This window comes from Pygmaiobacter massiliensis (genome assembly GCF_900199435.1).
GTDB lineage: Bacteria > Bacillota > Clostridia > Oscillospirales > Ruminococcaceae > Pygmaiobacter > Pygmaiobacter massiliensis.
Genome location: NZ_OAML01000003.1, coordinates 1,721,944 through 1,837,286, shown reverse-complemented (window position 1 = coordinate 1,837,286; position 115,343 = coordinate 1,721,944). Strand labels below are relative to the sequence as shown.

100 protein-coding genes and 1 tRNA gene (1 of these 101 running past the window's edge) are annotated in these 115,343 nt (G+C 50.4%); 36 read left to right on the top strand and 65 right to left on the bottom strand.

The window, feature by feature from the left end:
- Positions 1-554: 554 nt before the first annotated feature.
- The 7 genes from C1A11_RS13400 to C1A11_RS13370 all read right to left on the bottom strand — a co-directional run bounded on the left by C1A11_RS13400 (position 555) and on the right by C1A11_RS13370 (position 9,002).
- Positions 555-2,081 carry a catalase gene (locus C1A11_RS13400; protein ID WP_341458155.1) on the bottom strand — a complete coding sequence of 509 codons (1,527 nt, stop codon included), beginning with the start codon at positions 2,079-2,081 and terminating at the stop codon, positions 555-557.
- Between the two features lie 101 nt (positions 2,082-2,182).
- A complete protein-coding gene (locus C1A11_RS13395; protein WP_242965946.1) occupies positions 2,183-3,109 on the bottom strand; it encodes an AEC family transporter in 927 nt (308 codons plus the stop codon).
- Between the two features lie 77 nt (positions 3,110-3,186).
- Positions 3,187-4,065 (bottom strand): 3-hydroxy-5-phosphonooxypentane-2,4-dione thiolase, encoded by an 879-nt coding sequence (gene lsrF, locus C1A11_RS13390; protein ID WP_102050944.1) that lies wholly within the window; start codon positions 4,063-4,065, stop codon positions 3,187-3,189.
- 169 nt (positions 4,066-4,234) lie between these two features.
- The gene (locus C1A11_RS13385; protein WP_102050943.1) at positions 4,235-5,371 is read right to left on the bottom strand and encodes a substrate-binding domain-containing protein; all 1,137 of its coding nucleotides are present in this window, start codon (positions 5,369-5,371) and stop codon (positions 4,235-4,237) included.
- Positions 5,372-5,428: 57 nt separating this feature from the next.
- Positions 5,429-6,457, bottom strand: a complete 1,029-nt coding sequence (locus tag C1A11_RS13380) for an ABC transporter permease (protein ID WP_102050942.1) — start codon at positions 6,455-6,457, stop codon at positions 5,429-5,431.
- A complete protein-coding gene (locus C1A11_RS13375; RefSeq protein WP_102050941.1) occupies positions 6,454-7,473 on the bottom strand; it encodes an ABC transporter permease in 1,020 nt (339 codons plus the stop codon). The genes C1A11_RS13380 and C1A11_RS13375 overlap by 4 nt, the downstream gene beginning before the upstream one ends.
- On the bottom strand, positions 7,470-9,002 hold the full coding sequence (locus tag C1A11_RS13370; RefSeq protein WP_102050940.1) for a sugar ABC transporter ATP-binding protein: 1,533 nt from the start codon (positions 9,000-9,002) through the stop codon (positions 7,470-7,472). Before C1A11_RS13370 ends, C1A11_RS13375 begins: the two co-directional genes overlap by 4 nt.
- 459 nt (positions 9,003-9,461) lie before the next feature.
- Here C1A11_RS13370 and C1A11_RS13365 point away from each other — a divergent pair, with 459 nt between their 5' ends.
- The 4 genes from C1A11_RS13365 (at position 9,462) to C1A11_RS13350 (ending at position 12,958) form a co-directional block, all read left to right on the top strand.
- Positions 9,462-10,409 carry a sugar-binding transcriptional regulator gene (locus C1A11_RS13365; protein ID WP_102050939.1) on the top strand — a complete coding sequence of 316 codons (948 nt, stop codon included), beginning with the start codon at positions 9,462-9,464 and terminating at the stop codon, positions 10,407-10,409.
- 63 nt (positions 10,410-10,472) lie between these two features.
- Positions 10,473-12,038 (top strand): autoinducer-2 kinase, encoded by a 1,566-nt coding sequence (lsrK, locus tag C1A11_RS13360; protein WP_102050938.1) that lies wholly within the window; start codon positions 10,473-10,475, stop codon positions 12,036-12,038.
- A gap of 35 nt (positions 12,039-12,073) precedes the next feature.
- Complete coding sequence (locus C1A11_RS13355; RefSeq protein ID WP_102050937.1) at positions 12,074-12,424, top strand: cupin domain-containing protein; 351 nt, start codon at positions 12,074-12,076, stop codon at positions 12,422-12,424.
- 33 nt (positions 12,425-12,457) lie between these two features.
- Positions 12,458-12,958: an ureidoglycolate lyase gene (locus tag C1A11_RS13350; protein ID WP_102050936.1), complete on the top strand. Its 501-nt coding sequence runs from the start codon at positions 12,458-12,460 to the stop codon at positions 12,956-12,958.
- Between the two features lie 104 nt (positions 12,959-13,062).
- Here C1A11_RS13350 and C1A11_RS13345 read toward each other — a convergent pair whose 3' ends face one another.
- Positions 13,063-13,788 carry a TMEM164 family acyltransferase gene (locus C1A11_RS13345; RefSeq protein ID WP_102050935.1) on the bottom strand — a complete coding sequence of 242 codons (726 nt, stop codon included), beginning with the start codon at positions 13,786-13,788 and terminating at the stop codon, positions 13,063-13,065.
- 212 nt (positions 13,789-14,000) lie between these two features.
- On the bottom strand, positions 14,001-14,831 hold the full coding sequence (locus C1A11_RS13340) for an undecaprenyl-diphosphate phosphatase (protein ID WP_102050934.1): 831 nt from the start codon (positions 14,829-14,831) through the stop codon (positions 14,001-14,003).
- Between the two features lie 284 nt (positions 14,832-15,115).
- Here C1A11_RS13340 and C1A11_RS13335 point away from each other — a divergent pair, with 284 nt between their 5' ends.
- Positions 15,116-15,922: a carbon-nitrogen family hydrolase gene (locus C1A11_RS13335; RefSeq protein ID WP_102050933.1), complete on the top strand. Its 807-nt coding sequence runs from the start codon at positions 15,116-15,118 to the stop codon at positions 15,920-15,922.
- 203 nt (positions 15,923-16,125) lie between these two features.
- Positions 16,126-16,872 carry a gamma-glutamyl-gamma-aminobutyrate hydrolase family protein gene (locus C1A11_RS13330; RefSeq protein WP_102050932.1) on the top strand — a complete coding sequence of 249 codons (747 nt, stop codon included), beginning with the start codon at positions 16,126-16,128 and terminating at the stop codon, positions 16,870-16,872.
- Between the two features lie 227 nt (positions 16,873-17,099).
- Here C1A11_RS13330 and C1A11_RS13325 read toward each other — a convergent pair whose 3' ends face one another.
- The 17 genes from C1A11_RS13325 to C1A11_RS13245 form a co-directional block, all read right to left on the bottom strand.
- Positions 17,100-19,241, bottom strand: a complete 2,142-nt coding sequence (locus C1A11_RS13325; RefSeq protein WP_102050931.1) for a polyribonucleotide nucleotidyltransferase — start codon at positions 19,239-19,241, stop codon at positions 17,100-17,102.
- Between the two features lie 553 nt (positions 19,242-19,794).
- Complete coding sequence (gene rpsO / locus C1A11_RS13320; RefSeq protein WP_102050930.1) at positions 19,795-20,052, bottom strand: 30S ribosomal protein S15; 258 nt, start codon at positions 20,050-20,052, stop codon at positions 19,795-19,797.
- 132 nt (positions 20,053-20,184) lie between these two features.
- Complete coding sequence (gene ribF, locus C1A11_RS13315) at positions 20,185-21,078, bottom strand: riboflavin biosynthesis protein RibF (protein WP_102050929.1); 894 nt, start codon at positions 21,076-21,078, stop codon at positions 20,185-20,187.
- Between the two features lie 10 nt (positions 21,079-21,088).
- The gene (truB, locus tag C1A11_RS13310; RefSeq protein WP_102050928.1) at positions 21,089-21,973 is read right to left on the bottom strand and encodes a tRNA pseudouridine(55) synthase TruB; all 885 of its coding nucleotides are present in this window, start codon (positions 21,971-21,973) and stop codon (positions 21,089-21,091) included.
- A gap of 70 nt (positions 21,974-22,043) precedes the next feature.
- Positions 22,044-23,000: a DHH family phosphoesterase gene (locus C1A11_RS13305; protein ID WP_102050927.1), complete on the bottom strand. Its 957-nt coding sequence runs from the start codon at positions 22,998-23,000 to the stop codon at positions 22,044-22,046.
- 212 nt (positions 23,001-23,212) lie between these two features.
- Complete coding sequence (gene rbfA, locus C1A11_RS13300) at positions 23,213-23,557, bottom strand: 30S ribosome-binding factor RbfA (RefSeq protein ID WP_102050926.1); 345 nt, start codon at positions 23,555-23,557, stop codon at positions 23,213-23,215.
- Between the two features lie 27 nt (positions 23,558-23,584).
- The gene (gene infB, locus C1A11_RS13295) at positions 23,585-26,020 is read right to left on the bottom strand and encodes a translation initiation factor IF-2 (protein WP_102051101.1); all 2,436 of its coding nucleotides are present in this window, start codon (positions 26,018-26,020) and stop codon (positions 23,585-23,587) included.
- 56 nt (positions 26,021-26,076) lie between these two features.
- Positions 26,077-26,397 (bottom strand): L7Ae/L30e/S12e/Gadd45 family ribosomal protein, encoded by a 321-nt coding sequence (locus C1A11_RS13290; protein ID WP_102050925.1) that lies wholly within the window; start codon positions 26,395-26,397, stop codon positions 26,077-26,079.
- The gene (rnpM, locus tag C1A11_RS13285) at positions 26,384-26,665 is read right to left on the bottom strand and encodes an RNase P modulator RnpM (protein ID WP_102050924.1); all 282 of its coding nucleotides are present in this window, start codon (positions 26,663-26,665) and stop codon (positions 26,384-26,386) included. Before rnpM ends, C1A11_RS13290 begins: the two co-directional genes overlap by 14 nt.
- 56 nt (positions 26,666-26,721) lie before the next feature.
- A complete protein-coding gene (nusA, locus tag C1A11_RS13280; protein WP_102050923.1) occupies positions 26,722-27,810 on the bottom strand; it encodes a transcription termination factor NusA in 1,089 nt (362 codons plus the stop codon).
- A 93-nt stretch (positions 27,811-27,903) separates the two neighbouring features.
- Complete coding sequence (locus tag C1A11_RS13275) at positions 27,904-28,401, bottom strand: ribosome maturation factor RimP (protein ID WP_102050922.1); 498 nt, start codon at positions 28,399-28,401, stop codon at positions 27,904-27,906.
- 238 nt (positions 28,402-28,639) lie between these two features.
- Positions 28,640-29,305 carry a hypothetical protein gene (locus C1A11_RS13270; protein ID WP_102050921.1) on the bottom strand — a complete coding sequence of 222 codons (666 nt, stop codon included), beginning with the start codon at positions 29,303-29,305 and terminating at the stop codon, positions 28,640-28,642.
- Positions 29,306-29,404: 99 nt separating this feature from the next.
- Complete coding sequence (locus C1A11_RS13265) at positions 29,405-30,130, bottom strand: EFR1 family ferrodoxin (protein WP_102050920.1); 726 nt, start codon at positions 30,128-30,130, stop codon at positions 29,405-29,407.
- Positions 30,131-30,444: 314 nt separating this feature from the next.
- Entirely contained in the window at positions 30,445-31,674 is a 1,230-nt protein-coding gene (locus tag C1A11_RS13260; protein WP_102050919.1) for an aminopeptidase, read from the bottom strand.
- 106 nt (positions 31,675-31,780) lie between these two features.
- Complete coding sequence (locus C1A11_RS13255) at positions 31,781-32,470, bottom strand: LrgB family protein (RefSeq protein ID WP_102050918.1); 690 nt, start codon at positions 32,468-32,470, stop codon at positions 31,781-31,783.
- A complete protein-coding gene (locus tag C1A11_RS13250) occupies positions 32,463-32,834 on the bottom strand; it encodes a CidA/LrgA family protein (RefSeq protein ID WP_102050917.1) in 372 nt (123 codons plus the stop codon). The genes C1A11_RS13255 and C1A11_RS13250 overlap by 8 nt, the downstream gene beginning before the upstream one ends.
- A 161-nt stretch (positions 32,835-32,995) precedes the next feature.
- Entirely contained in the window at positions 32,996-34,399 is a 1,404-nt protein-coding gene (locus C1A11_RS13245; protein WP_180950370.1) for a glycine--tRNA ligase, read from the bottom strand.
- A gap of 211 nt (positions 34,400-34,610) precedes the next feature.
- Here C1A11_RS13245 and C1A11_RS13240 point away from each other — a divergent pair.
- Positions 34,611-34,686 (top strand) — tRNA-Pro (locus C1A11_RS13240).
- Positions 34,687-34,964: 278 nt separating this feature from the next.
- Here C1A11_RS13240 and C1A11_RS13235 read toward each other — a convergent pair.
- Positions 34,965-35,765 carry a MerR family transcriptional regulator gene (locus C1A11_RS13235; protein WP_102050916.1) on the bottom strand — a complete coding sequence of 267 codons (801 nt, stop codon included), beginning with the start codon at positions 35,763-35,765 and terminating at the stop codon, positions 34,965-34,967.
- A 169-nt stretch (positions 35,766-35,934) separates the two neighbouring features.
- Here C1A11_RS13235 and C1A11_RS13230 point away from each other — a divergent pair, with 169 nt between their 5' ends.
- The 5 genes from C1A11_RS13230 (at position 35,935) to C1A11_RS13210 (ending at position 40,898) form a co-directional block, all read left to right on the top strand.
- Complete coding sequence (locus C1A11_RS13230; protein WP_180950369.1) at positions 35,935-36,705, top strand: sulfite exporter TauE/SafE family protein; 771 nt, start codon at positions 35,935-35,937, stop codon at positions 36,703-36,705.
- Positions 36,706-36,727: 22 nt separating this feature from the next.
- Positions 36,728-37,984: an MFS transporter gene (locus C1A11_RS13225; RefSeq protein WP_102050914.1), complete on the top strand. Its 1,257-nt coding sequence runs from the start codon at positions 36,728-36,730 to the stop codon at positions 37,982-37,984.
- Between the two features lie 27 nt (positions 37,985-38,011).
- Positions 38,012-39,742, top strand: a complete 1,731-nt coding sequence (locus C1A11_RS13220; protein WP_102050913.1) for an alkyl sulfatase dimerization domain-containing protein — start codon at positions 38,012-38,014, stop codon at positions 39,740-39,742.
- A 157-nt stretch (positions 39,743-39,899) separates the two neighbouring features.
- Positions 39,900-40,403, top strand: coding sequence for a DUF6933 domain-containing protein (locus C1A11_RS13215; RefSeq protein ID WP_102050912.1), 504 nt, complete (start codon positions 39,900-39,902; stop codon positions 40,401-40,403).
- Between the two features lie 21 nt (positions 40,404-40,424).
- Positions 40,425-40,898 carry a metallophosphoesterase family protein gene (locus C1A11_RS13210; protein WP_102050911.1) on the top strand — a complete coding sequence of 158 codons (474 nt, stop codon included), beginning with the start codon at positions 40,425-40,427 and terminating at the stop codon, positions 40,896-40,898.
- 138 nt (positions 40,899-41,036) lie between these two features.
- Here the strand turns inward: C1A11_RS13210 and gnpA are convergent, their stop codons facing one another.
- The 5 genes from gnpA to C1A11_RS13185 all read right to left on the bottom strand — a co-directional run bounded on the left by gnpA (position 41,037) and on the right by C1A11_RS13185 (position 46,738).
- On the bottom strand, positions 41,037-43,199 hold the full coding sequence (gnpA, locus tag C1A11_RS13205; protein WP_102050910.1) for a 1,3-beta-galactosyl-N-acetylhexosamine phosphorylase: 2,163 nt from the start codon (positions 43,197-43,199) through the stop codon (positions 41,037-41,039).
- 48 nt (positions 43,200-43,247) lie between these two features.
- Positions 43,248-43,436 carry a DUF6903 family protein gene (locus C1A11_RS13200; RefSeq protein WP_102050909.1) on the bottom strand — a complete coding sequence of 63 codons (189 nt, stop codon included), beginning with the start codon at positions 43,434-43,436 and terminating at the stop codon, positions 43,248-43,250.
- A gap of 13 nt (positions 43,437-43,449) precedes the next feature.
- Positions 43,450-44,340, bottom strand: coding sequence for a carbohydrate ABC transporter permease (locus tag C1A11_RS13195; RefSeq protein ID WP_102050908.1), 891 nt, complete (start codon positions 44,338-44,340; stop codon positions 43,450-43,452).
- 12 nt (positions 44,341-44,352) lie between these two features.
- Positions 44,353-45,246 carry a carbohydrate ABC transporter permease gene (locus C1A11_RS13190; RefSeq protein ID WP_102050907.1) on the bottom strand — a complete coding sequence of 298 codons (894 nt, stop codon included), beginning with the start codon at positions 45,244-45,246 and terminating at the stop codon, positions 44,353-44,355.
- Positions 45,247-45,361: 115 nt separating this feature from the next.
- Positions 45,362-46,738, bottom strand: coding sequence for a carbohydrate ABC transporter substrate-binding protein (locus C1A11_RS13185; RefSeq protein ID WP_102050906.1), 1,377 nt, complete (start codon positions 46,736-46,738; stop codon positions 45,362-45,364).
- Between the two features lie 410 nt (positions 46,739-47,148).
- On the opposite strand from C1A11_RS13185, the gene C1A11_RS13180 reads away from it, so the two are divergent.
- The gene (locus C1A11_RS13180) at positions 47,149-47,988 is read left to right on the top strand and encodes an AraC family transcriptional regulator (protein WP_102050905.1); all 840 of its coding nucleotides are present in this window, start codon (positions 47,149-47,151) and stop codon (positions 47,986-47,988) included.
- A gap of 60 nt (positions 47,989-48,048) precedes the next feature.
- On the opposite strand, the gene nudC is transcribed toward C1A11_RS13180, so the two are convergent.
- From nudC to C1A11_RS13160, 4 genes are all read right to left on the bottom strand, one after another.
- The gene (gene nudC / locus C1A11_RS13175; protein WP_102051099.1) at positions 48,049-48,873 is read right to left on the bottom strand and encodes an NAD(+) diphosphatase; all 825 of its coding nucleotides are present in this window, start codon (positions 48,871-48,873) and stop codon (positions 48,049-48,051) included.
- A gap of 39 nt (positions 48,874-48,912) precedes the next feature.
- Positions 48,913-49,929 (bottom strand): alpha-hydroxy-acid oxidizing protein, encoded by a 1,017-nt coding sequence (locus tag C1A11_RS13170; RefSeq protein ID WP_102050904.1) that lies wholly within the window; start codon positions 49,927-49,929, stop codon positions 48,913-48,915.
- A gap of 91 nt (positions 49,930-50,020) precedes the next feature.
- A complete protein-coding gene (locus C1A11_RS13165) occupies positions 50,021-50,632 on the bottom strand; it encodes a TetR/AcrR family transcriptional regulator (RefSeq protein WP_180950368.1) in 612 nt (203 codons plus the stop codon).
- Between the two features lie 130 nt (positions 50,633-50,762).
- On the bottom strand, positions 50,763-51,785 hold the full coding sequence (locus C1A11_RS13160) for a M42 family metallopeptidase (protein WP_102050902.1): 1,023 nt from the start codon (positions 51,783-51,785) through the stop codon (positions 50,763-50,765).
- A gap of 209 nt (positions 51,786-51,994) precedes the next feature.
- Between C1A11_RS13160 and ptsP the strand changes: the two genes are divergently transcribed.
- The 6 genes from ptsP to C1A11_RS13130 all read left to right on the top strand — a co-directional run bounded on the left by ptsP (position 51,995) and on the right by C1A11_RS13130 (position 59,820).
- Complete coding sequence (ptsP, locus tag C1A11_RS13155; RefSeq protein WP_102050901.1) at positions 51,995-53,599, top strand: phosphoenolpyruvate--protein phosphotransferase; 1,605 nt, start codon at positions 51,995-51,997, stop codon at positions 53,597-53,599.
- Positions 53,600-53,794: 195 nt separating this feature from the next.
- Complete coding sequence (locus tag C1A11_RS13150; protein ID WP_102050900.1) at positions 53,795-54,493, top strand: response regulator transcription factor; 699 nt, start codon at positions 53,795-53,797, stop codon at positions 54,491-54,493.
- Complete coding sequence (locus tag C1A11_RS13145; protein WP_102050899.1) at positions 54,477-56,081, top strand: sensor histidine kinase; 1,605 nt, start codon at positions 54,477-54,479, stop codon at positions 56,079-56,081. Before C1A11_RS13150 ends, C1A11_RS13145 begins: the two co-directional genes overlap by 17 nt.
- Before the next feature lie 160 nt (positions 56,082-56,241).
- A complete protein-coding gene (locus tag C1A11_RS13140; RefSeq protein WP_102050898.1) occupies positions 56,242-57,813 on the top strand; it encodes an efflux RND transporter periplasmic adaptor subunit in 1,572 nt (523 codons plus the stop codon).
- Positions 57,813-58,538 carry an ABC transporter ATP-binding protein gene (locus C1A11_RS13135; protein WP_102050897.1) on the top strand — a complete coding sequence of 242 codons (726 nt, stop codon included), beginning with the start codon at positions 57,813-57,815 and terminating at the stop codon, positions 58,536-58,538. Before C1A11_RS13140 ends, C1A11_RS13135 begins: the two co-directional genes overlap by 1 nt.
- The gene (locus C1A11_RS13130; protein WP_102050896.1) at positions 58,525-59,820 is read left to right on the top strand and encodes an ABC transporter permease; all 1,296 of its coding nucleotides are present in this window, start codon (positions 58,525-58,527) and stop codon (positions 59,818-59,820) included. Before C1A11_RS13135 ends, C1A11_RS13130 begins: the two co-directional genes overlap by 14 nt.
- A gap of 372 nt (positions 59,821-60,192) precedes the next feature.
- Here the strand turns inward: C1A11_RS13130 and C1A11_RS13120 are convergent, their stop codons facing one another.
- Both C1A11_RS13120 and C1A11_RS13115 read right to left on the bottom strand, forming a co-directional pair.
- Positions 60,193-61,050 carry an NAD(P)/FAD-dependent oxidoreductase gene (locus tag C1A11_RS13120; protein ID WP_102050894.1) on the bottom strand — a complete coding sequence of 286 codons (858 nt, stop codon included), beginning with the start codon at positions 61,048-61,050 and terminating at the stop codon, positions 60,193-60,195.
- Positions 61,051-61,319: 269 nt separating this feature from the next.
- Positions 61,320-62,597, bottom strand: coding sequence for an L-cysteine desulfidase family protein (locus C1A11_RS13115; protein WP_102050893.1), 1,278 nt, complete (start codon positions 62,595-62,597; stop codon positions 61,320-61,322).
- A gap of 224 nt (positions 62,598-62,821) precedes the next feature.
- Here C1A11_RS13115 and C1A11_RS13110 point away from each other — a divergent pair, with 224 nt between their 5' ends.
- Positions 62,822-63,739, top strand: a complete 918-nt coding sequence (locus tag C1A11_RS13110) for a LysR family transcriptional regulator (protein ID WP_102050892.1) — start codon at positions 62,822-62,824, stop codon at positions 63,737-63,739.
- A gap of 123 nt (positions 63,740-63,862) precedes the next feature.
- On the opposite strand, the gene C1A11_RS13105 is transcribed toward C1A11_RS13110, so the two are convergent.
- The 11 genes from C1A11_RS13105 to C1A11_RS13055 form a co-directional block, all read right to left on the bottom strand.
- The gene (locus C1A11_RS13105) at positions 63,863-65,047 is read right to left on the bottom strand and encodes a M24 family metallopeptidase (RefSeq protein ID WP_102050891.1); all 1,185 of its coding nucleotides are present in this window, start codon (positions 65,045-65,047) and stop codon (positions 63,863-63,865) included.
- On the bottom strand, positions 65,044-66,123 hold the full coding sequence (locus tag C1A11_RS13100; RefSeq protein ID WP_102050890.1) for a C45 family autoproteolytic acyltransferase/hydrolase: 1,080 nt from the start codon (positions 66,121-66,123) through the stop codon (positions 65,044-65,046). The genes C1A11_RS13105 and C1A11_RS13100 overlap by 4 nt, the downstream gene beginning before the upstream one ends.
- A 74-nt stretch (positions 66,124-66,197) precedes the next feature.
- Positions 66,198-67,739 (bottom strand): AbgT family transporter, encoded by a 1,542-nt coding sequence (locus C1A11_RS13095; protein WP_102050889.1) that lies wholly within the window; start codon positions 67,737-67,739, stop codon positions 66,198-66,200.
- Positions 67,740-68,183: 444 nt separating this feature from the next.
- A complete protein-coding gene (locus C1A11_RS13090) occupies positions 68,184-69,923 on the bottom strand; it encodes an FAD-binding oxidoreductase (RefSeq protein ID WP_102050888.1) in 1,740 nt (579 codons plus the stop codon).
- A 47-nt stretch (positions 69,924-69,970) separates the two neighbouring features.
- Entirely contained in the window at positions 69,971-70,324 is a 354-nt protein-coding gene (locus tag C1A11_RS13085; protein ID WP_102050887.1) for a DUF1667 domain-containing protein, read from the bottom strand.
- 58 nt (positions 70,325-70,382) lie between these two features.
- A complete protein-coding gene (locus C1A11_RS13080) occupies positions 70,383-71,645 on the bottom strand; it encodes an NAD(P)/FAD-dependent oxidoreductase (RefSeq protein WP_102050886.1) in 1,263 nt (420 codons plus the stop codon).
- A gap of 14 nt (positions 71,646-71,659) precedes the next feature.
- Positions 71,660-73,378: an NAD(P)/FAD-dependent oxidoreductase gene (locus C1A11_RS13075; RefSeq protein WP_102050885.1), complete on the bottom strand. Its 1,719-nt coding sequence runs from the start codon at positions 73,376-73,378 to the stop codon at positions 71,660-71,662.
- 187 nt (positions 73,379-73,565) lie between these two features.
- A complete protein-coding gene (locus tag C1A11_RS13070) occupies positions 73,566-73,784 on the bottom strand; it encodes an acyl carrier protein (protein ID WP_102050884.1) in 219 nt (72 codons plus the stop codon).
- Entirely contained in the window at positions 73,765-73,917 is a 153-nt protein-coding gene (locus C1A11_RS13890) for a hypothetical protein (protein WP_180950367.1), read from the bottom strand. The genes C1A11_RS13070 and C1A11_RS13890 overlap by 20 nt, the downstream gene beginning before the upstream one ends.
- 14 nt (positions 73,918-73,931) lie before the next feature.
- A complete protein-coding gene (locus C1A11_RS13065) occupies positions 73,932-78,395 on the bottom strand; it encodes a Cna B-type domain-containing protein (protein ID WP_180950366.1) in 4,464 nt (1,487 codons plus the stop codon).
- A 336-nt stretch (positions 78,396-78,731) separates the two neighbouring features.
- Complete coding sequence (locus tag C1A11_RS13055) at positions 78,732-79,943, bottom strand: AfsR/SARP family transcriptional regulator (protein WP_102050881.1); 1,212 nt, start codon at positions 79,941-79,943, stop codon at positions 78,732-78,734.
- A 246-nt stretch (positions 79,944-80,189) separates the two neighbouring features.
- On the opposite strand from C1A11_RS13055, the gene C1A11_RS13050 reads away from it, so the two are divergent.
- On the top strand, positions 80,190-80,933 hold the full coding sequence (locus tag C1A11_RS13050) for a sortase (protein WP_102050880.1): 744 nt from the start codon (positions 80,190-80,192) through the stop codon (positions 80,931-80,933).
- Positions 80,934-81,116: 183 nt separating this feature from the next.
- On the opposite strand, the gene C1A11_RS13045 is transcribed toward C1A11_RS13050, so the two are convergent.
- Together C1A11_RS13045 and gap are read right to left on the bottom strand one after the other, a co-directional pair.
- Positions 81,117-81,674: an FUSC family protein gene (locus C1A11_RS13045; protein ID WP_278335985.1), complete on the bottom strand. Its 558-nt coding sequence runs from the start codon at positions 81,672-81,674 to the stop codon at positions 81,117-81,119.
- A gap of 165 nt (positions 81,675-81,839) precedes the next feature.
- Positions 81,840-82,856, bottom strand: a complete 1,017-nt coding sequence (gap, locus tag C1A11_RS13040; protein ID WP_102050878.1) for a type I glyceraldehyde-3-phosphate dehydrogenase — start codon at positions 82,854-82,856, stop codon at positions 81,840-81,842.
- Positions 82,857-83,174: 318 nt separating this feature from the next.
- Here gap and C1A11_RS13035 point away from each other — a divergent pair, with 318 nt between their 5' ends.
- On the top strand, positions 83,175-84,239 hold the full coding sequence (locus C1A11_RS13035) for a sensor histidine kinase (RefSeq protein WP_102050877.1): 1,065 nt from the start codon (positions 83,175-83,177) through the stop codon (positions 84,237-84,239).
- A gap of 255 nt (positions 84,240-84,494) precedes the next feature.
- Here C1A11_RS13035 and C1A11_RS13030 read toward each other — a convergent pair whose 3' ends face one another.
- Entirely contained in the window at positions 84,495-84,998 is a 504-nt protein-coding gene (locus tag C1A11_RS13030) for a DUF1836 domain-containing protein (protein WP_102050876.1), read from the bottom strand.
- A gap of 198 nt (positions 84,999-85,196) precedes the next feature.
- On the opposite strand from C1A11_RS13030, the gene C1A11_RS13025 reads away from it, so the two are divergent.
- Together C1A11_RS13025 and C1A11_RS13020 are read left to right on the top strand one after the other, a co-directional pair.
- Positions 85,197-87,722 (top strand): heavy metal translocating P-type ATPase, encoded by a 2,526-nt coding sequence (locus C1A11_RS13025; protein ID WP_102050875.1) that lies wholly within the window; start codon positions 85,197-85,199, stop codon positions 87,720-87,722.
- Entirely contained in the window at positions 87,719-87,991 is a 273-nt protein-coding gene (locus tag C1A11_RS13020; RefSeq protein ID WP_102050874.1) for a metal-sensing transcriptional repressor, read from the top strand. Before C1A11_RS13025 ends, C1A11_RS13020 begins: the two co-directional genes overlap by 4 nt.
- Positions 87,992-88,057: 66 nt before the next feature.
- On the opposite strand, the gene C1A11_RS13015 is transcribed toward C1A11_RS13020, so the two are convergent.
- The 4 genes from C1A11_RS13015 to C1A11_RS13000 all read right to left on the bottom strand — a co-directional run bounded on the left by C1A11_RS13015 (position 88,058) and on the right by C1A11_RS13000 (position 91,750).
- Positions 88,058-89,167 (bottom strand): GGDEF domain-containing protein, encoded by a 1,110-nt coding sequence (locus tag C1A11_RS13015; RefSeq protein WP_180950364.1) that lies wholly within the window; start codon positions 89,165-89,167, stop codon positions 88,058-88,060.
- A 183-nt stretch (positions 89,168-89,350) separates the two neighbouring features.
- Positions 89,351-89,932, bottom strand: a complete 582-nt coding sequence (locus C1A11_RS13010) for an ATP-binding cassette domain-containing protein (protein ID WP_102050872.1) — start codon at positions 89,930-89,932, stop codon at positions 89,351-89,353.
- Positions 89,929-90,723 (bottom strand): ABC transporter permease, encoded by a 795-nt coding sequence (locus C1A11_RS13005; RefSeq protein WP_242965945.1) that lies wholly within the window; start codon positions 90,721-90,723, stop codon positions 89,929-89,931. The genes C1A11_RS13010 and C1A11_RS13005 overlap by 4 nt, the downstream gene beginning before the upstream one ends.
- On the bottom strand, positions 90,701-91,750 hold the full coding sequence (locus C1A11_RS13000) for an ABC transporter substrate-binding protein (protein ID WP_102050870.1): 1,050 nt from the start codon (positions 91,748-91,750) through the stop codon (positions 90,701-90,703). Before C1A11_RS13000 ends, C1A11_RS13005 begins: the two co-directional genes overlap by 23 nt.
- Before the next feature lie 278 nt (positions 91,751-92,028).
- Here C1A11_RS13000 and C1A11_RS12995 point away from each other — a divergent pair, with 278 nt between their 5' ends.
- Complete coding sequence (locus C1A11_RS12995; RefSeq protein ID WP_102050869.1) at positions 92,029-92,697, top strand: Crp/Fnr family transcriptional regulator; 669 nt, start codon at positions 92,029-92,031, stop codon at positions 92,695-92,697.
- A 69-nt stretch (positions 92,698-92,766) separates the two neighbouring features.
- On the opposite strand, the gene C1A11_RS12990 is transcribed toward C1A11_RS12995, so the two are convergent.
- Positions 92,767-93,174 carry a transposase gene (locus C1A11_RS12990; RefSeq protein WP_180950363.1) on the bottom strand — a complete coding sequence of 136 codons (408 nt, stop codon included), beginning with the start codon at positions 93,172-93,174 and terminating at the stop codon, positions 92,767-92,769.
- Between the two features lie 176 nt (positions 93,175-93,350).
- On the opposite strand from C1A11_RS12990, the gene gloA2 reads away from it, so the two are divergent.
- Positions 93,351-93,731 carry an SMU1112c/YaeR family gloxylase I-like metalloprotein gene (gloA2, locus tag C1A11_RS12985; RefSeq protein ID WP_102050867.1) on the top strand — a complete coding sequence of 127 codons (381 nt, stop codon included), beginning with the start codon at positions 93,351-93,353 and terminating at the stop codon, positions 93,729-93,731.
- Positions 93,732-93,790: 59 nt separating this feature from the next.
- On the opposite strand, the gene C1A11_RS12980 is transcribed toward gloA2, so the two are convergent.
- The 3 genes from C1A11_RS12980 to C1A11_RS12970 form a co-directional block, all read right to left on the bottom strand.
- Complete coding sequence (locus tag C1A11_RS12980) at positions 93,791-95,386, bottom strand: potassium/proton antiporter (protein ID WP_102050866.1); 1,596 nt, start codon at positions 95,384-95,386, stop codon at positions 93,791-93,793.
- Positions 95,387-95,703: 317 nt separating this feature from the next.
- Positions 95,704-96,699, bottom strand: a complete 996-nt coding sequence (locus C1A11_RS12975; protein WP_102050865.1) for a GGGtGRT protein — start codon at positions 96,697-96,699, stop codon at positions 95,704-95,706.
- Between the two features lie 18 nt (positions 96,700-96,717).
- The gene (locus C1A11_RS12970; protein WP_102050864.1) at positions 96,718-97,410 is read right to left on the bottom strand and encodes an iron-sulfur cluster assembly scaffold protein; all 693 of its coding nucleotides are present in this window, start codon (positions 97,408-97,410) and stop codon (positions 96,718-96,720) included.
- 385 nt (positions 97,411-97,795) lie between these two features.
- Here C1A11_RS12970 and C1A11_RS12965 point away from each other — a divergent pair, with 385 nt between their 5' ends.
- The 3 genes from C1A11_RS12965 (at position 97,796) to C1A11_RS12955 (ending at position 102,356) form a co-directional block, all read left to right on the top strand.
- Positions 97,796-98,056 carry a hypothetical protein gene (locus C1A11_RS12965; RefSeq protein WP_102050863.1) on the top strand — a complete coding sequence of 87 codons (261 nt, stop codon included), beginning with the start codon at positions 97,796-97,798 and terminating at the stop codon, positions 98,054-98,056.
- Between the two features lie 222 nt (positions 98,057-98,278).
- Positions 98,279-101,023, top strand: a complete 2,745-nt coding sequence (gene secA, locus C1A11_RS12960; RefSeq protein ID WP_102050862.1) for a preprotein translocase subunit SecA — start codon at positions 98,279-98,281, stop codon at positions 101,021-101,023.
- A 274-nt stretch (positions 101,024-101,297) separates the two neighbouring features.
- Positions 101,298-102,356, top strand: a complete 1,059-nt coding sequence (locus tag C1A11_RS12955; RefSeq protein WP_180950362.1) for a GGDEF domain-containing protein — start codon at positions 101,298-101,300, stop codon at positions 102,354-102,356.
- Between the two features lie 151 nt (positions 102,357-102,507).
- On the opposite strand, the gene C1A11_RS12950 is transcribed toward C1A11_RS12955, so the two are convergent.
- From C1A11_RS12950 to C1A11_RS13885, 3 genes are all read right to left on the bottom strand, one after another.
- Positions 102,508-103,152: a DedA family protein gene (locus C1A11_RS12950; RefSeq protein WP_102050860.1), complete on the bottom strand. Its 645-nt coding sequence runs from the start codon at positions 103,150-103,152 to the stop codon at positions 102,508-102,510.
- Positions 103,153-103,256: 104 nt separating this feature from the next.
- Positions 103,257-104,210, bottom strand: a complete 954-nt coding sequence (locus C1A11_RS12945) for an ROK family protein (RefSeq protein ID WP_102050859.1) — start codon at positions 104,208-104,210, stop codon at positions 103,257-103,259.
- A gap of 209 nt (positions 104,211-104,419) precedes the next feature.
- A complete protein-coding gene (locus C1A11_RS13885; protein WP_180950361.1) occupies positions 104,420-104,581 on the bottom strand; it encodes a hypothetical protein in 162 nt (53 codons plus the stop codon).
- Positions 104,582-104,826: 245 nt separating this feature from the next.
- Between C1A11_RS13885 and C1A11_RS12940 the strand changes: the two genes are divergently transcribed.
- Positions 104,827-105,084 carry an HPr family phosphocarrier protein gene (locus C1A11_RS12940; protein ID WP_102050858.1) on the top strand — a complete coding sequence of 86 codons (258 nt, stop codon included), beginning with the start codon at positions 104,827-104,829 and terminating at the stop codon, positions 105,082-105,084.
- Positions 105,085-105,250: 166 nt separating this feature from the next.
- On the opposite strand, the gene C1A11_RS12935 is transcribed toward C1A11_RS12940, so the two are convergent.
- Positions 105,251-107,302, bottom strand: coding sequence for a PP2C family protein-serine/threonine phosphatase (locus C1A11_RS12935; protein ID WP_102050857.1), 2,052 nt, complete (start codon positions 107,300-107,302; stop codon positions 105,251-105,253).
- A gap of 278 nt (positions 107,303-107,580) precedes the next feature.
- On the opposite strand from C1A11_RS12935, the gene mgrA reads away from it, so the two are divergent.
- The 5 genes from mgrA (at position 107,581) to C1A11_RS12910 (ending at position 114,370) form a co-directional block, all read left to right on the top strand.
- A complete protein-coding gene (gene mgrA, locus C1A11_RS12930; RefSeq protein ID WP_102050856.1) occupies positions 107,581-108,591 on the top strand; it encodes an L-glyceraldehyde 3-phosphate reductase in 1,011 nt (336 codons plus the stop codon).
- Between the two features lie 5 nt (positions 108,592-108,596).
- Entirely contained in the window at positions 108,597-109,301 is a 705-nt protein-coding gene (locus C1A11_RS12925) for an ABC transporter ATP-binding protein (protein WP_102050855.1), read from the top strand.
- 3 nt (positions 109,302-109,304) lie between these two features.
- On the top strand, positions 109,305-112,673 hold the full coding sequence (locus C1A11_RS12920; RefSeq protein ID WP_102050854.1) for an ABC transporter permease: 3,369 nt from the start codon (positions 109,305-109,307) through the stop codon (positions 112,671-112,673).
- Positions 112,674-112,843: 170 nt separating this feature from the next.
- On the top strand, positions 112,844-113,176 hold the full coding sequence (locus C1A11_RS12915) for a hypothetical protein (RefSeq protein WP_102050853.1): 333 nt from the start codon (positions 112,844-112,846) through the stop codon (positions 113,174-113,176).
- A gap of 15 nt (positions 113,177-113,191) precedes the next feature.
- Positions 113,192-114,370 carry a cation:proton antiporter gene (locus tag C1A11_RS12910; protein WP_102050852.1) on the top strand — a complete coding sequence of 393 codons (1,179 nt, stop codon included), beginning with the start codon at positions 113,192-113,194 and terminating at the stop codon, positions 114,368-114,370.
- Between the two features lie 102 nt (positions 114,371-114,472).
- Here the strand turns inward: C1A11_RS12910 and C1A11_RS12905 are convergent, their stop codons facing one another.
- Positions 114,473-114,835 carry a VOC family protein gene (locus C1A11_RS12905; RefSeq protein ID WP_102051098.1) on the bottom strand — a complete coding sequence of 121 codons (363 nt, stop codon included), beginning with the start codon at positions 114,833-114,835 and terminating at the stop codon, positions 114,473-114,475.
- A gap of 309 nt (positions 114,836-115,144) precedes the next feature.
- Between C1A11_RS12905 and C1A11_RS12900 the strand changes: the two genes are divergently transcribed.
- On the top strand, positions 115,145-115,343 hold the 5' portion of the coding sequence (locus tag C1A11_RS12900) for a lysophospholipid acyltransferase family protein (protein ID WP_102050851.1). It continues 527 nt past the right edge of the window; the window shows 199 of its 726 coding nt (coding positions 1-199); the start codon lies at positions 115,145-115,147; its stop codon lies off the right edge, out of view.

The window sequence follows — 115,343 nt, the reverse complement described above, 5'->3', positions numbered from 1 at the left end:
AAATAAAACCGGGTGAAAACTCACCCGGTAAAAATGCGGCTCAGCGCCCAAATTGGCAGAGCGGCAGCCGCGGTGCATAAGAAAACCGCTGACGCCATTAGTATGCCACTTGCAATCCACATCAACCATATTACACCCCAAACGTGGTGCCTCTGCCACAGTGCCTCTTTCGGTCTGCGTGACCGGTCTACAACTTTTTGAAACTGAACCATATCCCTTCCCCCTTTGCACTTTCAGTTTAGTCCAACCAAAATAAAAACGGGAAAAGGATTTTTGCAGTTTGGATTAAGGCTGTATTAGCAGACACTAAAAGCAAACTTGTCCTCTTTTGCACAGAAGCATTTATACGTTAAGTTTATTTGCTTCATCAAAATACAAATTCAAAGCTTTTTCTTCTTGTTACTCTGTTTTTCTTGGATTTTGCTAATATTCATCTCTTTTTTCTGTTGATATCCAACTCTTCTCCATTTTAAAAATTCAGTGCTAACGCGTAAGTTTTCCACAAAAATCACCTCGCCGGTGGAAAACGGCGGGGTGATTTATCTGGTTAAAATTTATCCGTGACTGCAGCAGTCTAAATGGGTTGCCTCAATCAGTTCATCATTGCTCAATTTACTATAAGCCAAAGCTTTAGACCATTTCAGCCCCGCTGCCGCTACAAACATTCTGCCATACTCTTCGTCGGCAAGGATGCAGTGTGCGGCATGCCGGTATTGAATGCGGCAATCTACGGAACCGATACTGCGCATCGTGTTGGCAATCAGTCTGCTCTTTTCGCCCGCGCTCATGCTGCGGAACAACTCACCCGCCTGGCGGAAATTATTGTCTGTCGGATCTTCTTTCGGGTCAAACCGCCACATTGCACCTTTGATGCAAACCGGTGGCTCTGCGGTGTCGGGTTGAGCCTGCCACTCTCCGCAACTGTTAGGGGTATAGGCGACAGTTGCGCCATAGTTGCCATCGGTACGCATCATGCCGTCGCGGTGCTGGTCGTGCACCCGCACCTGGGCACTGTTGACGGGGATAAGGTTGTGGTTCACGCCCAGGCGATAGCGCTGGGCATCACCATAGGCAAACAGTCTGCCTTGCAGCAGCTTATCCGGCGAAAAGCCGATGCCCGGAACCACATGCGCCGGAGAGAAAGCAGCCTGCTCTACCTCAGCAAAATAGTTCTCCGGGTTGCGGTTGAGTTCCAGTTCGCCGACTTCATGCAGCGGAAACTCTTTCGTGCTCCATTTTTTTGTAATATCAAACGGATTTTCATAATGGTGCAACGCTTCTTCTTCGGTCATAATCTGAAAATACATCGTCCAGCGCGGAAAATCGCCCTGAGCGATGGCATTGTACAAATCCCGGCCATGGCTTTCCCGGTCCTTGCCAATCAGCGCTTGGGCCTCTTCATCCGTCAGGTTCTTAATGCCCTGTTGGGTCAGCATATGGAACTTGCACCACACGCGGTGGTTGTCTTTGTCATAAAGGCTAAAGGTATGGCTGCCGAAGCCGTCCATATGGCGATAGCTGGCAGGAATTCCTTTATCGCTCATAACGATTGTAATCTGGTGCATGGCTTCCGGCAAAATGGTCCAAAAATCCCAGTTATTCTGCGCGTCGCGCAGGTTGGTTTTAGGGTCGCGTTTTACTGCTCGGTTTAAGCCGGGGAAGTTTTGCGCATCGCGCAAGAAGAAAACCGGGGTGTTGTTGCCAACCAAATCCCAGTTGCCATCACGGGTGTAAAACTTGCAGGCAAAACCACGAATGTCACGCTCGGCATCAGCCGCACCGCGCTCACCTGCCACAGTAGAAAACCGCACAAAAACATCGGTTTTTTCGCCGGGCTCAAACACCTTTGCTTTTGTCCAGCAACGCACATCGTGGGTAACGGTAAATGTGCCATATGCCCCACTGCCTTTCGCATGCATCCGTCGCTCTGGGATTACTTCACGGTTAAAGTGCGCCATTTTTTCAAGCAGCCATACATCCTGTAATGCCGCCGGGCCGCGGGGGCCGATGGTTAGCGTATTTTCGTTGTCGGCCACGGGCGCGCCGACTTCGTTTGTCAATCTAGGGTCTGGCATATTCATAAGATAAGCCTCCTTTTTGTGTTAAAAGCGCAAATGCGCCTTTGGTTCATCTTATGAATCTTCGATTTATGCTGTGTCGTTTTTGCTCGATTTTTCTGTTTTTAAAGGAGGTAGTATACTGAAATACAACTAAACAGAAGTACACACACCAGCGTTTGCACCGAAAGCGTGGTAGAAATATATTCTCCATCCTTTCCTACCCGCGCAAACAACGGAATAATAAAAGGCGCTGGCAGCGAGTAAAGAATCATGAGTGCTATTTGCAATTGCTTATCGAAAGGGAAAATAGAAAAAATCACAACGCTGGTCACCAAAAGCAGACCTGCCATCATCAATAAGCGGCAAAGCACTGTTTTTATAACCGGCCCCAAAAGTTGCTTTTGCAATTTCAGCTCATAACCTACCACTATAAGCACTAAGGCTCCAGTGGGTACTTTTATCATTTCAATCACTGCACGTAGCATCGCGCCGCCTGCTGTTGATTCTAATACACAAGTAGTTCCTAAAGCCCCCAGCAAAACTCCCGCTGACATTCCTATAAAACATGGGTTGAAAATCATATTGCGCACTAAGCCGCCCGCACTCGCCGCAGCTCCCTCCTCCTTTTTTAGCGTCGCTAAAAATATGGTGTATGCAAAAATGGTTTGTCCCAAATCTACTGTTGCGAAGCCGCTTTGTTTACCTGTAAGTACACCAAATAAAGCATATCCAAGCATTCCTCCTTCTGCACTGGAGAGTAAAAACGGCATAAACTTTTGGTAGGGCTGAGCAATCCGCCTGATGCCATAGCCCACTGCCAATGCCGCACCAAATCCACAGTAAACAACAAAAAACACTGCTAAGGCGCGCCATTCATATTGTGCACGAAAAAATGCATCAAATAAAACAACTGGCAAACAGATCCGACTAATCACACTTTTTAGACCTTCCAGGCCTCGCTCGTCAAAAAAACTTTTTTTACGGCACCAAAAACCGATGCCCAACATTGCAAGAACCGGTACCACCATGTTTGCTACCTGCTGTATCATTTGCCGCTTCCCCCTACACTTACAAAAAGAGGCAGACCCTATGTCTGCCTCTTTTCCGTTTTATTGCGATGTCCTATTTAGTGAGTTTCGTCTTCAAAGAATTCCCAGGCTTCTTTTGCCGTCATTCCTTCATGCACAATCTTGTTTACGGCTTTTGCCATTTCGATGGGGTACTGGCTTTGGAAGATATTCCGTCCCATATCTACACCGTGAGCACCTTTACGAATAACATCGTAAGCAAGCTCGAGTGCTTCTTTTTCTGGCAATTTTTTGCCGCCAGCTACCACGATGGGCACCGGGCAGGCTGCAACAACCTCTTCAAAATTTTCGCAGTCATAGGTTTTCACAATTTGGCAGCCCATCTCTGCAATAATACGGGTGGCGAGCTTAAAGAAACGGTCCGTGCGTTCCATCTCTTTGCCAACAGCACAAACGCCTAACGTAGGGATGCTGTAACGCATACCGGCATTGATGACCTGGCTAAGATTATCAATGCTCGAAAGCTGGCCTTTTGCACCAATGAAGGTTTGCACTGCCATGCAGTCTGCATTCATACGGATTGCATCCTCAATATCTACCGCAACCACTTCGTGGCTGAGGTCGTCCTGCAACATCGAAGAGCCGGAGGTGACACGCAGCGCCACAGATTTGGTCAGCTCAGGAGCGACACAGGTACGAATTGCACCACGGGTACCCATGAAGCAATCCACATACGGTGCCAGCTGCGGAATTAAGAGATCCAAGCGCTCTAGACCGGCGGCAGAGCCCATGAAATAGCCATGGTCAAATGCAAACATCACAGTGTTTCCGCTTTTAGGGTTAAAAATATTAGACATGTGTTTTTTCATGCCCCAATCCAGGCTGTTTGCTCCTTTCAGATAAAAACCATTCTGGTTAGCAAACGGTGTTTCTACATGGTAATCTTTTGCGACCTTCAGGCCCTCTAAATCTGCCATATGTATTTCCTCCTTATGGATAATAAGTTTCAGCAAATTGGTGCAAGCTGCCACACTTTGCGCCTAAGCGGACAACATCCTTATCCGCTTAGGCGCAAAGTAGAGCGGGTAATTGCCCGGCCTACTTTGCTGGGTATCGTTAAGAGAAAGAATCCTTAGAGATGAGAAACTAGAAGTTATAGTCGTTCATGTTCTCAGCAGTGTAAACGGTGTCTTCGGGCAGAAGTACAACGCCGTTGTTGGTATCAGCAGTTGCTGCACCCGCGCTGATGGAATCATTCGGAAGAACTTCGCAATCGCCAATGCCGGGGATGCTGATGACATCGCCAACTTTTACAGTGTTGCCGGCTGCAAGGTATGCTGCAACATAGCAGCCCATGCCGCCCTGTACGCCGCAATCCCACAGGCCCCAGTTATACAGGGTGCCGTTGTTGCAGTATTCTTTGATTGCGTTGGGAGAAGCAAAACCGGTAATAGTAACTTTAGATTTGTCATAGCCTTTGTTCTCAGCAGCCTGCAACTGGCCGGGCAGTGCGGTAGAGTCGTTGCAGATAACGAGATCAATGTCGGGGTAAGCTTCGAGAACTGCCTCGCCGACGGTGATTGCTTTCTCAGCATCCTGCTCAGAGTAGTAGTTGTCGGGGTTTACGTTTTTCCAGTTCGGATAGTTTTCAGCAATGTATTTCTCGCCTGCAACCTGCCAGGAGTTCTGGTCGGTTACAGTTGCCTGAGAGTAGTGCCAGCAGTAGGTAACTTCGTCTTTTGCAGGGTCAACGCCGCGGTCTTTCAAACCTGCTACAGACATATCAACCAACATTTTGCCAAGAACTTCCGGAGTGCCCTGAGAAACCATGAGGCCACGGTCTTCGGGGTTAGCGTCAGAGTCCCAGGTGCAAACAGTAATGCCTGCATCGGTTGCGTTTTTCAGTGCGTCAGAAACACCTGCCGCGTCAACAGTAGAAATGCAGATAGCGTCTACACCCGCAGCAACTGCCTGGTTGATGACAGCCACCTGTGCAGAAACAGAGGCAGTTGCATCGCCCATGTAATCAATGGTGATGCCCCAGTCTTTTGCATATTTCTGTGCGCCGTTGTTGGCAGCCTCAAAAAATGCATTGCCGGTCAGTTTCGGAATAAAGGCAACTGTTTTGCCTTCGATGGATTTGATGCCAGTGGAGCTTGCGCCGGATTCCGCGGCACTAGAAGCGGGTGTGCTGGCAGCAGGTGCGCTGGAGCTCGAACTACCGCAGGCAGCCAATGACATAGCCATGCAGAGTGCCATAGCAAGTGCGAAAACTTTTTTCATGGTACATACCTCCTAAAATTTATACCCGGGGGGGAATTCCCCGAATAAACGATAAAATTATTTCGACGACACTGCTTTTTTCTTTTCGTGCCGTAATCTACTCAACTTTGCCGTAACTGCGGGATTACTCGCCACCGCACGGCCAACAACTACCACGATGAGCAGCACGCCGATGGGAATATCGAGATACTGGGTATTGACCTTGAAGCAAAGCGGCATACCAAACCGCAAAAGTCCGATGATGAGTGCTGCCAGCGCAGTTCCAATCACGCTGCCTTTACCGCCGGTGGAAAGCGTACCGCCCAGCACCACTGCAGTAATGATGTTCATTGTCAACCCGCTGCCAAGGTCTGATTTTGCGGTGCCGAGATATGCAGTAAGTACAACACCTGCAATCGCAGCACTAACTGCACTTAAAATGTAGGTGGACATTTTAACAAGCCGGCTGTTGATGCCGGAATATTCTGCCGCATTGGCATTGACACCAACCAAAAAGATGCTGCGTCCATATTTGGTTTTGTGCAGCAACAGATAGGCGATGACTATCATACCAAGGTAGATAACAATTTGAAACGGCACTACACCAAATACTTTATACTTCGCAATCCATTTAAACGAATCTGGAAATCCGCTGATTCCCTGGTAACTTTCAGTGCTGGACAGCGTTGAAATAAGCAATGCAAGACCGGCATACAAGAAACTGCCGCCAAGCGTAACCACCATTGCCTGTACGCGACAATAAGCGATAAAGAAACCGGAAAGTGCACCGCAAAGCGCAGCCAACAGGATAGCGAAAATCACAGCCACGCCAGGGCTCATACCAAAATCCTGCCAAAGAACACCGATGGTAATTGACGTCAAGCCGATGATAGACGGAACCTGAATATCGATGCCGCCCGTAATCATAACAAAGGTCACGAACAGCGAAACCATGCAAATTGCGATATAGTCATTGACACTATTAAAAAGCAGCGCCGGGCGAAGAAATTTTGGGTTTTTGCTGCCAAAGATTAAAAATTCTGTAGCCAGCAACACCACAAGAAACATATTCCAACTGAATTTCGGTTTGTTCTTCAAGTTTTTCATAACCGGACGCCCCCTTTGACTTCTTCAGCCACCGACGTTCTGGCAGCAAGCCGCGCGCGGCGATTTTTCTCCGCAGTACGGTGCTGCATCAGTGCATCTGCCACAACAATGGTAATTAAGATGACACCGGTGATTGCGTTATCATAGTTGGACGAGAACCCCATAAAGACAAGTAGATAGCTGATAGAAGCCATAATCACTGCACCAATTGCAGCGCCGATTACGGTCCCAACACCACCGGTCAGGCTGATGCCACCAAGTACGCAGGCTGCAACCGCTTTCATGTCATAGCCGCTGCCGCTGGTAGAGGTAACAAAGCCGATTCGGCTGCAGAAGATAATGCCTGCAAGGGCACTCATCAGTCCGCATATAACATACGCGGTAACTTTGGTGCGGGTTGCCGGGATGCCAACTAAAGTCGCGCCACTTGCGTTGTCGCCAACTGCAATAAAATAACGGCCCCGACGGGTGCGGGTAAGTAGCAGGTGGATCGAAACTACAAGCAGTACGGCACAGCAATAGTAAACAGTAAACTGTCCAATCATCGTAACCGAAGAGAAATCTTTAAAATCTTTGGGCAGGTTTTCCACCCAGGCACCGCCAGCATAAATGTACATCATGCCGCGCAGAATGCCGTTGGTACCCAGCGTGAAAATAAGTGACGGCACCTTCATCACTGCGACACCCCAGCCGTTAATTAAGCCAACAATGGCACCGATAATGAGGCCCATGGTAAATGCAAAAATCCAGTTTGCACCGTCGCGCAGCAGGCTGCCTACGACAGTTGCCACAAAGCCTAAAGTGGAACCTACCGAAACATCAATTTCGCCAACAAAAATCGCAAATGCCATGCCGACCGCTACCAAGGTATAAACAACGGACGAGTTAAAGCAGGCACTGATACTGCTGACAGAAAAAAACTTTGGATTTATAAGACCAACAATCACGAACAGCGCAGCCAGAAACAGAAAGCTGGTTACTTCGCGCGCTCGCAATACTTTTTTCAAATTGCTCATGCCTGCGCCTCCTGTTCACAAGTTACACCAAAAGCGGCAGCCATCAGGTTATCCTGTGTAATCTGTTCTTTTCCAAATTCTCCGTTAATTGTGCCTTGGCATACGGTAACCGCACGGTCTGCTAGCTCTACAATCTCTTCCATATCGCTTGAAATAAGTAAAATAGAAACGCCTTGTTCTCGCAGGTCATGAATAATGCTGTATACATCGCCGCGAGCCGCTGCGTCAATTCCGCGTGTCGGCTCGTCCAAAATGATAATTTTGGGTTGAGTGGAAAGGCTGCGCGCAATCACAATCTTTTGCTGATTGCCGCCGGAAAGGCTGCCAGCCAACTGGTCTTGACCTGTTACTTTAGTGCGGAAATTATCCACATATTGTTGGGTAACGGTGTGCTCGCACTTTTTGTTTAAAAAGCAGTTGCCCATTTCTTTATCTTTTAGCAGTGCGCTTGTGGTATTTGCGGCAACGTCGCAAATTTTAAACAGACCGTTGAGATGTCTGTCTTCCGGCACATAGTTTAGCCCTGCCTTGATGACAGCACGGGTCGAGAGACCTGTAATATCTTTGCCGCCTAAAATGGCTTTGCCGCCCAGAACTTTATCCATCCCAAAGATAGTGGTGGCCATTTCGGTACGTCCGGCACCTACTACGCCCGCAACGCCCAATATCTCACCAGGATAAACTTTAAGATTCATATGAGAAAAACCATAGCCGCTGTAATTTTGCAGTTCAAATATCGGCTCGGCCGTATAATCTACTTTAGTATAAGGTTTGCCGCTGTGGTCGACCGCCTCTTCCATGTTCGGCGGCAACAAGCCTTTAACCAGCATCTCGCGGGTAAAATCGCTTGCCGCCCCGCTAAGGGTTACAACACCATCACGCAAAATCGCAACATCGGTAGCAATCTCAAAAACCTCTGCCAAGCGGTGAGTAATATAAATGATGCCGATTTGCTTTGCACGCAGGTCATTGACACATTTAAAAAGACTTTCTACTTCGTCGAAAGTTAAGGCACTCGTTGGCTCATCTAAAATTAGCATCTGCGCGTGGCGCAGCAAGCCACGCAAAATTTCAACAAGCTGCTGCTCTGCGATGGAAAGGCTGCTTGCTTTGCGGTTAAGGTCAAGATGCCAGCCAATCTCGTTCATGGTGTCTACGAGTTCTTTATGTAATTCAGACTTGCTCTTTTCAAACCCGATGACGATGTTTTCTTCCACCGTCATATTCGGAAAAAGCAACGGCTCCTGTGGAACCATATAAATTCCCTTGGACAGTGCCACCGACGGCTTTGTGAGCCGCACTTCCTCACCGTTGATTTCGATTGTGCCTTCGTCTTGCTGGTAAATACCCATGATGATTTTCATCAACGTGCTTTTGCCAGCACCGTTGCCGCCGATTAAAGCAACCACCTCGCCAGGATAAACCGCAAGGTCAATACCTTTTAAAACGGCATTCAGGCTAAAGGATTTATGTATCCCTTTTACAGCAACCAGCGGCACAGGGTTTATGGAACGTTCTGCTTGTGCCATTGAGGACCCTCCATCCGAAAGATTTGTAAGCAGCAAGTTTAAAACATTTGTTGCTTTGCCGAATTTTTATCCGCAGCTTCATCATAGTAGATTTAAAATCATTTGTCAATTGATAAATCATTATTTTCGCATTTTCTTTGCAACAAATTACCCTATTTTTCTTTCCATCAAATACATTTTTTATATAAAACAGCTTAAAATTTGTTTAAATTGAGTATAAAGCTACCTTTAGTTTCGTGCGAAATACATAAAAAAGATTACAATCTCAGATACGTTTGACAGATTGTTTTTTGACTGCTATACTAAGTATATCTTAAACAAATGATTTTTAGTCAAACATTTGTTTAAGATTATAACAAAAGATCGCTTCTGACAAAAGTGTACATTTTTCTATGCTGGATACATTTGTAACCGTATTCCAAGCTTCTATTACATTCTTATTTTATGGAGGATACCCCTATGGACCGTGACAACTCTCGTGATTACGAAGAGGCTCTAATTGTTAAAACCGCTTGGTATTACTATTTAGAAAACATGACCCAGCAAAAAATTTCTGAACTGCTCGGCATTTCTCGTATGAGAGTGATTAAATTACTTGAGAAAGCCCGGCAAACCGGAGTGATACAGTTTAAAATTCGTGAAGACAGCGCTTCTCGCATGGAGCTGGAACGTCGCCTTGCCGAAGCTTATCAATTAAAGGATACTTTCGTGGTTCCCACCAGCCCCGAAGCGGACAGTGTTAACGAAAGTATCGCACGGGCTGCCGCCATGTATATTAGCGATCGGCTTTCTGAAAACAGCTTTATTAATATGGGCTACGGGGACACTCCCAGCCGCATTTTAAACAACCTCGCCACTATGACCGAGCGGCCTATTTCTTGTGTTTCTCTAACAGGTGGTGTCAACTACTACCTTCCCAATACGCAATCCAACATCTTTAATGCAAAGCTTTATTTGATTCCCACTCCACTGCTGGCAGCCAGCAAAGAGGTGGTAGCTGCAATGCGGCAAGAAGATGCCGTGAAAGAGATTTCGCGTATGGCCCAGCTTTCGTCGATGACCGTGATTGGTATTGGTTCCATGACAGATGAGGCGACCATTTTAAAATCCAACATTCTTACCAAAAACGATTTCCTATATCTGCAGATGCAAGGTGCAGTGGGCGATGTGCTGAGCCATTTTATCGATCGCGACGGCAACCTCGTGAATGCAGAAATCGAGGACCGGCTCATCAGCACTTCGCTGGAAACATTGCGTCAGCTAAAAAACGTCATCGGCGTTGCCGCCGGCCGCTCAAAAGTCGAGGCAATTCGTGCTGCTCTGCGCGGCGGATATCTGGACGTCTTAATTACCGATGAAGATACCGCTTTGCGACTGTTGGAAACACCCCCAGCTACAGGTGAATAATCCCCCCTTTTCGTTTTATGTTGCAGAAAATTCTGATTACCTATCATAAAGGAGCATGATACGATGGCACAAAAATATTTAATGGCGGTCGACGCCGGCACCGGCAGTGTGCGTGCTGTGCTGTTTGACCTTGCAGGCAACCAATTGGCTTGTGTGCAGCGAGAATGGGAACACAAAGAAGACCCTCGCTGGCCGGGCAGTATGGATTTCGACTGGGTGCATAACTGGGGGCTCGCTTCTGGTTGCATGCGCGGTGTTTTGGCCGAAAGCGGCATCGACCCCAAGGAGATTGCCGCAGTTTCTACCACCTGCATGCGCGAAGGCATCGTTCTTTATGATGCAGAAGGTAACGAAATTTGGGCCTGTGCCAACGTAGATGCCCGCAGTACCGACGAGGTAGGCGAGCTGATTCGTAAGGATCCCGTGCTGGAAAAAGAACTGTATTTAGAATCCGGGCAAACCTACGCCTTGGGTGCACTTCCACGCCTGCTTTGGGTCAAAAATAAAATGCCGGATATCTATGCAAAAACCGCGACCCTCGGCATGTTTAACGATTGGCTGATTTATAAAATGACCGGCATTTTGGAAGTAGAGCCGAGCAACGGCTCCACTACAGGCATCTTTGATTTACAAAAACGGAACTGGGATGCTTCGATTGCAGAGCGATGTGGCCTGCGTACTGATATTTTCCCACCGGTACGGGAATGCGGCAGCATCATTGGTAGCGTCAATGCCAAAGGTGCTGCCGAAACAGGGCTTGCCGAAGGAACCCCTGTGGTTATCGGCGGTGGCGATTGTCAGCTCGGCTCTATCGGCGTTGGTGTCGTTGCCGCCAACCAAGCTGCTGTATTTGGCGGTAGCTTTTGGCAGTATGAGTTTAACACAGCCAATGGTAAAACTGACCCAGGCTGCCGGGTACGCGTCAACTGCCACGCTGTGCCGGGTATCTGGCAATATGAAGCACTGGCTTTTAAGCCCGGCCTCGTAATGCGCTGGTTTCGCGACGGCTTTTGTCAGCTGGAAAAACAACAGGGCGAAGCCGATGGCAATGACCCTTATTATTTAATGGATAAAGCCGCGCAACAGGTGCCCGCCGGGTGTTATGGTATGATGTGCACCTTCTCGGACGTCATGAATTTTATCCAGTGGAAGCACGCTTCCCCCACCTTTACCAATTTTGAACTAGACCCCGAAAAATTCAATCGTTATACTTTTTACCGCGCTATTTTAGAAAACACCGCGCTGATTACCCGTGGTCACCTTGAGCTGGTGCGTGAAGCAACCGGCAATATGCCAAGCGAAATCATCTTCGCGGGCGGTGCCGCCAAGAGCAATCTGTGGTGCCAAATTCTCGCAGACGCACTTGGGTTGCCAGTTAAGGTGCCCGTTGTAAAAGAAGCTACGGCACTGGGTGCAGCAATTCTTGCTGGCGTAGGCGTGGGCATCTACCCTGATGTTGCTACCGCCGCGAGCAAAGTAGTACGTATTGAAAAAGCCTACCAGCCAAACCCAGAAAACCACAAAGTTTATGAACAGATGTACAAACCTTGGCGCGAGGTTTACGCTGCTCAGCTTACACTTTGTGACAAAAAGCTGACCAAAAACATGTGGATCGCGCCCGGCTTGTAAGCCTAGCTCCCCACGGAATAGATGGAGGAATAACAATGTATATCGTCAACGAGAGCGAGCGGGACTACCGTTTCGGAGACAGCGGCCCCAAATATTTAATGAAAGGCCCGCGCATGAACTTTGCTGTTGTACAGTTTCAGGCTGGCCAAGATTTTAAGGCACATCTACATAATGTGATGGAAGAAGATTTTTATATTTTAAGCGGTGAGATTGATATTGTGGTAGACGGTGTTGTTAACCACCTTAAAGAAGGCGACCTGATTCATATTGAACCGGGTGAAACTCATTACTGTGTCAATAATTCTTCGGCGCCAGTAAAGATGGTGTCGGTGTTGGCACCTTATCAAGAAGTAGATAAGGTGGAGGTCGACGGCTATACTTATTAAGTGTCGTCACATCGCTTACAGGAGGTTTGTGATATGAAATCAATCAAAGCAGTCCCTGTTACGCATGAAAATTTCCGCCCATACGGCTTTATCGCGAACATTGCTGACCCTTCCGCAGACTATGCAGTGAGCGACACATTGCCCGCCTTCCACCGTGACATGGTGCTAGCCCCTATGGCTGACCCCGCTCCTATTGCTTTTGGCTCACTCAAAATCAATCGTCGCCCCACTGAGATTCGGGACGTAGAGTACCACTCTGGGGCGTGTGAGGTTATGATGCCGCTCGACGACGATATGGTCATCTATGCTGGTCCCGCGAGCAATGATGTAGTCGAACCGGAAAAGCTGGAGGCGTTTGTGGTACCACAAGGCACATTAGTTGTTTTCCGGGCTGGTGCTTGGCATGGTGCCCCCTGGCCTGTACGCCACGAAACAGCAACTGTTCTCATCTGCCTGCCGGAGCGGACTTATTTAACTGACACGGTAAAATACCCGCTGCCGGAAGAGCAAACCATTACAATCGAACTCCCCTAATTTGCGACAGTCTTTTCAGTTTCTCGAAGATTTGGCGCAACAATAAAAAGCACCGATGCCGAGTGTGGCATTGGTGCTTTTGTTTTAAGTAATATCACGATAGCCTAAATTATTGCGCGATGTGCTTTTTCTTTGCGTTGTTTAAGCGCGCAACGAATGGTGGGCAAGTAAAATGCAAGGTTGATAAGTACAAACAATGCGCCGTAAAAGAACATCACGAAAACACCTTTCGGCATATGGCGGCTAAGAATCTCAAGCGGAGTGCCTACTCCACCGTTGATGTAGCCATAATCCCAGCCATACAACCGGTTGCCGATGATGCAGGGCACCAGCAACAATGTTACCGGCACAAAGCAAAGCAGGGTATCCAGTAGACGCGGCGTGTAATATCCGCTGGTCCAAAGTGCAGCAGCAATCAAAATCATCATAAAATGATAGAGCAGACTACGCAGGGGGACGAAGCTAAAAAACGGATAGCGGTTGAGATAAACATTAAAAACCATGCCGAAAACACCGCCAAACAGGCCAATCGTGCAGATGTTGGCCAGCGCCGCCCTGCGCATCCACCCCTCTTTGCAGAATGCCGCAAACGGCAGCATCAGCCAAAACAGAGAGCATAAATAAAGCGGCAGCGAAGTGCTTGGGTCAAGCACGCCGGAAGATTGGTATTCCCACACCCAGTAAATCGGGTCAAAGCATGCCATCAGCACCGAAGCGGCGCGTAAAAGCTGTGTCTGGGTTGCTCTGGTTTTGCGCTTGATAAAAATGCAAAAAACAGTTATAGCTACGGCAGAAAGTGCCATAAATAACAGATGAAGTGGTTGAAACATAATTCGTATCGCTCCTTTTTGTTACAGCACAGCACCCATGGCTACTGCCCTGAGAGGATACTCTTACTTTATACTGCTCATCTTAATCTCACATTTAGGTTATCTTAAAAAGAATTAAGAAAAGCCGCCTTTGGTATTCTGTCTGATAACAGAAACGCGCAAAGGCGGCAATTTTTTTCAATTTCTGCGAAAAAACTTCAAAATTAAAGTTTTTAGACCAATGCCCGGATACCGAAATACAACAAAACAACTATACCAAGCACAATCCGGTACCAACCGAACACTTTAAAGTCATGCTGTTTCACATAGTCCATCAAAAAGCGAATAGACACCAGCGAAACCACAAATGCGACCACCATGCCAAGTACCAATGTAGCCATCTCCGCACCCGTGAACTCAAACCCAAACTTGAGCAATTTCACTGCGCTTGCGCCTAGCATTGTGGGCACCGCGAGGAAGAAAGTAAACTCTGCGGCGGCAGTGCGCGACACACCAATAAGCAATGCGCCAATGATGGTTGCGCCAGAGCGGGAGGTGCCGGGAATCAGTGAGAGCACCTGAAAAACACCAATTGCAAACGCAACCCGATAGTTGATGTCCGAAAGTCGGCGTACCGTGGGGCGATGGTGCCTATTGTTATTTTCCACCACAATAAACAGAACGCCATATAAAATCAGCATTGCGGCAATTACAAGCGGCGTACTAAAATGAGCCTCAAGCCAATCGTCAAACAAAATGCCAAGCACGGCAGAAGGAATGCAGGCAACTACAACCTTAAACCAGATGGAAAACGTCTCTTTTTTAATAACAGGACCACCGCCAAAGCGAAACGGAAACATCTTATTCCAAAACAAAACCACAACTGCGAGAATAGCACCCAGCTGAATCACCACAATAAACATATCTTTAAACGCCTGGGTCATGTTCAATTTTAAAAACTGGTCTACCAACAGCATATGGCCGGTACTGCTAATGGGCAGCCACTCGGTAATGCCCTCTACAATACCAATAAAAATTACTTTTAACACTTCAACAAAACTCATGTCTTTGATTCCTCTGTGTTTCTCAACAGCCTTATCGGCTCTCGTTTTTTTGTTGTGCCGCCTCTTGCGACTGTTTTTCAGTGTACCACATCCAAAGGGGTACCGCAATCCTTTTTGCCGGTTCTCACCAGCATTTCACTGTTCCTCTATTTGACTGTGCCGCTTACGGTTGACACCTGCGCCGGAATGTGTTATATATAACCACTGGCTTTTATACCGTAAGCTTACATTTTTTGCTCACTTGCGGTTTTAATATTACAAGCTTCAAAAGAAAGGAAGTTTTTATGAAAATAAGCTTAATCCAGATGGATGTACGCCTTGGCGAGCCGGATTTCAACTTTGCCCATGCAGAGGAATTGGTGCGGCGTGCCGTAGCAATCGAGCATCCCGATGTTGTCACCCTGCCAGAAGCCTGGAACGTCGGATTTTTCCCAAAAGGGCACCTGGAAGAGTTAGCCGACCAAAACGGCGCACGTGTTAAACAGGTATTCGGCGCGCTTGCCAAAGAGCTTTCGGTCAATATTATTGCCGGTTCTGTGGCAAATCTCCGCGATGGCGCACTCTACAACACCTCTTTTGTGTTTGACCGGAGTGGTAATCTGGTGGCAGAGTACGATAAAACGCATTTGTTCACCCCCTCCGGCGAACATCGCTTTTTCACCCTTGGCAACCACGTAGTTGATTTTATGCTGGATGGTGTCCATTGCGGACTCGTTATCTGCTATGATATCCGCTTTGTAGAGCTGGTACGCACTTTAGCTCTGCGCGGGATTGATCTGCTGTTTGTCGTGGCACAGTGGCCCGAAATGCGCGGCTTCCATTGGGACACCCTCAACCGCGCACGCGCCATCGAAAATCAGATTTTCGTTGCCTGCACCAATGCCAGCGGCATGGCGGGCAAAATCAAAAATGCCGGGCATTCTGCACTCATCGATCCCTGGGGCGAAACACTGGTCATGGGCGATGACACCGAGTGCATTCTCACCGCCGAAGCTGACCTTTCGGTGGTGCAAAATATCCGCAATTCTATTAACGCTTATCGCGACCGCAGACCGGAGCTTTACGAAATCACCGGGAAACAGAAAAACTAGTCTGCTTCCCGCTCTCTTCTTATTCTCCCCTATTTGAAAAGCACGCACTTGTCTGAGTCGGCAAGTGCGTGCTTTTATTTATCAGATAGCTTGTCTCTCACAAAATTACTGCTTTGCCACCCTCTCTTCCAGCTTCGGCATGTCTGCCCAGCACCGTCGGTGAATAAACTGGTAACAAATCCCCCGGAAAGAGGTTATTTTTGATGAAGCTTCCTGTCATTGGAATCCCATGCACCGCACAGCTCGGCAGCAACGGGCAAACAAGCGTGCTCAATCTGCCGCAGGCATATGCCGATGCTGTTTTATCCGCGCGCGGCATTCCGCTGCTGCTGCCCCCTACTGACGACCCCCTACTGCGCCAAAGTGCGCTTTCGCATTGTGATGGTCTGCTGCTGCCCGGTGGCGGGGACCCTGACCCTCGCTTTTACAGCGAATCGCCCCATCCGCTTTTGGGTGAAGTTAATTTTGCGCAAGATCGGTTTGAGATAGCACTGTTTGCGTTGGCTCAAATCCGGGCACTGCCGGTGCTCGGCATCTGCCGCGGCATGCAGTTGGTTAATGTGGCGCTGGGCGGCAGCCTCTATCAGGATATTTCGCTTGCCTGCGCCACCCCGGTTTTACACCGCCAAAACGCGCCTCGCCATGCTACCATACACAAGGTAGAGATTGATCCTGACAGCGAGCTTTACCGGCTTTTGGGCAGCGCTGCGGTATACACAAACTCTATGCACCATCAAGCGGTGCACCGCCCCGGCGAGGGGTTAAATATTGTCGCCCGTGCACCAGATGGTCTCCCCGAGGCCATGGAGAATGAGGATGGCTCTCTGCTGCTGGTACAATGGCACCCGGAAGCGCTGCTGCAAACGGTGCCCCCGATGCAGCGCCTTTTTACTGAGCTGACTCGGCGTGCTGCAATTGCGGCACAAAAGCGCGAAAGCTCGGCGCCTTAAATTCGTGCCAGAGCAAACAAAGAGAAAATCGCTTCGCACTTATTCTTACCTCTCTCTTCTCTTTGCTGCATTTTATATTTCTGGCTCCTTTCTTTTCCCAGTGATCTGATAGCTTGCGTTTCAGCGCGGCTATCCCAACAAGAAGACCCCTCAGCACAATGCTGAGGGGTCTTGCTTTTTTGATATCAGAGGCAGAATTACTTTAACCGGTTTTACCGAAAAGCAAATTACTGCTGTGCGCCCTGACGGGCAGCCATATCAGCCAGCGCGTCTTTACGGGAGAGGTTGATGCGGCCCTGCTGGTCAATTTCGGTGACCTTAACGAGCAGCTCATCGCCGACAGCGACAACGTCCTCTACCTTCTCTACACGCTTGGTGTCGAGCTTGGAGATGTGCACAAGGCCTTCTTTGCCCGGAGCAATCTCAACGAATGCGCCGAAGTTCATCAGGCGGGTAACCTTGCCTTTATAAATTGCGCCAACCTCGGGGTCTTCCACGATCATTTTGATGATACCGACAGCACGGTTCAAATCATCGCGGTCTACAGCGGTTACGCAGACGCGGCCGTTTTCTTCTACGTCAATTTTGCAGTTGCATTTTGCGCAGATGTCCTGAATGACCTTGCCGCCTTTGCCGATAACATCGCGGATTTTATCCACGTCGATCATGAAGGAGACCATCTTCGGTGCATACTGAGAGAGCTGCTCACGCGGGGTGGGCAGAACCGGCAGCATGATTTCGTCCAGGATAAACAGACGGGCTTTGCGGCACTTTTCAAATGCTTCAGCAACGATCTCACGGGTGAGGCCGTCAACTTTCATATCCATCTGGATAGCAGTGATACCCTTATGGGTACCGCCAACCTTAAAGTCCATATCGCCGTGGAAGTCCTCAACACCCTGAATGTCGAGCATAGTCATCCAGCGGTCGCCCTCGGTGATGAGACCGCAGGAGATGCCAGCAACGGGTGCTTTGAGGGGGACGCCTGCATCCATGAGTGCCAAAGTGGAACCGCAGATGGAAGCCTGGCTGGTAGAACCATTAGAGGAAAGCACCTCAGAAACAAGGCGCATGGTGTACGGGAACTCGTCTTCGCTCGGCAGAACCGGCAGCAATGCGCGCTCTGCAAGTGCACCGTGGCCAATCTCGCGGCGACCGGGGCTGCGCAGACCACGAGCTTCACCGACGGAATACGGCGGGAAGTTGTAGTGGTGCATATAGCGCTTGGTTTCCTCGGTGCTGATGTCGTCGATGATCTGAGAATCACGGCTGTTGGAGAGGGTTGCAACGGTGAGCACCTGGGTCTGGCCACGGGTGAACATGCCGCTGCCGTGTGCGCGGGGCAGCAAGCCGACTTCTGCGTTCAGCGGGCGGATTTCATTGATGCCGCGGCCGTCAACACGTTTGCCGTCGTCCAGCAGCCAACGGCGTACCACGAACTTCTGCATCTTGTACATGATGAGGCCAATGGTAGCAGCGCCCCACTGCTCAAGATATTTCGCTTCGATTTTCTCCTGAATCGGCAGAAGACGCTCGTCGCGGACGTTTTTATCGTCGGTATCCATTGCATATTTGAACTCATCCAGGAACTCTTCTTTGACAGCGTCAAACAGGTCGTGGTCGAGGTCCATGCTCTGGAACTCTTTCTTGGGTTTGCCAATTTCGGCAACGATGGTATCGATAAAGCCGATGATGCGTTTGCACTCTTCGTGTGCAATATCAATAGCTTTCAACATCGTGTCTTCGTCAACTTCGTTTGCGCCAGCCTCGATCATAACGATCTTTTCCATGCTGGCTGCAACAGTCAGCTGAAGCTCGCTGACTTCGCGCTGTGCTTCGGTCGGATTGATGACAATCTGGCCGTCAACAAGGCCCATGAACAGACCTGCGATGGGGCCTTTCCAGGGAATGTCAGAGATAGAAAGCGCGATGGAAGTGCCGATGATGCCTGCAACCTCGGGGCTGCAGTCCTGGTCAACACTCATAACGGTCATAACAACCGAAACATCGTTGCGCATATCTTTCGGGAAAAGGGGGCGAATGGGGCGGTCGACCACACGAGAGGTCAGAACCGCTTTTTCACCGGGGCGACCTTCGCGGCGCATAAAGCTGCCGGGGATGCGACCAACTGCGTACAGTTTTTCTTCAAAATCTACCGAAAGGGGGAAGAAATCAATACCGTCGCGGGGTTTTTCGCTCATGGTAACGTTGCAAAGCACTGCAGTCTCGCCGTAGCGCACCATGCAGCTGCCGTTGGAAAGGCCGCACATTTTGCCCGTTTCAACAATAAACGGACGACCGGCGATCTCAGTTTTCCACTCGCGGAAATTGGGGAATGTTTCTTTGCGGGAAGTAAATTCCTCTGCCATAATGGATTGCCTCCTGTATTTTGTTTTACTCGGGGCATTCTGTTTTAGCAATAAACTCAGCATGCTGCACCGCAGCCATGTTCAGTTTACCGCTAAACACCGAATGTCCCGAAAATTATTGAAAGGACATAACAGAGAAAGCGCTCTGCCTTGTCCTTTCTAACCGTCTTGCTTATCTGGGACAAGCATACTATCTTAATGATTATAGCACGCAGCCCCTGCTTTGTAAAGATACGCAGCCGGGCGAAAACTGTCTAAAACGGCGGTGTTTTTTCGATGAATAGCACACAATCCGCAGTGAAAAAGCAAAAAGCAATACAGCTGCTTTTCTGCAGCGATGCATCTTCTTTCTCCGCCCTTTTCCCTCTTGCACACGCCAGTTTGCACCGCATACCGAAGACGCCCTATTTTATATTATTTTGCCCGTATAATTCCTGTCCCTAAACAATATAAGCCCAATTCACTTTGCATGTTTTTTGTGGGCAGCTACTGCGCGAGAATCCGCCAGACAAACAAAAAATCCGGTACTATAAAGTACCGGATTTTACTGTAATTATTTACGCAGGCCGAGTTTTGCAATGATTGCACGGTAACGCTCGATGTCCTTTTTCTGCAGGTAAGCGAGCAGGTTACGACGGCGACCAACCATTTTCAGCAGGCCACGGCGGCTGTGATGATCGTTTTTGTTCTCTTTCAGGTGCTCGGTGAGGTGGTTGATGCGTGCAGTGAGCAGTGCAATCTGAACCTCCGGGGAGCCAGTGTCTTTCTCAGACATGCGATATTCCTGAATGGTAGTAATTTTCTCAGTCATGGTAATTGTTCTCCTTTAAAATAAAATATCTGCCACGAACCAAGGGAGGGTTGGAGAACCGCTCTCTGAGCCCGGGTAAGCTATAATAGTATAGCACAACTGCTATGCTTTGTAAACTGTTTGTCCCGTTGCCTACGCAAAATATTCTTGCGCGGCCTTTACGGCACGTTCAATACAGGCGTGCAGCTCATCTAAACTTGCATATTTGCGGGTTGGTTCCAGGTACTCGTGCAGCTCCAGTCGTACCGTTGCCCCATAAAGGTCGCCAGTAAAACCGATCAAAAAGCTTTCGCAGGTGACATCTTCTCCGTCCACTGTCGGGCGGCTGCCAAGGCCGGTTGCTGCGGCATACGCCACACCGTTGACCTCAGCGCGAGAGATATATACCCCCTGCTTTGGCATCAGCATGCCGGTTGGATATCGCTGGTTGATGGTGGGAAAGCCCAGTCGCCCGCCAAGCTGTTTACCCGGCTGCACCGGCAGCGTTACCGCGTAGGGTGCGCCCAGCAGCATATTGGCATGTGCAATCTCGCCTGCTTCCAGCAAACCGCGAATCCGGGTAGAAGAAACAAGTGTGCCATCCTCCGCCTGCATATCCACCTGTGTATGACTGATGCCCCTGGCGCGGCAAAGCTCGCTGAGCAGTTCTACATTGCCCGCACCGCCTTTGCCGAAGGTGAAGTTATCCCCCGTAAAGACAGCGGCGGCGTTCATCTGCTCTACGAGTACCTCCTGTACGAAGGCTTCGGGTGAAAGGTCACGGAAGCTTTCGTAACCGGGGCAGTAATAATAGTCGATGCCCATCTCTTCCATTCGGCGGCGGCGCTCATCTACTGAAAGGATGCTGGAACCTTTAATGGGGTTTAGGCCATCAAAATAAAAGGTGAAAACACCGGATGCCCAGTTGTTGGCTTCCGCCGCATCCAATGCGCCTTGCAACACACGGCGGTGTCCCAGATGTACGCCATCAAAATAGCCAAGGGCAACAGCGGTTTTCTGATTCGGTTTTGCGGTGAGATCTTTCATGCTGCTCCCTTCAGGTTCGTTCTATAAAAAGTTTCTTCACGGTAACGATGCCAGCCTTTGCATCTGCAAGGCCGAGAAATGCATCATTATGGTAGACGCGGTAAACCGCATCTGCGAGCCGTACATGGGTGGGGGCACCGTGAAACAGCCGCGCCGCCAGCTCATCCGAAGCATCCAGCCGCGGGTAAGCGCCAAATACGCTGTCTACAGGCAGTAACATCGGCTCTGCCTGAGTTGCATCATCGGTGGCATTGGCCGCTGCGAGAATAGCCTCCAGTGTATGTGCCTGTGCTAGCGTAAAATCGCCGCTTTGGGTGCGGCGCAACGCTGTCATGGTGGCAATGGTGCCAAGCCGTGCAGCAATGTCCTCAACCAAAACACGGATATAAGTGCCCTTGGAACAGGTCACCGAAAAGGCGTATTCATTTTCTCCCACCTGCTCTGCCAAATCAATGGCAGTAATGGTGATGAGCCGGGGGGTGCGGGCGACCTCGCGGCCTTTGCGGGCTGCTTTGTATAAGGGCTGCCCGTTTACCTTTACCGCTGAAAACATCGGCGGAAGCTGCTGCGAGTCTCCGAGGAAGGTAGCCAGCGCAGCGCGTAGCTGCTCTTCGCTAATCTGCACCTCTTGTGTTTCGCAAACTTCGCTTTCCAAGTCTGCCGTGGGGGTGCGCACCCCAAACTTTAAGGTGGCAAGATAGGTCTTTTCGTGGTTCTGCGGCAGGTCGACCGCCTTGACAGCGTTGCCTACAAAAAGCGGAAGCACCCCGGTCGCCAGTGGGTCCAGCGTGCCGGAATGCCCGATTTTTTTTGTATGCAGCGCTCCCCGCAGCTTTGCAATTACGTCAAAGCTTGTCCAGCCTCTCGGCTTATCGACAACGAGGATTCCGTTCATATGGTGGTGTTTCCTTTCTAGTGTGGGTAAGGCTGTGGCTGGCACCAAAAGGCTTGCTGTTTGCGCAGCGTTAGTCTTTCAGCTGTTTGCCAACCTCCGCCAGTACAGCAGCTTTCGCGTTTTCCAGGTTGCCGAAAAATTCGCAGCCTGAAGCACGCTTATGTCCGCCGCCGCCAAGGCCCGCACAGATTGTGCAGGCATCCAGCCCGCCCGAGGTACGCACAGAAACTTTATAGCTGCCGCTTTCCAGCTGGCGCATTGTAATGCCAACAGATACGCCTTCAATCATACGGGGAATCGAAGTGATACCCTCCAGATCGGTACCGTCTGCACCCGCTTCTTCAATCTCTTTGCGGGTTACATACATCAGCGCACAGCGGCCGTTGTAGTGGTATTCCAGGTGCGAGAGCGCAATTTGCTCAATCATCATGCGGCTCTGGCTTTTGCTTTCAAACAGAATTTCGTTGAGCATTACAAAATCTGCGCCTTTTTCCATCAGCTCGGCACACACGCGGTGGGTGCGGGCAGTGGTATTCGCAAATTTAAAGCAGCCGGTATCGGTAGAAAGGCCGGTATACAGGCAATTTGCAATGGTAGGGGTAATCTCTACGCCCATCTCTTGAATGACCGCATAAATCACCTCGGCAGTTGCCGCGGCGTCGCCATCCAGCAGCATTGCATCGGCGTACCCAGAGTTGCTGGGATGATGGTCGATGCACAAATCGCTGCGCTCACCGTAGTTAGCGGTGAGGTCGCCAAAAAGCTGAATGCTTGCAACGTCTACCGCCACGATGTACTGCGGCTCGTAACTGCCGTCGTAAAGGCCGAGCTGCATATATTCGTAGCGCGACGGAATGGCGTCGGTACAAAGAATCGAAACTGTTTTTCGAAGTGCTTTCAAAGCCCAGTAAAGCGCCCCGGCAGAGCCAAGGGTGTCGCCGTCCGGGTTTTTATGACAAAGCAGCAGGATATTGTCCGCCGCGATGAGGCGGGCAACCGTCATCGCTATGTCAAGAATCTCACTCATGCGTATATCAATTCCTTTCCGGGAATGGTGCTGCGCCGGACTTCACATCGGTGTCGCCGCACAAACCTGCAGGTAAAAAAAATATGTTTTGTTATAACTTGTCCTACCCTGCCGTGCGCCGTGCCGCGGCGGGGCAGTCTGCAGACGCAAGCAATCGCCGGGCAAAGACAGAGGAAATATTCCCCTGCCTCGCCGCAGCGCATTGCTTCGCGTTATTGCTCGTTGAGTTCTCCGATGATTTTGTTGATGCGCGCAGCGTAAGCGGCGCCGTCGTCCCGCACAAATTTAAATGCGGGGCTTTTACGAATGTGCATGCGCTTTGCAATTTCGCTGCGCACATGGCCAGCTGCATGGTTCAGCGCATTTACTGCGCCCTTTGCAGCCTCTTCGTCACCTAAAACGCTGATATAAACCTTAGCGTTGTCGAGGTCGGGTGTAACCTCGACGCGCATAACGGTCAGAAATCCCTGCACACGCGGGTCTTTCATATGGCTGATGATGTCGATAATCTCGCGTTTCATATCCTCTGCGAGACGACCGATGTTATTGTTGGACATACTGCTCCTCCTTTCGGCGAAACGAGCTTAGTCGCGGTACTCCTCGAGAATAAATGCCTCGAAGATGTCGCCTTCTTTAATATCCGAGAATTTGTCGAGGCCCACGCCGCATTCGTAACCGGAAGCGACTTCCTTGACGTCATCTTTAAAGCGGCGCAGAGAATCGATCTCGTCCTCGGCGATGACGATACCGTCACGCACAACGCGAATCTTGCTGCCACGGGTGATTTTGCCTTCCAGCACGTAGCTGCCTGCAATGGTGCCGGCAGAAGAAATCTTGAAGACGTTGCGGACCTCCAAACGGCCCTGCTCGACTTCGCGAATCTTCGGCTCCAGCATACCTTTCAACGCGTCGGTAACGTCGTTGATGGCGTCATAGATGACACGGTACATACGCAGCTCGACATCTGCCTGCTGTGCGTCTGCCTTGGCCACGGGGTCCGGGCGGACGTTAAAGCCGATGACGATAGCGTTGGATGCGCTTGCCAGCATAACGTCGCTCTTAGAAATAGCACCGACACCGGCATGGATAACACGAACGCGCACTTCTTCGTTGGAGATTTTTTCAAGGCTCTGTTTGACTGCCTCAGCAGAACCCTGCACGTCGGCTTTGACGACGATGGGCAGCTCTTTGCGCTCGCCTTCCGCAATCTGGCTGAACAGGTTGTCGAGGGTGACCTTCTGGTAAGAGTTGAACTGCTCTTCCTTCTGCTCGGTTGCGCGGCGGTCAGCCAGCTCACGGGCAAGGCGCTCATCTTCAACGGCCTCAAACAGGTCGCCAGCTGCCGGTACTTCGGTAAGGCCGGTAATTTCCACCGGGGTGGACGGGCCAGCTTCTTCGATGACGCGGCCCTGATCGTTGCGCATAACACGCACGCGGCCAACTACGGTGCCTGCAATGATGGTATCGCCTTTACGCAGAGTACCGTTCTGTACCAGCACAGTGGCAACAGGGCCCTGGCCTTTGTCCAGACGAGCCTCGACCACAGCGCCTTTTGCACGGCGGCTGGGGTTTGCTTTCAGCTCTTTGACCTCTGCGGTCAGTGCAATCATCTCGAGCAGGTCGTCAATGCCCTGACCGGTGAGTGCGGAAACCGGTACGCAGATGGTTTCGCCGCCCCAATCTTCCGGCACAAGCTCATACTGAGTAAGTTGTTCCTTGATGCGCTCAGGATTCGCGGTAGGTTTATCCATTTTATTGATTGCCACGATAATGGTGGTGTTTGCCGCCTTTGCGTGGTTGATGGATTCAATGGTCTGCGGCATGATGCCGTCGTCTGCTGCGACAACGAGAACCGCAATATCGGTGAGGTTTGCACCGCGGGCACGCATCGAGGTAAATGCCTCATGGCCCGGGGTGTCGAGGAAAGTAATAGCTTTGCCGTTTTTCTCGACCTGGTATGCACCGATTGCCTGCGTAATGCCGCCTGCTTCGCCTGCGGTAACGCGTGTTGCACGGATGGCGTCCAGAATAGAGGTCTTGCCGTGGTCAACGTGACCCATGACGACAACAACGGGCGGGCGCTCTTCGAGGGTTGCGGGATCGTCCTGCTCGGTTTCGAACAGACGCTCCTCAATGGTGATATGCACTTCGCGCTCGACTTTTGCGCCGAGTTCTTCAGCAACGAGCGAAGCTGTATCGAAATCAACGATTTCGGAAACCGAAGCCATAATGCCAAGGCCCATCAATTTTTTGATGACCGATGCAGAGGTCTGCTTCAGTCGGGTAGCCAGCTCGCCGACAGTAATTTCGTCGGGAATCATAACTTTCAGCTGGGCTTTACGCGCTTTTTCCAGCTGCAGTCGCTGCAGGCGCTCTGCCTCTGTTTCGCGTTTTTTGAACGGCTGGTTTTTGCCGCCAAAGCGGTTTCTGTTGTTGCCAAACTTCTGTTTGCCGCCAACGCCGCCTTTACCGTGTTTACCACTTGCCTGGGCAGCACCGCGGGTACCGGCGCCAGCAAGCGACTCATACTTTTCATTGAATTTATCGAGGTTGACCTCGCCGCCGCGGGTATCTACAGTGACGACAACAGTCTCACGCTTTTGCACAGGCGTTCCCTCTTTCCGTTCTTCTTTTGCCGGTTTTACAGCATTTTTTGCTTCTACCAACGTGCCGTCTGCACGTTTCAGCGGGCCGCCCAGGGGTGCTGCCGGCTTGGATTTCTGTGGCTGCGGCTGCTGCGGTTTTGCAGGCTGTGCCGCGGGTTTCGGCTGCGGGTTCGCCTCAGCCTTCGGTTCCGGCTTAGGCTGCGGCTTCGGGGCGCTGGCGGCCAAATATTCGTCAAAGTTGTTGACCGATTTTTCTTTTGTGTAGTGTTCAAACACAAAATTCAATTCTTCTTCCGTCAGTGGCGAAGTATGTTTTTTGGCCTCGCCGAATTTTTCGGTCAGCAGGTCGAGCATCTGTTTCGTGTTCACGCCCAGATCCTTGGCGACGTCGCCGGCTTTATATTTGATTAGCATCATCTATGCCTCTACCTCCGTATCTTGAATTTGTAAAGCACCGCCCTTGGGCAGGCTCAGTGGGTATCGTCTTCGGCTGCAAGCTGGGTGGAGATGAGCTTTGCAAAGCCGCTGTCAATTACTGCAAAAACACCGGTGCGTTTTGGGCACACGTCCAGCAGTTCGTCTTGTGTCAGCGGCAGGGTGCGTGCCTGCACACCCCATTCTTCGCAAAAGCGGTCTACCCTCTTGCGGGTGTTTGCCGAGAGATCCCCGGCGCAAAAAATTAAAAAGGCCTGCCCTTTTGCAAGGCTTTCCTTTACAGCATCAAAGCCCATAACCAGTTTGCCCGCCTTGCGGGAAAGTGAAATGGCTGAAAGCAGCTTATTCGTCTGCATCTTCTCTCGCCTCCACTTCCTGTGCAAGGCGCTCGTAAATCTCTTCACTGATAGCACACTCAAAAGCGCGCTCTAAGCGCTTTGCTTTTTGGGCTTTTGCAAGACATTTTTTATCCGGACAGAGGTATGCGCCTCTACCGGATTTTTTACCGGTGACGTCCACAGAGATCTCCCCCTCTGCTGTTTTTACGACGCGCACCAGCTCTTTTTTCGGTTTCCCCTCATTGCAGCCAACGCAGCGACGGACGGGAATCTTTTTGGTTACCATTCGGATCGTCACCTCTTTATTCTTCCGTTTCGGTGAAAGCGCTCTCGCTTTCGGGGTTAGTTTTCCGCCTCGGGCTCAGCCGGTTTCTCTTCAGGCTCTTCACCATAGTAGCCGCTTTCGGGACGGATATCAATATTGTAGCCGGTCAGGCGAGCAGTAAGGCGTGCATTCTGGCCTTTGTTGCCAATTGCCAGCGACAGCTGATTGTCGGGCACAGTAACACGGCAGCTTTTAATTTCGCCCGGCAGCAGTTCCACTTTGACAACGCTTGCGGGAGAAAGTGCCGCAGAGATGAACTCAACAGGATCGTCACTGTAACGCACAATGTCGATTTTCTCGCCGTTAAGCTCCTCTACAATGCCTGCTACGCGGGCACCGCGGGCGCCGATGCAAGCACCGACCGGATCGACGTTCTCATCTTTGCTGTAAACAGCCATTTTCGTGCGCATGCCTGCCTCTCGGGAGATTGCTTTAATCTCGACGGTGCCGTCGAAGATTTCGGGCACTTCCATCTCAAACATGCGTTTTACAAGGCCGGGGTGGGTGCGGCTGATCATGGTTTTGGGGCCTTTTTCGGTTACAGCAACGTCAACGACGTATACTTTAATACGCTCGCCCTCGCGCAGAACCTCGCCGGGAACCTGCTCGTTTTTCGGCAGAATTGCTTCGCCTTTGTCAAGCTCCAGCACTACAATGCCTTTCACCGGGTCAACCTTGTTCACCACAGCAGAAACAATCTCGTGAGATTTGGACTGCATTTCGGCATACATCTGGTTGCGCTCTGCCTCACGCAGAGCCTGGCGGATAACATGCTTTGCCGTCTGGGCTGCGATGCGGCCAAACTCTTTGGTTTTGAGGGGAATTTCCAGCTGGGTGCCAACACGGGCACGCGCCTTGATGTTCTGTGCTTCGGTAAGGGTGATTTCGGTGCGCGGGTCGGTCACCTCATCCACAATCATTTTGACGATAGCAACATTAAACTTGCCGGTGGTGGGTTCAATCACAACTTCCACGTTGTCTTCTACGTCATAGCCTTTTTTTACGGCAATGACAATGGCAGCTTTGATCTTTTCGACGAGGTATGCTTCGCTGATTCCGCGCTCTTTTTCCAGCATGCCAAGTGCTTCAAAAAATTCGTTATTCATTTTTCCGGTTTCCTCCCAAAGCCAGAAATCTGGCAGATAATTTAAGTTTTGTTTTCTCTGGTATTGTTTGCCCTGCCAAAGGCGGGGCGGGGTCTATTTTTCTACGTTAGAGAACAAATCCTCATCATCGCAAAGCTTTGCAAACGAAAGGTCTGCAAGCGCAATGGTCTGTTCTCCCTGCTCGGTTTTCAGAACGATGCAGTCGTTCTCGGCACGCTGCAAAAGGCCGGTATATTCTTTCTGGCCGCTGGCATCTGCACGGTAAAGCCGCAGGTTGATTTTCTCACCGCAAACTGCAGCAAAATGCTCGGGCTTGGTCAAGCGGCGGCCAAGGCCGGGGCTTGAAACTTCAAAAAAGTAGCTCTCTACAATTGGGTCCGCTTCATCAATCAGCGGGTCGACTGCGCGGGAAACAACTTCACAATCCGCCGTTGTCATATCTCCGTCTTTATCGATGAATACCCGCAGGAACCAATCCGGGCCTTCTTTTTCATATCGTACGTCCCACAGCCGGTACCCAAGCTCCTCAACCACAGGTCGCACAATGGATTCTACCATGCCAACTACGTTACCGCCTTTGCCTTTTGCCATACGCACCTCCGTAAAAATGCCTCTACAAACACGAAGAGCGGACCTTGCGGTCCACTCTTACAGTTGAATTATTAGCGTTCTATATTAGTATATCACAAGTTTTGTAAAAAGCAAGTATTCTGCGCGAATGAAAAAATCTTCCGCCGCTTTTACTGCTTTTCATCTGCTGTCCGCCTCTTTATTATTTGTAGGAAAAGCGCGCTCATGCAGCTGGATATTTTTGCCGTATTGGTTCGGCTTACAGCATAAAGGCGATTGCCATTGCACCGTAAGACCATACAGCATTGCGGCGCAGCAGCAGGTAGATTTCTCCATAAGCAAGACTGAACGCCATAACCCCGAGCCCGGTGTAGAGGCTGCCCTTGGTTAAGATATGCACAGCACCCCAGGTGCAGCCAAGCACAATGCCGCCCCAAGGGAAGTGGGTTTGCCGGCGAAGCAAGGTTTCTGCAAACTTTTGACCAAAGATAACAATCAGCAGCACCAACGCTATTTCAAAGAAGTAATAAAGATACTGCACCGTAAACAGTAACAGCGTTTTACGGCGAAACTCTTCCAGTAATTTCAGTCCGCCCCAGTCCCATGCATTCAGTGCCACACAGGCGGCAACCAACGCTGCACTTGCGGCAATTCCCTTGGTGGTCGGCTTTGCCGTTTGCATCGGGTCAAATGTCAACTTCTGTCGAGACTTACGCACCAGAACAAACGTGAGCAGTCCCCAGCAAGCTATGGTGAGTATCCAGTGCAGCACCATTTGAGTAGGGCTGTAATCCGCTGCCGAAACGCCTGCGAATAAAAGCGGTTCAATCAGTCCAATTAACACCAATTCCAGTCCCAATCCACCAAAGGCGTAAAGCGCATAGTTTAAATAATCCCACGCGCCGATTGTTTTTTGCTTCTGCATTGGTTCTGTTTCCTTTCTGCGCCCGTTTTCTTTTAGGCCGCCGCATCAGCCGCTTATGAGTGCTGATGCAAAATCGCAATATCGTTAAACTGTTTTGCCTTACAAATAGTTTTCTATGGTATATCTGCCGCGTTCTTTGGTTTTTTCGCCATATTGAATGGCCCTTTGCGGACAGTGATGAATACAGGCCAGACACTGGTAACAAGTTTCGCCCCATACCGGCTTTCCCTCTGCCAGACGAATGGTCTTGCTCGGGCAAATGCGTGCGCAAAGCCCACAGCCAGTGCAGCTGTCTTCTGCAAAGAATGGCTTTGTCGTTCTTGCAAAACGGTCAAAGCCTTTGCCCGCCAGCGTACTCTTTAAAAAGGCCATGCCGCCTTCTGCTACGCGGTTAACGGGCTCGTGCCGCGTGATTTCATCTGCAATCTGTTCCACGGCCTGTTTTGCCTCTTTCAGCTTTTGCCGGATGGTCTGCTGTGGCTCGATATCTTCGCCTACGATGTAATTGCTCGGCATCACCACCGAGTAGCTGCTTTGAAGCGGATAGATTTTATTCAGCTGTTTCATTGCAAGGCCTGCCTCGGCACCGCAGGTGCAAACGCCATAGGCAAATCCCACATTCGGCGCAAGTTGCCTTGCAAAATTCCGCACTGGTTCGGGCACCGCCCACGCATAAACCGGGAAAACCAGCCCCACATATTTTTCGTCTTTCAGCTCTGGCGCCATATTTAACGTCGTTATATCAACCGCAGTATCGTCGGTCTTTTCAGCAAGCTGCTCCGCAATCCATTTTGAATTTCCGGTACCAGAAAAATAAAAAATCATTTTGCAGTCTTTCCTTTCTGCATGCGGAGAATCCCGCCATTGTATTAATGTAGAGGTTGGTTTTTGCCTCTCTTGTGAAAAGTCTTGCGTTAAAAACACTTAATCCAGCACTATCATATCATTCGCTTTGTACAGTAGCAACTATTTACGTCTATTTCTTTCTATTCTACTTGCTTGCAACATAAAATTCGCTTTAAGACTTTTTATCCCGGCGATACCTTCTTACTGATATTCGTTTTATGATTCCCTGCAATATAGCAAAACGGCAACCTCCAACAAGGTTACCGTTTTGCATACGTGGTTCAGTTTGGTCTTTACAGGGCCCAGTCGCCATCTTCAAAAATGGCCACTTCACGCCCGTCGCGCGTTTTACCGGTAATGCACATATCCTGCGCGCCCACCATAACATCTTCATGAATCAAGCTATGGTTGACGCCGTGGGCCAAAAGCTCTTCCTGTGTCATGCCGGTGCCGCCTTGTACGGTGCCGGGGTAGCCATCGCCAAATGCAATATGGCAGGCAGCATTTTCATCAAACAAGGTGTTGTAGAATAGCAATCCGCTCTGGTTGATGGGGCTGCTCTTCGGTACAAGTGCCAGCTCACCAATGCTACGGCTTCCCTCGTCAGTATCCAGCAGCATTTTCAGCAGTGCTTCATTTTTGTCTGCACCATATTCCACTACGCGGCCTTTTTCAAACCTCACCCAAAGCCCCTCGATGAGGTCACCGTGGTATACATACGGCTTCGTGGCATAAACAATACCTTCCACCTTATCTTTATGGGGTGCGGTAAACACCTCTTCGGTCGGAATGTTGGCAATAAAGCCCTGCCCTGCCGGAGTGTGGCTGCGTGCGCCTTCCCATACGGCATCATCGGCAAGGGCCACAGTCAGGTCCGTCCCATTGCCACTTTTCATATGCACGCTTTCGAGGTCCAGCTCGTTCAGCCGATCGCGATAAGCGGTCATTTTCTCCACATGGGCTTTCCATGCGCCAACAGGGTCGCCGCCAGTTACACGGCAAACATCAAAGATGGCCTGCCAAAGTTTCTCCACGGCATCTGCATCGCCGGGGAAGATTTTCGCCGCCCACTCTTCGCCGGGCACTGCCACAATACACCATGCCACGCGGTCATTCATCGTGTAATCGCGCCACTCTTTCAGCGCACTGCGGCGTGCGGTATTGGCTTTGTCCACCTTGGCTGCATCCAGGCCACTGAATGCCTCCGGATTTTCAGCGAGGATATGCAGCACAGCCGCGCCACCCTCGCTTTCCACGTAATCCAGATAGCTGCGCACTACGTGAGCTTTTACGTCGCAAAGCGCATCTTCGCTTGCGTGTTCAAAGCGGATACGAGCCAACTTGTCATCGCCATATTTGACGACTACATCGCGTGCACCGACGCGAAATGCCGCGGTTGCGCACATTCTTGCAAACTCGGCAGTTTCTACCGAAGAGGTAATAATCAGTGTCTGTTCCGGCTGCAAGCCCACACCAATCTCTACCGCAAAGTCTGCGTATTTTTGAAGTAATTCTTTATTCATGGTCCATTCCTGCCTTTCTGATTAAAAACAGTGTGCCTCAAAATCAGCTGCGGCACACATGGTCCTTTTGCATCAATCGAATTTGATTTTAAATTAAGAGCAAACTTTACAACACGTAAGGCAAAGCAAGTGCCAACAGCACGGTAAAGATGCCCACAAGTCCGATAGCGGCACCGCTCATTGCACCCTCTATTTCACCCAGCTGCACTGCGGTAGAGGTGCCAACTGCGTGGCTCGAAGCACCAATGGCAAGCCCTGCCTCGGTCGGATCTTTGATGCGCAGCAGACGAATAAGCAACGGTGCAGCAACTGCACCAAGCACGCCGGTCAGCACAACGCCAAACACCGTAATGGGTACCAGACCGCCATGCTGCTCTGACAGCGAGGTCGCGATTGCCATTGTCACCGATTTAGGCGCAAGGCCAACGGCCAGCTCTCGCTCCAGCCCGAAGGCTTTTGCAAGCACGACCACGCTGCCAATCGCCGTCAGCGCACCTACCAGACAGCCACCCAGTACAGGCAGCCATTGCTTGCGAATCAGCGTCAGATTCTTGTAAATTGCAACGCCGAGCACTGCAGTTGCGGGCATAATCCAAAAACGAATCATGTCAGTGGCCTCATAATAGGCCTCAACGTCGGTACCGGTAGCAAAAAGCACCGCGCCAATCAGCACCGCTGCCACAATCAGCGGGTTTGCCAATGCGCTTCCCGTTTTTGCACGCACACGGCAGCCGATACAATAAGCCGCAAGCGAAAGCGTGATGCAAAACAAAGGAGAGGTAAAAAACTCACTCATGGTCAGGCTCTCCTTTCTTTCTGGTCAGCTTCATCAGTCCGCGCACCGTAAATGCCGTGGTGACAAAGGTTAAAAATGTAGAAACAAAACAGATGACCAGAATAGCCACCATGTTAGCACTGATAATCTCGAGATAAGCGAGAATATTAACACAGAGCGGCACGAAGAAAAACGCCATGTTCTGCATCAAAAAATTCGTTACGCCCTCTACATGGCGCAGTTTCAGCACACCGGTGGCGAGCAAAAGCAGCATCAGCAGCATGGCAATTACGCTGGAGGGAAAAGAAAACGGGAGCAGTGACGCCAAAAGTTCGCCCGAAAGGCAAACCCCCAGCAAAATTGCGATTTGTGCCAGCAAATCCATAAAAATGGTACCAGTCCTTTCTGTGCCGCAGGGCGGCAATGCCGTTTTGTGTTGTTGGACAAAACAGCTTAGCCCTGCAAAAAAGAATAAAAGTAACACCGGCCCGGCGCGCTGCCGCTGTAAGCGGGCAGCACGACCACAGGCCGGTGTAAAACAAACGATCAGTATGCGATTTTTGCGGCGATATATGCTTCCAGGTCTGCGATAGCTACGCGCTCCTGCTGCATGGTGTCGCGATCACGCACGGTGACGCAGTTGTCTGCGGGGATGCCCTTCTCTTCGTCGCCAACCGTCTGGAAGTCGACTGTAATGCAAAGCGGGGTGCCAATTTCGTCCTGACGACGATAGCGTTTGCCGATGGAGCCGGCATCGTCGTAATCGAGCATGAATTTCTTTTGCAGATCGTGATAAATCTCTTCTGCCTTGCCGCCCAGCTTTTTAGAAAGCGGGAGAATCGCAGCCTTGTAGGGTGCGAGGGCCGGATGCAGACGCATCACAACGCGGATATCATTCTTCTCTACATCGACGACTTCTTCGTCGTATGCTTCTACGAGGAAGGCAAGTGCCACACGGTCAGCACCGAGCGAAGGTTCGACGACGTACGGCACATAGTGCTCGTTGGTTTCGGGGTCGAAGTACTCCTGCGTTTTGCCGGAAACTTCGTTATGGCGGCCCAGGTCGTAATCGGTACGGTCTGCAATGCCCCACAACTCACCCCAGCCAAACGGGAAGAGATACTCAATATCCGTGGTAGCTTTGGAGTAGAAGGAAAGTTCCTCTGCCTCGTGGTCACGCAGGCGCATGTTTTCTTCTTTCATGCCAAGGCCGGTGAGGAAGTTTTTGCAGTAGTCTTTCCAGTAGTAGAACCACTCAAGGTCGGTATCCGGCTTGCAGAAGAACTCCATCTCCATCTGCTCAAACTCACGGGTACGGAACGTGAAGTTACCCGGAGTAATTTCGTTACGGAAGGATTTACCTACCTGGCAAACGCCGAACGGGAGCTTGCGGCGGGTAGAGCGCTGGATGTTGGCAAAGTTAACAAAGATGCCCTGTGCGGTTTCGGGGCGCAGGTACAGCTCTGCTTTTGCATCCTCTGTAACACCCTGAAAGGTTTTGAACATCAAGTTGAATTTGCGGATATCGGTAAAGTTGTTGCTGCCGCAGTTGGGGCAGACAACGTTGTTTTCTTTAATGTAGGCAGACATATCTTCGAAGCTCATACCGTTGGCATCGCCGCCGACATCTTCAATCAGCTTGTCCGCACGGTGACGGGTTTTGCAGTCTTTACAGTCCATCAAAGGGTCAGAGAAACCGCCCACGTGGCCGGATGCAATCCAAACCTGCGGGTTCATGAGAATGGCAGCGTCAAGTCCGACGTTGGTCGGAGACTCTTGTACGAACTTTTTCCACCAGGCTTTTTTTACGTTATTTTTAAATTCTACACCGAGCGGGCCGTAGTCCCAAGTGTTGGACAGACCACCATAAATCTCGCTGCCAGAAAATACAAAGCCTCTGTTTTTGCAAAGGGCAATTACCTTGTCCATTGTTTTTGCGCTGTTATTCATCACGATACCTCCAAGTACGTTTGCGTGCTCACCCGCGCAAATGGCTTTTGCACTGGCGTGAGCATCAAGGTCTATTGTAAGCCCCCGGGCAGGGATAGTCAATACCGACCGTTGACATATGGCATGAAAACGCGCTATAATATATAAGTATTTCTGCTACAGCTTCTTTCTGTATGCAGCACAAGTACAAAAATCATATATTTCTTCTTATCCGGGTGTGGCGCAGTTGGTAGCGCGGGTGGTTTGGGACCATCAGGCCGCAGGTTCGAACCCTGTCACTCGGACCAATATGAATGACCCTCGAGTGGTCATAATACAAAACAGCATTGGGGAATTCCCAACGCTGTTTTGCTATATAAATTAAAGCTATAACTTGTATCTTTGTGGAACAATTAATTTTAACTCGGTAATATTTATAAGCCAGTGCAAATCACTTAGACGCTTCACTATAAATGCTAAAAACAGACAAATCAAGGGATCATTCCTTAATTTGTCTGTTCTATTTTTAAAAGCAAATAATACGACAATAGACAAAAATCAAAAGCACCTGCACACTCTTTGCTTGTCATGTCATAGGACACTGCAATTCAAACTGTCTATTTGCAGTATCAAATGTCCCATTAATTAAATAGACATCCATGATAAATGCTGGATTTATATTTCTTCTTTGCACTTCTGACAGAAAGATTTTAATTGCGTCTTCTTTGTTTGGCGCTTCATATCTCATACATAAGACTTCACCGCCTGGCAATGCTTTGATTTGTATTCCTTTCGAAACAACAAAATCGGGAACAACCTCAAATATCAAAATGCGATCAACGCGGCAGTCTTTCAACTCGAAAATAAATCCCCCTTCATATTCCGGCGGGATATTATTGCTACGTAGTTCTTTTACAAGATTTATAAAAACTTGAGCGTTATCCAAAGGGTCTTTTGATTCGTCAACAAATTGAGCCGATAGCGCTATGGTACGTGCCTTTATCGTTCTGGTATAAAAACCGTCTAAGTTTTTCACCTCTTCAAACACCCTCAACCTGTCAACAAGCTTGGTTAGGGCAGACTCTGCATCCTCCAAACTTTTTATTTTTTCTCGTAATACATTTTGCTGTACCACCAAATTTTGTTCAAAGGCAGCAGCCGCTTGATCTTCAAACAGTGCTGCAATGGTATCAATCGATAATCCTAAGCTTCGACATACTTTTATGATATCCAGCTTAATTAACTGAGAATGGGAATAATAGCGGTACGCAGAGAACTTGTCTGTTTCCTCTGGTTTGAGCAAATTGATTTTATCATAAAAACGCAAGGTGTCTGTAGACACCTGTGCTAGCTTTGCAAATTCACCGATTGCATATAATTTACCCATATTTTTCTCCAAACAAGTATTGACTTTGGAGTTACTCCAAGCTTTATAATCTCGATTATAGCAAGCCAGGCGCACGATTGCAAGGCTCTTACCCCTTGCGGCTCTGCTATCCCTATTATCATAGCTATGAATTTAAATTTAAGAGGTAGGTGATCATATTCTATATCTGTTGGTTGCCTTAATTGCTTCTATTATAGGGGCTATTTCGGGCTTAGGCGGCGGTGTTATCATCAAGCCAGTGCTGGATTTGCTTGGTGAACACCCGATTACAACAATTAATATCCTTTCAGCCTTTACCGTGTTGTCTATGTCGATTGTATCAATTGGCAGACATATCATCTATAAGACAAAAATTGAATACAAAATCGGAATTTTTCTAGCAGCTGGAGCCTTTTTAGGGGGTTATATTGGAAATTTTTTGTTTAGTAGGCTTCTCAAAACGGTTGCTCATGCGAACTCGGTCATATTTGTTCAAAATGCCATATTAGTCCTTCTGTTAATCTGCGTTTTGATTTACACAAATAAGTTTCGGGAAAAGGCAACCTTTCGCTTGAAAAATCCATTAATCATAATTGTGACAGGTATTTGCTTAGGGACAGCATCCTCTTTTTTAGGCATTGGCGGAGGCCCCATCAACATTGTTGCCCTTTCATTGCTATTTGCAATGGAGCCAAAGCAAGCAGCTGTGAACTCCATTTTATTAATTTTCTTTTCTCAAGCCTCAAAACTTATAACCACGGCCTTGAGTGGTGGATTTGTTGGACAAGATTTGACTATGCTTTGGCTTATGATTCCCGCCGGTATTCTCGGAGGATTTATTGGGTCAACGCTAAACAAAAAGCTGAAGGTAGCTCAGATGACTACGGTTTTTAATGCAACCACCGTAGTTATTATTGCCGTCGGCATCATCAATTCTCTAAAGTGTTTATTCCCTCTTTAACAGTAAAAAAGGAGATATTTTAATGAACAAAGAAGCTAAGCGACATTCAAGCTTCCATTACGCATGGATTGTTTTAATCGCAATGTGTGTGATACGCAGCCTTTCAGCAGCCGGTATCAATAACACAGGAGGACTTTTTCTTGCTCCTGTGTCAGAGACGCTGGGTGTTGGTGTAGGTACGCTTTCTATATATTTTAGTGTATCGTCCATCGCTACAATGCTGTTTATGCCAATTGCAGGCAATCTTATCAACAAAATGAGCACCAAAACCCTTATTTTTATTGCCACAGCCTTACAATGCGCGAGCTTTATTGGCATGGGATTTATGACCTCGGTAATCGGCTTTTACCTTCTTGCCATTCCAATGGGCATCGGTGGAGCCGTTCTAGTAAACCTTGTTGGCCCGGTTCTCATTAACCGTTGGTTTAAGAGCAAAACCGGCACGGCGTTGGGCATACTAATGGCTTGTGTTGGCTTGTTTGGCGCAGTCATTCAACCCTTGGTTCTCAATATGATTAAGGGCATTGGCTGGCAGCAAACCTATATGTATATCGGTCTGTTCATTGCGGTTGTAATCGTAATTGTCAACCTGTTTGCAATAAAAAATAAGCCGTCGGATAAAGGTCTATCCCCCTATGAGACAGGCTCCTCTGAGCAAGGGAGGTCTGTCGCAGCAAGCAGCTCTGGAATTGCGCTGAAAACTGCCGTTAAATCAAAACCTTTTTATATGCTGGTTTTGTTTATGATTTCGATTACAGCGGTGGGTGCTTTTTCTCAACATGTAGCAACCTATGGAGACTCCATTGGGTTTTCCTCCTCACAAATGAGCACGATCTTATCCATATCCATGATTGGCAGCACGGTAGGAGCCTTACTCATAGGTGTGATCAGCGATAAAATAGGCGTATACAAAACCACGGTAATTATTCTGGCAACTGCCTTGCTTGCAGTTGGTAGTTTGGCATTTGGTAAGGTGTCAATTATTATTATGACAGCCGGCGGCTTTCTTTTGGGTCTTGCTTCCATGGGAATACCGGTTTTGGCGCCACTTCTTACCCAAGATTTTTTTGGAGGAAAGGACTACGAAGCCATCTACGCCAATGTGATGATGGGGCCGCCCCTGGCCACTGTACTGCTTCTGCCTGTCTATGGCTTTGTATTTGACCTGACCGGAACCTATTTGTGGGTGCTGGGAATTATGACGGCGTTTATTCTCATTGGAACCCTTGCAATCCTGCTGGGCTTTAAAGGAAAGAAAGCCCTGTCCCAAAACAATTAGTTACTACAAGAAAAGGAAGGATCTATTATGAAAAATCTAGCTTATACTGAAAAATCTCAGTTTATTAACCCCAGATTATCTGAGCATTCTCATGTTATGGAACAGAAAATCTATAAAATTGGAGAGAACATTTACTCAGCAGTGGGATATGCATTAAATTATCCCACCATGATTGTGGGCGATGACGGTATTATACTCGTGGATGCCAGTGAAACCATTGGCTCCATGGAAGAAATTATGAAGGAATTTCGAAAGATTACAGACTTGCCTGTAAAAGCGTTCATTCTGACCCACAACCATGGAGATCACTGGGGTGGCATGACTGCTTGTGTGTCGCAGCAAGAATCGGATAACGGCTCGGTGCTTGTGGTCGGTCACGAGGAGCTCGTAAAAAACGTTGCCCAGAGTAGCAGTGAGCTTTTGGATATCCGAATGGGCCGGGCAGTTTGGATGTATGGCAATTTATTGCCTAAAGGCGAGCACGGCGCAGTCAACCTCGGCTTAGGCCCAGTGCTAGACAAGGGTATTACGCGTTTTGTTACGCCAAATACCATCGTGAATAGTAACGAGACTTTTTCATTGACTGTCAGCGGCGTAGAGATGGAGATTTTTTTTGTGGAATCCGAAGCTGCTGATGAAATTGCCGTTTACTTTAAAAAGGAAAAGGTGCTCCACGTAGCAGAGGTGCTACAGGGAGAATCCTTCCCCAATATTTACACCGTTCGCGGCCAAACGCGAGATGCGAAAAAGTGGTACAAGGCCGTAGAAACCTTGCGCACTTATCATCCTGACTCCATTGTTGGCTGTCATATTCGACCCTTGGAGGGCAAAGAGGCCTGCGAGAAGCTGTTAAGCGATTATGGTGATGCCATACAGTATGCCCACGACCAAACGGTACGCTTACTCAATCAGGGAAATACCATCGAGGCAATTATGGACGAAATCGGCACCTTGCCACCCCATCTTTTTCAGGCTGACCGAATGGGCGAGTTTTATGGCACGTTCCGCCAAGCGGTTCGGGCAATTTATGATAATTACCTGGGTTGGTTTAATGGGGAACCCACTGCGCTCAATCCAATCAGTGCGACGGAAGCGTCAAAGCGCTATATCAAGCTTATGGGTGGGCGAGAAAACGTCTTAATGGCTGCGCAACAGTCGTTAGAAGACAAGGAATACGAATGGGCATCAGAGCTAGCTTCTCATCTTGTGCGGATAGATTTCAACGATATAACAGCAAGACAGGTGAAGGCCACGGCTTGCCGCATGATGGGATACGCCAGCGAAAATGCGACCTGGAGAAACTGGTATTTAACCTGTGCCATTGAGCTGGAGGGCGCATTTGAGGAAATCGTGAAGCACATGGGCACAAATGGCGGATTCCCGCCCTTCTCAGAGAGCTTTTTGGATGTGTCCACTTACAATATGCTGGAAGCAATGAAGGTAAAGCTGAATGGCCCCAAGACCTTTGGGACAAATATGGCTGTAAAATGCAATATAGAGGGAGAATGCTTTGTGTTGCAAATACGCAAAGGCGTGTTGCAGGTGCACGGACCGCATGAGATATACACCGAAAAGCTTGATTGTGAATGCACCGTGTCTCATGTGATGTTTGCAAAACTTATGGCTAAGGACGTGACACCCTGCGATGCAAATCAAAGCGGAGATTTGCAGGTGTCTGACGAAAAGATTTTGTCAGAGTTTTTTAATTGCTTCGATGCATTTACCCCGTTTGTGGACATGCCGTTTTGTTTTCAGTAATATTCGTCTGTTTGCTGCCGGATTTCCTTTTCTCATGCGACTTTACAAGTTTGTCCTTATGAACGCTCGCACCAAAACAGTCGATTGCTTTTGCGGTCGACTGTTTTTATTTATCATCTATTTGCCGATACGTACTCTTTTAAAAGGAGATTTTCCCATGCAGTTTGGTTTAACCATTCCTTTGCAGCGATTTCTACATATTAAGACGCTTTGTTATGGCGAGCCACTGGACACGCTGTATTGCTGGGATTTGCATAAAATCCTGTTGCATGGCGAACCAAGCCTTTTAGCAGTACATTGCGCCAGCCGCTTCACCTTTGCGCTTTATGCAATGTCCGTTGCGGATTGGGACAACCTAAACGTTATCGCATACAGCGGTATCGAGCGCAGCTTACTGGAGGCCGCTATACCACAAGAAGCTATATGTAATTACCTTGAGCGCGCAGGCACACCACAGCAGACCAAAACGCACGGTCGGCGCGAGGTCGCTTATTTAAACCGTGCATGGGATGATGTTACTGCTTTGGATTATACGGTAGATGTCGAGCAGCAGTGGCAGACACTGCTCAATCATTCGGTAAACGAAATCCCCTGCCGCTGCGCTGCGCGCGAGCAAAAAGCATCTGCTTTTGAACATCTGGCAGCACTATTGCAATATTAACTGACAAAGGAGACTTTCTATATGCCCACTCGTATTGCTGTTTTATCAGATACTCACGGCCTGTTGCGGCCAGAGGTGCTGGAAGTTGTGCAGAGCTGTGACTGCATTTTCCACGCCGGGGATATCAACAAGCCAGAAATTGTAGAAACGCTACGCAGCGTTGCACCGCTTTATATTGTGCGCGGCAATAATGACAAAGACTGGGCAGCGCTGTTGCCCGAGCAGCTTACCGCAACCATTGATGGGCTTTCGTTTTTTATGGTGCATAATAAAAAAGATATCCCCGCAAAGCTGGACGAAGCAGAAATAGTCGTATTTGGCCACTCGCATAAATATTTTGAGCAGACCGTAGATGGACGCCTGTGGCTCAATCCTGGCAGCTGCGGCCCGCGCCGCTTTGACCAAGCTATTACGATGGCCGTGCTGACGGTTGCGGAAGGAAAATATGCTATTGAAAAAATCGTGGTTCCTTCACCGTCTGCTCCCAAAAACTAGCTCCGCAAAAGCATGCGTCTTTCACTTTTTCGACACGCAGCTTTCATAAAAAAAGCAACACCCCTTGCAACAGCCGAAATGGCTGCCGCAAGGGGTGTTGCTATAAGTGTTTATTGCAGTTGGCTTGCCAGTACAAAATTAAATCTCGTACCACTTAATCTCGTTGGCCTCCAGTGACAGCGAAAAGCTGCTGCCATCGCCACGGTACACTGTAGTGGTCTGTGGTTCGTAGGTGTTGTTGACCACACAATACTTGCCGTTTTTCACATAAGCGTGGACTTCCACATTGAAGTTGGAGGAGAACCATTTATGCAGATTCTTTTCGTCGTGGGTGCTCCACAAAATGCTGCGGTACAGCAAACGACTGTTCTCAAAGCTATACGGCAGACCGCTGAGGTAAACTGCGCGACCTTTGCCAAACTCATGCACTGCCATCTGAACTTCTTTTTCACGCTGGCAGAGAATTGTTGTGCCTTCAAAGGCGTACATATTCTTTTTGCCTTCGCCAAAGTCAATGGGTTTTGTGCAGTCCTGCAAAATAAAGTGATTAGTCTCCTCGTCCCAATTATACTTGTCGTAGTTCAAGGTGAATCCGGTTTCTTTTTCTATGCCAAATACACCTGCCAGCTGCAAAAAGCGTCCTTCGCGCTGATGTCCGCTCGGCTCGCCCACGCCGACGATACCGCCGCCGTTGTAGACAAACTCTTTTACTGCTGCGAGGATGTCTGCATCCTCCCATGCCACACCGCCTGTGTGGGCAGTATCTGCATCGCCAACGTTGATGAGTACATCTACTCCATCGAGCACGTTCTTATCGTTTTTGATATCCTCAAAGCTGATAAAGCGCACATCAAACGGCGCGCCGGAAAGGGCTTCAATAACACCGGCGTAGCTGTAATTCTGCTTTTGGTAGAGTGCATGATGCACCATGTGGGCACCCCATGCGCGCATTTTGCCCCAACTATTCAGCACCGCTACGGTTTTGACGCAGTAAGGGGTGGTGCCTTTGATGTTATCATACAGCTCGCGGAACTCGTTGCAAACGCTTTCCACATAGTCGATAAACTCTGGAAAATCGCAGGCAAGTTTGAGGTAACCGCCATAGCCGATGCGGTCAATGGGCTTGCGCAGAATGGCGCGGCGTGCCGTGACCCAGTTCTCTTTCGCTTCGCGTACCGGGTCTCCACCCTCGTGGAAAGTATCAGGGAAGAAGTAGGGCAGCAGACGTCCTTCGGTATATTTTACGCCGGGGAGGTCAGAAATCAAGCGCAAAGTAGAGCCATTGCCTACGCTGCCCACGACGGCATCGAGGCCAATAGTGCCGAACTCTTCCATAAACGGCTCGGTGCCAATCCAGTGGTCACCGAGGAACATCATCGCCTCGCAGCCACATTCGTGGGTGATGTCTACCATCTCTTTGGCGAGTTTTGCTACTTCGCGGCGCTGGAACGCCTGGAAGTCTTTGAACTCTTTGCTCGGTACACGATACTGGTTGTTGTAGTAGCCCTGATCGATGATATATTCCGGACGGAAACGGTAGCCGACCTCTTGTTCAAACTGCTCGAGGATATACGGGCTGACCGAAGCGGAATAGCCGTACCAGTCTACAAACTTTTCGCGTTTCAGCTCATCAAACATCAGTGTAAACTGATGGAAGAAAGTGGTATAGCGAATCACGTTCACATAGGGATGCTCTGTGATAAAGCGGCGCAGGCGTTCCATTGTAAACTTGTGGGTTTTGGGCTGACGCACATCAAAGGTAATCTGGTGCTCAAAGTTCTTCCAGTCGTTGACGACTGCATTGTACATATGCACCGGGTCCCAGATAAGATACGCCAGAAAGCTGACCGTATAATCGTGGAAAGGTTTTGCAGGCGACACGGTTACTGCGCCGTCGGCATAGCTCCACTCGGCAGTGGGTACCACTTCACCGGTTGTGCGGTCGATGACCTCCCACCAGCGGGTAATGTCGTCCCGCGTATTTACTTCCATCAGTTCAGGCGAAATACCTTTCATCAGCGGAATCGAAACTGTATTTTCGGTTGCGGTGTAAAAGCCGGTCATAATGTAGCACTGCTGCACTTCATCGGGATTGGCTTTTGCCCACTCGTTATCCTTGCGGGTGGTGTAATAGGTAGAGTATACCTTTGCACCTACGTTTTTCAGCGCTTCCGGGTAGGCGGTACCGTCGCAGTCGCGGATGGCATCTGCGCCCCAACGGCGCATCAGCTCCAGCGTCTGCGGCACAACGTCTACGTCGGTAGGAATCGTGACGCGGCCCTTATTCAATAAATCAGACATAAAACGAACATTCCTTTCTCGTAAGAGGATGAGGATACGGCCGATGCATTACTTTCCCTGGTAGGGCTTATTGTAGCAATACAGCAGTACCAGCAACCCGCACAGGCCCACCAGCATTTTCAGCAGTGAAGCAATGCCGATTACTTTTTGGCCGGTGATGATAAGCCAGAGGCAAAACAGAAACACCACTGCCGCAAGCAGCTTGCTGATCCATTTGTTTTCGCTTAAAAACTTCATAGTGTTTCCTCCTTTAACCTTTCAGGCCGCCCAGCGTCATGCCCTGCGTCAGCTTTTTCTGTACGCAGATGTAGAGAATCAGCGTCGGCAGCATAACCATAACGAGGCCTGCGTACATCTGCCCGTACTGGGCCGCTGCGTTCTGGGCTTTCATCAGGTTCATCAAGCCAACCGGCAGTGTCTTGCCGCTGTTCGGGTTAGAGAGCAGCGTCATGGCGATGATGTACTCATTCCAGAATGAGAGGAAGTTGAAAAGTATCACCGTAATGATACTGGGTTTCGCCATTGGGATGATGATTTTATACATCGTTTTGAAGTAGCTCGCACCGTCTACGTAAGCCGCTTCTTCATAGGCTTTGGGCAGTGTGGAAAAATAGCCGGAAAGTAGATAGATGGTAAACGGCAGCGCAGTTGCGGCATATACAAGTGCCAGCACTACAAGGTTATTCAAGAAGAACGGTTTGCCGCCCATTTTACGCACCAGAGAATCTGCGTCAACAAACATCAAAAAGATAGGCACTACGATGTAGTTGACATTGATAAACAGGCCGGCCATAAAAGCTGCATTCAGCAAACCACGGCTGCGGAACTTAAAGCGGGAAAGCACATAAGCTGCGGGCAGTGCGACCACCAACAGGATAGCCAGTGCCAGTGCGGTAACGATAACCGAGTTGAGCATATATTCGCCCATATGCGCTTTGGTCCATGCATTCACGAAGTTCTGCCAATAAAAGCCGGCTGGCAGCGTCCACGGGTTGCCATAAAACTCGCTGTTCTGTTTGATGCTTGCCAAAAAGACCCACGCCACCGGCACGATAATGCAGATTGCCAGCGTGATGAGCGCCACATAGATAAAAATCTTGTACAGGGTCTCGCCGGATGAGTTTTTCTTTTTGTTTTCCATGCTGACCCTCCTTTAAAATTCTAACGGTTCGCGCTTGGTCACCGCATTGACGATGGCAGAAAGAGCGAACGAGAAGATGAATACCACCGCACCGATTGCCATACCATAGCCGTAGCTCGAGTTGGTGTAAGCCTGCTTATACATATAGCTCAAGAACACCTCGGTCGAACCGTCCGGTCCACCGCTGGTCATTGCCTTGACGAAAAGGAACGACAGGTTGATAGAGCTGATGATAAAGAAGGTCAGCGTGGTGCGGATATTTGTCCAAATCAGCGGAATTGTGATATGGAAGAACTGGTGGATGCGGCTTGCGCCTTCAAGGCTTGCACATTCGTACAAGCTTTCGGGGATGCTTGCCATACTTGCCATATACATGACCATGTAATAACCGATGGCCTGCCACACCATTGCGCCCGCAAGGCTGAAGATGACGATTTTCTGATCGCCCAGCCACAGAATCGGTTTGGCATCGCCGCCGCGGAACAGCGACAGAAGGCTGTTGAGCATACCGTTGTTGGGGTCATAAATCGCCGAGAAAATGGCGGAGATAACCACCACCGAAAGAATATTCGGGATATAGAAGACCACGCGGAAGAAGTTTTGTCCGCGAATCTTTTCGCGCGAGAGAATGGCCGCAAACACCAGCGAAAATGCAAAAGTTACGACCGTGACCAACACGATAAGCAAAAGAGTATTTTGAAAGGATTGGAAAAATTTAGGATCTTGAAAAAGTTTTATAAAGTTATCAAAGCCAACGAATTTTTTCGTTTTTGAATAGCCGCCCCATTTGTAAAGCGACATCCGGAAAATATTTAGGGTGGGAATGATCATAAAGATCACAAACAGCACAACGGCCGGGGTTACGCAGAAAAACACAAATCGGCCTCGCCCTTTTTGCTTATCCACACGCTCATCTCCTGTCCATAAGTTGATATATAAAGCAAGCAAACAGCGCTGAGTAGTACTACTCAGCGCTGTTAAATAGCCTACTTAAAAAGTATGCAGGTTTTGAAGTTGTAGCTTACTTCAGTGCTGCGCGCAGCTGGTCGCTGACTTTCGTGACATCGGCGATCCACTGATCTTCGGTCTTATCGCCGGAAACCAGGCTGTTGACAGTGCCAAACAGGGTGTCTGCCATGTTCACGCCTTCGACAGCTTCAGTTGCAGCAAAGTTGCCAAGGGCAGCTTTTGCACCGTTGTCGTAGATAGCATAGAACAGCTTGTTGTCGCCTTCGAGAGTATCAGCAAAGCCTTTGATGGGCTGAATTGCGCCAGAGAGCTTCTCGGTGCCATCATCGTTTTTGGTTTTGGTGTTTGCAAACAGGTTTGCTGCCTCGTCGCTGTACAGGTAAGCAATAAACTCTTTTGCCAACTCTTTGTTCTGAGCTTCTGCCGGAATCCAGCACTGCTCAAACCAGGTGTAGCTGTAAGAATCGCCGCCCTCTTTTACAGCGGGCAGTGCGGTGAAGCCCCACTGGAAACCGTCAGCGTGGGGAGCATCAGCCATCTCGCCGATAACCCAGGTGCCGTTGGGCATAAAGAGTGCTTTGTTGTCCAGCACGAGCTGCTGGTTTTTGGTGAAGTTATCATTGTTTGCGTTTGCCGGTACGGTGGAATCGGTGTAGGTAGCAAGTTTCGCAACAATGTCAAAAGCAGCTTTGGCTTCTTCGGTCTGCCAAATGCCTTCTTCGTACTTCATAGCACGGTCGAAGAACTCGGGGCCGCCCACTTCATACAGCAGAGCATAGAAGAATGCGTCAAAGTAACCGGTGGTCGGGTAGGTGAACAATGCGATGCCTTCTGCTTTCGCTTTGTCGCCCAGTGCCCACATCTCATCCCAGGTTTTCGGTACTTCCCAGCCTTTTTCCTCAAACAGGCCAACGTTGTAGAATAAGCCGCAGGGGCTGTAGAACATGGGAGCCATGTAGGTTTTGCCGTCGCCGTACGGGTTGGTGAGAGAAGAATCGGTGAAGCCGCCGGCGATTTTGTCGGAAACTTTCACGTTTTCGCCGGGAACAGTCATCGACAGAACGTCGGTGATGTCCTCAAGGCCATCTTCTTTAATCAGGGTCTCGGTGAGTGCTGCCGGGCGGCCGGTTGCCAGGTGGACAACATCGGGATAATCGCCGGCTTTCATGTTTGCGCCGATAACATCCTCAAGGTTTTTGTCGGTCACCAGCTCAACGGTGACGCCCTCGTGGCTTGCTTCAAATGCTTTGGCAACAGCCTTCCACATTTCAGAGCCATAGGCGGTTTCGATCGCGGCGACTTTGAGAACTTTGTTGCCTTCTGCCGGTGCAGAAGACCCAGCCGGTGCGCTGGAAGAAGCAGCACCGCCGCAAGCTACCAAAGACAGTGCCAGGGAGCCTGCAAGGATCAGTGATAAAACTTTTTTCATGATCTTTTTCCTCCTAAGAAAATTTCATGGTTGCGGAAACCTCCGCTGTCTACGTTTTAACTATAATGTATTACACAGCTTAGTATCAATCTTCTTATTGCTGCATTATTTATAAATATTGCTTGTTTATGCATAACGCATATTAATTTGTCATTATTTTGTCAATTTGTATAGTAAATATGACTAAATGCACCTATTTTAGTTTGTCAAATCGATAAAAACGCATTTTTGCTACCGAATCTTGTTACAAGCCTTGCATCTGAATGGCAGAAAACGTATAATATTTTTGTAGAATCCTTGGTTAGAACAACGCAAAATCTCAAAACAATTACGTTTTTCGCAATATAAATATATTTAGTGGCAATTTCTCAATAAAAAGGTTTCAAATCTTCAATGGAGGAGGCACTCTTATGAGTTCTGAGCGCTATGAACTTAACCTGCGGGCCGCACCGCGAGACACTGCTAAACTACTGTACATCAGCAAATCCCGCTTTGGGGGCGACTGGCACTCTATCCCCCATTCACATACCTGCACCGAGCTGTTTTACTGTATTGACGGCGCAGGCCAATTTAATATTGAAGGGCAAATGCACGGGGTTGCCACCGATGATTTGGTGATTGTGAACCCGAACATCCTGCACACCGAAGTCAGCCTGAACGCCAACCCGCTCGAATACATCGTGCTCGGGGTAGAGGGCATGGAGTTTTCTTTCGGGCGGCAGGGCGATGCTACTACCGTTTTGAAATGCCGGGATAAGCGCGATGATATTCTGTATCTCTTCAACCTAATGCTGCGTGAGATTGAAAACAAGTTGGAAGGCTGTGAAACGGTCTGCCAGGATACGCTTGAAATACTGTTCATCCACCTGTTGCGTGGTAATGATTTTGCCGTCAATGCAGTGGCGGGCAGCCGCGGCAATACTGAGCTCGCGAGCGTCAAGCGTTATATGGACGAGAATTACAGCGCAAATATCACACTGGATTCGCTCGCAAAATTTGCGCACATCAACAAATACTATCTTGTGCATTCTTTCACCAAAGAATACGGCATCTCGCCCATCAATTATCTGATTGCGCGGCGCATCACCGAAAGCAAACATCTGCTTGCCCGCACCGACTATCCTCTTGCAAAAATCAGCAGTCTATTGGGCTTTTCCTCCCCCAGCTATTTTTCGCAGGCGTTTCGCAACAGCGAACACACCAGCCCCAGCGCCTACCGAAAACACGCCCGTTCCGAAGTGGATGCTTAACCATAAAAAATCGCAGAGCGTAACACACGCTCTGCGATTTTTTTATTGCAACAGTTTGCCCTACGGCATCTCGCCGTTTTTAAAGCAGAGCATCATCTCACGGGTAAGGCTCATCTCGTCCGGCGCAAGATTAATCTGCTCTGGTGTAAACCATGCGGCCTCCGCAAGCTCTTCCGTGTCCAGCTGAATGGTATCGTCGCCGTCTACCTCGGCAAAAAAGCCGCAGAGCAAAGAGCTGGAAAAGGCCCAGGGCTGGCTTTTGTAAAACCGCAGATTTTTTACTTTTAGCCCTACTTCTTCCATCACTTCGCGCGCCACCGTCTGCTCTATGGTCTCGCCTACTTCGGTAAACCCGGCAAGCAGCGCGTAGTTGGTGTAAGCGCGCCCTGCGTATTTAGACATCAGCAGTCTGCCATGGCTGGTGAGCGCTACGATAACGCCGGGGCAGATTTTTGGATAAACCATATTACCGCAAACCGGACACTGCAACATGCGCTCTTTTTCGCTGTGCTGCATCGGTGCAGCACAGCTGCCGCAAAAACGATTGCTGCGGTACCAGTCATGCAGCTGCCCTGCCACAAAGCCTGCAAAGGCAAGATGCCGCGGGTGTGCTGTGCGCAGCAGAGAGGGCGGCAGATAAGAAAATGCTTCCGGTATCTCTGCCGGTGTTTCGCTGGTTATAAAAAATGCAGTGTTATCTATCGAAAATAAGTATTGCGCTTTTTCGGGTGCAAGATCTAACTCTTCAAAGGTCGGCCAGCAAAGCGGCTCTGCTGTTTTGCAAAGCATTTTTTCGCTTGCAAAAACAAACACCGTATCGCCACAAGTCGCTTGCCTGCGTTGGTAGCTGTTGTTATAAAAATGCGGTGCAATATCCTGTATCATCGAAAAATCTTCTTTCTTTTCGCATACGATGCCGGACAATTAAAGCCGAACCATCTCGCGCGTGATTTCTGCAAGGCTATGCGCCCCGCACATCATCATGGTATCGGCCAGCTCTGCGCCCAGCTTTTCGGCATAGGCAGCCACAGCGTCTGCACCGCCGCCATAAACCGCAGTGACAAACGGACGGGCAATCACTACGCCGTGTGCCCCAAGTGCCAGCGCTTTAAAAATATCCGTACCGCTGCGTAGACCGCCGTCAACAAGCACTGTCATGCTATCGCCTACGGCTGCCACAATCTCGGGCAGCACTTCTGCTGTTGCAGGGCAGCTATCCAGCACGCGCCCGCCATGGTTAGAAACAATAATCGCCGCTGCGCCTGCCTCTTTGGCTTTCAGCGCACCGCGCACCGTCATAACGCCTTTTACAATAAAGGGCAAGCCTGCCGCAGCAATGATTTGCTGCAGCTCCTCCACCGATTTACTGCCGGCAGGCGGGGTCATGTTTTTCAAAAACGGCAGGCCGGCTGCGTCAATGTCCATTGCCACAGCAAATGCACCGCTCGCTTTTACCAGCTCCATTTTTTCTGCAACTGTCTGTGCATTCCACGGTTTTACGGTGGGGACACCTACCCCGCCCGCTGCTGCAATTGCCTGCGTAGCCGCACGCATCACTTCCGGGTTGGTGCCGTCGCCGGTAAAGGCAGCAATGCCTGCCGCAGCGCAGCCGGGCACCAGCGCATCGTTATAGCTTTCGTCGGTGTAAGCATCGCCGTAATGCAGCCGCACTGCCCCCACGGGGCCCGCAAAAAACGGGTAACGGAACTGACGACCAAACAGTGTGCAGCTGGTATCTACCGGGCTGTTTTCGGTAAGGGTGTCCATTTCGACCCGGATTTCTTTCCACTTTTCATAGTTTCGGATTGCCGTATCACCAACGCCTTTGGCGCCGGGACCCGGCATCTGGTTACGGCAAGCTTTGCCGTTGCATTCCACGCAGCCTTTGCAGTAAGCACCCAGGCGCGGACGCGCCTGTTCCAAAATTTCCTGATAAGTCACGCTGTTATCCTCCCTTGCAGAAAACACCGGCCAAGCTACCGGTACCGTTTTATTCTTCCGCCGTTGCAGCGTTGCAGCAGGCGGCCATGCACTATTTTGCGTTTTTCAAAACCCCGCGCAGTAACAGGTCGGCCAGCATTCCGCTTTGGTGTTCAAAGCTGTGCAGCGGGCTGCCATCTAGTCGCTCGCGCAGTAACCGGGCACAAATCATATCCCGCCCGGCGCAAAGGGCCGAAAAAGCTGCATCGACATCCAGCCCCGGCCGCAGCTGTGCCTTGATGGGCAGTGCAGTAAGGTCACGTCGACTAAGCGCCTCGTACTCTCGCTGAATGAGCCCTACCGCAGCGGCAAGGTGGCGGGGCGGTACCAAAACTGCGCCTGCATAAAGGTTTGCGTAAAGCGGGTGTCCCTCAAAAAAGGGCAGCGCCCCAAACAACCATTGTTTCAGCGCGCTCATGCTGTCGCCTTGGGGCAAAGGCTGTTCTTTTATGTAGGCAGCAAGTGCATCAAAGCACTCTTGCACACACAGTAGATAAAGCTCGTCTTTATCTTTAAAATAGTGATAAATAATACCTTTAGAAACACCGCCCTCTTGGCAGATGGTATTAAGAGAAGCGGTTTCATATGGGTGGGTGCCAAATTCATGAAGCGCCGCGCTTAAAATACGGCGGCGGCTTTGTAAGTTTTTTTCTTCGCGTTTCAAAATTTCCTCCGGAACGTTTTCGCTGGGTCCCAATTCGTTTTATTTTATCAAACCCAGACCATCCGGTCAAACATTTCCTGTTAAGAATGCGAATTTTCAAGAAAATGTTTTTTCGGCAAGCCGGTTTGCTTTACAGCGTTTCTACAAAAGCTTTCACTAGCTGGTAGGTGTTTTTCACACCTTCCTTGTGGCTGCGCTCATAACCGTGGCTGGCATAAACGCCAGCGCCAATCAGCGCGTGCCGCAAGTCGTGTCCTGCTTCCAGTGCCGCATCTGCGTCACTGCCATAATAGGGGTAAACATCCACCGCGTAGTCCAGCTTTGCTTCTTTTGCAAGCGCAATCAGCTTTGTGGTCATGTCATAGTTATAGGGTCCGCGGCTGTCTTTTGCACAGATGGAAACCTGCGTTTCGGTACAGCCAAGGTCGTCGCCGACACAGCCCATATCCACTGCAAGAATCTCTTGCACCCCTGCCGGCACACTGGCGCAGCCGCCGTGGCCAACCTCTTCAAATACGGTAACGTGCAGCCACACTTCTCTTGCCGGCACCGTTTCTTTTTCGCTGATTGATTTTGCAAGGCCCAGCAAAATAGCGACCGAGAGCTTATCATCTAAAAAGCGGCTTTTGATGTAGCCGGTTTCCGTTACGGTAAGCCGCGGGTCAAAGCAAACATAATCACCTACCGAAACGCCAAGCGCTTCGGTTTCTTCTTTGGTATGCACAACAGCGTCAAGCACTACTTCCATCGTGGTAAAATCACGTTTTTCTTCGCTGTAATTTTTATTTACGTGTACGCTGGGGCTACAAAGCTGCAGGCAGCCTTCTACCACACCGCCAAAACGGCCATAAACACGGCAGTTTTCGGCTTCACAGTTGTTTGCAGAAAGCCCGCCTACCGGCGAAATGCGCAGACGCCCGTTGGGTTTTACGGCAGCCACCATGCCGCCAAGGGTATCAATATGGCCGGTAAGCAGCAGGCCGTTGCCGCTGCCGCCAAGGCAGCACAGCACGCCGCCCTTTGCGGTGCGCTGCGGCGCAAAGCCCAGGCGGGTAAGCTCCTGCAATACATAAGCCGTTACTTTTTCAGTAAAGCCGCTCGGGCTGTCGATGGCGACCAGCGCACGCAGCTGCTCTAAAATATAATCTGTCATTTTGCGTTTCTCCTTCTGTTTCGTACCCTCTCAAAATCCGCCTTTGCAAGGTTGCGCCAGCGTTGGGGAATTTGTGTCGAAACAAATCTTTTTACCGCATTCAGTATAACACAAAACCAAAACACCGTATATCTTTTTTCGGCGGCGCATATCTCGTAACAAGAGCATTGCCTTTGGACAGGCAAGAACAAAAAAGGAGCGCAGCAAATATGAAACAATTCCAAGGTACCGCAGCTTCGGGCGGCATTTGCATTGCCCCCTGTTTTCGGCAACAACAAGCCCCCGCGCCCGCCCGCCAGCAGCTGTCGCCGGGCGAAGAGCTTTCGCATTTTGAAGGTGCTCGCAAAGCAGCGCTTGCAGAGCTGCTTGCTTTAAGAGAAGAAGGTACCACCCGAGAAGCGCGTGAAATTTTTGCAACCCACGCCATGATGCTTACCGATGAAGATTTTTTGGATACCGTGCGCCGCATTATTACCCTGCAGCAGCACAGCGCGACCTCTGCGGTAAAAGCTGCGGTTGGCGAATTCTCTTCGATGTTTGAAGAAATGGACAGCGCCTATATGCGCGAGCGGGCGGCTGATGTACGCGAAATCGGCACCCGATTGCTGCGTCTGTTGTCCGGCCAGGTCGCCGCCCAGCCCCACACCCGCTGTATTCTCTGTGCGGCCGAGCTCTCTGCGGCAGACACCGCCTCGTTTGACCCCGCCATCGTCTGCGGCTTTGCCACCGAAGATGGCACAGCCGCATCCCACGCGGCGATTTTGGCGCGGGCAAAAGGCATTCCTGCGGTGGTCGGGTTGGGTGAGGCGTTGCGCACGGTGGACGCCAGCACGCTGCTTATCCTTGACGGCAGCTCCGGCATTGTAATTGCCGATCCCGATACCGCCACCTTGTGCCGCTACGAGGCCGCTTTGAAAAAACAGACACAGCGCAACGAACAGCTGCACCGCTTAGCTGCCGAAGAAAGCCGCACCGCCGATGGACACAAAGTGATTATCGCTGCAAACATCGGCACACCGGACGAGGTGGAAAGTGCGCTCAAAAATGGTGCCGAGGGCGTTGGCTTGATGCGCAGCGAATTTCTGTTTCTCTCTTCCCCCACGCCACCGACCGAAGAAATGCAGTTTGAAGCATACAAATCAGTGCTGACAGAGATGCATGGGCAGCGCGTTGTCATCCGCACATTGGACATCGGTGCCGACAAGCAGGCGCCCTGCCTGCCGCTGCCGGCAGAACCAAACCCGGCTTTGGGCTGCCGGGCCATTCGCGTTTCGCTTGCGCGAAGAGATTTGTTTGCCGCTCAAATCCGCGCATTGCTGCGTGCCGCCAAATTCGGGCATCTTGCAGTGATGTTTCCGCTCATTATCTCGCTGGCCGAGGTGCGGGAAATTAAACGCTTTGTTGCCCTGCAAAAAACCGCTCTTACCGCTGGCGGTTATGAGGTGGGCAGTTTTGAATTTGGCATTATGATTGAAACCCCTGCCGCGGCACTCATCAGCGATTCTCTGGCGCAGGAGGTGGACTTTTTCAGCATCGGCACCAACGACCTTACCCAGTATACCCTGGCTGCCGACCGTACCAACCCTGCTGTTGCCGCGCTCTGTGACCCACACCACCCCGCCGTGCTGGGCTTAATCTCGGTTGCCGCCGAAAGTGCACGCCGGTACGGCAAGCCGGTCGCCGTCTGCGGCGAAGCCGCGGCAGACCCGGCTTTAGCAGAAGCTTTTCTGCGCATGGGTATTACCGAGCTTTCGGTTTCCCCCGCTGCCGTTTTACCCCTGCGCGAAGCGGTGCGCAGTTTTCATCTGGATTGATTTGATTTTCAACAAAAGCGCCGTACTTTGTGGAAAAGTATGGTGCTTTTGTTATCTCGCATTTCTTAAGGAAAATTAAGGTTGCCTAAAGGTCACTTTAAGAGCAGTATTTTATACTTTTTTCAACATCGACGCTTGCCGCATGCAAATTTCGTCGTATAATAAAATCATTAAACCCACAGGGAGGGCCGCACTGTGAATTATAAAATTTTAGTAGCCGAAGACGATGAGGATATCGTAGAGCTGCTGACCCTCTATCTCTCAAACGAGGGGTACGAGATACTCTCTGCCAACAATGGCGAAGATGCGTTGCGCATTGCCAAAGAAACCAAAGTCGACCTTGCCGTGCTGGATATTATGATGCCGAAGATGAACGGCTACGAGCTAACCAAAAAACTGCGAGAGGTTAGTAACCTGCCTATTCTGATTCTTTCTGCAAAAAATCAGGACAGCGATAAAATTTTAGGCCTTGGGCTAGGCGCTGATGACTATCTCACCAAGCCTTTTAACCCGCTGGAGATTATTGCACGCGTAAAAGCGGCACTGCGCCGTTTTTACGATTTAGGCGCAGATGCTGCCACAAGCTCTGACCGGCTTTGTGTAGGCGATTTGGTGCTGGATACTTCAACCTGCACCCTTTGGAAAAACGATACTGAAATTTCGCTTACTCCTACCGAATACAAAATTTTGGCACTTTTGATGAAATCGCCAGGGCGCATTTTCACCAAAGTACAAATTTACGAAAGCATTAACGGCGAATACTTTGAAAATGACGATAACACCATGATGGTGCATATTTCTAAGCTGCGCGATAAGCTGGAGGAGGATCCCAGAAGTCCGCGGTATATTAAAACCGTAAGGGGGCTTGGGTATAAAATTGAAAGCAAAGATTAAAAATCGCCGCCCCCATGTACACACGTTTTTCAGCTTACTGGTGCGCAATTTTCTGATTTTCACACTGGTGTTGGTGCTGGCTGCCGTGGCATTGTTTTCTTTTAATTCCTGGCAGTTTTCTTCCTTAGTGCTTCACTCTGAACCAGAAGATATTTTAAAGTACGAAAAACACCTGATTGCTGGGGAATACGGCCGTCTGCCGGTAAAAAAACTGTTTGGCTCACGCAGCTCTATCGAGGTGCTGGACGCAAACGGCGTTTTGCTTTACTCCAGCGGAGTTGCAACCCATTCTGCTTACACACCGGGTGAGCTTGCCTGCATCCCGCTCGACTCCCGCTACGTCTACCGCGAAGTGCTGAAATACGATCTAGACCAAAAACATGCTCAAACCGTTGTGGCAGATTACCGCTACACCGCAGATGGTTTCCAATCCGGCAGATTGCTTGTAGTCGACGATACTTACAAAGTTGTCATTGGCGAATCCCCTACCGGAAACACGCAGCTGACCAAAAGCGAATATGAACTGCTGACTCACTCTTTGCCCGACGGGCGAACCGTTCAGCAGATGCCTTTCCACAACGCCAAGGGCGAACCCCTTACACTGCTATTCTACCTCGGCTATGCGTCTGATGCAGAGTTCACGCGGGCTGCCCGGTTGCAAGACCTTGCTGTTTACAGTTTTCTTGCCCTCTACGTCATTCTCGTTGCTATTTTTATTTTATGGATGAACCAAAAGGTGAAACGCCCCATGCAGCAACTTAACCATGCCATTGTCGCATTTGACCGCGGCGGGGCCCAGCCCGAGCCCCTCAACACCGGCCCGGCCGAGCTGGTGCAGATTAATGAGAGTTTTTGCGAACTTTCGCACCGCCTTACCGAAAGCGAAGCCCAGCGATGTAAGCTGGAAGCGGGCCGCCAAAAGATGCTGGCGGACATTTCTCACGATTTAAAAACACCGATTACCGTGATTCAAGGGTATTCCAAAGCCATCTGCGACGGGCTGATTCCGGAAGATAAAAAAGAGCAGTATCTCATGACCATCTACCATAAGTCGACCTTATTGAATGACTTAATTAATACATTTTATGAGTACAGCAAGCTCGACCATCCGGATTTCCGCGTCGACCTTGAACGCTGCGACCTTTGCGAATATGCGCGCGAATACCTTGCTGCCAAATACAGCGAAATTGACCTTGCAGGCTTCTCTCTCGAAATTGAGATTCCCGATGAACCTGTTTATTGCAATATCGACCGCATGGCGCTGCACCGGGTATTTGAAAATTTGATTGTCAACAGCATCAAGCATAATCCCAAAGGTACTACAATTTACTTTTCCATCTCGCCGCTGGCAAAGCATGTTATTGTTACTGTAGCAGACAACGGCGTGGGCATTCCCGAAGAGATTGCAAATGCTCTGTTTGACCCCTTTGTGGTAGGCGATGATTCGCGCAATAACCGTCAGGGCTCTGGCCTTGGGCTGGCTATCAGCAAAAAGGTAGCACAGGCGCATGGCGGCAGCATTTGCCTTGTTTCCAAGCCGCATTTGCCTTATATTACACAATTTGACCTCACACTTCCATTAGCATAAAAAATCCCCCGGCTATCATAGCCGGGGGATTTTTTTGGTTTTCTTTTCCTTAAGAAACCTTAAGGCTGGGTAAAGGCAGGGTTAAGAGTAACATTTTAAAATGGCAAATGTAGAAAGTGAACAAACGCAGCAACTGCGATAGAATACGGAGGAGCATTTTATGAAACTAAATCGGCTAAAAGGCATTTTCAAAAACAAAAAGCGTGTCATTGCACTGGCACTGGTGGTCGTTATCGGTGCTAGTGGGGCGGCAATATGGGCAGGCCGCAGCAAGGCTGCTTCCGCTTCCAGCGAGTCGCTTGATTTCGCCCGTACCGTTTTTTTGGAAAAAGGCGATTTGAACAATTCGGTCAACGTCAGCGGCACCGTAGAAAGTGCAGAGGTTTCTTCAGTAGCAACTACCCTTACCGCAAAAGTAACCGCTCTAAACGTTAAGGTGGGCGATATCGTAAAAAAAGGCGATATTATCTGCACCCTTTCCAGCGACAGCATCGAAAAAGAAATTGCCGAAAAGAAAAAGATGCTTGCCGAGGATAAAACCAAGCTGCAAGAGGCTTATGACAAATCACGCCGCGCAGTGGATGATGCAAAAGCAGCCAAACAGCGTGAGCTGACCAACCAAGATAGCCTCGTGGCCACTGCAAAGCAAGCGCTGAGCAATGCCGAAGCAAACCTTGCCGCTTATTCCGATACTTATAAAAATACAAAAAGCAACTATGATTTGATGACCAGCGCGATTTCTTCCGCGCAGTCCGCAGCAGATTCTGCCGAGGCTGCAAAGCAGGCTGCTTACGATGCGTGGATTGCAGGCGGCGGAGCTACTTCTGGAGATTTGTATAACGCTTACACTGCCGCACAGGCAAACGCGACCGCAAAACAGACCGAACTTGCCAATGCAAAAACCCTTTACAGCTATGATACTTACAGCGCAGCTTACACCGCTGCCGTGCAAGAAAACGATGCACGCCTTGCCGCAAAAAATAAGGCACAGGAAGAGCTGAACGCTGCGAATGCTAACCGCACCCGGACGATGAATGACATCGACACCAACATTGCCAGCCTTACGGATACGATGATTTCTGCACTGAATGCAGTCAAAAAAGGCAGCTCTAGCACCGAGCTGGATGACCTGAACAAAAAATTGAGCGAAACCATTCTCAAAGCAGAAACTTCCGGCAAAATTACGGATTTGAAAGTTACCCTCGGCAGCAACGCCAACGGCACCGTTGCAACCATTCAGTCCACCGAAAAGCTGGTCATTGCGGTTCGTATCGCAGAATATGACGTCAGCAAAGTGAAAGTCGGCATGAAAGCCAGCATCCAGAGCGACGCTTCCCCCGACAAAATCATGGGCACCCTCACCCGCATTTCTCCGACCGCCGGCACCGGCGATGCCGCTGGTTTTTCTGCTGACATCACGGTAGACCACCCTGAAGGGCTGTTCATCGGCACCAAAGCAAAAGCGGAGATTATCATTGACAGCAAACCCGGCGTACTGAGCGTGCCGCTGGACGCAATTAAAACAGATGATGCGGGCAAAACCTTTTTGCGCGCAAAACAGCCGGACGGCAGCTTTAAAGATATGCCCGTAACCACCGGCATCAAAAATGATTATTCTATCGAAGTGTCCGGCACCGGCATCGAAGAAGGACTTGAGGTGCTTGCAGATGCCTCTTGGAGCGACCTTGCCGAATCGGTCAATTCCAATGTCAACCGAATGGAGCAGATGTAATGCAGCAGTACGACCAGACGCCGCTCATTCAAATGCGCGGCATTATCAAAACCTATAATGTAGGGTGCGAAAATGAGTTGGAAATTCTGCATGGTATCGATCTCGACGTCTACCGCGGCGAATTCGTTGCCATCGTGGGCGAATCCGGCTCCGGCAAATCAACCTTGATGAATATTATCGGCGTGCTCGACCAGCCGACCAATGGTTCTTATTTTTTGGACGGTGTCGACGTGCGCAAAGCTGGGCGCGACGAAATGAGCGATGTACGCAATACCAAGATCGGCTTTATTTTTCAAAACTTCAACCTCATTGGCCGCACCACTGCAAAAAAGAATGTAGAGTTGCCGATGCTGTATGCCGGTGCTTCGCGCAAACTGCGTGAAGAGCGCGCGGCAGAACTGCTGGAAATGGTGGGCATGGGCCAGCGCAGCGGCCACCAGCCCAGCGAGCTTTCCGGCGGTCAAAAACAGCGTGTTGCCATTGCCCGCAGCCTGGTCAATGACCCCGCTATTTTGCTGGCGGACGAACCGACTGGCGCGCTGGACAGCAACACCAGCCGTACGGTAATGGATATCTTCCACAAGCTGCACCGCGAGCAAGGCAAAACCATCGTACTTATCACCCACAGCCGCGAGCTTGCTGCGGAATGCCCCCGCATTATCACTTTAAAGGACGGCAACATTATAGACGACCATAGACAGGAGGGCCACTATGTCAGTGTTTGAAAATGTGCGCCTTGCGCTCTCCAGCCTTATGGCAAATAAGCTTCGTGCGCTTTTAACGATGCTCGGTATCATCATCGGCATCGGCTCGGTTATCACTATCGTAACCATTGGTGACTCGCTTACCGGCTCACTGAATGCAGAAATGTCCGGCTTTGGCGCACGAAATGTAACCGTGAACATTGAGCAAAAGGATATGCCGATGTTCACCGACGATATGGCCAGCGACGACAGCTCTTTTGATTACAGCTATGAGTATGTCGAACCTACTTCAAAAGACTTTTTGACCGACGAGATGATTGCGTCTTACCGCAAAACTTTTTCTTCGGTGATTGAAGCAATTTCGGTTACCGAAAACATCGGCAGCGCCAAGCTGACCAATGGTCGGTACAAAGCGAATGTAACCCTTGTGGGGACCAACGCTGACAATGCCGTGCTTGAAAAAATACAGATGCTTTCTGGCCGTTATGTAACCGATGCAGATTCTCGCACCGGGCGCGCTGTCGGCGTAGTCAGCGACCTTTTTGTAAAGCGATATTTTGGCGGCAAGGTAACCCCGCAGCAGGCACTCGGTAAAAGCTTTGCAGCAGATGTAGGCGGCAAAAACCTGCGCCTTTACATCTGCGGTGTTTACCAGTATAAGCAGCCGGACGGCAAGCCGGGCAATGCCGATACCGAAACCAATGTCTACCTGCCCATCGGCACGGCAAAGCAATCGATGCAGTCGCCCGCAGGTTACCGCACCTTAACGGTGCGCCCGAAACAAGATACCGACAGCGCAAAGTTTTTGCGCGATACGGGAACCTATTTTTCCAGCTTTTACACCCGCAACCCCAAATTCACCGCCACCGCAAGCAGCATGGAAAGCATGCTTAAATCTATGAACAAGATGCTTGGCAATGTAAAGCTTGGCATCAGCGCGGTGGCCGCCATCTCTCTTCTGGTGGGCGGCATCGGCGTCATGAATATCATGATGGTGTCGGTAACCGAGCGTACCCGCGAGATTGGTGTACGTATGGCTCTTGGTGCAAAAGGCCGGGTAATACGGTTTCAGTTTATCGTAGAGGCAATGATTATCTGCCTCATCGGCGGTATTATTGGTGTGGTGCTCGGCGTTTCACTGGGCAGCATCGGCGCGACGCTGATGAAATTCCCCGCCAAACCTTCTATCCCTGCAATTCTTATCGCAGTCGCATTTTCTATGGGCATCGGCGTTTTCTTTGGCTACTACCCTGCCAATAATGCTTCTAAGCTGGACCCCATTGAAGCACTGCGTTATGAATAAATGATGTTCGCAGCCTTTCCCCAGGCTGTTAACATAGGCGGAACCGCTTTGGCTGCTTGATTCTTCGCTGTGCAGTTTGCATTGTTCAAGCCATGCCAGGCCTGCCTTGCCGCAACAGGGCAGCAATCCGCTTTGCGGCGGGCGCGAACGTTGTGCCGCAACCTTCGTTCGCTTCTTTCTCGGCGCTCCTACCGGGACATTCTCCTCTTAACTTTTTCGTTATTCTTCCCGCCGCACAAAAAAGCACCGCCCTTTTGGGGCGGTGCTTTTTTGCATCGCTGCAGACACCGGATTTGCTAAGTTGTTTCTGCCACAAAATAAAGGGCTGCGCAAAACCTCTTCTGCGCAGCCCTTATTTTATTTCACTATCATTTATTGCTTGCGCAGATATTTCATCAGCTCTGTGCCTGCTTTTGCACCTTCATACACCGCTTTTGCAATTTGCAACAGGCCGCCGGTGCAGTCACCTGCTGCGTACAGACCAGGCAGCGCGGTAGCGCAATTTTCGTCTACCACAATGCGGCTGCCTTCGGTTTCGGCACCGATTTTACGTGCCAGCTCTGCACTGCCTGCCACGCCGTAAGCAACAAAAACGCCATCTGCCGAAAGTCGGGTGTCATCCTCAAACAGCACACCACTGACACGCTCGTCGCCTTCGATTTTTGCAATTTTGGCTGTATTGGCCTTAACCTCGGGCGGGAAGTTAGCCTCTGGTTCAGCCCCGTCGGTCAAAATTGTCACAGAGCCCGCAACCGGCAGCAAAGCTGTCGCTTCATGCAGGGCATATTCGCCATTGCCCAGCACCGCAACCTCTTTGCCGCGATAGAAAAACGCATCACAGACAGCGCAATGGCTTACGCCGTGGCCTTCCAGCTCGGCAATACCCGCAATGCGCGGTGTTTTGCGCGGCGAACCTGTAGCGATAATCACACCGTCTGCATGATAGGTGCCTGTTGTGGTCTGCACCACATAATCTTCTTCGTAAGAGAGGCCTACGACCTCGGTTTCGATGAACTCGGCCCCCAGCCGCTTGGCCTGTGCAATTCCGGCTGCTTGCAGCGCAGGCCCCGTCACGGGCTCTGCAAAACCATAGTAGTTTTCAATTTTTTCTGTTTTTTCCAGCGCGCCGCTGCCTTTGCTGAGAATTGTAGTCTGCATGCCTGCGCGCACGGTGTAAAGCGCCGCAGAAATACCGGCTGGGCCGGAACCAAGTATAATGACTTTTGCCATAATGCACTCTCCTGTTGTCTGTTGTTCCGATAATTCCACCCCGGTTGAGATAAGCAACACGAAAAACCTTTGTACTGTGTCCGGCTTTCGGCATTTCCGCCTTATTGCTGCAAATCCAAACCTGTGGGAATTTTTTACAGTATACCATGTTTTTCAGCCGCTCGCCGTGATGCGCTCACATAAGTTTTGCGCAGCGCACTTTTTAGTGGCTCACTGCAAAAACATACCCTCCTGCCGGGCGGTGTGATAATGGCGAAGAAGTAGCTGCTTTACTTATCCAGCATGATATTTAGTATCTCCACATCGGTAGAGCGCATACCCTCGCGCCCCATCCGGCCGATGCTTTTAATGGTTTCTTCTACGTTGTCTTTTACCAACCCTTCGCCCGGCTGAAAAACATTGCCGCGCTGGCTCATCTGCATGGCCATCAGCGAGGTATCTACCGCCGCTGCAATTTTTGCGGCGCAGGATGCTTTTGCCCCGTCGCAAACCATGCCGCCAATTGTGCCGACCGTATTTGTGATGGTATCATCAATTTCTTCCCGGCTGCCGCCCATTAGCCAGCATATAGCTGCTGCGCTGCCGGTAGCGGCGCTAACTGCCCCGCAGTATGCTGAAAGACTGCCGATATACTTTTTCTGGTGCAGCGAGATAAGGTTGCTCACTGCCAATGCACGCAGCAGCTCTTCGTGACTTTTGCCGTATGCCTTGGCATACTCTACAACCGGCATCGTTACGGTAATGCCCTGGTTGCCGCTGCCGGAATTGATAACGACCGGCATCGGGCAGCCGCTCATGCGGGCGTCTGAGCCGGCTGCGGCGGCAGCTTTTGCACGCACCCGCGGATCGTTCGTGTCATAATCCGCCAGCAAGGTACTGCCGACGTTTGCCCCCCAACTATGGGCAAGCCCCTCCTGCGAAATGGCAGCATTACATTCAATCTGTTTTTCGAGCACATCGCGGATATCCTCTATGTTTAACGTTTTCCCAAATTCCAGAATATCTCCGATGTTCAGCAGCTCTTTGTCCGGCAGGGGGACGTGCTGTGCGTCGTTGGCACCGCCTTTTTCAAAAACCACCTTGCCGTTTTTGGTAATGCGGGTGATGTTGCTGTGGTAATTGACAATTTCGACCTCGGCCGTTTCTTGACCTGCAACCGCGCTGATTAAGATATAAAGGTTGGCAACGCCCTCCACAAGGTCGCAGTCACAAAAATCGTCCTGCAGCAGCTCACGCACTGCTTGCTGGTGCTCCGGGGTAATGGATTCCAGCACGGCCAGCTGCCTTGCTGCATCGCCGCCCACTACGCCAAGCGTAGCTGCCACAGCAATACCCCGCTGCCCGCCGGAGTTTGGCACCGTAACGCCCTTGACATTTTTGATAATATTGCCGCTGCAAGCAACACGGATATGCTGTGGCATCTGCCCGAGCACCTCGCGTACTTTAGCGCCTGCATAGGCAATCGCGATGGGTTCTGTACAGCCCAGTGCCACGACCAGCTCATTTTTCAAAATATCGACATAGGTGTCATAGACATATTGATTCATAAGTAGCTCCTCATTTCTTTTCCATGCTTTGCTGTGCCATTCGCAGTTCTCCACGGGTGCCAGTTGAATTGGAAGGGTTCTTTTAATATAATAATAGTGTATTAAATGTCGAATGTCACGAACAAAAACGGAGGTTTTGCAAAAACGCTCTGGGTTTCTTTGTGTTTTTGAATTTTGCTTTACCGCATGCGCGCTTGCTTGCCATACGGTAGGAAGGATATGAGATGAATTTTTTGAATCTCAAATATTTTGTGCTGGCTGCAGAAGAGCTTAATTTCACCCGTGCCGCCAAACGGCTTTATGTTTCCCAGCAATCGCTCAGCAACCATATCACCAAGCTGGAAGAGCACTTTGGCACCAAGCTTTTTGACAGAACCCCACCCATGACACTTACCCCCGCCGGGCAAAGCTTTTATAAAAATGCCTTGTCCCTGCTAGACCTGGAAAAGCAAACCGAACAGGAACTGGAAGACATTAAAAACTTTTGCAGCGGTGATCTGACCATCGGCGTACCCTCTGCGCGAGGTGCCGTTATGCTTCCGTTGCTGTTGCCTGCATTTCACGCACTGTTTCCGCAGGTGCGCATCCATTTGCTGGACGGCACTTCTTCTGAAATTGACGAAGCGCTGCGCCGCGGCGAGGTGGACCTCACCATCGGTTTTAACCCACGAGACCCGCAAATCTGTTCGGAAATGCTGAGAGAAGAGCGCATGGTCGTGGCCGTGCCAAACGAAATTTTGAAAGAGTTTTTCCCCGGCCGTCGGCGGGAGCTGCTGATACCCGGCAAGCCCGTATCGCTCTCGCTGTTTAGCGATTGCCCTTTTATTGCACTTCGCCGCAGCACCTGGGCTGGCAGAATCTTTTTCAACTGCTGCGAGCATGAGGAATTTGCTCCTCGCATTGTGGTGGAAACCGGCCAGGTGGAAACACTTGTTTCGCTCGGATTGTCCGGGCTGGGCGCCATCGTCTGCCCCCAGCTGTTTTTAGATGCCACACATCGTGATCTTTCCGGGGTTACAATTTTTCCGCTTGATTACGAAGAAGCCTGCCAAGCCATCACGGTAAACTATTTAAAAAACAAGTACCAAACCAAAGCAGCCAAAGAGTTTATTCTGCTTTCTAAAGAGCTGCTGCGCAGATAAATACGTTGGCAGCGAAGTTTAAAACTCTATTTCATACGCCTTACATAAACAAGCGACCCGCCGTTTCAACCAGTGAAAGGCGGGTCGCTTGTTTATGTGATGTGGAGAGAATAAAACAGAAGATTATTTTACGATGACAATTTCACCGTTTTCGTATTTTGTAAGTAGCTCATACCCGTTTTCGGTAACCAGAACGGTGTCAGAGTGACGCACACCGCCCCAGTCTTTGGTCATCAAACCGGGCTCAACGGTAAACACCATACCGGGTGCAAGCGCAATTTTGTTGCCCTTGGCAAGCGACGGGAATTCATGGGTGGAAAGCCCCATGCCGTGACCGCAGCGCCCCGGCAGAATAGAGCTGAAACCAGCGTCCTCAAAGGCACTCATCGCTGTGGTATACAGCGCCTCAAACGTCGTACCCGGGCGCAAAATTTCAAACACATTGCTGCGCGCTTTCAGCATAGAAGCATAAGCCCGACGGCGCAGCTCATCTACTTCGCCTACCATAACGGCACGCTCGTTTTCTACGGCATAGCCGCCGATGCGCGCCCAAGACATTGGCAGTACCAAATCGCCTGCAACAGGAGTATAAGCCTGCGGGCAGTCGCAGCCATAGGCAATGCGTTCATTGGCCATGCTCCAGACCACACAGGAGTCAATCTGGGCCGATTCGGAGCTGCCAAATCCGGCAACTTCATATTCCTGAAATTTGTTGTGCCACATTTTGCGCATGGCATACTGGCCCTCGGTACAGGCAAGCGCCTCATGTGCGCCGCCGCGCAGGGCCTCAATGGCTGTGCCCACGCCGCAGTCTACCAGTTCTGCTGCCCTGCGCATGCAATCAATTTCATATTCGTCTTTGACGATTTTCAGCATGGCAATGTCGTCCGTTACATCGGTAACCGAGGTAAGCGTCAGCAGCGATTGCAGCTTGCTTACCCAGCTGATGCTGGCATAGTTGCCCTCCAGCCCTAAGCGCAGCGGCTCACTGCCAAGCAGTACGCGCATCGCCTCAATGGGGTCCATCGCGAGGGCCACGTTTGCCCCCCATTTGCCGTACAGCTGCACGTTTTCGAGGCTGCCCTCTTTGCAGGCGTGGTCATTGCGGATGCAGTGAACCAGCAAGCAGTCCTCTTTTTTGAGGCTGACGATAACATAAGCGGGATGGCTGTTGATAATGGGATTGAAATTGCTGAAGTAAAAGACATTTTCAGGGCGTGCAATGATGACGGTATCGAGATTTTTCTCCACCATCTTTTTTTTGAGATTTTGAATTCGTTTTGCAACGAAGGAGTTTGGATTTATCATAGAGTTGCCTCTCCAATTTTGGATAAAGTAAGATGTTCGCAGGGGTTGCCCAACGTGGTCCACATCTCGCCATCTTCCAGCACAACAAGGCTGGAAGAATCTGTTTCAGAGGGAACCAAAGCATTCGGGTGGCGGCAGATGGCATTCACCGGCTCATTTTGGTGATCCGACATAATCCGGAAAAGATCCTGAAAACGAAGCTTGCCAGAGCGCTCTGCCAGCATTTCTTCAATGCGGGCATACCGCATAAAGGTAGAAGGATATTCTGCAAACTTGGGGTTTAAGCCAATGTTTTCATCCAGCATATAGTGGTTGGTGCGGTACAATAAACCGCTGCCGTCATCATGGCGTACGGTCATGCCGTCGCGGGTTGTTTCAATCACCACAGCATCCTCCGCATCCACTGCAATGATGTTCAGTCCGTTCATGCGGGGGGAGTTTTTGAGATATTGCAGCACTTCCGCTACCGTGTTGCAGTTCATCAGCAACAGGTGGATATTCACAAAAATATGGCTGCGACCGATGTCCTCCAGCTCCACATGGGTGTACTGGGACCAAAAACCGGTGGTGGCAATCGCAAGGCCGCGATTGTTCATACCGTTTGCCGGGTAGGTGACGATACCGGCACCATTCACTTCGCTGACGACACGACCATCTTGATAATGATGCTCGATGACTGCCTGGTGCACCGTCATTTTCATGTCGCGGTTTTTAATCAGGTAAGTGCAGCCGTCGGCGGTTGCTTTGCCGCGTGCCAAAATCATGCTGCATTCCTGCACGAAATAGCGCTGCATGAAGTACGCAGGGATATTAATCATCAGAATATCTGTGTAAGGAAGGCCGCTGCCATCTGCAATGCCAGCGATCTCTTCCATCAGTTCTGGATGAGCCTGCTGCAGAAAGTTTACGTTTTTCTGCATGAAAACTGCATATTCATCCATGTCGCAATGGTTGTTTGCAAGGTCGGCACGGATGTTTTCAATATTTTTCAGAATAGTCTCTCGCAGGGCCTGACCCTGCTGTACCCCCTGTTGATAGGGTGTACCGGAAACTACGATGACAGACGGCTTGCGCATAAGTCTTTCTTCCTTTCAGAGATATCGCGCGTCCGGCTACGGCCGAAATTATCGGCCGCAGCACGCGCTTAAAATTAGTTCAGGAACAGCGGTGCTCCCGGTCCAAACGGAATTTTGAGGAAGAACCAGATCAGCAGCTGTACAATCATAAAGCAGAAGAATGCGATGGTATAGGGCAGCATGTTGGCCATAAGGGTGCCAACACCGGCCTCTTTGTCATATTTTTTGGCAAGAGCCAACAGCATGCCGAAATAGGCAAAGGTCGGGCAAATGGGGTTGGTGATGGAATCGCCAATGCGGTAAGCCATCTGTGCCAGTGCGGGGTGATAACCGAGGAACATGAACATCGGCACAAAAACCGGAGAAAGAATTGCCCATTTGGTAGAAGCACCACCAATGATAAGGTTGATGAAAGCGCAAAGGATGACAAACAGCACAAGTACAACCCAAATCGGGAAACCGGAGGTCTGCAGTGCATCTGCGCCTTTGATTGCCAGAATAATGCCGATATTGGACCACTCGAAGTATTTGAGGAACTGTGCAATGAAGAAAATCAAAGCAATGTACGAGCCCATATCTGCCATGGATTTGCTGAGGGCAGCGGCAATATCTTTAAAGCCTTTGAAGTTGCCGGAAACTATGCCAAACACAGTGCCTGGGATGAAGAAGAGCAGCGCGATAAGCAGCGGAAGGCTCTTCATGAGAGGGGCTTTGGACGCAATGGCAGAGCCGGTTTCAGGGTCACACAACACACCGGTGATTACCAGCACTACGATGGCTGCCAGATAAATCCCTACAGAGAGCATTGCAGCCCGCAGGCCTTTTTTCTCTTCTGCGGTTGTTTCATGTGCTTCGTGCACAAGCCCGTCCTGCGATTTGTATTTGCCTAGTCGAGGCTCGATAATGCGGGTGGTAATCAGCACCGAAACGATGGTGAGCGTGATGACCGAGAAGGCAGAGAAGTAATAGTTGATGGCCGGGGAAAGTGCGATGCTCGGATCTACCAGCTGTGCTGCCGCTTCAGTAAAGCTCAGGTTCACAACGTCCATAGAAGTGACCAGCAGGTTAGAAGCGAACGCGCCAGATACCGAGGCGTAAGCGCACATCATACCAGCAATCGGGTTGCGGCCCATTGCCATAAACACCATTGCGCCGAGCGGAGGCATAACCACAAAGCCAGTGCCGCCTGCGGCGTCTGCCATAATGCAGGCAAAGGTGAAGATTACGATAAGTTTCAGGTCAGAACCTTTGGAGTTGTTGACCATGCCGTGCAGGCCGACCGAGAAAAGGCCGGAACGATCGCATACACCGACACCAAGCATACACACCAAAACCATGCCCAGTGCAGACATGCCGGTGAAGTTGCCCACTGCCGTGGTAATCATCTTTAAAAAGCCCTCTTTAGAAAAGAGGTTGAATACTGCGACCGTTTCGCCGGTAGCCGGGTTGACACCCGAAAAGCCAACGAGAGAAAGCACAAAGGAGAGGAGAATGGTACCGATGCTAAGATAAACGAACAGTAACATCGGGTCCGGAATTTTGTTACCTACCGTTTCCACACCGGAGAGGAAGCGCCCAAATAAACTCTTTTTTGGTTTTGCCGCTTGCGAATTCATGGCTTGTCCTTCTTTCTTAAAAAATTTCATGCTGCAAAAGCTTTTGCTTGTGGTGGCTCTTGTACCCTCACACCTTGCGAGCCTAAAGCACACCTGCTTTTGTTGATTCCACCACGCTTTATGGCATCGAGCTTAGTTCTCACTGTTTGTTGCGGCCGCGGTTCCACAACAAATACAGAAAGCCTAAGGTATACCATCACTATAAAAGATAGCTTCACAATCGTCCAACAAGTTATTTCAGTATCTTCACAAGTTTTTTATTGTGCTATCATTTATTTCGTTGAAATTTTTTAAAATTATTGTTATTTCGCATTAAGAAGACAGAATTACGCGTCATTTTATCCAACTTTACCCTTTATTTTTTCGTTATTTTCGTCAGCCAGCTTTGGCCCCTATCCAATCAAAAACCGCGCTGAGACGAGCTCAGCGCGGTTTCCTTTTTAGTTATTGAATATCTTCTCTCAAAAAGCGTTTTTCGCTTTCGGGCAGGTCCAGGCCCAGCGTACCGCCGGGATTCATGATATTATCCGGGTCAAAGTGCGTTTTCAGCGCGCGGAATACATCATATTCATTGCGGCCGATAAAGCCCTCCAGCCAGGGGCCGAACATTTTGCCGATGCCGTGATGATGGCTCATCGAAGCACCTGCTTTCTGAATCGCATCAAGAATGCCTGCGTGGTAAGCTTTGTATTCGGCAGGGTCGCTCATTTTTGCAATAAAGATAAAATAGAGGTTCGCCCCCTGCGGATAAACGTGCGACATATGGGTCATGCAGATGGTATGTGGGCGGCTCTTGCAGTAGGCGCGCACGTCGCGATGCACCTGTGCCATATTGCTCCAGTTCACGGTACATTCCATCGTATCGGTCACCAGGCCAAAATCCTGAATCGTGTCCCGTAAGTACGGGTCATCGAACCGGCCTTTTTCCCAGCTTTGGGTGACAACTCCAGTCAAGCTCATACCGCCGTACTGCTTCGCGATGCGTTTTGTTACTTTCGCACAGTTTTTCGAAAAACCAGCTTCACCGTTGGTAAAACCAAGGAACAAGCACATCTCGCCCTCTTTAAAGCCTTTCACCGCAAACAGCTTTGCCAGCGGGCTTTCATCCACACCATAAAGCCGCAGCATCAGCTGAGTTTCCTCAGGGTCTGAAAGGCGGAATACCGAGGGATGACCTGCTTCGCACTGCATAATCTCTCGTGCGGCAGCGCGGGCAGTTTCCCAATCACGGAACATAAATGAGAACCGCTCGATGGTTTCGGGCATATGGCGGAAGAATTTTAGCGTCACATGGGTCAGCACGCCAAATGCACCTTCGCTGCCCATCATAATCTGCCCAAGGTCCGGGCCGGTAGCCTTGCGCGGGTAGGTATCGGTTTTGATATTGCCGATGGGGGTAGCGTACTCCTGCCCAATCACAATATCGCTGATGCAGCCGTAGTAGGTGCTGTTTTGGCCTGCACCGCGTGTAACCACCCAACCGCCGACCGAGGAGTATTCAAAGCTCTGCGGAAAATGCCCGCAGGTATATGCACGCTTTGCGCCAAATAATTTTTGGGCATTGTTCAGCGTCTCTTCCAACTTCGGGCCGCTCATACCGGCTTCCACGGTGATGGTCTGGTCTACCTCGTTGAAAGATATAACTTTGTTGAAGCGCAGACGCATATCCAGCGAGATGCCGCCGCGCGTACATTCTACACCGCGCGTGACCGAAGAGCCACCGCCATAAACATAAACAGGAATTCTTTCTTTCGCGCAAAAAGCGACAACCTGTTCAATCTGCTCTTTGCTTTCGGGGTAAAGCACGGCATCGGGCACATTCTCCACGATTTTATTGCGCAGCCGCAAAATGTCGTACATCGTTTTACCATAAGCCACCGAAAGCCTTGCATAATCATCGGTGCGCAGGTAGTCATCGCCTACAATAGCGCGCAGTGCCGCAAGCTGTGCTTCGGTGAGCCGAATGGGGTGCTCGAATTTGACGTCGTCGAGTCCCAAATCTTCTTTGTAAGCGGCAAAATAAGTATCATCCAGCTCAAATGTTTCTTTGATCAGCTGGTAAAGATTCTCTTTCGGTGCTTTGATTCGGGCAGGATCGCCCCATTTGAAAATAGAGCGGTAAGAGTTTTTGCCAAACGGCTCGTTCAACCACTTGGGTTCAAAGCCTTTGTACGGATGCGACATATTGATTCCTTCCTCTCTTGTATGGTCATGGGCGGATATTTTTTCATTTATTCTGTAGCCGTTGCAGTAGCAATTACATCAATGCCGCTGCCAAGCAAATCCGGTAAAATTACATCCCCGGCTTTTACAGGGTGCTCTACCAGCACCTTTGCAAGCGCCGCTATCGCTTTTGGCACCAAGGCTTTGGGGATTTCACCATCGGTGCGCACCGGCAGCAGCGGCAGCGTCGTAAGTGTCGTGTGCACTGTGGTTGTCAGGCTGCGATGCGGATCGGTCAGCTCTGCCTTGCCAAACTGTGCCCCGCGCGGGCAGCTGTTGCCGGTTACAGTAATACCATCTGCTCCCTGGGCCACTTGCAAAGTGCACCCCATCGGGCAAACGATACAGGTCAGTTCCGTCATAAAACAGGTTCCTCCTTGCTTAAGCAGTCTGCGCTGCACACAGCCTGCTCAAAAAAATTCATTCTGTTTTGTCAGCTTCTTTTACCGTAAGCAAAAGCGCGCTGTTTTGGGCCAGCCCCGCACTGCTCAAGTCGACTGCAAGACGCTCCATTTCGGGCGGGCGCAGGTGGCGATACCGCTTTTCCAGAATTGTTTTTCCATTCACAGAAAGGGTCACCATTGCATTTTGCATCTCCCGGCTGACGCGGAAGAACAGCACTGTCTGCGTTTTTAGTGTTGCAAGGTCAATCTGCTGCGGCACCGCGTAAAGAAATTCGCCTTGGGTTGCAAGTGGGCAGAGGCTACGCTGCGCAGAGGCGGCAGCTGCCGCACGCCCCGCAATTTCACCGCTTTCGGTAACGTAATCCACCAGGTCGTTAACGTGCAAAGCATTGCCGCAGGCATAAATCCCCTCGGTCATCGTCTGGCCATTTTGGTCGCAGACGGGGCCTTTGGTGCGTTTATCCAGCGCTACCCCTAATGTTTCTGCAAGTTCGTTTTCAGGTATTAGTCCTACTGAAAGAATCAGCGCATCACAGTCGATTCGTTTTGCAGTACCAGGTTTGGGCTGCATGGCAGCGTCTACCTCTGCAATCTCAACTGCTTCCAGCCGTTCTTTACCGAACACCCGCGTTACGGTATGGCTGGTGGAAATCGGAATGTCGAAATCTTTTAAGCATTGCGAAATGTTGCGTGCAAGGCCACTGGGGGTAGGCTTTGCCTCATAAACGCCCAGTACCTCGGCACCCTCCAGCGTAAGTCGGCGCGCCATAATCAGGCCAATATCGCCGCTGCCCAAAATAACACATCGCTTGGTAGGCAGCTCGCCCAGAATATTGGTATAATACTGCGCGGCACCTGCGGTAAAAATACCGGCTGGCCGTGTACCATGTATGGCCACCTGGCGTGCGGTACGCTCTCGGCAGCCGGTGGCAAGCACCAATTTCTTAACCGTGATGGTGTGCATCCCCGCGCGGGAAACGAGGGTGAGCTTTACGCCATCGGGCGTTTGCTCTGCGTGTGTGGCGAAAGTAAGCAGCGCGGTTTCTACCTTGCTTTGTGCCAGCGCATCAATAAAATGCTGCGCATACTCCGGTCCTGCAAGCTTTTTGCCAAACCGCACCAGACCAAACCCATCATGAATGCACTGTTTGAGAATGCCGCCCAACCGACCTTCCCGCTCAATCAGCAGCACCGATGCCCCTGCGGCATCTGCCGCAAGCGCTGCTGCAAGCCCCGCCGGGCCGCCGCCAAGCACTGCGACATCGTAATTTTCTTTCATCTCAACCCTTCCTCTCAGAAGTTGCTTTGCCCTGTTTCGGCCTTGGTGGGTGCAAGCAAAAGCTCACTGCCCTCGCCGCTTTTGCAGACTTGCTCCAGTGGTTTGTGCAGTTCTTCCGCGATGATTTGGGTGACCAGTGGGCCGCAGAAGCCACCCTGACACCGGCCCATGCCTGGGCGTACGCGGCGCTTTACGCCATCTACGGTATCGCAGGGCACCGGGCGATGCAACGCTGCAATAATCTCTCCACGGCTGATTTCTTCACACCGGCAAACAATGACACCAAAATCCGGGTTTTGGTGAATCAGCGCATTGCGCTCTGCTTGCGGCAATGAGGAGAGGTGCGGCACAGCGGTGCGGTGCGGCTGAAACTTACTGTTTTTCTTGGTGGTGCCGACAAGTTCTGCCGCCATTTTTGCAACTGCCACCCCTATTGCAGGGGCCGCGGTAAGGCCGGGGGATTGAATACCCGCAGCATGCACAAGATTTTTGGTCGCCCGGCCGGGGCAGATGACGAAATCCTCTTCATACGTAGCGGCGCGCACACCGGTGAAATAAGTAATAATATCCGCTTCAGAAAGCTCTGGCAACGCGTTTTTTTGCTTTGCAAAAGTCGCGTGGACGCTTTCTGCATTGGTGGCGTAGTCCTCTTTTGCCGCGGTTTCGACTGCATCCGGCCCCACCAGCAGGTTGCCATCTACGGTGCGCACCAACCCGCCGCCTTTTGAGTGAGCACTTTTTGTGGCCGCCGTGCCTAGTAATGAAGCAATCGTCTGCACCCGAAACGCCGCCTTTTTATCCAGAATGGCGTTGGTGCCTTTGCGGGGATGAATCGAGAAGAACCGGTCGTTTGCCATCTGGGCAATTTCTTCACTGAAGACTCCGGCAGCGTTAACCACCACTTTGGGGCGGATGGTACCGCGGTTGGTTCGCACGGCGTAAATCTTCCCGTCTTGCACCTTCATACCGAGCACCGCAGTATCCAGAGAAAGTTTTACGCCGTTTTGCACGGCATTTTCTGCATAGGCAATGGTAAGCCCATAGGGGCAAACGATGCCCGCCGTAGGAAACTCCAGCCCACAGGCTACATCAGGCGCAAGGTGCGGCTCTTTTTTCAGCAAAGCATCCCGGCTAAGGTAGTTGCAGGGAATGCCCATGCGCCGCCAGTAATGCACTGACAGCGGCAACACTGCCCGCGCCCAAGCCTGCGTAATGCCGATAATCTGGCCGGTGCGGGCAAAGGGAACCTCCAGCTCACGGCAAATCTCCGGGTACATACGGTTACCTGCGAGGTTATATTTTTGTTTTACCTGCCACGGCTTTAAATCGATGCCGGGGTGAACCATACCGTCGTTGCGGCTGGAGGCCTGCATCCCGACATCATGCTCTTTTTCTACCAGCAGCACCGTTACGTCATAACGCGCTAATTCTCGCGCAATGGCACAGCCCACAACACCCGCACCGATAACCAGCACATCTGGTGCAGCACCCTCAAGCGCTTTGTCTTCCATGGTGGGCAGCTGCATTTTAGGGCGTTCGCAGCCGGTGGCTGCAATATCGTTTACCACCATGCGGCGACTCTTGGGGTCTGCACAAAGTCGACCTGCCGCTACCACAGAATCCCAATCCGGCAGATGGCCGGAAAGATAAAGGATGCCGTTTTGCTCTTTGGCGCTTACGGTATTGCCAAACTGCCCGCGCAGCAGTTCTGTTAGTTTCGCTGCACTTTGCATTTGGATATGCTCCCTTCTTCAGTCGGTCGCGTGACCGACTTGGATTAGTTCCATCATATCGCTTTCTCGCGTCTTCGTCAACCTCTGCCCAGCGATGTTTTTGTAAATTAATTTTGAACGGCTCGCGGAGCAAATAAAAAACGCCCACCGCTTTTGCGGATGAGCGTTAAAAATAAAAGATTTTCGATTATGTAAGGTCCAAATAGCAGGCAATCTCCCCTACGGTTTTCAGTTGTACCAGGTTGGCATCGCTCAGCACTTTGCCAAAGGCTTCTTCCAACTCAATTGCAATATTCATCATCTCAAACGAATCGAGGTCAAGGTCGTCTCTCAACCTCGCATTGGGAACGATTTGCTCTGCCGTAGGCCCATGTGCTGTAAAAATTTCAACCAAGCGCTCGTTCATACTGCTCTCCCTTTCCGCTTTTGCATTGCTGCACTGCGGCACTATTTTCTGCTTTATTGTAGCCAGTTTTGGCACCGCTGTCAAACTGCGCAGCAAAAAACGCACCGCCCCAAACAGAGCGGTGCGTTTTCACTGATTGCTTTTTACTTAGCTGTCTTTGCGTTTCAGCAAACGCAGTGCAGTACCGGCAAGCAACATCAGCATACCGATGCTGCCTGCTGCTTCTGCCCTGCTGGCAGAAGTTTTCGGTAAGGTTGCCGCTGTGGCAGTTGTGACAGTGTCAGTCGTGGGTGGGGTGCTTGGGGTCGGTGTCGGGGTGGGAGTAGGGGTAACTGTTTCTGCGGTTTCACGCTGATAAACAAGTTTTACAAGGTAGCTATGGTCCGGCAAAACTTCAAAGCTTGCGGTCGTCGGCCCAGTGTAAATCGTTTCGGATGCAGGGGCTGCGGTTTCTTTGTACTTTGCAACAACTGCCGCATATGCTTCGGTTCCCTCTGCATACAGCGCTTGCTCTGCGGTAACACGCTGTTGGTATGCGGTTTTCGCTTCTGCCAATAAGCGGCTTGCTTCTACTTCCGCAATCGTCGCTGCGTCCAATTTTTCTTTGGCTTCTTTTACGGCCTGCTCTTTGTCGGCAGGTACTACGGCTGTGCTTTCAGCAGCTTTGACTGCTGCCGCATAAGCTGCATCAGCCTTTGCAATACAATCTGCTTTTTCTGCTTGTGAAACATAACTTTCATCCGCCGGCAATGCCTCTGCGGCAGCGAGCGCCGCCTTGGCATCTGTCACAGCCTGCTGGGCTGACGGCTTGCCTGCATCATCATCTGGCAATGCGGCCAATGCTTCTTCTGCCAGCGTTAGAACCTGCTGTGCCTCAAGCACTTTAGCATCTTTTTCTGCCGGCTTCAATCCTACTATCAGCGCTTGCGCCGCTTGCTGTGCGGCAGTCGCCTGTTTTACTTCTTCGCTGGCGGCAACTGCTTTTTGCTGTTCCACCGCAAGGGCATCCTCTGCGGCTTTTTTCGCATCGTCATAAGCTTTTTGGGCAGCTTTTACATCTTCGGCTGCTGCATTTGCTACGGCCAACTTTTCATCGTAGGCCGCTTTTTCTTGGGCCGCCGCTGTTGTAACCCGTGCTGCAATATCCTTCGCAACCAATGCATCCAGCTGCGTTTGAGTCTGCGGCAGCTTGGTGCGAATTACTTCTGCTGTTTGCGGCAGATAGGCAAAAGATCCGTATTGTGCCAGCAGCAGCTCCTGCAGATTGATTGCACTGCCTGCTGACAAACCGGATGCCTGCTGTCCCTCAGCATTAAGCTGCGTAGCACCTTGCAACGGACGGTGCAGATGGTAGTAGGTGTGCAGCACCTTATTCACCGGGGTATTCGCTTCTTTTACGAAATAGTGGGTAAAGGTGAGCTCTTTTTCTGCGTTGCCTTTAAATTCGGTGGCAGTATTGCCTGCCGCATTCTCACTGGTCAGGTAACGGTATCCCTCAGTCAGCGCCGGGTCCCTGCTGGCATCAAAGGCTTCGCCCGGCAGATAGTAGTTTGTGATATCCACAATACCATCTATTGGTTTTGCTGCGGTACGGTCAAAATTACCGTTCGCATCCAGTGTAACTTCACGGTAGCGTGTTTCGATGGGAATGGTGCCAATCTTAGCATATTCCACAATTATCAGCAGGTCATGGTCACCCATGGTGCCAGCCACCGGTGCAGTGCCTTGCGCCAGCCCAACCCGGGTATAGCCCGCAATGGTTTTTTCAGTCGCTTGGGTCACATCGTATTTTTGTGTTTCATAAAATGTGCCCGCTGCGATATCGCCCACCAGTTTGTGGTCTGTGCCCTGTTCTACATAGCGCACGGTGACGCTATGTTTCGCATTAATCACGTTGGTGATGGTAGTGGAGAGCCCCTCCTGAGGCAACATCGTGTAAAATTCGGTTTTATCTGGCTCTGCTACTGCATAGAGATACCGAGTGCCGTTAGCATCAAACGCTGGCAGCTGGGCAAAGGTATGGCTCCAGCCTGTAGCTCCGCTCACGGTGACGGTACCGTCTTTAACTGGCAGCATAGTTGCCGCATCGATACCGCGCAGCAATTGCAATTTTAGCTCTGCCGGGCGAAGGCCAGCTTGGTTATTGTCATCTTGCCAAATCTTTTGCACTGTAATATCTGCAAGTTTGCGATTGTAGAGATTCAGGTCAGATTCCGGCGTGCCAGTGGGGCGAATCGCCTCATATCCAGCCACTGCGCCTTCACTTACCCAGTAGTGATAAAGGGTTCCGTCTGCGCTGTACAGATCAAGGTTTTTATAGGTGTAGGTCCACTGGTCCGCAGCCTTTGTGGGGGTTGGCTGTGCGGGCTGCGTAAAGCTGGTATCCTCCTGCATCGTGGTGCCGTTTTGCACACCACGGTGCAGGGTCAGCGGCAGCATTTCAGGGCGGCTCGCTGTATCTTCACCATCGAGCCAATGCTTAACAACCGTAATCTCGCCTGCTTCTGCACGTCGGTTGGTCAGGGTTATCACTTTCACGCCGTCTACAATTGATTCCTGAACGCTGGCCATTTCATAACCATTCACCGGATTTTCTTGTTTGATCGTATAATGATATTCTTTGCCATCCGGTGCGCGCTCGGGCAAGTTCTGCACAACCTGCTGCCATTCATCCGCTTTTGTCAGCATAATTTCCTTTTCAAAAGTGGTGTCTGCCACTTTGGTGGTGCCTTCTAACCAGTAACGGCCCATTGTGCAGTTTATACTTTCGCCACGTGTAGCAAGAGCGGCTTCATCATTGGCGTCTTTCCACTCTTTTACTACTTTTACAGAAATGGTTGGAACATTGATAAAGTCGGCTTGCTCCTGCACATCTGCTTTAATGGTGCCTGTCACCACAGCATTCGGCAGGTCTTTCGTGGCATCTCCACTTACTGTGATATCGCCAAGCTGATAACCCTCGGCTATCTCCTCTTCAATTCGATACGCCGTGCCGGCGGGCAATCCTTCGATGACAGCCTGATCGCCTGCTTTCAGCTGCAAAGTGCCATCCGCTCCAACGGCGCTATCTGTCCCATTCACTTTAACCACGCCAACGTAGGGCTGGTTGCTCATTCCATACAAAGCGCTTGTGAGCAAAACTTTGAACGCAAACTCTTGCTGGGTAGCTGTGCTGCCCTCGGCAAGTACTTTGCTTAGCTTTAAGCTTCCAGTCGTCGGCCCGTTGGTGAAGGTATAGAGCAGCCGCTCTGCATCTACTTTTCTTGCGGGTGCCTGCTTGCCGGAGCCGGCATTCGCAGTGCCATCCGCGGGGGGAGCCCCGCCACCTACCAGCGTAACTGCATACTCGGTCTTATCATATTTACCTTCGTAAAGTTCGCTCATCTGCACATAGTGCCCCGACTTAATATCGAAGGCAACGATATCTCCGGCCTGAATTTCCAAGAGTCCATCTTTTATCGTCACCCCCTCGGTAGTCCGGCCATCGTGTGTCAGGGCATATGTGCCGGTATAAGGCTGCAGACTGTTTTCATTGGCTCCGCTCTTTACCATAAACTGGTATTTTTGAGCAGCATCTACAAACATCTCGTTCATACGGCCAAGCACCTTTGTCAGGTTGGGGTTACCCGTGAAGGTGGGCAAATTGAACCGCATCATATTATTAGACTGCCCTGCACCGCGCTCGAGGTAATAAATGCGCATTTTGTGTGCAGTGTACGCATCCATGTTTGTCAGGCCGACCTCTGCAAACGTAGTGTAATAAGTGTATTTCACTCCGTTAAGCTCAAAGGGAGTACTGGCATGGACAATTTTGGGAGCAGCATTAGTTCCTTGTGGAAACTTGGTGTCTTGTCCGTACCATACTTTCTGCTGGGCAAAATCAATTGCGCCATGGGTTGCATAATGAATGCCGCCTACGTCCAGCGTCAGCTTTTCGTCGATATAAACCCAGAGGTCATCATCACCCGAAAACTGGTAGACCATCGGGGCACCGTTTACTAAGCCATTCACCGGCATGTTAAAATCGAGATTCATCGAAAGCCCAAAATAGGTGTTATTTGTGCCAAAAGGCCAAAATCCTGTACTGCTTCCGCTTTGTACCTCTAGCTTGTTGGTGCTTTTTGTATACCGCAAATTTGTTTTTGCGCTGTCAAAAAAATATTCGCCTGTTTGGTTGTTAAACGAAAACGGGAAACTGACATTGGTGAATACTTTTTTATAGGGCCGTGCTGTAGTGCTAAACAAGTCCTTATCTGTAAGAGTAGAAGACAAAATGACATTGCTGTTAACCGCCACAGTTCTGTTTGCAATGCCTCGATAAATGCATTGATCAAGATAATTGCCAGTTGCTTTGTTATAGCAATTATTTAGCGCATAGAGGCCAGAGCCGCCAAACACCATGTCATTGTTTTCATTTAATCCTTCGTTTAGCTGGGTTGTGTCTGTGGTTTTAAATGCGTTCCATTTGTTCGTACTGCCGTAATCGTACAATGTTACCGGCAGTGTTTTGGTGGTGCTCTGCGGCGTAGTTGCCGCAAGAGCATTGGCTGGCAGCAGAGAAAAGCTCATCAGTGCCGCCAGCACCATGCTTAAAATCCTTTTCTTGCTCATCATCTTGCTCCTGTTTTGTAGGCTGCAAACGGATGCACCCTTGGTGTAAAACGCCCCACGGTTTCGGCATAATTACCGAATACCTGCGCAAAAGCCGCCGCATTGCGGTACGCCAAGGCCACCCCGCGCCTAAACACCGCAGTAAAGCTACTTTTATCGTTGCTTTATTATGGCATCCGTTTGTAACAAACTTGTCTTATAGAAGCACTATTCTGACAGCTTTTGGCACCTCTCTTTCTATGTACCCTCAATATTATAAAATGTTTGTATTTTTTCTCTTTTGGGGCTTAGTTAAAATAAAAAAGAGCATCTGCGCAAAAGCAGATGCTCTTTAATTTAGTTGTTGCCCAGTCGATCCATCGGCTGCAAGCTACAAATCAGTTTCACTTTTTTAGAATGGTAAATTCGCTTAAATCGTTTGGTGATTCGGGTCAGTATCTTTTCTCCATTTTCAAAATTCACCTGCGGCAGCAAAATAATATACTGCGTGGCGGTACATCGAGAATAGATGTCTCCGATGCGGAGGCTTTCTTTCACCGCACGCTGAAGCACATGCATCGCATAGGTGCGGGTGGTATTGTCCAAGCGCTGGTCGGTAGCACTGGTAATTCCCATTAGGCCAAGCATCAGGCTTGTCCCTTCGCGAACCGCACTGCGTACCCGGGCTTGGTACATACTTTTAAATACCTCATATTCGCAATAGTAAGCGCCTTGTGCCTTTTCTTCGCGCAAATCTTCTTTCAGCAGCATAAGGTCTGCATAGCCATTGCGATCGCTTTTCGCAATTTCTTGAAACATCTCGCGCAGTTTGGGCGAAAGGTCGCTGCTTAGCTCGCGATAAAACAAATCGCTGATTTTATTATAGTGGGACGCTGCCTGTGATTGACGTCCAAGCCGGCAAAGCGCAAGCAGAATACAGCGATGCGCCTCTTCTTCAAACCGGTCTATCTCTGCGGCACGGGTGGCAACCGTAAGCAGTTCGTTCCAGTTTTCTGCGCTCTCATATTCTGCCAGCAGCGCATACACCTGCTTAAAGTAAAGCGTATGGTAATAGCTGTTGATGGGCGTTACCCAGGAGCGATGATAAGCCCCAGGCAAAAAGTCACCTGTATACAAGTCAACCGCCTTGCGTGCATATTGCATCCGCAACGCGAGATCGGTTTCTCTTTGTGCAGCAATGCAAGCTTTTTCATATTCTTCAACATCCACCACACAGGGGATGTCGTTGTTCCAGCGGTAGACACCACCAGAAGAAAGCACCAGCTGTTTGGCAAAAGGAACCCCTGCATCTAAAAAGCTTTTGCGCAGACGATAGACCAGATTTTTGAGCGCACCGGCCGGATCTTCCGTTTCGTCATTCCACAAAATTTCGATAAGCTGCTCTTGTGTCAGCGCTTTATATCGATTGCAGACAAGGTACTCCATGAGATTCCAAACCTGTCCGCCAGCATCAGTGGAAACGATAACCCGTCCACTAATCTCAACGGAAAATCCGCCCAGCATACAAATATTCACTTGTTCTTTATATGGGGTGCCGGTATATCTCATTGCGACCTCCTGAGACAATTTTTAAAAAGCGCAGTTGTGCCGTGACTATTTACAGTAATATAAAACATTTGTTAAAACATGGAATATTTTTCCACTAAAAACAGTGTACGCAGTTCAACGATAGATTGCAACACTTTTTTGCCAAAATAACACAGCAAAATATATCAACATGCACAAATATCTTAAAATACAACAAACTGCATCAGTACAATAAAAGAAGAATTTTAGGAAAGGAATTCGGATGTTATGCCACATTTCAAATTCTCTTGGCCGCAAAAAACTCGCCGTCAACTGCTCACGGCCATCTTTTGCATTTTGGGTATTGCGCTTACTTTTTATTATATTTATGCAAACTGGATACCGAAGTGGAAGCAGGCGTTGCGTTACAATACAGCAGCCGCAACAGTGCAAAATGGTACCCCTTTAGAGGATTCTGCCGTATCTAATCAAGATACGTATTTTGAGCTCTGGTACCCCACGGATGAGCTGACTATTCCTATTGACCGATTCGATTATCGCTCTGGCAGCATGCGCTTGCGCGTTCCGGAACTCGCCTACGAGGGCAGCGTAATGGATGGAACCTCACAGGAAGCGTTGAAAGAAGGCCCGGGATTATATGAGCAAAGCCCGCTGCCTAGTTATGGCAACCCCAATGTTTGCATTGCCGGGCATCGCGGTATATATGGTGCAGAGTTTTATCGCCTTGATAAGCTAAAAACCGGCAGTGAGCTTTTTTTGGAGTATGACGGATACTGCTTCACCTATGAATTTGCAGAGGCCAAAGTGGTGACCGAAGATAACTGGGATATGATTTACTGCGGAGAAGAAAGCAGTGTGACGCTGACCACCTGCCATCCTCTTTCCACATCGGAAGACAGGTTATGTGTGCGTTTTCGTTTGAAAAGCGTACAATTAATGTCTGGAGCCATCCCGTTAACCAAAGCTGAACTCGCCGCCGGACACCGTGCGGAGGCCACTTCTAGCTTTTAGTGAGCCACTCAGCCGACTCTTTCGGTTAAAAAAAATGGTCTTTCTTCGACAAAATTCGCTTACACTTTACTTTAATATCGGCAAAAGTTTAAGCGAACTTAACGGGAAGAAAGACAATATCATTTTTTTTGAATAAATCTTGTATAAATATGTTTTTAAATATATTTTTCTTTAATTCTGCTATTAGGAAGCAATGGCTTCCGCTTCAGCCACAGCTTCCTCTGCTTTATCATCTAATAGATCTTGTTCTTTTGGGGATGGAAACAGCTTACTAATCAATAAAGAGACCAGTACGCCGACACCGGTATCCAGAATACGGGCCAGAGTGTACGCCACAAATCGGGATTGGGCAACAGTATAAATTACTACAAAGAACACCACAGTTCCGGGCTGTATTGCACCGTGGGCGCCGAACATAGCGCTGACATATAGCACCAAAAACAGGCCGACACACAAATAGACCCAATCGGGCACGGGCCAAGGCGCAAAATGGATCAACCAGTAAAACGGAATCGCAAAGATACCTCCGATGAGTGTTCCAATAAAACGGTTACCGCCGCTTTGCAGGCCACCTCTAAACACATTGCCCATTCCATACACTGCGCCAATGCACGCAAAACAAGCGTTTCGGCCAATCAACTGATAAATAACTGCAACCAGTGTCGCAGAGATAATCGTTTTTACCATGCGCCCCCCTATTTTAGGGAAGTGTATGAAAGGTTCCTTGTGCCGCTTTTCCATTTGAATAATGCCTCCAAAGACTTCACTTTCCATTTTCACATGTGTTCTATGTTAGTCCAACTAGATAATTTTGTCAAATTTTGTATTTTTCTGTTACTTTTTCAAACAAAAGCGCCCCCGTCTTTTGATAGACGGGGGCGCTTCTTTTTCGTTTAAGCGGTTAAATTAAACCAGCTCTGCGAAATATTTGATGGTGCGAACCATCTGGCTGGTGTAAGAGTTCTCGTTGTCGTACCAAGAAACAACCTGAACCTGATACAGACCGTTGCCAAGGTCATTGACCATGGTCTGGGTTGCATCAAACAAGCTGCCGTAACGGATGCCGATAACGTCAGAAGAAACAATCTCATCCTCGGTATAGCCAAAGGATTCGGTGCTTGCAGCTTTCATTGCAGCATTGATGCCGTCTTTGGTGATGTTCTCGCCTTTTACGACTGCAACCAGAATGGTGGTAGAGCCGGTGGGGACGGGAACACGCTGTGCAGAGCCGATGAGCTTGCCGTTCAGCTCCGGAATAACCAGGCCGATTGCCTTAGCAGCACCAGTGCTGTTGGGCACGATGTTCGCAGCGCCTGCACGTGCACGGCGCAGGTCACCTTTGCGGTGCGGGCCGTCGAGGATCATCTGATCGCCGGTGTAAGCATGGATGGTGGACATAATGCCGCTCTGGATGGGAGCATAATCGTTCAATGCTTTTGCCATCGGAGCGAGGCAGTTGGTAGTGCAGGATGCAGCAGAGATAACGGTATCGCTGGGTTTCAGGGTTTTCTCGTTTACATTATAAACGATGGTGGGCAAATCATTGCCAGCCGGTGCAGAGATAACAACTTTCTTTGCGCCTGCGTCAATATGTGCCTGTGCTTTATCTTTTGCGGTAAAGAAACCAGTGCACTCCAGCACGACATCTACACCCAGCTCGCCCCAAGGCAGCTCTGCCGGGTTGGGTTTCGCATAGATCTTAATCACTTTGCCATCTACTTCGATGGCGCCGTCCAGCGCTTTCACGGTGTCGCCTTTCTCATAGCGGCCCTGCGCAGTGTCGTATTTCAGCAGGTGTGCCAGCATTTTCGGATCGGTCAGATCGTTGATGGCCACGACCTCGTACCCCTCTGCGCCAAACATCTGGCGAAAAGCGAGACGGCCAATACGACCAAAACCATTGATTGCAACTTTAACTGCCATAATAATTGTCCTCCCTTGATCTATGAAGATAATATAAAAGAGTCTTGCTATATTTTATACCAAAAATTCAAAAACTACAAGAGCGTTGACAATTAATTAACAAATTAGCTAAATTTATGTGCTCTTGTCTTTATTTTCAACAAAATTTTATTTTTTTCTATTTCTCCGACTCTTTTCGACTTTACATCGACAAAATCCGGCAGGTATAATATAAGCAACTTCCAACAATATATCCTTTCCCTATCTCTTAGTTTTCTCTCCCCTATCTTTTCACGCACTTTTTTTGCAGACATTAGTCTTCGAAAGGTGGTGGCTATTATGACATTAGAAGAACAAAAAATTTTGGACGATTTAACTTCTCCAGCTTGTTTTTTGGACATGACTCTATCTCTTGTCTATGCCAATGAATCTGCACAGATGGAACTCCCCCAACTTTGCGTCAATGGAGAACTTGCTCGACGCATCAACAGCAATAATGTGATGAAAAGCGCTATGGTGCGGCGTCAAAGTACCAACCTGCTTTTAGATGATGTCCCGCTTACTTATCGTCTTCTTTCGGCCACGCCGCTGGGGGGCGGCTATCTGGTGACCTTCTCGTCTTCTTGTCAGCAAGATTATCCCGAGCGCCTGTGCGAGATAGCGCGTGAACCGCTTTCCGAGATTCTCGCTTCGCTGCCGCTGCTTTCTCAACACCTGCAGGCGGGCGACGGCGATACCCAGCTTCGCCGGGTAAACCGTGCCTGCTACCAAAACCTGCGAAGCATTTCGTTACTTTCCCATTTTGCACAGCTGGGCCGGGGTGGCTTTCAGGAGGTACCGGTAGATTTCGGTGCACTTCTCGCCGACCTATGTCAGGCCTTCAACAGTCTGGCAAATCCGGACGTGCCTCAGCTGATTTTCCAAGTGCCGAAACATCCTATCATCGTAGCCTGCGAGCCGGAATTGCTGGCAGTAATGATTGAAAACCTGATTTCGAATTCACTGCGCTATACCCGCGATGGAAACACCGTCACTCTTTCGCTGATTCAGCTTTCTGGCAGGGTTTTGCTGCGGGTAAAAGACACCGGCGCTGGTATTCGGCCCGAAGTATTGCCTCATATCTTCGAATCTTATTTTTCTGCCGGGGTGTATGCCGATGATGTACCACCCGGTTTGGGGCTTGGGCTAACCTTTGTTCACCTGCTCGCAACTTTAATGGGTGGCAGCGTAACGGTAGAAAGTGAGTATGGCGAGGGCACCTGTGTTGCCGTTGCCTTGCCGCTTGCAGATTGTGAAGAGGAAACCGAACCTCCACTGAATAATTTCCTAGCTGATTTCATGGCAAATCGTTACTCGTCCCTCTTTGTCCAGCTTTGCGCATTTTGCCGCTTACCGGAAATTTAAGGGTTGTAATAAAAGCCGAAGCACTAGGTTGCGTCGGCTTAGTTGCTTCTAAAGCTACAAAAAAGCCTTGCTGCTGTAAAAAACAGCAGCAAGGCTTTTCTTTTTATCTTTGAGATGTGCGCCCGCAGCAACGCCAAAGCGTAACGTAACATCGCGCCCAACCTATCCGTTGGCTAGCGAATCATTTAGGCAGTATTAGTTGAAGCGAAAAAGGAAGCGCAGAGCTGAAACTCTGCGCTTTTAAATTCAAACCAACTATTTTTCTGCCGTTTCTTCTTTCGCTAAAAGCTCCAGTAATTCCAGTGCTGCAAGTCGGTCTGCATAGCTTTGCAGGCAAAGCCGCAGCGCTTGCTCGGCAATTTCAGTTTGCTTTTGGGGTAGCTCTTTTACCGTGGTGTTCAGAGCTGCATCAAGCGCCTCGCAATAGCGTGCGTAAAATGCTTCACTGTCTTCCAAATCCTGTTGGCTTTTCAGCAGGCTGTCCAGCTGTGCCACACTAAGCACCTGTTTGAGCTGTGCTATTGCCGTAAGATACGCCAGATGCTGTTTGGTATAGCGCTTTCCCTGCGGACGGGGCAAAATGCCGCTTTTGATATAGTTATTAATCATAGCGCCGGTCAATTCGCTTTCGCCGCCCGGCTGCTGGCGCTGCATATAGGTTAGCACCTGATCCTTGTAGAGTTCAATATCCGGCAATGCTGCATAGGCTGCCGGGCGCTGCTGTGCGAGACGGCTGCGCAATGCTTCAAGCTCTTCCATCCTGCGACCTCCCTGCGATTTTCTTTTAATTATAGCAATTTACAGTTGCATTGTAAATCTTAATATCATCTAACAGAGTTTCTTATATTACTTTTGCTTGTATAACTGGTAACGCTACTTGACAAACTAAAGAAAACTGCTATACTGACAGTACACCCCCGTGGGGTATCTATTTACTTGATCAGAAAGCGAGCCTTTATGAAACAAAAATTCAATGTTACCGGCATGACCTGCTCTGCTTGCAGTTCTCATGTAGAAAAAAGCGTATCCGCGCTGCCGGGCATAAAAACCGTCAGCGTAAACCTGCTGCAAAATTCGATGGCGGTAGAATATGACGAAGCAAAGCTGAACGCGGATGCCATCATCACCGCTGTAGAGCATAGCGGCTACGGTGCTGCGCCGGTTGGCGCAATGCCCGCGCCCGAAGAAAAATCCCCGATGGATGAAGCCGCCATTGTGCGCAAACGCATTATCTGGTCGGTCGCGTTTTTGCTGCCGCTGATGTATCTCTCCATGGGCGAAATGATGGGGTTGCCGCTGCCTGGGCTGCTGGCGGGGCGAGAAAATGCCGTCAGCTTTGCACTGACCCAGCTGCTGCTTACGCTGCCCATTCTTTATCTCAACCGCAAATATTATCAAACGGGCTTCAAGGCTCTTTATCATCGCAGTCCCAATATGGATTCCCTCATCGCGCTGGGCAGTGCCGCTGCTGTCATTTACGGCGTTTTTGCGCTGTACCGCATGTCGTGGGGTCTTGGCCATGGCGATTTTGAGCTGGTCCACCGCTACCATATGGATTTGTATTTTGAATCCGCAGGCACAATTCTCACTTTAATTACGGTAGGCAAATATCTGGAAGCCCGTTCCAAAGGTAAAACCGGTGATGCAATTCGCCGCTTGCTCGACCTTGCGCCAAAAACTGCCGTCGTGCTGCGTGAGGGCGAAGAACTTGAAGTGCCGGTCGCTGAAGTTATTGTTGGCGACACGGTCATTGTCCGGCCCGGTGGGCGGGTACCCGTAGACGGTGTTCTCATCGAAGGCCACGCCGTATTAGATGAATCTGCTCTGACCGGTGAAAGCCTACCGGTAGAAAAAGATCCCGGCGATACCGTTATGAGCGCAAGCATTTTAAAAGCGGGCTCGGTAAAATTGCAAGCAGCTAAAGTGGGCGAAGACACCACCCTCGCACAGATAGTGCGTTTGGTAGAAGAAGCAAATTCCGGCAAAGCTCCCATCGCAAAACTCGCCGACAAAGTAAGTGGCATTTTCGTGCCGGTGGTAATCACTATTGCAGTGGTTACCACGCTCATATGGCTGTTTTTAGGATACGGCTTCGACTTCGCCCTATCTTGCGGCATTGCCGTGCTGGTTATCAGCTGCCCTTGTGCTTTGGGCCTTGCTACCCCTACCGCCATTATGGTGGGCACCGGGCGCGGCGCAGAGAACGGTATTCTTTTTCGTACTGCTGAAAGTTTGGAGCTGCTTTGCGGCATTGATACCATCGTGCTCGACAAAACCGGCACGGTTACCGAAGGCAAACCTTCGGTAACCGATCTGCTGCCAGCTGCCGGCATTTCGGACGAAGAGCTGCTGCGACTTGCTGCCTCGGTAGAACAGCTCTCCGAGCACCCGCTTGGCACTGCATTGGTAGAAGAAGCGAAAAAACGTGCATTGCCCCTGGCAGCTGCGACTGATTTTTCCGCGCAGGAAGGCCGCGGCGTATTGGCTACCGTAGAAGGCGCTCAAATTCTCTGCGGCAACCGCCGTATGATGGAGGAAGCGGGGCTCTCCGTCCCCGCTGACGAGGCAGACAGCCTTGCTTCGCTGGGCAAAACGCCACTTTATTTTGCACGCGGCGGCAGCTACCTTGGTTGCGTCGCCCTTGCTGATACTGTAAAGCCCACCAGCCGCGCCGCCGTAGAGGCACTGACGGCACAAGGCATTTCAGTGGTAATGCTGACGGGTGACAACCGCCGTACCGCAGAGGCCATTGGCAATACGCTGGGCCTTACCCGCGTGGTGGCCGAAGTGCTGCCGCAGGATAAAGAGCGCGAAGTTGCCCGTTTGCAGGCAGAAGGGCACAAAGTTGCAATGGTAGGCGATGGCATCAACGATGCGCCTGCACTTGCTCGCGCCGATGTCGGCATCGCGATTGGCGCGGGCACAGATATTGCCATTGAGAGTGCAGATGTGGTATTAATGAAGAGCGACCTTTTCGACGCCGTAACTGCAATTCGGCTTTCTCACTCGGTGCTGCGCAATATTCGTCAAAACCTGTTCTGGGCATTCTTCTACAACGCCATCGGTATTCCTCTTGCCGCCGGGCTGTTTTATCCGTGGCTTGGTTGGAAGCTTTCGCCCATGTTCGGCGCTGCTGCCATGAGCCTATCATCGGTCTGTGTTGTCAGCAATGCGCTTCGTCTGCGTTTTTTCAAAGCCAGCCACCCGGCAGTTTCCGCGTTATCAACAACCGCTTCTGCCCCTCTTGCAAATGAAAGAAAGAAGGAAATTACTATGAAAAAAATCATCCATATTGAAGGTATGTCCTGCGGCCATTGCTCCGCGCGTGTTGAGGATGCGCTGAATAAGCTGCCCGGCATTTCTGCTACCGTAGACCTTGCAGCAAAAACAGCCACCGTTACCGGCGATGCCGCTGACGATACCCTTGTGCGCACGGTTACCGATGCCGGCTACGAAGTAACTGGTGTGGAGGCTGCAGAGTGAAGGCCGACAAAGCACGTATTACACGCATGATTCGTACGGCACGCGGCCAGCTGGACGGCGTATTGCGCATGATTGAAGAGGACCAGTACTGCGTAGACATCTCTCGTCAGATTCTTGCAGCAAATGCCATTCTGCGCAAAACCAACACCGAGATTTTACGGGCCCATCTGCAAGGCTGTGTGCAAGATGCTTTTTGCTGTGAGGATGAATCCGAAAAGCAGAAAAAGCTGGACGAAATGGTTTCGTTGCTTGAGGCAATGAGCAAATAACGCAAAAAAACACCGGAGCATCCGCTTCGGTGTTTTCTTTGATCAAATTGCCCGGTTCTTCTTTGCTCAGCTATTTACTTTCTGTTCTTTGAGCTGCCGTTTGGCACGTTTATTTTCATAAAGCTTGCGGTCTGCAGCCTGTATTGCTGCCGATACAGCCCCATGCTCTTTTTTATAAAAACTATATCCTACGCTTACCGTGGGCAAAGGCAGGTTGTGCCGTACAGAAGCGCCCAGCTTTTGGTCAAAGTCTTTTATCACATTGTTCAGTTCCCACTCACTCAAGCGATACTCACTGATGACGCAGAACTCGTCTCCTCCGATGCGGTAGCATCGGCCTACTGCTTGAAAAGCTTCTTTAATCTCTTCACCCAATGCGTGCAGGCACAGGTCTCCGTACTGATGACCTTTGGTGTCATTGATTTTTTTAAAATCATCGACATCCAGCAAAATAATGCAAGCCTCTGGCTTTTTTTCCAGCTCCTGCAACTCACACTCATAAGCGCGGCGGTTAAACAGCTCTGTCAGCACGTCATGTTTTTCGCTTAGCTCACAAAAATAGCTATAGTAAATCGGCAATGCAAGCGTGACACAAAGCCAGGTGGTGTGCACCTGAGGAAATACAAGCTGCAAGCTGGTGCCTACCGCCAAAAACGCAATCAATGCCAAGAGGGTGTTGCGATTTTTATTTTGATAGCGGCGCAGCGAAATATACGATTCATAAAACAAAAAAAGAGCCTCTGCAAGATACGAAAAGACGTAAACGAAATACCAATTGCCTCTTGCATAGCCGTTTTGTGCCGAAACCGTAAAGATACTCCCCGTAAGCGGAGATATAACAGTGAACGCAATATTGATGAATGCCGGCAATGCCGACCAGCTCCAAAAAGAAGTATACCGGTTGCAAAAAGCACATGCCAACAATAACGGAACAACAGGTGAAAGGGAAAAACCTACCACATTACACAGGATGTGAAACAACCGGTAATTTGCCGGCAGCGTTTCTGCCACAGTAGTGCCGGCTTCTGCACATACCACCAGCATAATAAACAGAATGGTAAGCCTAAAGTACTTTTTCATCCGCTTTTCTAGAATATCGCTGTTTTTGATCATATAATCCAGCGTAAGCATTGCAAAAAAGCATACCGCACCTAAAAGGAGATTATTAAATACCATAAAAATCCCCCTTTCACATCTGCGTTTCATCATTTTGTTTTCAGTTTATCATTAAATCGACCATGCGTAAACAATATTTTTTAACGAAAAGTATTTTTTGTGGATAACGCCCTAAACACAATAAAAAGGTGAACGAAAGAAGTTTCTTCCGTTCACCTTTTTTAACGCGCATGCTTTTTTATTTTATTTGCTCGCAATCTGGGCAAGCCGCAGCGGGGCAGATTCCCAAAAATCAGCATCCCGCGCATCATGTGTAACCCAAAGCAATGTGCGGCCTTGTCGGTACCGGGCAATCAGCTCCAGCATCCGGCTGCGTGCCTCTTCGTCCAGCCCTTTTAGCGGCTCGTCAAACACCAGCAGCTCAGCTTTGGCTACCAAGGCACGCAAAATAGCGACCCGCCGTGCTTCCCCGCCAGATAGCGAGGCTACCGGGCGCGCAAGTGCCTGCGCATCAAGGCCCGCCTCCAGCAATCGTTGCTCGAGCATTTCTCTTTTTTCGTTGCACACCAGTGCAAGGTTTGCGACGGCAGAGACGGCCCCGCAAAGGCGGTCTTCCTGAAACACCACGGCGCAGGTACTCGGGCATCCCTTTATTTCTCCAGTGTCCGGCTGTTCCAGCCCCAGCACCAACCGCAATAATGTGGTTTTGCCGTAGCCGGACGGAGCCATCAGTACCGTTACCTCTCCCTCTGCAATTTCGAGGTTAAGGTCAACAAACACGTTTTTTTCACCATAGATCTTTGTGATATGTCGCAAAGAAATCATCGGCAAAGCCTCCGTTCTGCTGCGTTTAACGCGGTGGTAACCAGCTTTTCACACGCGGCACTAAGTAGAATAATCACCAGTGTCCAGGCAAACAGCTCACCGGTTTCAAGGTACAGCTTGGTTTGGTACAGTCTTTCGCCAATGGTCTGTCGCGGCAGACCAATCACCTCAGCCGCGACACCGCTTTTCCATGCCAGGCCAATCGCAGTGCGGCAGCCACTTGCTATCCAGGGCAGCACAGCGGGCAGCGTTAAGTAACGCAGCCGCTTGGCCGGGGCAATGTGGAATACCTCTGCCATCTCTGCAAGGCCGGGGTCGCGTGCATCCAGCCCCGCAAGCAGTGAAGTGTATAAAACGGGTGCAACCATCAAAAACGAAATAACCACCGAAAGGTTATTACTACCAGCCCACAAAAGGGCTAAAATAACAAAACTTGCAACGGGGATTGCCCGCACCATACCAAAGAGCGGTGCAAACAAAATGCGCACTGTGGCAAACCGGGCAGCAAGGGCGGCACAGGCACACCCTGCCGCCGCACCCAGCAAAAAGCCGCCGCCAATGCGCACGAAGCTTTGCCCTACGCTTTGCCAAAAGGCAGATGTTACAACCAGCGTGCCAAGACTGCGCAGAACCGCGAGCGGAGAAACCAACAGAAGCTCTTGGCCCAGCAAAAAAGCCGCACTTTGCCAGACGATGAGCCAAAAGCCAATCGCCAACACCATCTTGCGCCGCGCCCCTTTGGCCGCTATCGTAGAATCAACCTTTTTGTTATGCACCATAGTAGAAGTCATCGCCGGGCAGTGCCCCACCGATCGATTTCGGGTTCTGGTCAAACAGCACCTGCAGATACCCTGCAACCGCTGTTTTCATTTCTTTGCCGTCAAGGTAGGTAATATTGCACTGCGGGATGGCTTTTGCTGCCAGCGGTGCTTTTTCAATAATGCCATATTGTGCTACCAGCTCAGCGGCAGCATCTACATTTTCGTTGACATAGGTGGTGCTGTTCTTGTAGTCTGCCAGAAACTCAGCAAAAGCAGCTTTGTGCTCAGTGATAAAATCACGGCGGGCTACCAGTACGCCGGTAACGAGGCCGGAATCGGGGCTGACTTTGTTCCACTCCTGCGTCATATCCAGCGCGACACGCAGCTCCGGAATTTTTTGCGAAACCACAGTGACATACGGCTGCGGCAGCATAGCCACTGCACCTGCGCCTGCTGTCTGCAAGGCGGCCGCTACTTCGGTTGCTTCGCTTTTGTATTCAATGGTCAAATCTTTTTCAGGGTCCAGGCCGTTTTCTCGCAGCAGATAATTCAGCACATACTCCGGGGTAGTACCTTTGCCTGTGGTATACACGGTTTTGCCTTTTAAGTCGGTAATACTTTGTACCGCATCGCCGTTTTCTACCACGTAAAGTACACCCAGCGTATTCACGGCTGCAACCTGCACGCCACCCTGCGTTTTTGCATACAGCACACTGGCAAGGTTTGCAGGTACTGCTGCAACATCCAGCTCACCAGAAACAAGCTTCGGGACGATTTCGTCTGCGGTGCCGTACATCGCGACCTCATAATCGTGACGTGCAGTGCCGTCTTCTGCAGCCTTCATCAGCTCTACCATGCCCATCGTGGTCGGTCCTTTCAGACCTGCGATGCGAAAAGCAGTACGCTCGGCAGCCGGCACCGACACCGCGGAGGATGCAGCGGAAGAAGTGCCCTGCGAAGATGCAGCCTCACTGCTGGAGGAAGCTGCTGCACTGCAGCCAGCAAGCAGGCTGGCGCTCAGCGAGAGTGCCAGCAATAAAGAAACTATTTTTTTCATAACCGAAAAATCCTTTCCGGGCATTGCGTCAGGGTCAACGTCCTTTTGCCGCGCGTTTTGGCGGCAAGGCGACAATACCACTTTATCATTGCGTTGACATTGCTTTTTTATTTTAATATAATTGCCCTAAAGATGATGTTGCCACGGCAACACTTTTTTCTTTTTGATGCCATAAAAGGGAAATTTTGAAACAATTTTATCCTTGTTTTTGTTAAGCGATAGAGAGCTGCTTATATTATTCACCCTAACTTCAGTCTTAAATAAAAGGAGTGGTGTACATGACCAATCGGCTGGACATTATTCTATCGACTTCGCTGTTTGAGGGGATTACGCCTGCGTCTGCCGAAGAGCTGCTGCAATGGCTGCACCCCGCAATCAAAAACTACTGTCCTGGCGAGGTTGTACTGCTTGCGGGCTTTGAGTCAAACGAGATTGGCATTGTGCTGCGTGGCCGCCTTTCTGCCGAGCGCACCACTGCCGACGGTGAGCGTTTGCCGATTGCCGCGCTGAAAGAAGGCAGCGTTTTCGGAGATGTGCTTTCGGGCAGCCACACCGTCTCGCCTATCACTATCGTTGCCGAAACCGCCTGCGAGCTGATGCTGTTCCCGCACGCGCATCTGCTGGCTGTCAGCGGCACCGTGCCTGCTGCTTTGCCCCGTCTGCTGCAAAATCTCATCAGCACCATCAGCGACAAATATTTCGTGCTCAGCCACCGGCTGGATCTGCTTATGACTCCGCGCCTGCGCCAGCGCGTGCTGCTTTACCTGCAAAGCCTTGGCGCAGACAAAGGCCCGGTAGCGATTCCCCTTACCCGCACCGCCCTGGCAGAACACCTTGGCTGCAACCGCACGGCGCTTGCGCGGGAACTCACCCGTATGAAAGCGGACGGGTTGTTGAAAATTGAGGGCAGCCAATTTACCTTGTGCGGCATGGAAACAGGCAATTGACGATAGAAAAGAGTATGTTACATAACCGATAAAAATAAAAATCCCTCCGCCTTGGCAGAGGGATTTCATTTACTTCGCAGCTGTTTCGCACCGGTTTAGTTCACGCACTGCCTCGGCAATTATGTTGTCGGGGATGCGGCGGCGAAAACTGGCCATGGTACGGGCTGAAAACGGCGCCTTGGGGCGAAACTCGTTCATTCCCAAAAAGTATTGCAGATAAGGGCTTTCGCCAATCAGCAACGTGGTTTGCTGATCTGAGAGATGGAGTGCTTTTTTTACTACAAGGCTGCCGAAAGCGACACGCACTCCAAAAGCCTGCTTGCCGCCGTGAGAAAAGTGAGAGGCGTATTCCTCTTCTATCGAAAGCCAATCCACCTGCTGTGCCAGCTTCACCCACCGGTTTTCGGGAGAAAGCAACTCTTCGATTGGCGCGATATAGTCATACACGGTAAGCTGATTTAATGTTTGTTTATACAAAAGTCTACACCCTTTGAGAAGTCTAGGGTGTTGCGCTTTACACCGCAAAACCCGCTTTATTTCCTTTTATCGGCAAAATATTGCAAAGGTATTGTAGCATTATGGTAAAATAAAAGCAAGGAATACAAAGCATATCTTACTTTCTGGGAAAAATCTGCGCAAAAAAGGAGAAAACGATGAAGCTGCAATCGGTACATCACGTCGCGATTTTGGTCAAGGATTATGAAAAGAGCCGACATTTTTATGTAGACCTGCTTGGCTTTGCGGTAATTCGGGAAAATCACCGCCCTGAAAAGGATGATTACAAGCTGGACCTTGCGGTTGGCGACCTTGAGCTGGAGATTTTCAGCGCGCCTAACGCACCTGCCCGTGTTACCGGGCCAGAGGCCTTGGGCCTGCGTCACCTCGCCTTCCGGGTAGATAACGTAGCCGCGGCAGTAGAGGAGTTAACAGCGCTCGGCATCGAGGCCGAGCCAATACGCATTGACCCTTACAGCGGCGGCGCATTTACCTTTTTCTTCGACCCGGACGGCCTGCCGCTGGAGCTGCACGAGTAATATAACAAAAGAGCTGCGATTTTCATCGCAGCTCTTTTGTTATATTGATTGGCACTGTGCTAAATCTGGCTCAGCACCAAAACGTCGTCTTCTCGAATTTTGGTTTTCCCGTGAGGAATCAGCACTTTATTTTTCCGTTTGATGAGCATCACCAGCTTTTCGTCCTCCAGCTCAAGCTCTGCCAGTGCTTTGCCAAGCCATTGGCTGTCTTTGCTGATGGTAACTTCGGTGAGGCTGCATGTAATTTCACTGCGCACCGAAAGCGCGCTCAGAATCAGCGTGTCGCCGGGCAAAAGCACGGTATCCCCTTTCGGGACAATGCGCTCTTTGCCGCGCAAAATCAGCACCAGCAAAAGTTCCGGCATCAGTGCGATGTCTTTGATTGCACGCCCGGCCCACCCGTGACAGGGTGTAATGGAAATCTGTACAAATTCCACCGGCACCTCTTCCGAGTAATCGCTGAACGTTTTCATAATATTGCTGTCATCATCTATCATTTTCAGTTTTTTAGAAATCCATGGAATGAGCGAGCCTTGCAGGCTAATCGAGAATAGCACAATGAAAAAAACGATGTGAAACACGTCATGCTTCATGTACGCGGGATGAACGGTTGCCATAATGGCAAACACGATAGACGCCGCTCCTCTCAGCCCTGCCCAGCTGACCAGCAGCTGCTGGGAAAGTGGACACCGAAACGGGGTTAAAATAGCAAACACCGAAAGTGGCCTTGCCACAAATGTCAAAAATAGCGCAATGGCAAGTGCCGTACCTGCAATTTGCGGCAGTTTGGAGGGAAACGACAGCAGACCTAGCAAAAAGAAAATCAGCATCTGCATCAGCCCGGTGACACCATCAAAAAAGTGAACCAGCGCTTTTTTATTGCCCAGCGGCCGATTGCCTAAAATGATGCCCGCAATATATGTGCTTAAGTATCCGTTACCACCAATCAGCGAAGCCACGGCGTACGACACCAGTGCTATGCCGAACACGAAAATCGTATCTACGCCATCTTTCGGCTTTTTCATTTTGCACAGCACATACCAGGCCGCAAGTGCTGTGCCGACACCGACCAAAATGCCAAAAACAATCTGGGCAAAAATCAGGTAAGCGAACTGCCCGCCGCTTGCCTTTCCGGTCATGGCAGAAAGCACCACAACGGTGAGCATATAAGAGCAGGGATCGTTGCTACCACTCTCTACTTCCAGCAGCGGCGCGGTGTGATTTTTTAAGTTGATACGTTTAGAGCGTAAAATCGAAAACACCGAAGCCGCATCGGTAGAGCTGATGACCGAACCAATCAGCATGCTCTCCCAAAAGTTGATTTTTAATACAAAATGGCAAAATGCTCCGGTAAACAATGCGGTCAAAACGACGCCCATGCTGGAGAGCAGCACCGCTTTGACGGCCACAGGTTTTGCCGCGTGCCAGCTTGTGCCAAAGCCCCCATAGAACATAATAAAAATAAGTGCAAAAGAGCAAACCTGTTCTGCAATTGCATAGTTGTCAAAATAAATTTTAAAAAGTCCGTCTGAACCAAACACCATGCCCAGCAAAATAAAGGCAAGCAGCATCGGCATACCAAGTTTGCCAAATGCTTTTCGCAGCATTAGGCACACCAAAATAATAACAGCAATCAATAGAATGTATTCTGACACGGTTACCTCCTTAAACGATGTGGCGAAACAGGATCTAATTTCATCTTAACATTTGTACTGGGGTTCTGTAAATTCCAGATAAAAAGCTTTGCTGCTCTTTAACAGTCTCTTTCAGCCTACAAGCGCCGTATGGGCAGTATGCAAAAATCGCACAATGCCTGCCGATACAGCCAAAACTTTTATTTTTAGCTATTGTTTTTTACAATCTGTTGCGTGCAAAAAGCATTGGCACGCCTTTGCAAATAAAAAAGCGAGAGTGATTCCACTCTCGCTTTTTTGATGGCCGGGCAAGCTGCCCCGCCGTAAAGTTTGCTATTTTATTTTGCTTCAGAAGCTGCAACAGCGCAGGCGACAGTCATGCCGACCATCGGGTTGTTGCCAGCACCGATGAGGCCCATCATCTCGACGTGTGCCGGGACGCTGGAAGAGCCTGCAAACTGTGCATCGCCGTGCATACGGCCCATGCTGTCGGTCAGGCCGTAGCTGGCAGGGCCAGCTGCAACGTTGTCCGGATGCAGGGTGCGGCCGGTGCCGCCGCCGGATGCAACGGAGAAGTATTTTGCGCCGTTTTCCACTGCCCATTTTTTGTAGGTGCCTGCAACCAGGTGCTGGAAGCGGGTCGGGTTGGTGGAGTTACCGGTGATGGAAACTTCAACGTGTTCTTTTTTCATGATGGCGACGCCTTCGAGAACGTCGTTTGCGCCGTAGCAACGTACTGCAGCACGCTCGCCGGTCGAGAATGCTTTCTCGTTGACGACTTTCAGCTCGCCGGTCTTAAAGTCAAAATCGGTTTCTACATAGGTAAAACCGTTGATGCGGCTAATGATATAAGCAGCATCTTTGCCAAGGCCGTTGAGGATAACGCGCAGCGGGGTTTTGCGGGCTTTGTTTGCAGTGCGTGCAATACCGATTGCCCCCTCTGCAGCCGCAAAGCTCTCGTGGCCTGCGAGGAAGGCGAAGCAATTGGTCTCTTCGCGCAGCAGCATAGCACCAAGGTTACCGTGGCCCAAGCCCACAGAGCGCTGCTCTGCAACAGAACCGGGGATGGTGAAAGCTTCGAGGCCTTCGCCAATTGCGGCAGCGCAGTCTGCAGCGTTTTTCAGGCCGCGCTTTACAGCGATAGCGGTACCCAGGGTGTAAGCCCAAACAGCGTTGTCAAAGCAGATGTTCTGAACGCCTTTGACGATAGCTTCGCAATCGATGCCCTTTGCGAGGAGCATCTCACGGCAGGCGTCGAGGGACTCGAGCCCATTAGCAGCGAGGCATGCCTCGATTTTCGGCATGCGTCTTTCCTGACTTTCAAAAGTTGCCATAAGTGTGTTCCTCCTTTCTTATTCTTCACGCGGATCGATGTATTTGACGGCTTCGTCAAATCGACCGTAAGTGCCGATATTCTTCTCAAATGCCTCTTTGGGGTCTTTGCCGTGACGGATGTCCTCCAGCATTTTGCCCAAACGTACAAACTGGTAACCAATTACCTCGTTGTTGGCATCCAATGCCAGTTTGAGGATATAGCCCTCAGTCAGCTCGAGATAGCGCACACCTTTTGCTTTGGTGGAAAAGATGGTGCCGGTCATGCTGCGCAGGCCTTTGCCAAGGTCTTCCAGGCCAGCGCCGATGGGCAGACCGTCATCCGAAAACGCAGTCTGGCTGCGGCCGTAGACAATCTGGAGGAACAGTTCGCGCATTGCCACGTTGATGGCATCGCACACGAGGTCAGTATTCAGTGCTTCAAGGATGGTTTTGCCGGGCAGAATCTCGCCCGCCATTGCGGCAGAGTGGGTCATGCCGGAGCAGCCGATCGTTTCGACCAATGCTTCCTCAATGATGCCGTTTTTGATGTTGAGGGTAAGCTTGCAAGTACCCTGCTGAGGGGCGCACCAGCCTACACCGTGAGTGAGGCCGGAGATGTCGGTGATCTCATATGCCTTGACCCATTTGCCTTCTTCGGGAATCGGCGCAGGGCCATGGTTGCAGCCCTTGGTCAGAGGACACATATGTTCTACTTCTCTGGAATAGTTCATATTCGCACTCCTTTATCTGATTTATGGATGGGGCGAGCTTTTTCGCCCCGGAAAACAAAACTCTGGCAAAAGCAGTGTACCCCAAGCTTTCACTACTTATTATTATAGGTTTTCGCAAGGGGGACTGCAAGCATTTTTGTCGCATTCTTTGTTAAATTTTTACCAACTTTTTCAAAAGAGTCTTATCTACTTCTGAGACCTTTGTACAATTCACTCCGGGGCGCTGTGTAAACTGTTGCAATTGCGCAGTGCGCCATTTATAATACGATTGAAGGAAGCACCTGCTTCTTTTCTGCTCCGCAGTATTTTCATGTTTGAAACCCTGCCTGCGCGGCAATACTGAAGAGCAAGATACATTTATACTTTACATATGGAGGGTAAGATTATGGCAGATACAGTTAAACTCAGCGGTGTCGATGTCGCAGAATTCACCGAGGTCATCAATTCCTGCAAGGGCGACGTTTTTATGGTCACCCCCTATGGCGATAAACTCAACCTCAAAAGCAAGCTGTGCCAGCTGATTGGCTTCACCCGCCTGATTGAAGGCGGCAAACTTGCAGAGGCTACCCTTGTTTGCGATGATCCCGAGGACGAAAGCAAACTTTTCCGTTACAACCTGTTTGGCAAAGAGGGCATGAACAAATAAAGCTGCCTGCGGCAGCGGAGTGCGCAAAGCAGCGCGCCCCGCTGCTTTTTTCGTTTTAAAGGGTCGGGCAAGGGCGATAAAACGCGAAAAGTTTTACAAAATGTTCAATTGTTTTGTACCCCGTTTGTTTGACAGCGCCCCCGGTGTGGAGTAAAATGAATTCATATGCGTTTCCCTGCATCTATAATGTAGAAATAAAATATAAAGGATTGGTTCCACGATATGTCTTTGATGGAAAAACTCTTCGGCTCCTTTTCGGACAAAGAGCTGAAAAAGATTCGCCCGATCGCTGATAGCGTACTGGCACTGGAAAGTAAGTACGCTGCCCTGTCGGACGCGGAGCTTCGTGCCATGACCCCCGCCTTGAAAGAGCGGCTTGCCGCCGGCGAAACACTTGACGATATTTTGCCGGATGCTTTCGCTACTTGCCGTGAGGCCAGCTGGCGTGTACTTGGCATGAAACACTTCCCCGTACAGATTATCGGCGGTATTGTGCTGCACCGCGGCTGCATCTCTGAGATGAAGACCGGTGAAGGTAAAACACTCGTGGCAACTCTCCCGGTTTACTTAAATGCGCTCACCGGTGCCGGTGTTCACGTTGTCACGGTCAACGATTACCTCGCAAAGCGCGACTCTGAGTGGATGGGCAAACTGTACCGCTACCTCGGCCTTTCTGTTGGCCTGGTGGTGCACGATATTACCATTGCCGAGCGCAAAGCTGCTTACCAAGCGGATATCACCTACGGCACCAACAACGAGTTTGGTTTTGACTACCTGCGTGACAACATGGTTACCTACAAAAACCAGATGGTACAGCGCGGCCACGCGTTTGCCATCGTCGATGAGGTCGACTCCATCTTGGTCGACGAGGCCCGTACGCCGCTTATCATCAGCGGCGAGGGTGACAAATCCACCGACCTTTACCACAAAGCGGACGAGTTCGTCAAACGCCTGCGCAAAGTTACCTTTGCTGATGTAGACGACAAAGAAGAGCACGATGAAGAGGTCGACGGCGACTACATCGTGGTGGAAAAACAAAAAACCGTTACCCTGACCCAGCAGGGCATTAAAAAGGCCGAGGCCTACTTCCATGTAGAAAACCTTGCCGACGCCGACAACATGACCCTGTCGCACCACATTAATCAGGCAATTCGCGCACATGGCATCATGAAACGCGATGTTGATTACGTGGTACGTGAAGGCGAGGTTATCATCGTTGACGAGTTCACCGGTCGTTTAATGATTGGCCGTCGCTATAACGAAGGCCTGCATCAGGCCATCGAGGCAAAAGAGGGCGTAACTGTTGAAAAAGAGAGCAAAACTCTCGCAACTGTCACCTTCCAGAACTACTTCCGTATGTACAAGAAGCTGGCCGGTATGACCGGTACTGCAAAAACGGAAGCCGATGAGTTCAGCGAAATCTACGGCCTGCTGGTCGTTGAAATCCCCACCAACCGTCCGATGGTTCGTAAAGATATGGACGACGTGGTATATACCACCGAAAAAGGCAAGTTTAACGCTGTTATCGAACAGGCAATCGAGTGCCACGAAAAAGGCCAGCCGGTTCTGGTCGGCACCATCAGCATCGAAAAGAGCGAGCTGCTCTCTTCCATGCTCAAACGCCGCGGCGTAAAACACGAAGTTTTGAACGCGAAATTCCATGAGAAGGAAGCAGAAATCATCGCACAGGCCGGCAAGTTCGGCGCGGTGACCATCGCAACCAACATGGCAGGCCGTGGTACTGATATTATGCTGGGCGGTAACGCCGATTACATGGCAAAAGCAGACCTGCGCAAAGCAGGCTTTGACGATGCACTGATTGCCGAGGCAGACGGCCACGCCGAGACCGATGATGAGCAGGTCATCGCAGTGCGCCGTGCATTTGAAGAGGCCCTTGCAAAATACAAACCCGTCATTGCCGCTGAGGCTGAGCGGGTGCGTGAAGCAGGCGGCCTGTATATCATCGGCACCGAGCGCCATGAATCTCGACGCATCGATAACCAGCTGCGCGGCCGTGCCGGTCGTCAGGGCGACCCCGGTGCCTCCCGCTTCTTCATCTCGCTGGAGGACGACCTTATGCGTCTGTTCGGCGGTGAGCGTGTGCAGACCCTTATGAACACTCTCAAAGTAGAAGAGGATATGCCGATTGAAAGTCGCGCAATCACCAACATCATTGAGAGCGCACAGAAGAAGATTGAAGCGCAGAACTTCTCGATTCGTAAAAACGTGCTGTCCTTCGACGACGTTATGAATCAGCAGCGCGAAATCATCTATGGCCAGCGCGGCAAAGTGCTGGAGGGCGAGGATGTTTCTGAAAGCATCCACAACATGATCCGCGAAGCCATCACCAACAACGTTGCACTTTTTGCAGCTGGCGAAAATGCAGCAGAGTGGGATATTTCCGGCCTGCGCGACCACTATCGCGGCTGGCTGCTGACCGACGCAGACCTGCGTTTTGATGAAGCCGAACTGAAAGAGCTGACCCGCGAAAAGCTCGAAACCTTGCTCTATGATCGTGCGCTGGAAATCTGCAAACGCAAAGAGGAGCGCTACGGTGCTAACATCATGCGTGAGCTGGAGCGTGCCGTGCTGCTGCGCAACGTCGACACCAAGTGGATGGAGCACATCGACAACATGGATGAACTGCGCAAGGGCATTTACCTGCGCAGCTACGGCCAGCGTGACCCCGTGGTTGAGTACCGTATCGAAGGCTTCGATATGTTCGATGCCATGATTGATTCCATCAAAGAAGATACCGCCCGCATGCTGCTGACGGTGGAGATTCGTACCGAAGAAGGCCCGAAGCGTGAGCAGGTGGCTGTACCCGTAGGCGAAACAGCCGGCGGTGAAAAGCTGAACTCGAAACAGCCTGCCAAGAGCACCAAAGTTGGCCGCAACGACCCGTGCCCCTGCGGCAGCGGGCTGAAGTGGAAAAAATGCACTTGCAAAGAGTACCACCCGGACTAAGCACCTATAAAAATAAGAAAGCGCTGCACAGGAAATTTCTGTGCAGCGCTTTCTTATTGAAATTTCAGCATTATATTTTGTGCTTATTTTAAGCCATTTTTTCTTTTGTTTCGTTTACTTTTCGCGCTATATGTGGTAGGATGGACAAAATAATGCAAGTTAGGGAGCGGACGATATGTGGGCAGCCGCACACAACATTTTACAAAAAAAGCAACGACTTCTGCAAAATAACCAAGTAGCGGTTCAGGCAAGCAATTTAAATGCATTAAGGCTAATGCTGCGTGTAGATACGCTTATGTTTTTTGTGCTTACCATCGCAAGTGTTTTGTTGCCCTCCTATCGCTATCTGTTCTTTGTTTTTTTGGGTGCTTTTCTCTCACTGTGCCTTGTGCTGCTCATGCAAAAGGAGCTTACCCGTCGTTGGTCTGCTCTGACTTGCTTTTATAGTTTTTTTGCACTCTCCATGATATATTCTATTATCGTCAGCATCTGCTCGGGTCCAGACTTTGTTTCGGTAAGCATGCTGGCTTTACTTTTGCTGCACAATTTATTGATGCTGGACAAAACTTGGCGTATAGCGCTATTCTCTTTTGCTTCGTCTGCTGCTTATTGGGGCGCTATTGCCTTCTTTAAAACACCAACTCTGGCGGTAGACGAGTTTATTAATGTGTTTAGCTTTTTCTTACTCTCAGTGCTGCTTGGCACCTACCACAGCACCTCTCAGCTGGAAAGCTTTGATTTAAAACGCCGCGCTGAAATTGGCGAGATTACCGATGCCTTGACACACCTATATAATCGTAAAAAGTTTTATGATGTACTGCAAGAAAGTTGCCACGGGGATTGCAGCACCCCGATATGTGGCATTGCAATGATTGATGTGGATAAGTTTAAGCAGTACAACGACTGTTTGGGGCATCAGGCAGGCGATCGCTGCCTGGAAACGCTGGGTTTACAGTTTGCTGCGTTTGGTAGCGCACATGATTTGCTGCTTTTCCGTTACGGCGGCGAGGAGTTTGTTGCCGTGAGCAAAACGCATACTGACGAGCAATTGGTGGCATTATGTTGCGATCTGGGCCAAAAAATAATGGCACTTGGGCTGCGGCACCCAGCTGCGCAACGCCCTATCGTCACCATCAGCATTGGAGTCAGCTACTCTGCTACGGCTTTGCAGGTAAGCTGCGACCAAATGATTTCGCAAGCAGACATTGCGCTGTATGCTGCGAAGCGGCAAGGCCGAAATGCCGTCTGCTATTTTGGTCCTCCGCTTAGCATACATTCTTTGGATGCCAAACCGCCGGACCTTGGCCCGATAGCTGAGACCGTATTTGAATAGCGTTACGAATGATGTGTATTCGCTATACTACTCATTGGGGCTGTCGCCACTACCAAACCGTAAAATAAAAACGACATTGCAGCAGATGCGCAGCAATGTCGTTTTTGTTTGCCCGGCCCTCTTGCAGAGGGTGAGATACAGCCCACCAGTTTTAGTTAGGCGCAGAGCTTGCGCTTTGTGCTTGCTTTTTCTCTTTCATGCTCCGCAGCAGCCGCTTGATGGCAAACCACCCCATTGTGGCTCCCATCACCAGCACTACGATGGAATTGTAAAAGCCCGTATAATCCAAAAGCATCGCCCAGGCATCACCCAGCGCTGCCCCTGCACCGCACAAGATCGTATTCCAGCACAAGCTGCCTACCGTGGTTAAAACCAAAAAGCGGCTAAGCTTCATGTGGGCCATACCGGCCGGAATAGAAATAAGGCTGCGTAAAATAGGCACCATGCGGCAAAAGAAAACCGTTTTTTCTTGCCCTTGCGCGTATTTGTCCAGTGTGCGGCGGATATCTTCTTCATGCAGGCCCAGATGCCGCCCCCAGCCCCGTGCAAAGCCGCATAGCCGCTCTTCGTCCATCAGTGTACCAACCCAGTATAAAATCAATGCGCCAATTACACTGCCCAGCGTAGCACCAAAAATCACTTCCGGCAAGGCCAGCGTGGTTTTTGTGGTCATAAACCCGCCAAAGGTCAGCAGCACCTCACTCGGGATGGGCGGAAACAGGTTCTCGAGCAAAATCAGCCCAAACACGCCGATGGCGCCATAGGTTTCAATAATATAAAAAATTGTATCTGTCATCTGCGCACCTCCGTGTTTGTTATATATGTAAAAAATCGCAAAACCATACCCCGAGAAAAAGAAAACCGCCTTCTCGTAAGAGAAAGCGGTTTGGATTTATTCGGTTAGCAGTGGCTTGCCAGTGCCGCGGCACCAATGATGCCTGCATCGTTACCAAGCGTAGCCATACGAATTTCTGGGGCGAACATATCACCGCAGTACATCGTATTTTTAACAATTTCATGGATTTGGTCAGCCACATATTTGCCCTCTTTGGAGATGCCCCCGCCGATGACGATGGCGCGCACGCCAAACGCATTTGCGATATTGGCCGCCCCCTGTGCAATGTAATCGATAAAATGTGCCACCAATTCTTTTGCGGTTTCGTCACCTGCTTTGGCTACATCAAAAATGTTTTTGCCGTTCAGCCTGTCGCCCGACTCGCGAATTTTTGCAAGCTGCGATTCGGGATGTGCGTCTGCTGCGCGGTTTGCATCGCGAATCAGTGCGGTAAAGCTGGCATAACTCTCCAGGCAGCCTCTGCGTCCACAGGTGCAGGGCTCACCATCATAAATCAGTGTAGTGTGGCCCAACTCTGGTGCAACAGAATTTGCCGGTGCAAACACTTTGTTGTCTAAAATAATGCCGCTGCCCACGCCGGTGCCAATCGTAATCATAGCAAGCGAAGAGAACTCTTCGCCAGCACCGGCCACAAACTCGCCCAGTGCGGCACAGTCTGCGTCGTTGCCTACTACTACGCTTTCAACGCCTGTCGCTTTGCGGATGGTGCGTGCAAGAGGAACATTGTCCCAATGCAGGTTGTTGGAAAAAATAATGTCGCCGTTTTCTTTATTGCTTGTTCCCGGGCTGCCAATGCCGATGCTGTCAATATCTTCCACCGAAAGGCCAGCGTCTGCAACCAGCTTGAGGCAAAGCTTTGCCATGCTGGCAGCTACGGCTTCAAAGCCGCGCTCACTTTCTGTTTTTACCGAGCCTTTGGCCAGCAGGTGGTATTGCTCGTCCACCACGCCTGCCGCGATATTCGTTCCTCCAAGGTCTACGCCGATGGTATATTTCATACGGTTCCCTCCCAGAAATCTTTGTTCTAAGCAAGGTGCTGTAATGCACCGTTACTATTGTAGCATTCCCGTTTCTTTCAAACAAGAGGTGCGGCTTTTTTCGCTTTGCAAAAAACACGAAACATTATGGAAATTTGTTTCCAAAAAGCAAAAAGCCCCAAAGGGTCCTTGCAGGCTCTTTGGGGCAATATATTTTGGCTTTGTTGCCTTTAGTCGCGGGTGGGCTGTTCAGAGGCATTTTTGCTCTCTTCATAGCGGGTACGCTCCGCGTCGTCGGCAGGGCGAATATGGTTGCTGTTGCAAACAGGGCAGTTGAGCACCTCACCCATTCGTTCAAATAAAAATTGGCATTTATCGCAGATGTAAACCATAGAAATCCTTTCCGCAAACAGGTTAAACCAGTTGTTTTTTCAAAAAAGCCAACCGCTTACGCCCTTTGCAGTACGCCGCGTGGCAAGTAGAATACATAAAATTATTATATCGAATCGGCGCCAAATGTCAAGTTTAAGGGTAAGAAAAAAGTGTGGTTTTTACCGCACAAATTGCGGTTTTTCCTTCTTTTTTTATGGTATATTTTGGCTAAAATTATTTCGTAAAAAAGGAAGGAGTTTTTTCTATGCAGCAGTTTTCTTGCACCCTTGCCGACCCCGAAGGGCTGCATGCACGCCCCGCCGGTAAACTGGTTTCTCTCGCTTGCAGCTATGCTTCGGTAATAGAGCTGCATAAAGCCGAAAAAACTGCAAACTGCCGCCGTTTATTTGCGTTGCTAAGCCTATGCGTACGCAGTGGCGAGCCCATTACCTTTACGGTAGAGGGCGAAGATGAAGAGGCTGCCATTGCCGCTTTACGCGCGTTTGTACTTACCCTTTCTTAGCACTCAAAAAGCCCGGCAACTGTATTTTAACAGGCCGGGCTTTTAATTTTTGTTGCAAAACCTAAGCAGTATTGCATGCCCTATTTTCGATAAGCATTGAGGCAGCGTAAGCCTTTTTGCTCGCTGCCTGGCATATCTTTGCGTTACCGTGTTATAACTATAATTTTCACATCATCGGATCTTCTGTAATCGGCACAATGCGCATTACCGCAACTGTCATATCATCTGCACGGGCACCGCGTCGTTTTTTTGCACCATCCAGCAGCGTGTCTGCAATATTTTGTGGGGTGCTCTCCCAAACGCGCTGCAGCTCCATCTGAATCCAGATATCCCCCGCTGCAAGCATGCCATCGCTTACCATCACCGCAACATCGCCTGCGCCAAGGTCCAGCTTGGTTTCGCTGCCACGTACTTCGTCTAAAATGCCGACCGGCAAAGTCTCGGAAGAAAGGCTGCCTACCCGCCCGCTGCGGACAAAATAAGTAGGCGCACCACCCGCTTTATAGACACGGCAGATGCCGCGTGCGAGATCTACTGTCAAAATGTCAATGGTTGCGCCTGCCTCCCCTTCCGGCAGCGAAAGCGCAATATTAATCAGCCGCACGGTGGAAACGGCATCAAAGCCGGCTTCCAGCAACTGCCGGGCAAGGCTAGCCGCAAGGGTACCATCCACTGCTGCAGCACGGCCTACGCCCATGCCATCGCACAGCAAAAGATGTGCCTGGCTGCGCATACCTGAAAAGCTGCGCACTACGTCGGCAGAAACGCCCTCGGCGGCGGCACCGGCACTCGCTGTTTCAATGCGATATTTAGCTCGCAGCGGTGCCGGGGATGCCAGCTCTTTTGCTACGGTGGCAAGTGCTTGCGACATCACCGAAAGCTGGCTTGTTACGGCGGTACGCAGCGCGTCAGACTTGGTAGCCGCGCAGCGCAGCGCAAGCCGCTCTGAGCTATACTCGTTCAGTGCACGGCAAAGATCATACGGTTTGATGCAGCAGGTAGAGACCTGCTCGGGTAAAGTTTGCGGAGTTACAGCGCTGCCGGCTGCCACCCAACTTTGCAGCGCATTCATTCCGTCCATCATCGTGTTGGCATTCGCCACCCAGCAATTGCAGTTGTTTTTGCAGTTGCGGCACAGGCTGTCGGTCAGATAATCCGGCAGCTCACCAATTTCTGTTTTTTGCGGAATGGTACGGCACACTTCGCGTACGGTATCTGCCACATCGCAAAGTGCGTTGCCCAGCTGCCGCACTCGGGTAGAAGCAGCCGCAAGGCGGCCCTTTTCCCCTTCTTCTACGCCGGCAACCAACGTTACCAGCTTGTCTGGCAGCAATAAAAAGAGAACAGCGCTCAGTAAGCCGTTGGCAAAACAAGCCAACAGCATGGCACTGCCGTGGCAAAGCAGCATGCCAAAACAGGCACCCGCACAATAGCCCACTGCCATACGGCTGCGCGCACCATGCAGTGCCATGGCAAGCAAAGCCCCCAGACCCATGCCTATCGCAAACGGTGCCAAACGGGTATCGTATGCGATGATGCCGACCCCAGCAGCAACTGCAACGTAGAGGGTTTTAGCGTCCTCCGCAAAAGCGAGGCAGCAGACCAGAGCGCCAGAGACCACTACCCCAAGGCTGACCCAAAGCAGTGAAACACGGCAAAGGGCAGCGACCACCGCCATGCCCCAAGCAAGCACAGCAAAACGAGCATTACCTGTGAGGCCCGGCAAACCACGTTTCGCGGCAACCAACACCACACTGCCAAGCAGCGCAAACCCTGTTAACAGGGCTGCTTCCGCAAAAGCGGCAAAGGTTTTTTCTATACTGGCACCCAGCCGCAGCTGCGAGAGCATCTCTGCCACAAGCAGGGTTAGCGCACTGCCGCAGGCAGAAATCAGCACACCGGGCTTGTCCGGTGCAAAGCGCTGCATAGCAAACCGAAGGCAAAGTGCTACCACACAGGCCGCCACCAACCCGCCACTTGCGGCAAATGGTAGCCCCAGCACACAGCCAAGCACTGCGCCCGCTGCCACAAAGGGCAGCGCTGCCGCGGGGGCTGCTGCTGTAAGCGCCGGCCCAAACGGGGCAATTCCGCCAAGCACCGGCGTACTTGCAAGCAATGCTGCGGCTGCAGCCGCCCCAAGCCGCTTGGTATAGGGGGCGGCATCCCCCAGAGCTTTTTTGACCTGCTGGCGCAGCCCCTCCTGTGCGAGGTTGATCATCTTTTCTCTCCCTTTCCGAATGCGCACCGTAGAGCGCGCGGTTTGTTTTCTTTTGTCATTCTAGGACAGGCTGTTTAAAAATCGGCTCGAAACATCGCAGTGTTTTGGGGTTTCGCGCCCGGGTTTTCAACATGTTAGGCGCTATTTGTGGAAAATTCTTCCTTTATCGTGGAAAGCCGTTATTTTACTACAGTTTTTGTATTGCCAAACCTTTCGGGAAAGAATAGAATAAAATGAAGCATATAGGAATATAAGTATTAATTTTAAGGAGTAAAACCATGGAATACCTGGCAGCTGACACGCGTTATCAAACAATGCCTTATCAACGCGCAGGTAAAACCGGCCTGCGGCTGCCCGCCCTTAGCCTGGGATTGTGGCACAATTTTGGCAGCGTAGATAACTTTGACACAATGCGCGCCATGCTGCGCTGCGCGTTTGACGCAGGCATTATACATTTTGACCTTGCAAACAATTATGGGCCGGTACCAGGTAGTGCCGAAGAGAATTTTGGACGCCTGCTGGCACTGGACTTTAAGCCTTACCGCGACGAGCTTTGTATCTCTACCAAAGCGGGTTACCATATGTGGGAGGGGCCCTATGGCGAATGGGGCAGCCGCAAAGCCATGCTTGCAAGTCTGGACCAAAGCTTGCAGCGCCTTGGCCTTGATTATGTGGACATCTTTTACTCGCACCGGTTTGACCCGGACACCCCGCTGGAAGAAACGATGGGCGCACTGGCCGCAGCGGTACACAGCGGCAAAGCACTTTATGCCGGCATCAGCAATTACGACGGCGAGCAGTCTCGAAAAGCAGCCTCGCTTTTGCGTGACCTGCATTGCCCCTTTGTGCTCAACCAGTCGCGGTATTCCATTATGGACCGCCGCATCGAAGAAAACGGCCTGCTGCAAGCCGCGCAGGACGAAGGTTTTGGGCTGATTTGCTTTTCTCCGCTTTTTCAGGGTATGCTGACCAATCGCTACCTGCACGGTGTACCCGAGGATAGCCGCATGGCGCGGGAGGCCTTTTTGAAGTCCAGTGCCTTAACTGAGCAGCGGCTTACCCAGATTACCGCGCTGAATGAATTGGCGCAGCAACGCGGACAAAGCCTTGCCCAGATGGCACTGGCATGGGTACTGCGCCGCGACGAGGTAACCAGCGTGCTGATTGGCGCATCGCGCCCGGCACAGATTCTGGATAACCTGAGGGCGCTAAACGCCGCGCCTTTTACTACACAAGAACTACAAAAAATAGAAATTATCTGCGCAGGGCAACCTGCGTTTTGGAGGTGACCCGTTTGAGTTCCTTTGTAACATTTGAGAACGTATGCAAGTATTACCAGATGGGCGAGGTGAAAATCGCCGCGGCCGATCACGTCAGCTTTCACATCGAACAGGGAGAGTTCTGCATTATTGTTGGCCCTTCCGGTGCAGGTAAAACCACCGTGCTAAATATGCTTGGCGGCATGGATGGCTGCGACGAAGGGCGTATTCTGCTGGATGGGGCGCTGATTTCCAGCTATAACAAAAAGCAGCTTACCCAATATCGCCGGTATGATGTAGGCTTTGTTTTTCAGTTCTACAACCTGGTGCAAAACCTGACCGCACTGGAAAACGTAGAGCTGGCAAGCGAAATTTGCCGCGAGCCGCTGGACGCTAAAGAAACTTTAATTGAAGTCGGCCTTGGTGAGCGTCTTGGCAACTTCCCGGCACAGCTTTCGGGCGGTGAGCAGCAGCGCGTTGCAATTGCCCGTGCACTTGCCAAAAATCCTAAAATACTGCTTTGTGACGAGCCAACCGGCGCACTGGATTACCAGACCGGCAAACAGGTGCTTCAGCTTTTGCAGGATACCTGCCGCCGTACCGGGCGCACCGTCATTGTCATTACACATAACAGCGCGCTCACCGCAATGGCAGACCGGGTGATTCGCATCAACAGCGGCAAGGCGATTTCGAACGAAGTCAACCCCAACCCTATTCCGGTGGAAAGGATTGAGTGGTAAGCTTTGAACAGAACATACCGAAAAAGCATTCTGCGCACCGTTAAAAGCTCGCTGCCGCGCTTTCTGTCCATCTTTGCCATCGTAGCGCTCGGCGTCGGCTTTTTGTCCGGGCTGCTCTCCACCACACCGGATATGCGGCTTTCTGCCGACGGGTACTGCGACGACACCAATATGATGGACGTACGCCTGCTCTCTACCCTTGGGCTAACAGACGACGATTTGGCTGCGGTAAAACAGATAGAGGGCATAAAGGCAATAGCCCCCGTTTATGACAGCGACGTGTTGCTGACCCTGCCCCTTGGGCAGACGCTGGTGACCCGTATGCACAGCCTACCGGCCGATACTTCCGCCGAAAACCCGGCGTATATGAACCAGCTTCAGCTCATAGAAGGGCGCATGCCCGAAAAAGCCGGTGAATGTGTTCTGCTGCAATCCAGCACATTGACCGGTTTGCCTGCAAAAGTGGGCGACCGACTGAGCCTGGACGCTTCGAATGAATCCCCGGAAGACACCTTCGCCGTCAAAGATTTTGAAGTTGTCGGCATTGCCAAAACAGCTTACTATATGTCAGTCGAGCGGGAACATTCTACGCTTGGCAACGGCACGGTAAGCATGATGGCTTACACGCCGGATTCCAGCTTTTCGAGCGAAATTTATACCGGGTTTTATCTCACGCTGGAAGGCGCTTTAGAAAACAACGCTTTTTCTGCCGACTATGATGCGCTTGTAGAAAAAGTGAGCACTACTTTGGAAGCACTGGGCAACGAGCGTGCTCCCTTGCGTTATGACGAAGTGGTTGGCGATGCAAAAACCCAGCTTATGGATGCAAAAGTAGAGTTGGCCGATGCCCGTGCCGAGGCAGAGAAAAAGCTGGCCGATGCAGAAAAAGAGCTGGCAACTGCACGCCGAGAAATTGCGGATGGCGAGAAAAAGCTTGCAGACGGCAAGCAGGCCATTATTGACGGCCAGACCGATCTGGACCGAAACAAAGACCTCTTTGCACAGCAGATTCCCACCGCGCAGAAAGCGCTAACCGAAGCGCGCACCGCCGCAAACGAGGGCCGTGCAAAAATCACTGCCGCTTACACCAAACTGGAGCAAACCCTTGCCCAGCTTACCGCGCAGGAAACGCAAATCGCCGGTTTGGAAACCGGAAAGGCAGCGCTATTCCAGCTGGCAACCTCTATTGGCCTGCCGGTAAACGATGGCTCTGATGCAGAGGCGCTGGCACTCTTGCCGCAAGTTATCGCAGCCGTTGGCCCCACCAGCCCTGAAACCGCAGCCCAGCTAACAGCCTTGCAGGCTGGGCTAAACGCAATCGCGGCCCAAGGCCAGACCACCGAAACTGCGCGTGCCGCGCTGGAAGCCGGCAAGCAACAGTACAGCGCTGCGCTGACCCAGATTCAGGCACAGGACAGTGCTCTTGCGCAGCAGGAGACCCTGCTCGGCCAAAAAGAGAAAGAGCTAAACGCAACCATAATTGCAGCCCAGAACGGGTTTATCCAGGCCGACAAAGCGCTGTTGGATGCCCGTGCTGAAGTGGCAGATGCTGAGAAAAAGCTGAGCGATGCCCGGGTGCAATATGCGGACGGTGAAAAAGAATATACCGAAAAAAAAGCCGAAGCGGACCAGAAACTTTCTGACGCAGAGGAAGAGATTCTCGATGCCGAAGCAAAATTGCGCGACATTGGAAACTGCGAATGGTATATTTTTGACCGTTCTGATAACCTGAGCTTTGCAAGCTACGCTTCTAATGCGGATAAGATTGAAGCAATTGCCCGCGTTTTCCCCGTGTTCTTCTTCCTGGTTGCGGCACTGGTAGCACTGACCACCATGACCCGCATGGTGGAAGAGGAGCGTATCCAAATCGGCACCTTAAAAGCGCTCGGCTATTCCAACAGCAAAATCATGCTGAAATATCTGCTTTATGCCGGGCTAGCCGGTGTACTGGGCAGTGCTGCCGGGCTAGCCGTCGGCATTCGGCTCTTCCCCTCCTTGATTATCAACGCGTACAATATCATGTACGAAATACCCAAAGCGGTTACACCGTTTGACTGGCCTATCTGCATCACCTCCGCAGCTGCAATGACCATCTGCGTGCTGCTTGCTACGGTTAACGCCTGCTGGGCAGAGCTGAAAGAGGTGCCAGCGCGGCTGATGCTGCCCAAAGCCCCCAAGGCTGGCAAGCGCATCTTCTTAGAGAGCATGCCGTTTGTGTGGCGTCGTCTGAAATTCACACATAAGGTCACCGCGCGTAACCTGATTCGCTACAAAAAGCGCTTTTTCATGACCGTCATCGGCATCGCCGGCTGTACCGCTTTGCTGGTGACCGGCTTTGGTGTCAAAGATTCTATTTCGGACATCGTTTCGAAACAATTTGATGACCTTTACAACTACAATTTGATGGTTCCGCTGAAAAACACTGATGCATTGAACGGGCGTGACCTTAACGCTCTGCTCAATGATAAAGAGCTCGTGCAGGACCACCTTGCGGTGTTGCAGGAGGAATGGACTGTTGTTCCCGCCTCCGGCAAGCCGAAAGACAGCATTTCTTTGCTGGTGCCCCAAGATGCCGAAAAGTACACTGAGTTCTTCACCTTCCGCCACCGCACCAACAATATCCCCGTGGTATTCGATGATAATGCCGTGGTAGTAACCGAAAAGTTTGCAGCGCGCCAGGGGCTTGCTGTAGGCGATGAGGTGACAATTACCAATAGCGATAATCGCAAAGCCGTGTTTACTATCACGGATATTTGCGAAAACTATGTATCGCACTACCTCTTTATTTCGCGCAGTGCTTATGAGAAAGCGTTTAGCCAAACGGCTGACCCCAACCTGCTGCTTTGCCGTGCTACCGAAGATGCAAACCTACAGAACACACTGTCGGAAAAACTGCTGAAATGCCGCGATGTCGCCGGTGTGCAGTTTACCAGCGAGCTCTCGACCAGCTTTGCAAACAGCATTCGCAGCATCAACTCGATTGTGGTGGTACTGATTGTCAGCGCGGGCGCACTGGCATTCGTGGTGCTCTACAACCTGACCAACATCAACATTACCGAGCGTGAAAAAGAACTGGCAACCATTAAAGTGCTCGGATTCTATGACCGTGAGGTCGCCGCTTATATCTACCGTGAAACGGCGGTGCTATCACTATTTGGCACAGGGGTCGGGCTGATACTTGGTGTGTTTTTGCACCAATTTGTCATCCGAACGGCAGAAATTGATATGGTCATGTTCGGCCGTTCGATTTATGCCCCGAGCTACCTTTATGCCGCAGTACTAACACTGCTGTTCAGCCTGGTGGTTGCGCTCGTTATGCGCCCCAAACTTTCTGGTATTAGCATGGTAGAAAGCTTAAAAGCACCGGAATAAGCGATATTTAATTTCACTTTCTTCAATACCGCCGCATATAAAGTGCGGCGGTATTTGCATAATCTGCAACTTTTCCGCAAAATTTGCATTTGTGAAATTCAAATGTTACAATAGGGGCGCTTGTGTTTTGGCGAATCCTAAAACTAATTTTGGATTTGAGGAGGTAAATCATGAAACTTTTGGTCCTTATTTTAAACAAGGTAGAAGAGCTGGAGCATCTGCTCGAAAAGTTTGAGCGGCATAGTATTCGCGGAGCTACCATCCTTTCTAGCCGTGGCATGGCAATGGCGCTAGAAAATTATATGGACGGGTCTTTTTTGGGCAGCCTGCGCGCGGTGATGGAGCCCACGCGGGAAGAAAACCGAACCATTCTGATGGCGCTGAAAGACGAAAACGTGCCGGTCGTGCTTTCCATTATTGATGAAGTGATCGACCTGGATGCACCCAATACAGGTGTCGTTTTCACCCTGCCCATTGATTTCATCAAGGGTATCAAAGAATAAAGGAAGTACAGCCCTATGTCATTAAATGTTCTTTATGACCTGGCCGTACTCCTGTTTGCCGGGTTAATCTCTGCAAAACTTATTAAAAAACTTCGCCTGCCCGATGTCACCGGTTATCTGCTAGGTGGTTTGCTGATTGGGCCTTACCTGCTTGGCATCTTATCTGCAGAAGCCGCAGGAGGCCTTGCCATCATCTCGGATATGGCGCTCGGCTTCATCGCCTTTACAGTCGGTGGCGAGTTTAAATTCAGTTATTTTAAGCGAGTCGGCGCTACACCGATTGTTATCGCTTTTTTCGAGAGCATTATTGCGGTGCTTTTTGTTACACTTGGGCTGCTGGTGGCAGGTTGCGAACTTCCGTTTGCCATTGTACTGGGTGCCATTGCGGCGGCAACCGCACCGGCTGCCACCGTTATGGTCATCAAACAATATAAGGCCCGCGGCCCAGTTACCGAAACGCTGCTTTCGGTGGTTGCCATTGACGATGCCGTGGCGCTTGTTGCCTTCGGCTTTGCGGTGGCCATTGCTGGCACCCTGAACAGCACCGAAAGCGTTTCTCTGCTCGCTTCCATCGCAGCACCGGTGGTAGAGGTGCTGCTTGCCGTGGGGCTCGGTATTGGAATTGGATTTGTGTTCACCTTTGCGCTTCGCTTTTTCCCCCACCGCGACGCCCGGCTGGCGCTTGTCATTGCTTTTGTTTTTCTTGGCAGCGCTCTGGCAACCGCGCTTAACGTTTCGGCGCTTTTACTTTGCATGGCACTGGGTGCCACCTTTACCAACCTTTCGCGCACTTCGGCAGAAGTTTACTCGCTTTGCGACCAGCTGACGCCCCCGCTGTTTATGATGTTCTTTGTGCTCTCGGGCGCAGACCTTAACATCACAGTTCTGCCCTCTATTGGGCTCATCGGCGTCGTTTATGTGCTGCTGCGCGTAGCTGGTAAATGGTCCGGTGCCGCTTTGGGCGCTAAGCTGATGAAAGCGCCCAAAACCGTCTGCCGCTATCTTGGCCCTGCGCTGATTCCACAGGCAGGTGTTGCCATTGGCCTTACGTTTGTGGCACAAACTGTGGTACCGCAGTATGCAGAAACCATCCGTGCTGTTATTTTATGCGGCACGCTGATTTACGAGCTGGTAGGCCCTGCGATTACCAAAAAGACGCTGCAAAAAGCTGGCGAAATTGACGCTGGAATCTAAAGCAAACGCAAAAAAGCCGCCCTTATTCGGGCGGCTTTTCATTTTTTAGAGCAATATGCTTTTATAGCAGTGACAAGAGCCAACGGCTAAAAGCAACTTCGCTTACTCGCGCACCGGCACAATTTCAATCCAGTAGCCGTCGGGGTCAGTGATAAAGTAAATGCCCATTGCTTCATTTTCCAGCGCAACGCAGCCCATGGCCTTGTGTTTTGCCAGCAAAGCATCGGAGTCATCGGTTACAAAAGCCAGATGAAATTCGCACTCGCCCAGGTTATACGGCTCTTTGCGTTCTTTCAAATAAGTCAGCTCGAGCGTGAAATCACTTTCTCCGTCGCCCAGCCAAACCAGCGTAAAATCCGGTTTTTCTTTGCTGCGTACAGGTGCAAGACCAAGCGCTTCTTTGTAAAAAGCAAGGCTTCGCTCCAGGTCCAGCACGTTAAAATTAAAGTGGTTGAATCGAATCATTATTTTCGCCTCCATCTGCGTAAGTTTTTCTTTTCTGCTATGATTATAACGCAGAACATGTTAAAATAGCTAGAGCGATACTGCAACATTTTAGTGCCAGTGGCAGAAGGCGTATCCCCTTTTCCGCTTACTGTTCCGCGATAAAAGCGCACTTTTCAAGTAAGCTGCATCTCTTCTCGCGTTGAAAAAGTGCTGAAACGATTGGTTTTCATTTTTGGTGTCGCTCATCAAAAGGTCATTCTTTTGCACTTCGGCGTGCTTTGCGGATAGTGCAGACCACAAAAATAAGTTTTAAGGCGGTCCAACTTTATGCGCACAATTCTCTGGTTTATTTACTTTTGGCTTTATCTGATTGTTATCTTTCCGATTTTCGTGTACACGCGATACCTCGGACGTAAAGGCGAGCGAGAAAAGCACGACCGGTTAACCCGCAAAGTGGTGGGCAACTGGGCACGTCGGCTGATTCGGCTTGCCGGTGCGCAGGTAACAGTGGAGGGCCTGGAAAACC

What these genes read in the sequence shown, in the direction of transcription:
- C1A11_RS13400 (WP_341458155.1), bottom strand. Translation starts at nt 2,081, where the DNA reads ATGAATATGCCAGACCCTAGATTGACAAACGAAGTCGGCGCGCCCGTG.
- C1A11_RS13395 (WP_242965946.1), bottom strand. Translation starts at nt 3,109, where the DNA reads ATGATACAGCAGGTAGCAAACATGGTGGTACCGGTTCTTGCAATGTTG.
- lsrF (WP_102050944.1), bottom strand. Translation starts at nt 4,065, where the DNA reads ATGGCAGATTTAGAGGGCCTGAAGGTCGCAAAAGATTACCATGTAGAA.
- C1A11_RS13385 (WP_102050943.1), bottom strand. Translation starts at nt 5,371, where the DNA reads ATGAAAAAAGTTTTCGCACTTGCTATGGCACTCTGCATGGCTATGTCA.
- C1A11_RS13380 (WP_102050942.1), bottom strand. Translation starts at nt 6,457, where the DNA reads ATGAAAAACTTGAAGAACAAACCGAAATTCAGTTGGAATATGTTTCTT.
- C1A11_RS13375 (WP_102050941.1), bottom strand. Translation starts at nt 7,473, where the DNA reads ATGAGCAATTTGAAAAAAGTATTGCGAGCGCGCGAAGTAACCAGCTTT.
- C1A11_RS13370 (WP_102050940.1), bottom strand. Translation starts at nt 9,002, where the DNA reads ATGGCACAAGCAGAACGTTCCATAAACCCTGTGCCGCTGGTTGCTGTA.
- C1A11_RS13365 (WP_102050939.1), top strand. Translation starts at nt 9,462, where the DNA reads ATGGACCGTGACAACTCTCGTGATTACGAAGAGGCTCTAATTGTTAAA.
- lsrK (WP_102050938.1), top strand. Translation starts at nt 10,473, where the DNA reads ATGGCACAAAAATATTTAATGGCGGTCGACGCCGGCACCGGCAGTGTG.
- C1A11_RS13355 (WP_102050937.1), top strand. Translation starts at nt 12,074, where the DNA reads ATGTATATCGTCAACGAGAGCGAGCGGGACTACCGTTTCGGAGACAGC.
- C1A11_RS13350 (WP_102050936.1), top strand. Translation starts at nt 12,458, where the DNA reads ATGAAATCAATCAAAGCAGTCCCTGTTACGCATGAAAATTTCCGCCCA.
- C1A11_RS13345 (WP_102050935.1), bottom strand. Translation starts at nt 13,788, where the DNA reads ATGTTTCAACCACTTCATCTGTTATTTATGGCACTTTCTGCCGTAGCT.
- C1A11_RS13340 (WP_102050934.1), bottom strand. Translation starts at nt 14,831, where the DNA reads ATGAGTTTTGTTGAAGTGTTAAAAGTAATTTTTATTGGTATTGTAGAG.
- C1A11_RS13335 (WP_102050933.1), top strand. Translation starts at nt 15,116, where the DNA reads ATGAAAATAAGCTTAATCCAGATGGATGTACGCCTTGGCGAGCCGGAT.
- C1A11_RS13330 (WP_102050932.1), top strand. Translation starts at nt 16,126, where the DNA reads ATGAAGCTTCCTGTCATTGGAATCCCATGCACCGCACAGCTCGGCAGC.
- C1A11_RS13325 (WP_102050931.1), bottom strand. Translation starts at nt 19,241, where the DNA reads ATGGCAGAGGAATTTACTTCCCGCAAAGAAACATTCCCCAATTTCCGC.
- rpsO (WP_102050930.1), bottom strand. Translation starts at nt 20,052, where the DNA reads ATGACTGAGAAAATTACTACCATTCAGGAATATCGCATGTCTGAGAAA.
- ribF (WP_102050929.1), bottom strand. Translation starts at nt 21,078, where the DNA reads ATGAAAGATCTCACCGCAAAACCGAATCAGAAAACCGCTGTTGCCCTT.
- truB (WP_102050928.1), bottom strand. Translation starts at nt 21,973, where the DNA reads ATGAACGGAATCCTCGTTGTCGATAAGCCGAGAGGCTGGACAAGCTTT.
- C1A11_RS13305 (WP_102050927.1), bottom strand. Translation starts at nt 23,000, where the DNA reads ATGAGTGAGATTCTTGACATAGCGATGACGGTTGCCCGCCTCATCGCG.
- rbfA (WP_102050926.1), bottom strand. Translation starts at nt 23,557, where the DNA reads ATGTCCAACAATAACATCGGTCGTCTCGCAGAGGATATGAAACGCGAG.
- infB (WP_102051101.1), bottom strand. Translation starts at nt 26,020, where the DNA reads ATGCTAATCAAATATAAAGCCGGCGACGTCGCCAAGGATCTGGGCGTG.
- C1A11_RS13290 (WP_102050925.1), bottom strand. Translation starts at nt 26,397, where the DNA reads ATGCAGACGAATAAGCTGCTTTCAGCCATTTCACTTTCCCGCAAGGCG.
- rnpM (WP_102050924.1), bottom strand. Translation starts at nt 26,665, where the DNA reads ATGGTAACCAAAAAGATTCCCGTCCGTCGCTGCGTTGGCTGCAATGAG.
- nusA (WP_102050923.1), bottom strand. Translation starts at nt 27,810, where the DNA reads ATGAATAACGAATTTTTTGAAGCACTTGGCATGCTGGAAAAAGAGCGC.
- C1A11_RS13275 (WP_102050922.1), bottom strand. Translation starts at nt 28,401, where the DNA reads ATGGCAAAAGGCAAAGGCGGTAACGTAGTTGGCATGGTAGAATCCATT.
- C1A11_RS13270 (WP_102050921.1), bottom strand. Translation starts at nt 29,305, where the DNA reads ATGCAGAAGCAAAAAACAATCGGCGCGTGGGATTATTTAAACTATGCG.
- C1A11_RS13265 (WP_102050920.1), bottom strand. Translation starts at nt 30,130, where the DNA reads ATGATTTTTTATTTTTCTGGTACCGGAAATTCAAAATGGATTGCGGAG.
- C1A11_RS13260 (WP_102050919.1), bottom strand. Translation starts at nt 31,674, where the DNA reads ATGAATAAAGAATTACTTCAAAAATACGCAGACTTTGCGGTAGAGATT.
- C1A11_RS13255 (WP_102050918.1), bottom strand. Translation starts at nt 32,470, where the DNA reads ATGAGTGAGTTTTTTACCTCTCCTTTGTTTTGCATCACGCTTTCGCTT.
- C1A11_RS13250 (WP_102050917.1), bottom strand. Translation starts at nt 32,834, where the DNA reads ATGGATTTGCTGGCACAAATCGCAATTTTGCTGGGGGTTTGCCTTTCG.
- C1A11_RS13245 (WP_180950370.1), bottom strand. Translation starts at nt 34,399, where the DNA reads ATGAATAACAGCGCAAAAACAATGGACAAGGTAATTGCCCTTTGCAAA.
- C1A11_RS13235 (WP_102050916.1), bottom strand. Translation starts at nt 35,765, where the DNA reads ATGGGTAAATTATATGCAATCGGTGAATTTGCAAAGCTAGCACAGGTG.
- C1A11_RS13225 (WP_102050914.1), top strand. Translation starts at nt 36,728, where the DNA reads ATGAACAAAGAAGCTAAGCGACATTCAAGCTTCCATTACGCATGGATT.
- C1A11_RS13220 (WP_102050913.1), top strand. Translation starts at nt 38,012, where the DNA reads ATGAAAAATCTAGCTTATACTGAAAAATCTCAGTTTATTAACCCCAGA.
- C1A11_RS13215 (WP_102050912.1), top strand. Translation starts at nt 39,900, where the DNA reads ATGCAGTTTGGTTTAACCATTCCTTTGCAGCGATTTCTACATATTAAG.
- C1A11_RS13210 (WP_102050911.1), top strand. Translation starts at nt 40,425, where the DNA reads ATGCCCACTCGTATTGCTGTTTTATCAGATACTCACGGCCTGTTGCGG.
- gnpA (WP_102050910.1), bottom strand. Translation starts at nt 43,199, where the DNA reads ATGTCTGATTTATTGAATAAGGGCCGCGTCACGATTCCTACCGACGTA.
- C1A11_RS13200 (WP_102050909.1), bottom strand. Translation starts at nt 43,436, where the DNA reads ATGAAGTTTTTAAGCGAAAACAAATGGATCAGCAAGCTGCTTGCGGCA.
- C1A11_RS13195 (WP_102050908.1), bottom strand. Translation starts at nt 44,340, where the DNA reads ATGGAAAACAAAAAGAAAAACTCATCCGGCGAGACCCTGTACAAGATT.
- C1A11_RS13185 (WP_102050906.1), bottom strand. Translation starts at nt 46,738, where the DNA reads ATGAAAAAAGTTTTATCACTGATCCTTGCAGGCTCCCTGGCACTGTCT.
- C1A11_RS13180 (WP_102050905.1), top strand. Translation starts at nt 47,149, where the DNA reads ATGAGTTCTGAGCGCTATGAACTTAACCTGCGGGCCGCACCGCGAGAC.
- nudC (WP_102051099.1), bottom strand. Translation starts at nt 48,873, where the DNA reads ATGATACAGGATATTGCACCGCATTTTTATAACAACAGCTACCAACGC.
- C1A11_RS13160 (WP_102050902.1), bottom strand. Translation starts at nt 51,785, where the DNA reads ATGACAGATTATATTTTAGAGCAGCTGCGTGCGCTGGTCGCCATCGAC.
- ptsP (WP_102050901.1), top strand. Translation starts at nt 51,995, where the DNA reads ATGAAACAATTCCAAGGTACCGCAGCTTCGGGCGGCATTTGCATTGCC.
- C1A11_RS13140 (WP_102050898.1), top strand. Translation starts at nt 56,242, where the DNA reads ATGAAACTAAATCGGCTAAAAGGCATTTTCAAAAACAAAAAGCGTGTC.
- C1A11_RS13135 (WP_102050897.1), top strand. Translation starts at nt 57,813, where the DNA reads ATGCAGCAGTACGACCAGACGCCGCTCATTCAAATGCGCGGCATTATC.
- C1A11_RS13130 (WP_102050896.1), top strand. Translation starts at nt 58,525, where the DNA reads ATGTCAGTGTTTGAAAATGTGCGCCTTGCGCTCTCCAGCCTTATGGCA.
- C1A11_RS13120 (WP_102050894.1), bottom strand. Translation starts at nt 61,050, where the DNA reads ATGGCAAAAGTCATTATACTTGGTTCCGGCCCAGCCGGTATTTCTGCG.
- C1A11_RS13115 (WP_102050893.1), bottom strand. Translation starts at nt 62,597, where the DNA reads ATGAATCAATATGTCTATGACACCTATGTCGATATTTTGAAAAATGAG.
- C1A11_RS13110 (WP_102050892.1), top strand. Translation starts at nt 62,822, where the DNA reads ATGAATTTTTTGAATCTCAAATATTTTGTGCTGGCTGCAGAAGAGCTT.
- C1A11_RS13105 (WP_102050891.1), bottom strand. Translation starts at nt 65,047, where the DNA reads ATGATAAATCCAAACTCCTTCGTTGCAAAACGAATTCAAAATCTCAAA.
- C1A11_RS13100 (WP_102050890.1), bottom strand. Translation starts at nt 66,123, where the DNA reads ATGCGCAAGCCGTCTGTCATCGTAGTTTCCGGTACACCCTATCAACAG.
- C1A11_RS13095 (WP_102050889.1), bottom strand. Translation starts at nt 67,739, where the DNA reads ATGAATTCGCAAGCGGCAAAACCAAAAAAGAGTTTATTTGGGCGCTTC.
- C1A11_RS13090 (WP_102050888.1), bottom strand. Translation starts at nt 69,923, where the DNA reads ATGTCGCATCCGTACAAAGGCTTTGAACCCAAGTGGTTGAACGAGCCG.
- C1A11_RS13085 (WP_102050887.1), bottom strand. Translation starts at nt 70,324, where the DNA reads ATGACGGAACTGACCTGTATCGTTTGCCCGATGGGGTGCACTTTGCAA.
- C1A11_RS13080 (WP_102050886.1), bottom strand. Translation starts at nt 71,645, where the DNA reads ATGAAAGAAAATTACGATGTCGCAGTGCTTGGCGGCGGCCCGGCGGGG.
- C1A11_RS13075 (WP_102050885.1), bottom strand. Translation starts at nt 73,378, where the DNA reads ATGCAAAGTGCAGCGAAACTAACAGAACTGCTGCGCGGGCAGTTTGGC.
- C1A11_RS13070 (WP_102050884.1), bottom strand. Translation starts at nt 73,784, where the DNA reads ATGAACGAGCGCTTGGTTGAAATTTTTACAGCACATGGGCCTACGGCA.
- C1A11_RS13065 (WP_180950366.1), bottom strand. Translation starts at nt 78,395, where the DNA reads ATGAGCAAGAAAAGGATTTTAAGCATGGTGCTGGCGGCACTGATGAGC.
- C1A11_RS13055 (WP_102050881.1), bottom strand. Translation starts at nt 79,943, where the DNA reads ATGAGATATACCGGCACCCCATATAAAGAACAAGTGAATATTTGTATG.
- C1A11_RS13050 (WP_102050880.1), top strand. Translation starts at nt 80,190, where the DNA reads ATGCCACATTTCAAATTCTCTTGGCCGCAAAAAACTCGCCGTCAACTG.
- C1A11_RS13045 (WP_278335985.1), bottom strand. Translation starts at nt 81,674, where the DNA reads ATGGAAAAGCGGCACAAGGAACCTTTCATACACTTCCCTAAAATAGGG.
- gap (WP_102050878.1), bottom strand. Translation starts at nt 82,856, where the DNA reads ATGGCAGTTAAAGTTGCAATCAATGGTTTTGGTCGTATTGGCCGTCTC.
- C1A11_RS13035 (WP_102050877.1), top strand. Translation starts at nt 83,175, where the DNA reads ATGACATTAGAAGAACAAAAAATTTTGGACGATTTAACTTCTCCAGCT.
- C1A11_RS13030 (WP_102050876.1), bottom strand. Translation starts at nt 84,998, where the DNA reads ATGGAAGAGCTTGAAGCATTGCGCAGCCGTCTCGCACAGCAGCGCCCG.
- C1A11_RS13025 (WP_102050875.1), top strand. Translation starts at nt 85,197, where the DNA reads ATGAAACAAAAATTCAATGTTACCGGCATGACCTGCTCTGCTTGCAGT.
- C1A11_RS13015 (WP_180950364.1), bottom strand. Translation starts at nt 89,167, where the DNA reads ATGGTATTTAATAATCTCCTTTTAGGTGCGGTATGCTTTTTTGCAATG.
- C1A11_RS13010 (WP_102050872.1), bottom strand. Translation starts at nt 89,932, where the DNA reads ATGATTTCTTTGCGACATATCACAAAGATCTATGGTGAAAAAAACGTG.
- C1A11_RS13005 (WP_242965945.1), bottom strand. Translation starts at nt 90,723, where the DNA reads ATGACTTCTACTATGGTGCATAACAAAAAGGTTGATTCTACGATAGCG.
- C1A11_RS13000 (WP_102050870.1), bottom strand. Translation starts at nt 91,750, where the DNA reads ATGAAAAAAATAGTTTCTTTATTGCTGGCACTCTCGCTGAGCGCCAGC.
- C1A11_RS12995 (WP_102050869.1), top strand. Translation starts at nt 92,029, where the DNA reads ATGACCAATCGGCTGGACATTATTCTATCGACTTCGCTGTTTGAGGGG.
- gloA2 (WP_102050867.1), top strand. Translation starts at nt 93,351, where the DNA reads ATGAAGCTGCAATCGGTACATCACGTCGCGATTTTGGTCAAGGATTAT.
- C1A11_RS12975 (WP_102050865.1), bottom strand. Translation starts at nt 96,699, where the DNA reads ATGGCAACTTTTGAAAGTCAGGAAAGACGCATGCCGAAAATCGAGGCA.
- C1A11_RS12970 (WP_102050864.1), bottom strand. Translation starts at nt 97,410, where the DNA reads ATGAACTATTCCAGAGAAGTAGAACATATGTGTCCTCTGACCAAGGGC.
- C1A11_RS12965 (WP_102050863.1), top strand. Translation starts at nt 97,796, where the DNA reads ATGGCAGATACAGTTAAACTCAGCGGTGTCGATGTCGCAGAATTCACC.
- secA (WP_102050862.1), top strand. Translation starts at nt 98,279, where the DNA reads ATGTCTTTGATGGAAAAACTCTTCGGCTCCTTTTCGGACAAAGAGCTG.
- C1A11_RS12955 (WP_180950362.1), top strand. Translation starts at nt 101,298, where the DNA reads ATGCTGCGTGTAGATACGCTTATGTTTTTTGTGCTTACCATCGCAAGT.
- C1A11_RS12950 (WP_102050860.1), bottom strand. Translation starts at nt 103,152, where the DNA reads ATGACAGATACAATTTTTTATATTATTGAAACCTATGGCGCCATCGGC.
- C1A11_RS12945 (WP_102050859.1), bottom strand. Translation starts at nt 104,210, where the DNA reads ATGAAATATACCATCGGCGTAGACCTTGGAGGAACGAATATCGCGGCA.
- C1A11_RS13885 (WP_180950361.1), bottom strand. Translation starts at nt 104,581, where the DNA reads ATGGTTTACATCTGCGATAAATGCCAATTTTTATTTGAACGAATGGGT.
- C1A11_RS12940 (WP_102050858.1), top strand. Translation starts at nt 104,827, where the DNA reads ATGCAGCAGTTTTCTTGCACCCTTGCCGACCCCGAAGGGCTGCATGCA.
- C1A11_RS12935 (WP_102050857.1), bottom strand. Translation starts at nt 107,302, where the DNA reads ATGATCAACCTCGCACAGGAGGGGCTGCGCCAGCAGGTCAAAAAAGCT.
- mgrA (WP_102050856.1), top strand. Translation starts at nt 107,581, where the DNA reads ATGGAATACCTGGCAGCTGACACGCGTTATCAAACAATGCCTTATCAA.
- C1A11_RS12915 (WP_102050853.1), top strand. Translation starts at nt 112,844, where the DNA reads ATGAAACTTTTGGTCCTTATTTTAAACAAGGTAGAAGAGCTGGAGCAT.
- C1A11_RS12910 (WP_102050852.1), top strand. Translation starts at nt 113,192, where the DNA reads ATGTCATTAAATGTTCTTTATGACCTGGCCGTACTCCTGTTTGCCGGG.
- C1A11_RS12905 (WP_102051098.1), bottom strand. Translation starts at nt 114,835, where the DNA reads ATGATTCGATTCAACCACTTTAATTTTAACGTGCTGGACCTGGAGCGA.